General features: G+C 39.2%; 91 protein-coding genes, 6 tRNA genes, 9 rRNA genes, 1 other RNA gene and 1 other annotated feature (1 of these 108 cut by a window edge). Of the genes, 96 read left to right on the forward strand and 11 right to left on the reverse strand.

Annotation, left to right across the window (positions count from 1 at the left end):
* The 19 genes from dnaA (at position 1) to asnB (ending at position 26,868) form a co-directional block, all read left to right on the forward strand.
* Positions 1-1,350 carry a chromosomal replication initiator protein DnaA gene (dnaA, locus tag OU989_RS00005; protein WP_274795105.1) on the forward strand — a complete coding sequence of 450 codons (1,350 nt, stop codon included), beginning with the start codon at positions 1-3 and terminating at the stop codon, positions 1,348-1,350.
* A 170-nt stretch (positions 1,351-1,520) separates the two neighbouring features.
* Entirely contained in the window at positions 1,521-2,657 is a 1,137-nt protein-coding gene (dnaN, locus tag OU989_RS00010; RefSeq protein WP_274795106.1) for a DNA polymerase III subunit beta, read from the forward strand.
* A gap of 112 nt (positions 2,658-2,769) precedes the next feature.
* The gene (yaaA, locus tag OU989_RS00015; RefSeq protein WP_274795107.1) at positions 2,770-2,994 is read left to right on the forward strand and encodes a S4 domain-containing protein YaaA; all 225 of its coding nucleotides are present in this window, start codon (positions 2,770-2,772) and stop codon (positions 2,992-2,994) included.
* Between the two features lie 3 nt (positions 2,995-2,997).
* A complete protein-coding gene (gene recF, locus OU989_RS00020) occupies positions 2,998-4,113 on the forward strand; it encodes a DNA replication/repair protein RecF (RefSeq protein WP_274795108.1) in 1,116 nt (371 codons plus the stop codon).
* Positions 4,114-4,205: 92 nt separating this feature from the next.
* A complete protein-coding gene (gyrB, locus tag OU989_RS00025) occupies positions 4,206-6,140 on the forward strand; it encodes a DNA topoisomerase (ATP-hydrolyzing) subunit B (RefSeq protein WP_274795109.1) in 1,935 nt (644 codons plus the stop codon).
* 25 nt (positions 6,141-6,165) lie between these two features.
* Entirely contained in the window at positions 6,166-8,631 is a 2,466-nt protein-coding gene (gene gyrA / locus OU989_RS00030) for a DNA gyrase subunit A (protein WP_274795110.1), read from the forward strand.
* Between the two features lie 139 nt (positions 8,632-8,770).
* Complete coding sequence (locus OU989_RS00035; protein WP_274795112.1) at positions 8,771-9,853, forward strand: HD-GYP domain-containing protein; 1,083 nt, start codon at positions 8,771-8,773, stop codon at positions 9,851-9,853.
* A 430-nt stretch (positions 9,854-10,283) separates the two neighbouring features.
* Positions 10,284-11,835: ribosomal RNA gene (locus tag OU989_RS00040) — 16S ribosomal RNA — on the forward strand.
* A gap of 94 nt (positions 11,836-11,929) precedes the next feature.
* Positions 11,930-12,006, forward strand: a tRNA-Ile gene (locus tag OU989_RS00045).
* 12 nt (positions 12,007-12,018) lie between these two features.
* A tRNA-Ala gene (locus tag OU989_RS00050) sits at positions 12,019-12,094 on the forward strand.
* 87 nt (positions 12,095-12,181) lie between these two features.
* Positions 12,182-15,109: ribosomal RNA gene (locus OU989_RS00055) — 23S ribosomal RNA — on the forward strand.
* 67 nt (positions 15,110-15,176) lie between these two features.
* Positions 15,177-15,292 (forward strand): 5S ribosomal RNA (rrf, locus tag OU989_RS00060).
* Between the two features lie 361 nt (positions 15,293-15,653).
* Complete coding sequence (locus tag OU989_RS00065) at positions 15,654-16,547, forward strand: patatin-like phospholipase family protein (protein ID WP_274795113.1); 894 nt, start codon at positions 15,654-15,656, stop codon at positions 16,545-16,547.
* Positions 16,548-16,863: 316 nt separating this feature from the next.
* A 16S ribosomal RNA gene (locus tag OU989_RS00070) occupies positions 16,864-18,415 on the forward strand.
* A 180-nt stretch (positions 18,416-18,595) separates the two neighbouring features.
* Positions 18,596-21,523, forward strand: a 23S ribosomal RNA gene (locus OU989_RS00075).
* Positions 21,524-21,590: 67 nt separating this feature from the next.
* Positions 21,591-21,706: ribosomal RNA gene (gene rrf / locus OU989_RS00080) — 5S ribosomal RNA — on the forward strand.
* Together the 16S, 23S and 5S rRNA genes with 2 tRNA genes alongside form the textbook arrangement of a ribosomal RNA operon.
* Before the next feature lie 291 nt (positions 21,707-21,997).
* Entirely contained in the window at positions 21,998-23,461 is a 1,464-nt protein-coding gene (guaB, locus tag OU989_RS00085) for an IMP dehydrogenase (RefSeq protein WP_274795114.1), read from the forward strand.
* Positions 23,462-23,602: 141 nt separating this feature from the next.
* Positions 23,603-24,934 (forward strand): D-alanyl-D-alanine carboxypeptidase family protein, encoded by a 1,332-nt coding sequence (locus tag OU989_RS00090; RefSeq protein WP_274795115.1) that lies wholly within the window; start codon positions 23,603-23,605, stop codon positions 24,932-24,934.
* Positions 24,935-25,032: 98 nt separating this feature from the next.
* Entirely contained in the window at positions 25,033-26,868 is a 1,836-nt protein-coding gene (gene asnB / locus OU989_RS00095; protein WP_274795116.1) for an asparagine synthase (glutamine-hydrolyzing), read from the forward strand.
* 18 nt (positions 26,869-26,886) lie between these two features.
* Here the strand turns inward: asnB and pdxR are convergent, their stop codons facing one another.
* On the reverse strand, positions 26,887-28,305 hold the full coding sequence (gene pdxR / locus OU989_RS00100) for a MocR-like pyridoxine biosynthesis transcription factor PdxR (RefSeq protein WP_274795117.1): 1,419 nt from the start codon (positions 28,303-28,305) through the stop codon (positions 26,887-26,889).
* Positions 28,306-28,407: 102 nt separating this feature from the next.
* On the opposite strand from pdxR, the gene pdxS reads away from it, so the two are divergent.
* The 5 genes from pdxS to OU989_RS00125 all read left to right on the forward strand — a co-directional run bounded on the left by pdxS (position 28,408) and on the right by OU989_RS00125 (position 32,426).
* The gene (pdxS, locus tag OU989_RS00105) at positions 28,408-29,292 is read left to right on the forward strand and encodes a pyridoxal 5'-phosphate synthase lyase subunit PdxS (RefSeq protein ID WP_274795118.1); all 885 of its coding nucleotides are present in this window, start codon (positions 28,408-28,410) and stop codon (positions 29,290-29,292) included.
* Position 29,293: 1 nt separating this feature from the next.
* Positions 29,294-29,857: a pyridoxal 5'-phosphate synthase glutaminase subunit PdxT gene (gene pdxT / locus OU989_RS00110; protein ID WP_274795119.1), complete on the forward strand. Its 564-nt coding sequence runs from the start codon at positions 29,294-29,296 to the stop codon at positions 29,855-29,857.
* A gap of 49 nt (positions 29,858-29,906) precedes the next feature.
* Positions 29,907-30,122 (forward strand) — a binding site (T-box leader).
* Positions 30,123-30,250: 128 nt separating this feature from the next.
* Complete coding sequence (gene serS, locus OU989_RS00115; protein ID WP_274795120.1) at positions 30,251-31,531, forward strand: serine--tRNA ligase; 1,281 nt, start codon at positions 30,251-30,253, stop codon at positions 31,529-31,531.
* Positions 31,532-31,691: 160 nt separating this feature from the next.
* On the forward strand, positions 31,692-32,096 hold the full coding sequence (locus OU989_RS00120) for a transcriptional regulator (RefSeq protein ID WP_274795121.1): 405 nt from the start codon (positions 31,692-31,694) through the stop codon (positions 32,094-32,096).
* Between the two features lie 51 nt (positions 32,097-32,147).
* Complete coding sequence (locus tag OU989_RS00125; protein ID WP_274795122.1) at positions 32,148-32,426, forward strand: sigma 54-interacting transcriptional regulator; 279 nt, start codon at positions 32,148-32,150, stop codon at positions 32,424-32,426.
* Here OU989_RS00125 and tadA read toward each other — a convergent pair.
* Positions 32,398-32,922 (reverse strand): tRNA adenosine(34) deaminase TadA, encoded by a 525-nt coding sequence (gene tadA, locus OU989_RS00130; RefSeq protein WP_274795123.1) that lies wholly within the window; start codon positions 32,920-32,922, stop codon positions 32,398-32,400. The two genes, OU989_RS00125 and tadA, sit on opposite strands and share 29 nt — an antisense overlap.
* A gap of 139 nt (positions 32,923-33,061) precedes the next feature.
* Here tadA and OU989_RS00135 point away from each other — a divergent pair, with 139 nt between their 5' ends.
* From OU989_RS00135 to OU989_RS00180, 10 genes are all read left to right on the forward strand, one after another.
* Entirely contained in the window at positions 33,062-33,397 is a 336-nt protein-coding gene (locus OU989_RS00135; protein WP_274795124.1) for an ArsR/SmtB family transcription factor, read from the forward strand.
* Between the two features lie 18 nt (positions 33,398-33,415).
* Positions 33,416-34,363 carry a cation diffusion facilitator family transporter gene (locus OU989_RS00140; RefSeq protein WP_274795125.1) on the forward strand — a complete coding sequence of 316 codons (948 nt, stop codon included), beginning with the start codon at positions 33,416-33,418 and terminating at the stop codon, positions 34,361-34,363.
* 69 nt (positions 34,364-34,432) lie between these two features.
* Complete coding sequence (locus tag OU989_RS00145) at positions 34,433-34,765, forward strand: metal-sensitive transcriptional regulator (RefSeq protein WP_274795126.1); 333 nt, start codon at positions 34,433-34,435, stop codon at positions 34,763-34,765.
* A gap of 35 nt (positions 34,766-34,800) precedes the next feature.
* Positions 34,801-35,007, forward strand: coding sequence for a copper chaperone CopZ (gene copZ, locus OU989_RS00150; RefSeq protein ID WP_274795127.1), 207 nt, complete (start codon positions 34,801-34,803; stop codon positions 35,005-35,007).
* 84 nt (positions 35,008-35,091) lie between these two features.
* Entirely contained in the window at positions 35,092-37,503 is a 2,412-nt protein-coding gene (locus OU989_RS00155) for a heavy metal translocating P-type ATPase (RefSeq protein WP_274795128.1), read from the forward strand.
* Positions 37,504-37,714: 211 nt separating this feature from the next.
* Positions 37,715-38,350: a deoxynucleoside kinase gene (locus OU989_RS00160; protein WP_274795129.1), complete on the forward strand. Its 636-nt coding sequence runs from the start codon at positions 37,715-37,717 to the stop codon at positions 38,348-38,350.
* Entirely contained in the window at positions 38,350-39,018 is a 669-nt protein-coding gene (locus OU989_RS00165; RefSeq protein ID WP_274795130.1) for a deoxynucleoside kinase, read from the forward strand. The genes OU989_RS00160 and OU989_RS00165 overlap by 1 nt, the downstream gene beginning before the upstream one ends.
* Before the next feature lie 89 nt (positions 39,019-39,107).
* Positions 39,108-39,635, forward strand: a complete 528-nt coding sequence (locus OU989_RS00170) for an LOG family protein (protein ID WP_274795131.1) — start codon at positions 39,108-39,110, stop codon at positions 39,633-39,635.
* Between the two features lie 80 nt (positions 39,636-39,715).
* Positions 39,716-40,624 carry a methyl-accepting chemotaxis protein gene (locus OU989_RS00175; RefSeq protein ID WP_274795132.1) on the forward strand — a complete coding sequence of 303 codons (909 nt, stop codon included), beginning with the start codon at positions 39,716-39,718 and terminating at the stop codon, positions 40,622-40,624.
* A 136-nt stretch (positions 40,625-40,760) separates the two neighbouring features.
* Positions 40,761-41,381, forward strand: a complete 621-nt coding sequence (locus OU989_RS00180) for an RraA family protein (RefSeq protein WP_274795133.1) — start codon at positions 40,761-40,763, stop codon at positions 41,379-41,381.
* Between the two features lie 45 nt (positions 41,382-41,426).
* Here OU989_RS00180 and OU989_RS00185 read toward each other — a convergent pair whose 3' ends face one another.
* From OU989_RS00185 to OU989_RS00200, 4 genes are all read right to left on the reverse strand, one after another.
* A complete protein-coding gene (locus OU989_RS00185; protein ID WP_274795134.1) occupies positions 41,427-42,701 on the reverse strand; it encodes a cation:dicarboxylate symporter family transporter in 1,275 nt (424 codons plus the stop codon).
* 90 nt (positions 42,702-42,791) lie between these two features.
* Positions 42,792-43,670 (reverse strand): response regulator, encoded by an 879-nt coding sequence (locus OU989_RS00190; RefSeq protein ID WP_274795135.1) that lies wholly within the window; start codon positions 43,668-43,670, stop codon positions 42,792-42,794.
* On the reverse strand, positions 43,671-44,930 hold the full coding sequence (locus OU989_RS00195; protein ID WP_274795136.1) for a sensor histidine kinase: 1,260 nt from the start codon (positions 44,928-44,930) through the stop codon (positions 43,671-43,673).
* A 127-nt stretch (positions 44,931-45,057) separates the two neighbouring features.
* A tRNA-Ser gene (locus OU989_RS00200) sits at positions 45,058-45,150 on the reverse strand.
* Between the two features lie 168 nt (positions 45,151-45,318).
* On the opposite strand from OU989_RS00200, the gene ffs reads away from it, so the two are divergent.
* The 20 genes from ffs to rsmI all read left to right on the forward strand — a co-directional run bounded on the left by ffs (position 45,319) and on the right by rsmI (position 62,614).
* Positions 45,319-45,586: signal recognition particle sRNA large type (gene ffs / locus OU989_RS00205), an RNA gene on the forward strand.
* A gap of 140 nt (positions 45,587-45,726) precedes the next feature.
* The gene (gene dnaX, locus OU989_RS00210; protein ID WP_274795137.1) at positions 45,727-47,511 is read left to right on the forward strand and encodes a DNA polymerase III subunit gamma/tau; all 1,785 of its coding nucleotides are present in this window, start codon (positions 45,727-45,729) and stop codon (positions 47,509-47,511) included.
* 21 nt (positions 47,512-47,532) lie between these two features.
* Positions 47,533-47,847 (forward strand): YbaB/EbfC family nucleoid-associated protein, encoded by a 315-nt coding sequence (locus OU989_RS00215; protein ID WP_004233957.1) that lies wholly within the window; start codon positions 47,533-47,535, stop codon positions 47,845-47,847.
* Positions 47,848-47,859: 12 nt separating this feature from the next.
* Entirely contained in the window at positions 47,860-48,456 is a 597-nt protein-coding gene (recR, locus tag OU989_RS00220; RefSeq protein ID WP_274795138.1) for a recombination mediator RecR, read from the forward strand.
* A gap of 13 nt (positions 48,457-48,469) precedes the next feature.
* Entirely contained in the window at positions 48,470-48,685 is a 216-nt protein-coding gene (locus OU989_RS00225) for a YaaL family protein (protein ID WP_274795139.1), read from the forward strand.
* Between the two features lie 74 nt (positions 48,686-48,759).
* The gene (locus OU989_RS00230) at positions 48,760-49,032 is read left to right on the forward strand and encodes a pro-sigmaK processing inhibitor BofA family protein (protein WP_274795140.1); all 273 of its coding nucleotides are present in this window, start codon (positions 48,760-48,762) and stop codon (positions 49,030-49,032) included.
* Positions 49,033-49,312: 280 nt separating this feature from the next.
* Positions 49,313-50,864, forward strand: a 16S ribosomal RNA gene (locus OU989_RS00235).
* A gap of 180 nt (positions 50,865-51,044) precedes the next feature.
* Positions 51,045-53,972: ribosomal RNA gene (locus OU989_RS00240) — 23S ribosomal RNA — on the forward strand.
* A 195-nt stretch (positions 53,973-54,167) separates the two neighbouring features.
* Positions 54,168-54,283 (forward strand): 5S ribosomal RNA (gene rrf, locus OU989_RS00245).
* Positions 54,284-54,484: 201 nt separating this feature from the next.
* Positions 54,485-54,922 (forward strand): SRPBCC family protein, encoded by a 438-nt coding sequence (locus OU989_RS00250; RefSeq protein ID WP_274795141.1) that lies wholly within the window; start codon positions 54,485-54,487, stop codon positions 54,920-54,922.
* A 268-nt stretch (positions 54,923-55,190) separates the two neighbouring features.
* Positions 55,191-56,615 (forward strand): aminotransferase class I/II-fold pyridoxal phosphate-dependent enzyme, encoded by a 1,425-nt coding sequence (locus OU989_RS00255; RefSeq protein WP_449826346.1) that lies wholly within the window; start codon positions 55,191-55,193, stop codon positions 56,613-56,615.
* Between the two features lie 17 nt (positions 56,616-56,632).
* Positions 56,633-57,262, forward strand: coding sequence for a dTMP kinase (gene tmk, locus OU989_RS00260; RefSeq protein WP_274795142.1), 630 nt, complete (start codon positions 56,633-56,635; stop codon positions 57,260-57,262).
* A gap of 158 nt (positions 57,263-57,420) precedes the next feature.
* The gene (locus tag OU989_RS00265; RefSeq protein ID WP_155594094.1) at positions 57,421-57,750 is read left to right on the forward strand and encodes a cyclic di-AMP receptor DarA; all 330 of its coding nucleotides are present in this window, start codon (positions 57,421-57,423) and stop codon (positions 57,748-57,750) included.
* Positions 57,751-57,891: 141 nt separating this feature from the next.
* Positions 57,892-58,332 (forward strand): YaaR family protein, encoded by a 441-nt coding sequence (locus tag OU989_RS00270; protein ID WP_274795143.1) that lies wholly within the window; start codon positions 57,892-57,894, stop codon positions 58,330-58,332.
* Positions 58,333-58,488: 156 nt separating this feature from the next.
* A complete protein-coding gene (gene holB, locus OU989_RS00275; RefSeq protein ID WP_274795144.1) occupies positions 58,489-59,493 on the forward strand; it encodes a DNA polymerase III subunit delta' in 1,005 nt (334 codons plus the stop codon).
* On the forward strand, positions 59,486-60,301 hold the full coding sequence (locus OU989_RS00280) for a PSP1 domain-containing protein (RefSeq protein ID WP_274795145.1): 816 nt from the start codon (positions 59,486-59,488) through the stop codon (positions 60,299-60,301). Before holB ends, OU989_RS00280 begins: the two co-directional genes overlap by 8 nt.
* 27 nt (positions 60,302-60,328) lie before the next feature.
* A complete protein-coding gene (gene yabA / locus OU989_RS00285; protein ID WP_274795146.1) occupies positions 60,329-60,685 on the forward strand; it encodes a DNA replication initiation control protein YabA in 357 nt (118 codons plus the stop codon).
* Between the two features lie 63 nt (positions 60,686-60,748).
* Positions 60,749-61,498 carry a tRNA1(Val) (adenine(37)-N6)-methyltransferase gene (locus OU989_RS00290; RefSeq protein WP_274795147.1) on the forward strand — a complete coding sequence of 250 codons (750 nt, stop codon included), beginning with the start codon at positions 60,749-60,751 and terminating at the stop codon, positions 61,496-61,498.
* Positions 61,482-61,745, forward strand: a complete 264-nt coding sequence (locus OU989_RS00295) for a GIY-YIG nuclease family protein (protein ID WP_274795148.1) — start codon at positions 61,482-61,484, stop codon at positions 61,743-61,745. Before OU989_RS00290 ends, OU989_RS00295 begins: the two co-directional genes overlap by 17 nt.
* Positions 61,742-62,614: a 16S rRNA (cytidine(1402)-2'-O)-methyltransferase gene (gene rsmI, locus OU989_RS00300; protein ID WP_274795149.1), complete on the forward strand. Its 873-nt coding sequence runs from the start codon at positions 61,742-61,744 to the stop codon at positions 62,612-62,614. The genes OU989_RS00295 and rsmI overlap by 4 nt, the downstream gene beginning before the upstream one ends.
* Positions 62,615-62,841: 227 nt before the next feature.
* Here the strand turns inward: rsmI and OU989_RS00305 are convergent, their stop codons facing one another.
* A complete protein-coding gene (locus OU989_RS00305) occupies positions 62,842-63,120 on the reverse strand; it encodes a transition state genes transcriptional regulator AbrB (protein WP_274795150.1) in 279 nt (92 codons plus the stop codon).
* A gap of 334 nt (positions 63,121-63,454) precedes the next feature.
* Between OU989_RS00305 and metG the strand changes: the two genes are divergently transcribed.
* The 25 genes from metG to OU989_RS00430 all read left to right on the forward strand — a co-directional run bounded on the left by metG (position 63,455) and on the right by OU989_RS00430 (position 87,918).
* Complete coding sequence (metG, locus tag OU989_RS00310) at positions 63,455-65,446, forward strand: methionine--tRNA ligase (protein ID WP_396631777.1); 1,992 nt, start codon at positions 63,455-63,457, stop codon at positions 65,444-65,446.
* 252 nt (positions 65,447-65,698) lie between these two features.
* On the forward strand, positions 65,699-66,469 hold the full coding sequence (locus OU989_RS00315) for a TatD family hydrolase (protein ID WP_274795152.1): 771 nt from the start codon (positions 65,699-65,701) through the stop codon (positions 66,467-66,469).
* A 135-nt stretch (positions 66,470-66,604) separates the two neighbouring features.
* Positions 66,605-67,816: a resuscitation-promoting factor gene (locus OU989_RS00320; RefSeq protein WP_274795153.1), complete on the forward strand. Its 1,212-nt coding sequence runs from the start codon at positions 66,605-66,607 to the stop codon at positions 67,814-67,816.
* A 410-nt stretch (positions 67,817-68,226) separates the two neighbouring features.
* A complete protein-coding gene (gene rnmV, locus OU989_RS00325) occupies positions 68,227-68,793 on the forward strand; it encodes a ribonuclease M5 (RefSeq protein WP_274795154.1) in 567 nt (188 codons plus the stop codon).
* The gene (gene rsmA / locus OU989_RS00330; protein WP_274795155.1) at positions 68,786-69,667 is read left to right on the forward strand and encodes a 16S rRNA (adenine(1518)-N(6)/adenine(1519)-N(6))-dimethyltransferase RsmA; all 882 of its coding nucleotides are present in this window, start codon (positions 68,786-68,788) and stop codon (positions 69,665-69,667) included. The genes rnmV and rsmA overlap by 8 nt, the downstream gene beginning before the upstream one ends.
* A 153-nt stretch (positions 69,668-69,820) precedes the next feature.
* Positions 69,821-70,081, forward strand: coding sequence for a biofilm formation stimulator Veg (gene veg / locus OU989_RS00335; protein WP_004229199.1), 261 nt, complete (start codon positions 69,821-69,823; stop codon positions 70,079-70,081).
* 114 nt (positions 70,082-70,195) lie between these two features.
* Positions 70,196-70,375 (forward strand): small, acid-soluble spore protein, alpha/beta type, encoded by a 180-nt coding sequence (locus OU989_RS00340; protein WP_004229193.1) that lies wholly within the window; start codon positions 70,196-70,198, stop codon positions 70,373-70,375.
* 222 nt (positions 70,376-70,597) lie between these two features.
* Positions 70,598-71,464, forward strand: coding sequence for a 4-(cytidine 5'-diphospho)-2-C-methyl-D-erythritol kinase (ispE, locus tag OU989_RS00345; protein WP_274795156.1), 867 nt, complete (start codon positions 70,598-70,600; stop codon positions 71,462-71,464).
* 56 nt (positions 71,465-71,520) lie between these two features.
* Entirely contained in the window at positions 71,521-72,354 is an 834-nt protein-coding gene (purR, locus tag OU989_RS00350) for a pur operon repressor (protein ID WP_274795157.1), read from the forward strand.
* Positions 72,351-72,725 carry a RidA family protein gene (locus OU989_RS00355; protein ID WP_274795158.1) on the forward strand — a complete coding sequence of 125 codons (375 nt, stop codon included), beginning with the start codon at positions 72,351-72,353 and terminating at the stop codon, positions 72,723-72,725. Before purR ends, OU989_RS00355 begins: the two co-directional genes overlap by 4 nt.
* 222 nt (positions 72,726-72,947) lie before the next feature.
* Positions 72,948-73,250, forward strand: coding sequence for a septation regulator SpoVG (gene spoVG, locus OU989_RS00360; protein ID WP_274795159.1), 303 nt, complete (start codon positions 72,948-72,950; stop codon positions 73,248-73,250).
* A 262-nt stretch (positions 73,251-73,512) separates the two neighbouring features.
* Positions 73,513-74,883 (forward strand): bifunctional UDP-N-acetylglucosamine diphosphorylase/glucosamine-1-phosphate N-acetyltransferase GlmU, encoded by a 1,371-nt coding sequence (glmU, locus tag OU989_RS00365; RefSeq protein WP_274795160.1) that lies wholly within the window; start codon positions 73,513-73,515, stop codon positions 74,881-74,883.
* A gap of 24 nt (positions 74,884-74,907) precedes the next feature.
* Complete coding sequence (locus OU989_RS00370; RefSeq protein WP_274795161.1) at positions 74,908-75,867, forward strand: ribose-phosphate diphosphokinase; 960 nt, start codon at positions 74,908-74,910, stop codon at positions 75,865-75,867.
* A 255-nt stretch (positions 75,868-76,122) separates the two neighbouring features.
* On the forward strand, positions 76,123-76,713 hold the full coding sequence (locus OU989_RS00375; protein WP_274795162.1) for a 50S ribosomal protein L25/general stress protein Ctc: 591 nt from the start codon (positions 76,123-76,125) through the stop codon (positions 76,711-76,713).
* Positions 76,714-76,858: 145 nt separating this feature from the next.
* On the forward strand, positions 76,859-77,425 hold the full coding sequence (pth, locus tag OU989_RS00380; protein ID WP_274795163.1) for an aminoacyl-tRNA hydrolase: 567 nt from the start codon (positions 76,859-76,861) through the stop codon (positions 77,423-77,425).
* Between the two features lie 247 nt (positions 77,426-77,672).
* Positions 77,673-77,900 carry an anti-sigma-F factor Fin gene (locus OU989_RS00385; protein ID WP_016993788.1) on the forward strand — a complete coding sequence of 76 codons (228 nt, stop codon included), beginning with the start codon at positions 77,673-77,675 and terminating at the stop codon, positions 77,898-77,900.
* 263 nt (positions 77,901-78,163) lie between these two features.
* Positions 78,164-81,676: a transcription-repair coupling factor gene (mfd, locus tag OU989_RS00390; RefSeq protein ID WP_274795164.1), complete on the forward strand. Its 3,513-nt coding sequence runs from the start codon at positions 78,164-78,166 to the stop codon at positions 81,674-81,676.
* A 243-nt stretch (positions 81,677-81,919) separates the two neighbouring features.
* On the forward strand, positions 81,920-82,456 hold the full coding sequence (gene spoVT / locus OU989_RS00395; protein ID WP_274795165.1) for a stage V sporulation protein T: 537 nt from the start codon (positions 81,920-81,922) through the stop codon (positions 82,454-82,456).
* A gap of 157 nt (positions 82,457-82,613) precedes the next feature.
* The gene (locus OU989_RS00400) at positions 82,614-84,233 is read left to right on the forward strand and encodes a putative polysaccharide biosynthesis protein (protein ID WP_274795166.1); all 1,620 of its coding nucleotides are present in this window, start codon (positions 82,614-82,616) and stop codon (positions 84,231-84,233) included.
* 9 nt (positions 84,234-84,242) lie between these two features.
* Entirely contained in the window at positions 84,243-85,703 is a 1,461-nt protein-coding gene (locus OU989_RS00405; RefSeq protein WP_274795168.1) for a bifunctional methyltransferase/pyrophosphohydrolase YabN, read from the forward strand.
* Between the two features lie 4 nt (positions 85,704-85,707).
* Complete coding sequence (locus OU989_RS00410) at positions 85,708-85,998, forward strand: RNA-binding S4 domain-containing protein (protein WP_274795169.1); 291 nt, start codon at positions 85,708-85,710, stop codon at positions 85,996-85,998.
* 147 nt (positions 85,999-86,145) lie between these two features.
* Complete coding sequence (gene yabP / locus OU989_RS00415) at positions 86,146-86,445, forward strand: sporulation protein YabP (protein WP_004229167.1); 300 nt, start codon at positions 86,146-86,148, stop codon at positions 86,443-86,445.
* Positions 86,442-86,933 carry a spore cortex biosynthesis protein YabQ gene (gene yabQ / locus OU989_RS00420; protein WP_312507368.1) on the forward strand — a complete coding sequence of 164 codons (492 nt, stop codon included), beginning with the start codon at positions 86,442-86,444 and terminating at the stop codon, positions 86,931-86,933. The genes yabP and yabQ overlap by 4 nt, the downstream gene beginning before the upstream one ends.
* Positions 86,934-86,950: 17 nt before the next feature.
* Positions 86,951-87,355 carry an FtsB family cell division protein gene (locus OU989_RS00425; protein WP_274795170.1) on the forward strand — a complete coding sequence of 135 codons (405 nt, stop codon included), beginning with the start codon at positions 86,951-86,953 and terminating at the stop codon, positions 87,353-87,355.
* A gap of 134 nt (positions 87,356-87,489) precedes the next feature.
* Positions 87,490-87,918 (forward strand): S1 domain-containing RNA-binding protein, encoded by a 429-nt coding sequence (locus OU989_RS00430; RefSeq protein ID WP_274795172.1) that lies wholly within the window; start codon positions 87,490-87,492, stop codon positions 87,916-87,918.
* Between the two features lie 85 nt (positions 87,919-88,003).
* On the opposite strand, the gene OU989_RS00435 is transcribed toward OU989_RS00430, so the two are convergent.
* The 4 genes from OU989_RS00435 to OU989_RS00450 all read right to left on the reverse strand — a co-directional run bounded on the left by OU989_RS00435 (position 88,004) and on the right by OU989_RS00450 (position 88,661).
* Positions 88,004-88,210, reverse strand: coding sequence for a hypothetical protein (locus OU989_RS00435; protein WP_274795173.1), 207 nt, complete (start codon positions 88,208-88,210; stop codon positions 88,004-88,006).
* Positions 88,211-88,421: 211 nt separating this feature from the next.
* Positions 88,422-88,493 (reverse strand) — tRNA-Glu (locus tag OU989_RS00440).
* Between the two features lie 5 nt (positions 88,494-88,498).
* Positions 88,499-88,575 (reverse strand) — tRNA-Met (locus OU989_RS00445).
* An 11-nt stretch (positions 88,576-88,586) separates the two neighbouring features.
* Positions 88,587-88,661 (reverse strand) — tRNA-Gly (locus OU989_RS00450).
* Positions 88,662-89,081: 420 nt separating this feature from the next.
* On the opposite strand from OU989_RS00450, the gene OU989_RS00455 reads away from it, so the two are divergent.
* From OU989_RS00455 to lysS, 17 genes are all read left to right on the forward strand, one after another.
* Positions 89,082-91,469: a SpoIIE family protein phosphatase gene (locus tag OU989_RS00455; RefSeq protein WP_274795174.1), complete on the forward strand. Its 2,388-nt coding sequence runs from the start codon at positions 89,082-89,084 to the stop codon at positions 91,467-91,469.
* Between the two features lie 34 nt (positions 91,470-91,503).
* Positions 91,504-92,910 carry a tRNA lysidine(34) synthetase TilS gene (tilS, locus tag OU989_RS00460; RefSeq protein ID WP_274795175.1) on the forward strand — a complete coding sequence of 469 codons (1,407 nt, stop codon included), beginning with the start codon at positions 91,504-91,506 and terminating at the stop codon, positions 92,908-92,910.
* Positions 92,911-92,977: 67 nt separating this feature from the next.
* Entirely contained in the window at positions 92,978-93,520 is a 543-nt protein-coding gene (gene hpt / locus OU989_RS00465) for a hypoxanthine phosphoribosyltransferase (protein WP_274795176.1), read from the forward strand.
* A gap of 281 nt (positions 93,521-93,801) precedes the next feature.
* Positions 93,802-95,832: an ATP-dependent zinc metalloprotease FtsH gene (gene ftsH, locus OU989_RS00470; RefSeq protein WP_274795177.1), complete on the forward strand. Its 2,031-nt coding sequence runs from the start codon at positions 93,802-93,804 to the stop codon at positions 95,830-95,832.
* Positions 95,833-95,974: 142 nt separating this feature from the next.
* On the forward strand, positions 95,975-96,808 hold the full coding sequence (locus tag OU989_RS00475) for an aldo/keto reductase (RefSeq protein WP_274795178.1): 834 nt from the start codon (positions 95,975-95,977) through the stop codon (positions 96,806-96,808).
* Between the two features lie 317 nt (positions 96,809-97,125).
* The gene (locus tag OU989_RS00480) at positions 97,126-97,893 is read left to right on the forward strand and encodes a type III pantothenate kinase (protein ID WP_274795179.1); all 768 of its coding nucleotides are present in this window, start codon (positions 97,126-97,128) and stop codon (positions 97,891-97,893) included.
* Between the two features lie 21 nt (positions 97,894-97,914).
* Positions 97,915-98,796, forward strand: coding sequence for an Hsp33 family molecular chaperone HslO (gene hslO, locus OU989_RS00485; RefSeq protein WP_274795180.1), 882 nt, complete (start codon positions 97,915-97,917; stop codon positions 98,794-98,796).
* Complete coding sequence (locus tag OU989_RS00490; protein WP_274795181.1) at positions 98,780-99,751, forward strand: peptidyl-prolyl cis-trans isomerase; 972 nt, start codon at positions 98,780-98,782, stop codon at positions 99,749-99,751. The genes hslO and OU989_RS00490 overlap by 17 nt, the downstream gene beginning before the upstream one ends.
* Positions 99,752-99,991: 240 nt before the next feature.
* The gene (gene cysK, locus OU989_RS00495; RefSeq protein ID WP_274795182.1) at positions 99,992-100,921 is read left to right on the forward strand and encodes a cysteine synthase A; all 930 of its coding nucleotides are present in this window, start codon (positions 99,992-99,994) and stop codon (positions 100,919-100,921) included.
* A gap of 149 nt (positions 100,922-101,070) precedes the next feature.
* Positions 101,071-102,480 carry an anthranilate synthase component I family protein gene (locus tag OU989_RS00500; protein ID WP_396631776.1) on the forward strand — a complete coding sequence of 470 codons (1,410 nt, stop codon included), beginning with the start codon at positions 101,071-101,073 and terminating at the stop codon, positions 102,478-102,480.
* Positions 102,477-103,058, forward strand: coding sequence for an aminodeoxychorismate/anthranilate synthase component II (pabA, locus tag OU989_RS00505; RefSeq protein WP_274795183.1), 582 nt, complete (start codon positions 102,477-102,479; stop codon positions 103,056-103,058). The genes OU989_RS00500 and pabA overlap by 4 nt, the downstream gene beginning before the upstream one ends.
* Positions 103,059-103,898 carry an aminodeoxychorismate lyase gene (pabC, locus tag OU989_RS00510; protein ID WP_274795184.1) on the forward strand — a complete coding sequence of 280 codons (840 nt, stop codon included), beginning with the start codon at positions 103,059-103,061 and terminating at the stop codon, positions 103,896-103,898. It begins immediately after the preceding gene.
* 13 nt (positions 103,899-103,911) lie between these two features.
* Entirely contained in the window at positions 103,912-104,766 is an 855-nt protein-coding gene (gene folP, locus OU989_RS00515) for a dihydropteroate synthase (protein WP_274795185.1), read from the forward strand.
* A complete protein-coding gene (folB, locus tag OU989_RS00520) occupies positions 104,766-105,131 on the forward strand; it encodes a dihydroneopterin aldolase (protein ID WP_274795186.1) in 366 nt (121 codons plus the stop codon). Before folP ends, folB begins: the two co-directional genes overlap by 1 nt.
* Positions 105,131-105,643 carry a 2-amino-4-hydroxy-6-hydroxymethyldihydropteridine diphosphokinase gene (gene folK / locus OU989_RS00525; RefSeq protein ID WP_274795187.1) on the forward strand — a complete coding sequence of 171 codons (513 nt, stop codon included), beginning with the start codon at positions 105,131-105,133 and terminating at the stop codon, positions 105,641-105,643. Before folB ends, folK begins: the two co-directional genes overlap by 1 nt.
* Before the next feature lie 92 nt (positions 105,644-105,735).
* On the forward strand, positions 105,736-106,776 hold the full coding sequence (dusB, locus tag OU989_RS00530) for a tRNA dihydrouridine synthase DusB (RefSeq protein WP_274795188.1): 1,041 nt from the start codon (positions 105,736-105,738) through the stop codon (positions 106,774-106,776).
* A 173-nt stretch (positions 106,777-106,949) separates the two neighbouring features.
* Positions 106,950-107,500: the start of a lysine--tRNA ligase gene (gene lysS, locus OU989_RS00535; RefSeq protein WP_274795189.1), read on the forward strand. The gene runs 952 nt beyond the window's last position; only the first 551 of its 1,503 coding nucleotides appear in the window; the start codon lies at positions 106,950-106,952; the stop codon falls past the right edge of the window.

The following is a 107,500-nucleotide window of genomic DNA, read 5'->3' on the forward strand; positions in this document are numbered from 1 at the left end:
TTGGAACATTTAGAAGAACTATGGAATAATGTCCTGGCTCAAGTTGAACAAAAAATTTCTAAACCAAGCTTCGAAACGTGGCTTAAGTCTACAAAACTACTATCTTACAATGGTAGTGGCTCTACTGTAACGATTGCTGCGCCAAATTCGTTTGCTCGAGACTGGCTTGAGAATCATTATATTCATTTGATTACAGGTATATTAACGGAGCTTACAGGCGAAGACTTGCTTATTAAATTTGTTGTTCAAAAAAACCAGGATTCGGACGATTTCGATTTGCCGGCGCCGATTATCCAAGCAAAAAATAACGATCACCATGATATTTCACCAGGTATGTTAAACCCGAAATATACTTTTGATACGTTTGTTATTGGCTCTGGTAACCGCTTTGCACATGCTGCCTCGCTAGCAGTCGCTGAAGCCCCTGCGAAAGCTTATAATCCATTCTTTATTTATGGGGGAGTAGGGCTTGGTAAGACACACTTAATGCATGCAATTGGCCATTATGTTTTAGAGCATAATCCTAATGCGAAGGTAGTCTACCTATCATCTGAGAAATTTACAAATGAATTTATTAACTCAATTCGTGATAATAAAGCACTTGATTTTCGCAATAAATACCGCAACGTGGATGTACTGCTAATTGATGATATTCAATTCCTAGCTGGAAAAGAATCAACTCAAGAAGAATTTTTCCACACTTTTAATACTTTACATGAAGAATCAAAGCAAATTGTTATATCAAGTGATCGACCTCCGAAAGAGATTCCTACATTGGAAGATCGGCTACGTTCACGTTTTGAATGGGGGCTAATAACTGATATTGCGCCACCTGATTTGGAAACTCGTATTGCTATCTTGCGTAAAAAGGCAAAAGCAGATGGTCTAGAGGTTCCAAATGAAGTAATGCTTTATATTGCGAACCAGATTGACTCCAATATTAGGGAGCTTGAAGGTGCGCTTATTCGCGTCGTCGCCTATTCTTCACTGGTAAACAAAGATATTACGGCAACATTGGCAGCCGAGGCTCTAAAGGACATTATCCCTAACTCAAAGCCACGGACTGTGACAATATTAGACATTCAGAATGCTGTAGGAGAGCATTTTAATATACGTTTAGAAGATTTTGCTGCTAAAAAACGTACTAAATTAATTGCCTTTCCACGTCAAATTGCAATGTATTTATCACGCGAATTAACAGATTTTTCGCTGCCGAAAATTGGCGAAGAGTTTGGTGGCCGTGACCATACGACTGTCATCCATGCACACGAAAAAATATCTTCTATGTTGAAAAATGACGTTCAACTTCAACAAGATGTTAAACAAATTCGTAGCATGCTAGGGAAGTAATTGCTGTGGACAATCCAACTATTTAAACACAAACTTATACACAGTCTATCTACATGTGGATAGACTGATTTTATTCATAAAACTATACTTATCCACAAATCCACAGAGCCTATTACTATATCTTTTTTATTTTATATAAATAAATAATATAAATATGTGAGGGAAAACGAATGAAATTTGATATTTTACGTGACCGTTTATTAGAGGGTTTAAATGATGTCATGAAAGCCGTAAGTTCTAAAACAACTATTCCTATTTTAACTGGGATTAAAATTGATGTAACAGAAGAAGGCATCCGCTTAACAGGTAGTGATGCAGATATTACAATCCAAACTTTTATTCCAGTTGAAGAAGATGGACAACAAATTATTCACATTGCAGAAACCGGATCTATTGTTGTACAAGCACGTATGTTTAATGAAATTGTACGTAAATTACCAACAAATGATGTTGAAATTCAAGTAACACCAGGTTTTCAAACACATATTCGCTCAGGAAAATCTGAATTCCATTTAATTGGATCTGATGCTGCAGAATATCCTTTACTACCAGAATTAACGGAAGATCAAAAATTTACTATTCCTGCGGATCTATTAAAAACAATTATTCGTGAAACAGTGTTTGCTGTTGCCACTTCAGAAAGTAGACCAGTGTTGACAGGTGTAAACTGGCAGATTAAAAATGAAACTTTAATCTGTGTTGCAACAGATAGTCATCGTTTAGCAAGACGTAAAGTCCAACTGGAAAATTTACCGAAAGTTGAACATAGCGTAGTGATCCCAGGAAAAAGTTTGAATGAATTAAATAAAGTACTTGAAGATTCTACAAATTTAGTGCAAATCGTTATTACAAGTCAGCAAGTATTATTTAAAACTGGCGATGTATTATTCTTCTCTCGCTTACTGGAAGGGAATTATCCAGATACAACACGTTTAATTCCTGAAGAATATCAAACGAATGTAACAATTAATGGGAAATCCTTGTTGCAAGCTATTGACCGTGCTTCACTTGTGGCAAGAGGTGATCGTAACAATGTTGTTCGTTTTGAAATTTTAGATAATCAAGCAGTTGAAGTTTCTTCTAATTCACCTGAAATTGGTAAGGTGCAAGAAGAAATTCCTGTTGAAGCGTTAGAAGGGGAAAGTTTGAAAATTTCCTTCAGTGCTAAATACATGATGGAAGCATTAAAAGCAATTGATGGTCAAGATGTGGTCATTCAATTTACTGGGGCAATGAGACCATTTATTTTACGTTCTGTTCATGATGATGCTATTTTACAATTAATTTTACCTGTAAGAACTTACTAAGATTATAAGATCCGTTAAGATAGTCGCTAATTGTGACTATCTTTTTTTACTTATGGCGTAATTTTAGGTATGATAGAGAGATAGACAGTCTGTATTCGGAGGGGAACACACTATGCAGGACATTAAAATTGATGAGGAGTTCATCACGTTAGGGCAGCTATTAAAAATTACTGATGCCATTAGTTCAGGTGGAATGGCCAAGTGGTTTTTACAAGAAAATGCTGTATATGTTAATGGAGAAGTAGACGATCGTCGAGGTCGAAAATTACGTGACGGTGACGTGGTAAATATTCCTGGCTGTGGTCGTTTTCAAATCGTAGGACCAACTGGACAGTAAATTATGTATATTGAGCAAATAAAACTTACAAATTACCGTAATTATGATGCCTTAGCTTTAGACTTTTCTCCGAAAATTAATGTTTTCATTGGTGAAAATGCACAAGGAAAAACAAACGTTATGGAGTCCATCTATGTTTTAGCAATGGCTAAATCCCATCGAACTACGAACGATAAAGAATTAATACGTTGGGATTCAGACTATGGTAAAATAGAAGGGGCCGTAAAAAAAAGGCATGGTATTTTACCGATCGAACTTACGATTACAAAGAAAGGTAAAAAGGGCAAGATAAATCATATAGAGCAAAGTCGCCTCAGTCATTATATTGGTCAAATGAACGTCGTTATGTTTGCGCCAGAAGATTTAAACGTGGTAAAGGGGAGTCCGCAAATACGTCGACGTTTTATTGATATGGAGATTGGGCAAATTTCGCCTGTCTACTTACATGATTTATTAACCTTTCAAAAAGTTTTAAAACAACGAAACCATTTCTTAAAGATGAACCAGGGCAAGTCCTTATCAAATGATGTGATGTATGAGGTCTACAATGAACAATATATTCACGCAGCTACCCAAATTATTCGTAAAAGATTTCAATTTATGGATTTGTTGCAGGAGTGGGCGGAACCTATACACGCAGGTATATCGCAAGGTAAGGAAACATTGGTTATAAAATATCGTACGGTAGCTGGTATTGAAAAAGAACACTCTACTAGCGAAATTGAAAATACTTTACATCAAAAATTGATTGAAGCGAGAGAACGTGAATTTGACAGGGGTGTCACATTAGTTGGCCCACATCGTGATGATTTGCAGTTTTTAGTAAATGGCTATGATGTTCAAACTTATGGCTCACAAGGACAACAACGTACTACAGCGTTATCTTTAAAGCTTGCTGAAATTGAATTAATTAAACAAGAAACAAATGAAACACCCATACTACTTTTAGATGATGTTTTGTCGGAACTCGATGATTATCGTCAATCGCATTTATTAAATACCATTCAAGGTGAAGTCCAGACCTTTGTTACAACTACAAGTGTAGATGGAATTCATCATGAAACGATGGAACAAGCTCAACTGTTCCACGTGAAACAAGGAGCGATTGATAAAAGTTAGCCAGGGTAGTTTTTTAGATTACAAAAGAATGGTAATAGTCAGCTCGGTTGACTGTTCATTCATTTACACACAATGATGTTATGAAGGAGTAGATGAAAGCCGTGGCTATAGAGAACGAAGGTTTACAAAACCAAGCTTATGAGGCTGATCAGATCCAGGTATTAGAAGGTTTAGAGGCAGTACGTAAAAGACCAGGGATGTATATCGGTTCTACAAGCTCTAAAGGGCTTCACCATTTAGTATGGGAAATTGTTGATAATAGTATCGATGAAGCTCTTGCAGGATTTTGTACAGATATAAGTGTAACAATTGAAAAAGATAACTGGATTCGCGTAGAAGATAATGGACGTGGGATTCCAGTAAGTATTCAAGAAAAAATGGGTAAGCCAGCTGTCGAAGTTATTATGACAGTTTTACATGCTGGTGGTAAATTCGGCGGTGGAGGCTATAAAGTTTCTGGTGGTCTTCACGGAGTAGGGGCATCAGTGGTGAATGCACTCTCTGTGGAAACAATTGTTCAGGTTCACCGTGAAGGTCATATCCATGAAATTAAATTCGAACGAGGAAAGACAGTTCAAGAATTAACGATTATTGGTGATACAGATCACAATGGTACAACAACACGTTTTAAAGCTGATCCAGAAATCTTTAAAGAAACAACTGTTTATGAATTTGACATTTTAGCTCATCGTATTCGAGAGTTAGCTTATTTAAATCGTGGCATTAAGATTACCATTGCTGATGAACGTGAAGATCAAGAACGTTCAACTACATACCACTATGAAGGTGGTATTCGTTCCTATGTAGAACATTTAAACCAATCAAAAGAGCCTATTCATGATCCAATTGATGTTCTTGGCGAAAAGGATGGAATCACAGTAGAAATTGCTATGCAATATAATGCTGGATTCTCCTCTAATATCTTTTCATTTGCTAATAACATTAATACGTATGAAGGTGGTACTCACGAGTCTGGTTTTAAAACAGCACTTACACGTGTTATTAATGATTATGCACGCAAAAGCGGATTACTAAAAGAATCTGATGCAAATCTTACAGGTGAGGATGTACGTGAAGGATTAACAGCTATTGTCTCTGTAAAACATCCCGATCCTCAATTTGAAGGACAAACGAAAACAAAGTTAGGGAATTCTGAAGTAAGTCAAATTACCAATTCATTATTCTCAGATGGCTTTGAACGTTTTATGTTAGAAAATCCGACAGTAGCTCGTAAAATTGTCGAAAAAGGTTTAATGGCAGCACGTGCACGTGTAGCGGCTAAAAAAGCTCGTGAGTTTACTCGTCGTAAAAATGCACTGGAGGTTTCAAGCTTACCAGGTAAATTAGCTGACTGTTCTTCAACAAATCCAGCTGAATGTGAAATCTATATTGTTGAGGGTGATTCTGCCGGAGGATCTGCTAAATCAGGACGTGATCGTCACTTCCAAGCAATTTTGCCTCTACGTGGTAAAATTCTCAATGTTGAAAAAGCCCGACTAGATAAAATTCTATCGAATGCAGAAATCCGTGCAATGATCACAGCTTTTGGTACAGGTATTGGAGAAGAGTTCAATTTAGAAAAGGCGCGTTATCATAAAATCATTATCATGACTGACGCCGATGTTGACGGAGCACATATCCGTACATTACTTTTAACTTTCTTCTTCCGTTTCCTTCGACCTCTTGTGGAAGCAGGCTATATTTATATTGCGCAGCCACCACTTTATCAAGTTAAACAAGGTAAGCATGTTGAATACTGCTATGATGAGGAAACGTTAAAGGAAATTTTAGAGCGTCTACCTAAAATGCCAAAACCAAATGTACAACGATATAAAGGTCTTGGTGAAATGAATGCTGAACAACTTTGGGAAACAACAATGGATCCAGAGCACCGCACATTATTACAAGTAGAATTAGATGATGCAATTAAAGCAAACCAAGCATTTGAACGTTTAATGGGCGATGAAGTTGAACCTCGTCGTCAATTTATCGAGGAAAATGCCGTATACGCTAATTTAGATATTTAGTTTTTCTTGAAAGGAGGTCTACACTTTGTCAGAACAAGAACGCTCCGGTGTTAAAGGAATTAATATCACAGAAGAAATTGAAACATCCTTTCTTGATTATGCAATGAGTGTAATTGTGTCACGTGCATTACCTGATGTACGTGATGGATTAAAACCAGTTCATCGTCGTATTTTATATGGGATGCAGGAGTTAGGAAATACAGCAGATAAGCCTTACAAAAAATCAGCACGTATTGTTGGGGATGTTATGGGTAAGTATCATCCACATGGTGACTCTTCCATTTATGATGCAATGGTACGTATGGCGCAAGATTTTAGCTATCGTTATATGCTAGTAGATGGTCATGGAAACTTTGGATCTGTTGATGGTGATGGGGCAGCAGCCATGCGTTATACTGAATCACGTATGTCTAAAATAGCCATGGAAATGCTCCGTGATATCAATAAAGATACAATTGACTATACAGACAACTATGATGGATCAGAAAAGGAACCTATCGTTTTACCGAGTCGCTATCCAAACTTATTAGTGAACGGTGCTGCAGGGATTGCTGTTGGTATGGCAACAAATATCCCTCCACACCAATTGGGAGAAACAATAGATGCCGTTATAGCTCTTTCCGAAAATCCAGCTATTACAACAGAAGAATTAATGGAAATTATCCCAGGGCCAGATTTTCCTACTGGGGGATTAATCTTAGGACGTAGCGGTATCCGCAGAGCCTATGAAACGGGTCGTGGTTCCATTATTATTCGTGCAAAGGTTGAAATTGAGCAAAAGTCCAATGGTAAGGAAACTATTCTTATTCATGAATTACCTTATCAAGTAAATAAGGCGAAGCTTATTGAAAAAATTGCAGAGCTAGTACGTGATAAAAAAATAGATGGTATTACAAATTTACGTGATGAATCTGACCGTCGTGGTATGCGAGTAGTCATTGAAATTCGTAAAGATGCCAATGCTAATGTTGTCTTAAATAATTTGTATAAACAAACAGCTATGCAATCAAGCTTCGGTATTAATATGCTGTCATTAGTAAATGGACAGCCAAAAGTACTGGGCTTAAAAGAGATGCTATACCATTATTTAGAGCACCAAAAAGTAATTATTCGTCGTCGTACAGAATTCGACCTTCGTAAAGCAGAGGACCGTGCTCATATTTTAGAAGGTTTACGAATCGCTCTAGATCATATTGATGAAATTATTGCTATTATTCGTGGTTCACGTAGTGGTGAAGAAGCGAAACCACAATTAATGGAGCGTTTTAATTTATCAGAGCGACAGGCTCAAGCTATTTTGGATATGCGTTTAGTTCGCTTAAGTGGATTAGAGCGTGAAAAAATAGAAGCGGAGTATCAAGAGCTTCAGATTCTAATAGCAGAATTAAAGGCCATTCTAGCTGATGAAGCGAAAATTGTTGATATTATTCGCACTGAAATTTTAGAGTTGAAAGAACGTTTTAATGATACACGCCGTACTGAAATTACATCAGGTGGTTTAGAAATGATTGAGGATGAAGACCTAATCCCTGTAGAAAACTCAGTTGTTACTTTAACGCATAATGGCTATATTAAACGTTTAGCTGCGAACACATACCGTAGTCAAAAACGTGGTGGCCGTGGTGTACAAGGAATGGGAACAAATGAAGATGACTTTGTAGAGCATCTAATGAATACCTCTACTCATGACACTATTCTATTCTTTACATCAAAAGGTAAAGTATTTAGAGCTAAAGGTTATGAAATTCCTGAGTTCGGTCGTACGGCTAAAGGGTTACCAATCGTTAACTTACTTAATATAGAAAAAGGCGAAAAAGTAACAGCTATGATTCGTGTGGGATCGTTTGATGAAGATGCATACTTTATCTTTACAACAAAAACAGGGATTACGAAACGTACACCTGTCTCTCAATTTGCTAACATCCGAACAAATGGTTTAATAGCTATTAGCTTACGAGAAGATGATGATCTTATTTCTGTGCGTTTAACAGATGGACATAAACAAGTTATTATTGGTACACGTGATGGTATGCTTGTTCGTTTCCAAGAAGATGATATTCGTTCTATGGGTCGTACAGCTGGTGGGGTTCGAGGTATTAAACTGCGTGACGGTGATGAAGTCGTTGGCATGGAGATTGTTGAACCAGGACAGGAAATTCTCGTTGTTACCCAAAAGGGTTATGGTAAACGTACTTCAGAAGAGGACTACCGTTTACAAAGCCGTGGCGGTGTAGGTCTGAAAACAATCCAGATTACAGATAAAAACGGTCCAATGGTAGCTGTAAAAACAGTTGATGGTTCTGAGGATCTCATGCTTATTACAATTAACGGTATGCTTATCCGCATGGATGTAAATGATATTTCATTAATTGGGCGTAGTACACAGGGAGTTCGTTTAATTCGATTAGGAGATGACGAATTGGTTGCAACTGTGGCTAAAGTTGAAAAAGAAGAAGAGTCTCAAGAAGATGAAGAGGATATAGAGGAATAATTTTAAACCGATGAACGACATTCAATTTGTCGTCATCGGTTTTTTACATAAATAATGAAAAATAAGTAATTATTTTGAATTCCATGTTAAAATGATAGTACCTTATTTAAGCAAGAAACAGTGGAGAGGTGTTTTTTTTATGGAAACTATACATGTTCCGATTTCAGAGTTAGGCGTTGGTAAAGTAATTTCTGAAGATATTTTTGCTAATACACAATATCCAATCATCTTTAAAGATACAAAGATTTCCTATGTACATTTGCAAGTTTTTCATGCTTTTAATATTTTCAATGTTCCCGTTTATAAAAATCAACAAGATGCTCAACTTGAAAAGAAAGAAAATGATGTCGAAGTTGTAATAGAAGATATTCCGACTTTTAGAAAAGTTTATAATAATTCCGTTGAACAATTTAAAAGAGAATTTAAAAATTGGGAAGCGGGAGCTAAAGTAGATATTGCTAAGGCAAGAACAATTATTTTACCTTTAGTAGAGATGGTATTAGATGATCGTACTATAATTTTTGATTTAAATGAGTATTCAAACCCTAAAGAATACTTGTATCATCATTGTGTTGCGACAGGTCTGATCTCTGCAGTTATTGCTCAAAAACTTGGATATGATAGAGGAACTACCATTCAAGTTGCAATTGGTGGATTATTAGCGGATTGCGGTATGGCCAAAGTGCATCCTCGTATTAGAGATAAGAAGACACCTTTAACAGAACAAGAATATAATGAAATTTATAAACATCCGGTATATAGCTATAATATGGTGAAAGATTTAACCGTTCTAAAGGAGACAATGAAAGAAGCAATCTTCCAACATCATGAACGTTTAAATGGAAGTGGATATCCAAAAGGGGAAAGGATTGCTAACATCTCTATTTTTGCACAAATTATTGCTGTTGCAGATGTATTTCATGCAATGACTTGTGAACGAGTGTATAGATCAAAGCAATCTTCATTTAAAGTTATAGAAATGATAAATGAATCGGAGTTCGGTAAGTTTGATATTAAAGTAGTGCGCGCATTAATTGATATTGTTGCGGATCTTCCTATTGGAACAATTGTAGAGCTTTCTAATCTAGAACGTGGAGAAGTAATGTTTGTGAATAAATTTGCACCAACACGTCCACTTATTAAATTGATTCATTCAGGGGAAATTTTTGATTTAGGCAAAAACCGTAGTTTTTACATTTCACGAATTATAACAAACATATAAAAGTAATAGGCAAGCCATATACCAGACTATGGCTGCCTTTTTATTAAGGCTGATCAATGTATTTCCTACAAACAAAATCATGCTCTTTAGTTTGAACTATCATAGTTTTAAGAGCAAGTATACATATTTTAAAGATTAGCAGACAGAATTATTTAAATAGTAGTTTTTTCAATGGAATGATGTTTTGAAATACCTATATAACATTGTTTTGAAATATTTATGTAGAAAGTGTTGACTTTATTTTAGAATCTTGATATTATAAATGAGTCGCCAAGAGGTGACACTGAAATAAATAACATGAACCTTGAAAACTGAACAAGCAAAACGTAATCAATAAAGTTTTAAGTAACTAGTTTCGGCTAGTGAACGAAACAAAATTTTGGACATCAAAATTGATGCCAGCAAAACAATTTGAGCTAATCAAATTTCTTTTATGGAGAGTTTGATCCTGGCTCAGGACGAACGCTGGCGGCGTGCCTAATACATGCAAGTCGAGCGAACAGAGAAGGAGCTTGCTCCTTTGACGTTAGCGGCGGACGGGTGAGTAACACGTGGGCAACCTACCTTATAGTTTGGGATAACTCCGGGAAACCGGGGCTAATACCGAATAATCTGTTCCACCTCATGGTGGAACACTGAAAGACGGTTTCGGCTGTCGCTATAAGATGGGCCCGCGGCGCATTAGCTAGTTGGTGAGGTAACGGCTCACCAAGGCGACGATGCGTAGCCGACCTGAGAGGGTGATCGGCCACACTGGGACTGAGACACGGCCCAGACTCCTACGGGAGGCAGCAGTAGGGAATCTTCCACAATGGGCGAAAGCCTGATGGAGCAACGCCGCGTGAGTGAAGAAGGTTTTCGGATCGTAAAACTCTGTTGTAAGGGAAGAACAAGTACAGTAGTAACTGGCTGTACCTTGACGGTACCTTATTAGAAAGCCACGGCTAACTACGTGCCAGCAGCCGCGGTAATACGTAGGTGGCAAGCGTTGTCCGGAATTATTGGGCGTAAAGCGCGCGCAGGCGGTCCTTTAAGTCTGATGTGAAAGCCCACGGCTCAACCGTGGAGGGTCATTGGAAACTGGGGGACTTGAGTGCAGAAGAGGAAAGTGGAATTCCAAGTGTAGCGGTGAAATGCGTAGAGATTTGGAGGAACACCAGTGGCGAAGGCGACTTTCTGGTCTGTAACTGACGCTGAGGCGCGAAAGCGTGGGGAGCAAACAGGATTAGATACCCTGGTAGTCCACGCCGTAAACGATGAGTGCTAAGTGTTAGGGGGTTTCCGCCCCTTAGTGCTGCAGCTAACGCATTAAGCACTCCGCCTGGGGAGTACGGTCGCAAGACTGAAACTCAAAGGAATTGACGGGGGCCCGCACAAGCGGTGGAGCATGTGGTTTAATTCGAAGCAACGCGAAGAACCTTACCAGGTCTTGACATCCCGTTGACCACTGTAGAGATATAGTTTCCCCTTCGGGGGCAACGGTGACAGGTGGTGCATGGTTGTCGTCAGCTCGTGTCGTGAGATGTTGGGTTAAGTCCCGCAACGAGCGCAACCCTTGATCTTAGTTGCCATCATTTAGTTGGGCACTCTAAGGTGACTGCCGGTGACAAACCGGAGGAAGGTGGGGATGACGTCAAATCATCATGCCCCTTATGACCTGGGCTACACACGTGCTACAATGGACGATACAAACGGTTGCCAACTCGCGAGAGGGAGCTAATCCGATAAAGTCGTTCTCAGTTCGGATTGTAGGCTGCAACTCGCCTACATGAAGCCGGAATCGCTAGTAATCGCGGATCAGCATGCCGCGGTGAATACGTTCCCGGGCCTTGTACACACCGCCCGTCACACCACGAGAGTTTGTAACACCCGAAGTCGGTGAGGTAACCTTTTGGAGCCAGCCGCCGAAGGTGGGATAGATGATTGGGGTGAAGTCGTAACAAGGTAGCCGTATCGGAAGGTGCGGCTGGATCACCTCCTTTCTAAGGATTATTTCGGAATACAAACCTAAGGTTTGTAAGATTACGTTTTGCGTTCAGTTTTGAAGGTTTATGAAATATTATAAAACTTCCAAGAGGGCCTATAGCTCAGCTGGTTAGAGCGCACGCCTGATAAGCGTGAGGTCGATGGTTCGAGTCCATTTAGGCCCACCATATATACCTCTTGGGGCCTTAGCTCAGCTGGGAGAGCGCCTGCCTTGCACGCAGGAGGTCAGCGGTTCGATCCCGCTAGGCTCCACCAATTTTGTTCTTTGAAAACTGGATAAAACGACATTGAAATTGTAACAAACACATTTATTTTTTAAGTTTTTTATAGGCTTAATAACTTGGTTAAGTTATTAAGGGCGCACGGCGAATGCCTTGGCACTAGGAGCCGAAGAAGGACGGCACTAACACCGATATGCTTCGGGGAGCTGTAAGTGAGCTTTGATCCGGAGATTTCCGAATGGGGGAACCCACTACGTTTAATCGCGTAGTATCTTGACGTGAATACATAGCGTCTTGAAGGCAGACCCAGGGAACTGAAACATCTAAGTACCTGGAGGAAGAGAAAGAAAAATCGATTCCCTGAGTAGCGGCGAGCGAAACGGGAAGAGCCCAAACCAAGAGGCTTGCCTCTTGGGGTTGTAGGACACTCTATACGGAGTTACAAAAGAGCGAGTTAGATGAAGCGACTTGGAAAGGTCCGCCAGAGCAGGTAAAAGCCCTGTAGTCGAAAGTTCGTTCTCTCCTGAGTGGATCCTGAGTACGGCGGAACACGTGAAATTCCGTCGGAATCCGGGAGGACCATCTCCCAAGGCTAAATACTACCTAGTGACCGATAGTGAACCAGTACCGTGAGGGAAAGGTGAAAAGCACCCCGGGAGGGGAGTGAAAGAGATCCTGAAACCGTGTGCCTACAAGTAGTTAGAGCCCGTTAATGGGTGATAGCGTGCCTTTTGTAGAATGAACCGGCGAGTTACGATTACGTGCAAGGTTAAGCTTTAGAAGGCGGAGCCGCAGCGAAAGCGAGTCTGAATAGGGCGAAATAGTACGTGGTCGTAGACCCGAAACCAGGTGATCTACCCATGTCCAGGGTGAAGGTAAGGTAACACTTACTGGAGGCCCGAACCCACGCACGTTGAAAAGTGCGGGGATGAGGTGTGGGTAGCGGAGAAATTCCAATCGAACTTGGAGATAGCTGGTTCTCTCCGAAATAGCTTTAGGGCTAGCCTCGTGATGAGAATACTGGAGGTAGAGCACTGTTTGGACTAGGGGGCCATCCCGGTTTACCGAATTCAGACAAACTCCGAATGCCAGATATTTATACACGGGAGTCAGACTGCGAGTGATAAGATCCGTAGTCAAAAGGGAAACAGCCCAGACCACCAGCTAAGGTCCCAAAGTAATCGTTAAGTGGAAAAGGATGTGGCGTTGCACAGACAACCAGGATGTTGGCTTAGAAGCAGCCATCATTTAAAGAGTGCGTAATAGCTCACTGGTCGAGTGACGCTGCGCCGAAAATGTATCGGGGCTAAACGATTCACCGAAGCTGTGGATTGACATCTACGATGTCAGTGGTAGGAGAGCGTTCTAAGTGCGTTGAAGTCAGACCGGAAGGACTGGTGGAGCGCTTAGAAGTGAGAATGCCGGTATGAGTAGCGAAAGACGGGTGAGAATCCCGTCCACCGTATGACTAAGGTTTCCTGAGGAAGGCTCGTCCGCTCAGGGTTAGTCGGGACCTAAGCCGAGGCCGACAGGCGTAGGCGATGGACAACAGGTTGATATTCCTGTACCACCTCCTCACCGTTTGAGAAATGGGGGGACGCAGTAGGATAGGGTAAGCGCGCTGTTGGTTATGCGCGTCCAAGCAGTAAGGCGTGTGTGTAGGCAAATCCGCACACTGTAACGTTGAGCTGTGATGGCGAGTCCGTATGGACGAAGTTCCTGATTTCACACTGCCAAGAAAAGCCTCTATCGAGGTGAGAGGTGCCCGTACCGCAAACCGACACAGGTAGTCGAGGAGAGAATCCTAAGGTGTGCGAGAGAACTCTCGTTAAGGAACTCGGCAAAATGACCCCGTAACTTCGGGAGAAGGGGTGCTCTTGAGCGTGCAAGCGCATGAGAGCCGCAGTGAATAGGCCCAGGCGACTGTTTAGCAAAAACACAGGTCTCTGCAAAACCGTAAGGTGACGTATAGGGGCTGACGCCTGCCCGGTGCTGGAAGGTTAAGAGGAGTGGTTAGCGCAAGCGAAGCTGCGAATTGAAGCCCCAGTAAACGGCGGCCGTAACTATAACGGTCCTAAGGTAGCGAAATTCCTTGTCGGGTAAGTTCCGACCCGCACGAAAGGCGTAACGATCTGGGCACTGTCTCAACGAGAGACTCGGTGAAATTATAGTACCTGTGAAGATGCAGGTTACCCGCGACAGGACGGAAAGACCCCGTGGAGCTTTACTGTAGCCTGATATTGAATTTTGGTACAACTTGTACAGGATAGGTAGGAGCCAGAGATCTCGGAGCGCCAGCTTCGAAGGAGGCGTCGGTGGGATACTACCCTGGTTGTATTGAAATTCTAACCCATGCCCCTTAGCGGGGCAGGAGACAGTGTCAGGCGGACAGTTTGACTGGGGCGGTCGCCTCCTAAAAGGTAACGGAGGCGCCCAAAGGTTCCCTCAGAATGGTTGGAAATCATTCGTAGAGTGTAAAGGCACAAGGGAGCTTGACTGCGAGACCTACAAGTCGAGCAGGGTCGAAAGACGGGCTTAGTGATCCGGTGGTTCCGCATGGAAGGGCCATCGCTCAACGGATAAAAGCTACCCCGGGGATAACAGGCTTATCTCCCCCAAGAGTCCACATCGACGGGGAGGTTTGGCACCTCGATGTCGGCTCATCGCATCCTGGGGCTGTAGTCGGTCCCAAGGGTTGGGCTGTTCGCCCATTAAAGCGGTACGCGAGCTGGGTTCAGAACGTCGTGAGACAGTTCGGTCCCTATCCGTCGTGGGCGTAGGAAATTTGAGAGGAGCTGTCCTTAGTACGAGAGGACCGGGATGGACACACCGCTGGTGTACCAGTTGTCTTGCCAAAGGCATCGCTGGGTAGCTATGTGTGGACGGGATAAGTGCTGAAAGCATCTAAGCATGAAGCCCCCCTCAAGATGAGATTTCCCATTACGCAAGTAAGTAAGATCCCTCAAAGACGATGAGGTAGATAGGTTCGAGGTGGAAGTGTGGTGACACATGGAGCTGACGAATACTAATCGATCGAGGACTTAACCAAATTGTTTGAAGCAGTCAATGCACCGTTTATCCAGTTTTGAAAGAATAATCTTTCAATTAAATAACTGTCTAGTGATGATGGCAAAGAGGTCACACCCGTTCCCATACCGAACACGGAAGTTAAGCTCTTTAGCGCCGATGGTAGTTGGGGGCTTCCCCCTGTGAGAGTAGGACGTCGCTAGGCAATGAAACAGTCAGCTGTGTGCTGGCTGTTTTTTTATTTACATATAGCTTTTTGTGTTTATTATGTAGATAGTGAGAGATGTTTTTAAATGTCTTAGATTTTAATTACATAGTTAAACAAAGACATTCTCGTATATAAAGCACACTTTTGTGCTATACTAACGCCTTGCCTCTATGCATCACTCACTCTCCATTTCATCCTTTTATTAATTCCTTAAAACCTTTTTCTTTTAAAAATTGCCTTTATATCGAAGATATTTAAATTGAATCGAATGATAACGACAAGAATATGTAAATTTCAGTTCTATTCAGCATTAACCAATCTTATAATATAAAGATTACAGCAAAAAGGAGAGGGAATTTTGTGGATTGATGGAGTTTTTTCTGGTGGAGGCTTGAAGGGTTTTGCACTGGTTGGGGCTTATCAAGTATTAGAAGCAGAGCATTTCCGATTTAAACGTGTAGCTGGTACAAGTGCAGGTGCTATTTTAGCAGCATTTATCGCAGCAGGATATAGTGGCAAAGAAATTGAAATGATGCTAGAAGAGTTGGATATACCTTCACTACTGGATCCAAGAAGAACATTTTTACCTTTCCCTTTTATGAAATGGATAAATGTTTATCATCATTTGGGTCTTTATAAAGGAAAGGCATTGGAAAAATGGTTTTTTAAAAAACTAGCTGATAAAGGTGTCTACACTTTTGGAGATTTACCTAAAGACTCTCTTAAGTTAGTTGCCTCAGATTTAACGAACGGTAGAATGATTGTCCTGCCTGATGATTTACACAAATATCAAATTGAAGCAAAGAATTTTTCAGTTGCTTGTGCATTACGTATGAGTTGTGGTATACCTTTCTTCTTTGAACCAGTTACATTAAAGACGGGTAAAGGTGAATCAGTCATAGTAGACGGTGGTGTTTTAAGTAATTTTCCATTATGGATATTTGACGATAAAGAAGGTCGAAAAGTACGACCTATTTTAGGCCTAAAGCTTAGCAGAAGAAGAGAAGAGCAATGTCCTCAAGAAATTAAAAATGGTTTAAATTTATTTGAAGCACTATTTTCGACTATGAAAGATGCTCATGATGAAAGATATATTTCTAGACGACATGAAAGAGATATTATTTTCATTCCTGTAGAAGATTATAGTGCAACTCAATTTGATTTAAACGAGGAGACAAAAGAAACTCTTTTAGAAATAGGAAGAAACCGTACAATTCAATTTTTACGGAATTGGCCAAGATTAAGATTGTAACTAAATAAAAAAATCATATAAAACTATTGACCAAAAATAAATAGGGTGTTATTATATAAAAGTTGCTGTTGAGATAAGCAGTGACTGAAAGAAATTAAAATAAAAAATAAAATAACTGTTTGACATTATATTTAAAACATGTTATTATATAAAAGTTAGCTCTTAACGAAGAGTTAATAACATGAACCTTGAAAACTGAACAAGCAAAACGTAATCAATAAAGTTTTAAGTAACTAGTTTCGGCTAGTAAACAAAACAAAATTTTGGACATCAAAAATTGATGCCAGCAAAACAATTTGAGCTAATCAAATTTCTTTTTATGGAGAGTTTGATCCTGGCTCAGGACGAACGCTGGCGGCGTGCCTAATACATGCAAGTCGAGCGAACAGAGAAGGAGCTTGCTCCTTTGACGTTAGCGGCGGACGGGTGAGTAACACGTGGGCAACCTACCTTATAGTTTGGGATAACTCCGGGAAACCGGGGCTAATACCGAATAATCTGTTCCACCTCATGGTGGAACACTGAAAGACGGTTTCGGCTGTCGCTATAAGATGGGCCCGCGGCGCATTAGCTAGTTGGTGAGGTAACGGCTCACCAAGGCGACGATGCGTAGCCGACCTGAGAGGGTGATCGGCCACACTGGGACTGAGACACGGCCCAGACTCCTACGGGAGGCAGCAGTAGGGAATCTTCCACAATGGGCGAAAGCCTGATGGAGCAACGCCGCGTGAGTGAAGAAGGTTTTCGGATCGTAAAACTCTGTTGTAAGGGAAGAACAAGTACAGTAGTAACTGGCTGTACCTTGACGGTACCTTATTAGAAAGCCACGGCTAACTACGTGCCAGCAGCCGCGGTAATACGTAGGTGGCAAGCGTTGTCCGGAATTATTGGGCGTAAAGCGCGCGCAGGCGGTCCTTTAAGTCTGATGTGAAAGCCCACGGCTCAACCGTGGAGGGTCATTGGAAACTGGGGGACTTGAGTGCAGAAGAGGAAAGTGGAATTCCAAGTGTAGCGGTGAAATGCGTAGAGATTTGGAGGAACACCAGTGGCGAAGGCGACTTTCTGGTCTGTAACTGACGCTGAGGCGCGAAAGCGTGGGGAGCAAACAGGATTAGATACCCTGGTAGTCCACGCCGTAAACGATGAGTGCTAAGTGTTAGGGGGTTTCCGCCCCTTAGTGCTGCAGCTAACGCATTAAGCACTCCGCCTGGGGAGTACGGTCGCAAGACTGAAACTCAAAGGAATTGACGGGGGCCCGCACAAGCGGTGGAGCATGTGGTTTAATTCGAAGCAACGCGAAGAACCTTACCAGGTCTTGACATCCCGTTGACCACTGTAGAGATATAGTTTCCCCTTCGGGGGCAACGGTGACAGGTGGTGCATGGTTGTCGTCAGCTCGTGTCGTGAGATGTTGGGTTAAGTCCCGCAACGAGCGCAACCCTTGATCTTAGTTGCCATCATTTAGTTGGGCACTCTAAGGTGACTGCCGGTGACAAACCGGAGGAAGGTGGGGATGACGTCAAATCATCATGCCCCTTATGACCTGGGCTACACACGTGCTACAATGGACGATACAAACGGTTGCCAACTCGCGAGAGGGAGCTAATCCGATAAAGTCGTTCTCAGTTCGGATTGTAGGCTGCAACTCGCCTACATGAAGCCGGAATCGCTAGTAATCGCGGATCAGCATGCCGCGGTGAATACGTTCCCGGGCCTTGTACACACCGCCCGTCACACCACGAGAGTTTGTAACACCCGAAGTCGGTGAGGTAACCTTTTGGAGCCAGCCGCCGAAGGTGGGATAGATGATTGGGGTGAAGTCGTAACAAGGTAGCCGTATCGGAAGGTGCGGCTGGATCACCTCCTTTCTAAGGATTATTTCGGAATACAAACCTAGGGTTTGTAAGATTACGTTTTGCGTTCAGTTTTGAAGGTTCATTCTTCCGAATGAAATACTTCAAAACTTGTTCTTTGAAAACTGGATAAAACGACATTGAAATTGTAACAAACACATTTATTTTTTAAGTTTTTTATAGGCTTAATAACTTGGTTAAGTTATTAAGGGCGCACGGCGAATGCCTTGGCACTAGGAGCCGAAGAAGGACGGCACTAACACCGATATGCTTCGGGGAGCTGTAAGTGAGCTTTGATCCGGAGATTTCCGAATGGGGGAACCCACTACGTTTAATCGCGTAGTATCTTGACGTGAATACATAGCGTCTTGAAGGCAGACCCAGGGAACTGAAACATCTAAGTACCTGGAGGAAGAGAAAGAAAAATCGATTCCCTGAGTAGCGGCGAGCGAAACGGGAAGAGCCCAAACCAAGAGGCTTGCCTCTTGGGGTTGTAGGACACTCTATACGGAGTTACAAAAGAGCGAGTTAGATGAAGCGACTTGGAAAGGTCCGCCAGAGCAGGTAAAAGCCCTGTAGTCGAAAGTTCGTTCTCTCCTGAGTGGATCCTGAGTACGGCGGAACACGTGAAATTCCGTCGGAATCCGGGAGGACCATCTCCCAAGGCTAAATACTACCTAGTGACCGATAGTGAACCAGTACCGTGAGGGAAAGGTGAAAAGCACCCCGGGAGGGGAGTGAAAGAGATCCTGAAACCGTGTGCCTACAAGTAGTTAGAGCCCGTTAATGGGTGATAGCGTGCCTTTTGTAGAATGAACCGGCGAGTTACGATTACGTGCAAGGTTAAGCTTTAGAAGGCGGAGCCGCAGCGAAAGCGAGTCTGAATAGGGCGAAATAGTACGTGGTCGTAGACCCGAAACCAGGTGATCTACCCATGTCCAGGGTGAAGGTAAGGTAACACTTACTGGAGGCCCGAACCCACGCACGTTGAAAAGTGCGGGGATGAGGTGTGGGTAGCGGAGAAATTCCAATCGAACTTGGAGATAGCTGGTTCTCTCCGAAATAGCTTTAGGGCTAGCCTCGTGATGAGAATACTGGAGGTAGAGCACTGTTTGGACTAGGGGGCCATCCCGGTTTACCGAATTCAGACAAACTCCGAATGCCAGATATTTATACACGGGAGTCAGACTGCGAGTGATAAGATCCGTAGTCAAAAGGGAAACAGCCCAGACCACCAGCTAAGGTCCCAAAGTAATCGTTAAGTGGAAAAGGATGTGGCGTTGCACAGACAACCAGGATGTTGGCTTAGAAGCAGCCATCATTTAAAGAGTGCGTAATAGCTCACTGGTCGAGTGACGCTGCGCCGAAAATGTATCGGGGCTAAACGATTCACCGAAGCTGTGGATTGACATCTACGATGTCAGTGGTAGGAGAGCGTTCTAAGTGCGTTGAAGTCAGACCGGAAGGACTGGTGGAGCGCTTAGAAGTGAGAATGCCGGTATGAGTAGCGAAAGACGGGTGAGAATCCCGTCCACCGTATGACTAAGGTTTCCTGAGGAAGGCTCGTCCGCTCAGGGTTAGTCGGGACCTAAGCCGAGGCCGACAGGCGTAGGCGATGGACAACAGGTTGATATTCCTGTACCACCTCCTCACCGTTTGAGAAATGGGGGGACGCAGTAGGATAGGGTAAGCGCGCTGTTGGTTATGCGCGTCCAAGCAGTAAGGCGTGTGTGTAGGCAAATCCGCACACTGTAACGTTGAGCTGTGATGGCGAGTCCGTATGGACGAAGTTCCTGATTTCACACTGCCAAGAAAAGCCTCTATCGAGGTGAGAGGTGCCCGTACCGCAAACCGACACAGGTAGTCGAGGAGAGAATCCTAAGGTGTGCGAGAGAACTCTCGTTAAGGAACTCGGCAAAATGACCCCGTAACTTCGGGAGAAGGGGTGCTCTTGAGCGTGCAAGCGCATGAGAGCCGCAGTGAATAGGCCCAGGCGACTGTTTAGCAAAAACACAGGTCTCTGCAAAACCGTAAGGTGACGTATAGGGGCTGACGCCTGCCCGGTGCTGGAAGGTTAAGAGGAGTGGTTAGCGCAAGCGAAGCTGCGAATTGAAGCCCCAGTAAACGGCGGCCGTAACTATAACGGTCCTAAGGTAGCGAAATTCCTTGTCGGGTAAGTTCCGACCCGCACGAAAGGCGTAACGATCTGGGCACTGTCTCAACGAGAGACTCGGTGAAATTATAGTACCTGTGAAGATGCAGGTTACCCGCGACAGGACGGAAAGACCCCGTGGAGCTTTACTGTAGCCTGATATTGAATTTTGGTACAACTTGTACAGGATAGGTAGGAGCCAGAGATCTCGGAGCGCCAGCTTCGAAGGAGGCGTCGGTGGGATACTACCCTGGTTGTATTGAAATTCTAACCCATGCCCCTTAGCGGGGCAGGAGACAGTGTCAGGCGGACAGTTTGACTGGGGCGGTCGCCTCCTAAAAGGTAACGGAGGCGCCCAAAGGTTCCCTCAGAATGGTTGGAAATCATTCGTAGAGTGTAAAGGCACAAGGGAGCTTGACTGCGAGACCTACAAGTCGAGCAGGGTCGAAAGACGGGCTTAGTGATCCGGTGGTTCCGCATGGAAGGGCCATCGCTCAACGGATAAAAGCTACCCCGGGGATAACAGGCTTATCTCCCCCAAGAGTCCACATCGACGGGGAGGTTTGGCACCTCGATGTCGGCTCATCGCATCCTGGGGCTGTAGTCGGTCCCAAGGGTTGGGCTGTTCGCCCATTAAAGCGGTACGCGAGCTGGGTTCAGAACGTCGTGAGACAGTTCGGTCCCTATCCGTCGTGGGCGTAGGAAATTTGAGAGGAGCTGTCCTTAGTACGAGAGGACCGGGATGGACACACCGCTGGTGTACCAGTTGTCTTGCCAAAGGCATCGCTGGGTAGCTATGTGTGGACGGGATAAGTGCTGAAAGCATCTAAGCATGAAGCCCCCCTCAAGATGAGATTTCCCATTACGCAAGTAAGTAAGATCCCTCAAAGACGATGAGGTAGATAGGTTCGAGGTGGAAGTGTGGTGACACATGGAGCTGACGAATACTAATCGATCGAGGACTTAACCAAATTGTTTGAAGCAGTCAATGCACCGTTTATCCAGTTTTGAAAGAATAATCTTTCAATTAAATAACTGTCTAGTGATGATGGCAAAGAGGTCACACCCGTTCCCATACCGAACACGGAAGTTAAGCTCTTTAGCGCCGATGGTAGTTGGGGGCTTCCCCCTGTGAGAGTAGGACGTCGCTAGGCAATGAAACAGTCAGCTGTGTGCTGGCTGTTTTTTTATAAACTAACGAAATTCATTAATAAATTAAAGAATTTCCTACAAAAAACCTTTAATATATCACTCATTTCCTTCATTTATATAATATTAATGGTAATAAATCTCTTTTATTATAGCTTTTTATTTGGGTGTAACTTTAAAATTTGATATAATTAAAAATCTGAATTGTCTTTCTTTTATAAGTTTCTTGACAGTAGCAGTCCACGTTGTTAATCTTACAATTAATATTCTTTTAACTATAGGAGGAAGTTACGAAAATGTGGGAAACTAAATTTGCCAAAGAAGGTTTAACTTTTGATGATGTATTATTAGTACCAGCTCATTCCGAAGTATTACCGAAAGATGTTGATTTATCAGTTCAATTAACACCGAAAATTAAATTAAACATTCCAATGATTAGTGCAGGTATGGATACAGTTACTGAGTCTAAAATGGCAATTGCTATGGCAAGACAAGGCGGTATCGGTATTATCCATAAAAACATGGGGATCGATGAGCAAGCTGAACAAGTAGAAAAAGTAAAACGTTCTGAAAATGGTGTTATAACAAACCCATTCTTCTTAACTCCGACTCATCAAGTTTTCGATGCTGAACATTTAATGGGGAAATACAGAATCTCTGGTGTACCTATTGTTGATAGCATGGAAAACCAAAAATTAGTAGGGATTATTACAAACCGTGATTTACGTTTTATCTCTGACTACTCTTTAAAAATTGAAGATGTAATGACAAAAGAAGATTTAATTACGGCTCCTGTTGGAACGACTTTAGAGGATGCTGAAAAAATTCTTCAACAATATAAAATCGAAAAACTTCCGATTGTAGATGAAGAAGGTAGATTAACTGGACTTATCACAATTAAAGATATCGAGAAAGTAATTGAATTCCCGAATGCTGCTAAGGACATACATGGCCGTTTACTTGTAGGTGCAGCAGTTGGTGTATCAAAAGATACAATGGTACGTATTGAAAAACTTGTAGAAGCACAAGTAGACATTGTAGTAATCGATACTGCTCACGGTCATTCAGAAGGCGTATTACAGACAATTCGCTCAATCCGTGAGACTTATCCAGAATTAGAAATTATCGCTGGTAACGTAGCAACTTCAGAAGGTGCACGTGCATTATTTGAAGCTGGTGCAGACGTTGTGAAGGTTGGTATTGGCCCAGGTTCAATTTGTACTACACGTGTAGTAGCTGGTGTAGGTGTACCACAAATTACAGCAGTTTATGATTGTGCTACAGTAGCTCGTGAGCTTGGTAAAACGATTATTGCCGATGGTGGTATTAAGTACTCTGGTGATATCGTAAAAGCTTTAGCAGCTGGTGGAAATGTGGTAATGCTTGGTTCACTTCTAGCAGGTACTTCTGAATCTCCAGGAGAAACAGAAATTTTCCAAGGACGTCGCTTCAAAGTTTATCGTGGTATGGGTTCTATTGGAGCAATGGAAAAAGGCTCAAAAGACCGTTACTTCCAAGAAGACGCGAAAAAATTAGTGCCTGAAGGTATTGAAGGTCGCCTACCATATAAAGGACCACTAGCAGATACAATTTATCAACTTATTGGTGGCATTCGTGCTGGTATGGGTTATTGTGGAGCACCACATCTTGAGCATTTACGAGAAAAAGCTCAATTTGTTAGAATGACTGGTGCTGGTCTTCGTGAATCCCATCCACATGATGTACAAATTACAAAAGAAGCACCAAACTATTCAATGTAATTTATTACTTGCAACTTTTATGCTTTCGCATCGTCTACAAAGATGGCGCGAGAGCATTTTTTTATGGTAGAGAGTCAACACGTATGTTGTTATCTATGATAAAATGTCGAGGACAAGATTATTTTTTGGAGGGCTTTAGAGGTGAAAAAGAAAACGAACACCGTATTACGCTTACTCCTAATTCCTGTTTTACTAATTAGTATTTTTGCAGGTATTCCTGCACAGGCACATGCGGAAACAGATTTAGGATTAACAGTGGATGCTGCGATTTTAATTGACGCAGACTCAGGGAAAATTTTATATGAACAAAATGCAGATACTTCACTAGGTATTGCAAGTATGACAAAGATGATGACTGAATTCCTGTTATTGGACGCAATTGATGCAGGAACAGTTAAATGGGATCAGGAATATCACGTAACAGATTATACGTATCGTATGTCTCAAAATCGTGCATTAAGTAATGTACCTTTACGTAGAGATGGCACTTATACCATTCGTGAATTATACGAGGCAATGGCAATTTATTCTGCAAATGCGGCAACAGTAGCTATTGCTGAAACGATTGCAGGTTCTGAGACTGAGTTTTTAAAGTTAATGAATAAAAAAGCAGAGGAACTTGGTTTAGAAGGCTATAAATTTGTCAATGCAACGGGCCTTAATAATGCTGATTTATTTGGTATGCACCCATCAGGTACAGGCCCAGAGGATGAAAATGTGATGCCTGCTAAATCTGTAGCAAAATTGGCTTATCATTTATTAAAAGATCATCCAAAGGTTTTAGAGACATCTAAAATTGCAAAAAAGAAGTTCCGTGAAGGTACTGAAGATGAAATTCAAATGTCTAACTGGAACTTTATGTTGCCTGGATTAGTGTATGAATACGAAGGTGTAGATGGATTAAAAACAGGTACAACAAACTTTGCAGGTCATTGTTTCACAGGTACTGCAGAGCGCAATGGTACTCGTTTGATTGCTGTTGTTATGAAGGCTGTTGATGCAAAAGGACAAGGATCTTATGAAGCTCGTTTTGATGCAACAGCAAAATTATTTAACTATGGCTTTTCTCAATTCTCAAAGCAAGAAATTTTACCAGCGAACTATACGTTCAAAGGTCAAAAAACAGTAAAAGTGACAAAAGGTAAAGAAGACAAAGTAGCGATTGCGGTAAAAGAACCCATTTCATTTATGATTAAGTCTTCTGATAAAGATTTATATAAACCGACATTGGTTTTAGATAAAAAAAGTTTAGAGGCAGATGTTAAAAAGGATACTGTTGTAGGTAAGGTTGTTATTGAACGCACAGAAGGCACAGATTACGGCTTTATCGATGGCAAGGATATTTCATCTGATGTTGTCACAACAAAGGCTGTAGAGCGCGCTAGCGGTATCTCATTGTTCTTCCAAGGTGTAGGTAACTTCTTCGGCAATTTATGGGGAGGCATTACTGACTTTGTTGGTGGACTGTTTTAATAATTAAAAATAAGCACATGAATGTACTTAGCATTCATGTGCTTTTTCACATTTTTGAACCGTACAGCATACGCTAATAGGCGAAAGGATGTGGCTAAATGTGTGGCATTACAGGATGGGCTAGCTTTCAAAAGGATTTAAGAACAAGTGATATGATCTTAAAACGAATGACCCAAACATTAAATAAGAGAGGGCCTGATGATGAAAATATTTGGTGTAGTGAGCATATTGCATTTGGCCATCGACGACTAGCTGTTATCGATCTAATTGGTGGTAAACAGCCAATGAAAAAAATACATGATGGGGTAAACTATGTCATTACATATAATGGCGAACTTTATAATACCGAAGAGGTTCGTAAAGAACTTCAAAAAAGAGGGCACAGTTTTACAACACATTCAGATACAGAAGTATTATTAACTGCGTATATTGAATGGAAAGAGCAATGTGTAGATTTTCTAAATGGCATATTTGCCTTTGGTGTATGGGATGAGCAAACACAATCACTGTTTTTATGCAGAGACCGATTAGGTGTGAAGCCATTGTATTATACAGAATTAAAGGATGGTGTTCTTTTCGCATCTGAAGTGAAAGCATTGTTGGCACACCCAATGGTTCAAGCAAGTGTAAATACTGAAGGATTGGCAAGTATGATGGCTGTGGGGCCCTCAAGAGCACCAGGCAAGACACTTTTTAAAGATATTGAAGAATTAAGACCAGGGTATGCTATGCGTTTTACTAGAGAAGGCTTAAGAAAGTGGCAGTATTGGCAGTTACATAGCCAAAAGCATGAAGAATCATTAGGCGAGACTATTGAGCGCATTCGCTTTTTGTTAACTGATGCAATTGAACGACAGTTGGTTTCGGATGTCCCTATCTGTACATTTCTTTCAGGTGGATTGGATTCTAGTATTATAACCGGTATTGCAGCAAATAGGTTTCAACAACAAAATAAACAATTGCATACCTATTCTATTGATTATGAGGATAATGAACGCTTTTTTAATCCACATACTTTCCAAACATCAACAGATACGTACTGGATTCAAAAAATGACTGACACATTTCAGACGGCACATCACGCAGAGGAAATTACTCAGCAACAATTAATTGATTTATTAGTTGAATCGGCCATTGTCCGAGATTCACCTGGTATGGCAGATGTAGACTCATCCTTATTATGGTTTTGCCGAGAGATAAAAAGAGATTTTACAGTAGCGTTATCAGGGGAGTGCGCAGATGAGATTTTTGGTGGATACCCTTGGTTTAAAGAAAAGACAACTGGCTTTCCGTGGATTCGATCTTTATCTGAAAGAAATGCATTGCTACAAGAGAAGTGGAATAAAAAATTAAAGATTGAATCCTTTGCACATCAACTATATACGCAAACAATAGCTGAAGTACCGTTGTTGGATGGAGAAAGTTCTGAAGAAGCTAGACATCGCGAAATGTTTTATTTGAATATGACTTGGTTTATGCAGACTTTGCTAGAGCGCAAGGATCGTATGAGTATGGGGGCAAGTTTAGAGGTACGTGTTCCTTTTGCAGATCATCGTCTTGTGGAATATGCTTGGAATATTCCGTGGGAAATGAAGAACTTGGATGGCATAGAAAAGGGTTTACTACGAAAATCGATGGCTCAGTTATTGCCTGATGAGGTGTTGTATCGTAAAAAGAACCCTTATCCTAAAACGTATCACCCAGTTTATACAGCAGGTATTCAAAAGTGGTTAAAAGAAATCCTTCAAAATAAAAATTCGATACTACATGAACTATTTGACAACAAAAAACTTTTAGAATTAATAGACTCTGGAGGAAGCTCATTCAAGATCCCTTGGTATGGGCAACTAATGGCAGGGCCACAGCTTTTAGCGTACCTAGGGCAAATTCATACTTGGTTTGAACATTATCAAATACAATTAATTGAAACGTAATAAAAAATGACTCATCTACTAACTAGATGGGTCATTTTTTTGTATTTCCCAACAATCCATCAATTGTTCAATGGATCGTTCAATTGTATGAACAGGTATCCCACCAAAGCCAAGTAAAAATTGAGCTAGTGAAGATTCACAATGGTCTAGTCTATAATCAGATAAGGGATAAATCCCAATCTCTGATTGAGCAGCAAGCAGTTGCAATTGTTTCTCGGATAATGTGTGTTGAACATCTAATAAAATATGCATTCCGGCTTGCTCACCAGTAATTTTAATCGTTGATGAATACTTTTCTAATATAGAAGTTAGCTTATCATGCTTTTTACGATAAACCTTGCGCATTCGATTGAGATGCTTTGCAAAATGACCGTCACGCATAAAATTTGCCACGATATGTTGGTCGAAACGAGGCACCGTAGAAGAATAATAGTTAAATACATCACTATATGTTGCGAGTAGTTTAGGAGGAAGTACAAAATAAGCTACACGCAAAGAAGGCATTAATGATTTTGTAAAGGTGCTCATGTAAATAACTTTATCATTTCGATCTAAGGCATGTAGTGCAGGAATTGGTTTACCAGCATAACGAAATTCTGAATCATAATCATCTTCAATAATATAGCGAGAGGAACTTTGGGCCGCCCAATTTAAAGCCTGTGCACGTCGTGTCGCAGATAATACCGCGCCAGTAGGGAATTGATGTGACGGCGTAATGTAAACAACATTAGCACTTGTTCTCTCAAGCTCATGAATAATAATTCCCTCTTCATCAACGGCGATGGGTTGAACTTGTCGTTTATACTGTGAAAACATGCGATGCACGGCAGGGTATCCTGGGTTTTCTAAGGCAAAGCAGGTATCATCACTAAAAAGTCTTAAAATCATAGGAAGAAGCTGTTCAGTACCAGAGCCAACAACAATTTGCTCAGGATTACACACTACCCCACGCGATTGATATAAATAATTAGCAATCTCAGTGCGTAAAGAAAGTTCTCCTTGTGGTTCACCTGTTAGTAATAATTCCTTTGAGGTATCGTCAAAAAGCTCTTTCGCATACTTTCTCCACGTTTGGAATGGGAAGGCATCAATATCGATAGAACCAGGATTAAAATCAATTTTGTATGATTTTTTCTTAGGATGCTCTCTGAAAGAGGTTTCAGAGTCCTGCTGAATATAGGGAAGCTCATCAATTTCTTCTACAAAATAGCCAATGCGTGATTTGGACATAATATAACCTTCAGCCAGTAATTGGGCATAGGCAATTTCAATGGTTGTTTGAGAAATATTCAAAAAATCAGCTAATTTCCTTTTTGATGGTAATTTTTCTCCTACAGCTATTTTCTTAGAAATAATGGCCTCCTTTATGCCGTTATAAAGCTGATCATACAGCGGTTTATCACTATTTTTTACGAGTTGAAATAAAAGCATATCCATGTTTTAAAACCTCCTGACCTTATAATTATTTTGAAAACTGGTTATTTTTATATGGTCAATTTCCATTATACTAAATTTCATCATAAAGGTGGAGGTTAGAAAATGAAACAAATAGGAACAGAGCTAGTAAAACGTGGGATGGCAGAAATGCAGAAGGGTGGCGTCATTATGGATGTCATTAATGCAGAACAGGCCAAAATTGCAGAAGCTGCTGGAGCAGTTGCTGTTATGGCATTAGAGAGAGTACCTTCAGATATTCGCAAAGCAGGTGGTGTTGCACGTATGGCAGATCCTCGCATTGTTGAGGAGGTAATGGAGGCCGTTTCTATTCCTGTTATGGCAAAAGCCCGTATTGGCCATATTGTGGAAGCACGTGTTTTAGAAGCAATGGGTGTAGACTATATTGACGAAAGTGAGGTCCTCACACCAGCCGATGAAGAGTACCATTTATTAAAAAGTGATTATACAGTACCGTTTGTGTGTGGCTGTCGTGATTTAGGAGAAGCAGCACGTCGAATTGGAGAAGGAGCATCCATGTTACGTACAAAGGGCGAACCAGGAACAGGAAATATTGTGGAGGCAGTTCGACATATTCGCAAAGTAAATGGTCAGGTACGTAAAATCGTAGGCATGACAGAGGATGAACTAATGACAGAGGCGAAATTATTAGGAGCTCCTTTCGAATTATTAAGAGACATCAAACGTCTTGGTCGTTTACCAGTAGTAAATTTTGCCGCAGGAGGTGTGGCTACACCAGCCGATGCTGCATTAATGATGGAACTTGGTGCTGATGGCGTTTTCGTTGGTTCTGGTATTTTCAAATCTGAAAACCCGGAAAAATTTGCTCGTGCTATCGTAGAGGCGACTACCCATTATAAAGATTATAAGCTTATTGCAGAAATATCAAAGGAACTTGGCATACCAATGAAAGGTATTGATATTGCACAGCTTGGGCAAAGCGAACGTATGCAGGAGCGAGGTTGGTAGGATGAAACGAATAGGTGTGTTAGCACTACAAGGAGCTATACGTGAGCATGTTAAAATGCTAGAAGCCCTTAACTGTGAAGTCATCCAAGTAAAACATAAGAAAGATTTAATAAACCTCGATGGTCTTGTGTTACCTGGTGGGGAAAGCACAACCATGAGAAAATTGCTTGATCGCTTTGACTTACTAGAGCCGATTCGTGAACTTGCTCAGCAAGGTTTGCCTATGTTTGGGACATGTGCAGGATTAATTTTATTAGCTAGCCATCTAGTGGATGATGAAGCACATTTGGCAGTTATGGATGTCATAGTCGCACGAAACTCATTTGGTCGTCAGGTAGATAGCTTTGAAATACAACTGGATATCCCTAAAATAGGAATAGACATTCCAGCGGTATTTATTCGAGCGCCTCATATTAAAGCAGTTGGTAAAAATGTTGAAATTCTTGCTGAATATGAAGGAAAAATTATCTTAGCGCGAGATAATCATTTATTGGGTTGTGCATTTCATCCAGAATTAACCGGAGATTCACGAATTCTAGAATATTTTGTATCCTCTATGGTATGACTTGCAAAATTTGTTTTCATATAGTACAGTATGGTTAAAATTTAAATAACTGAACACGATGATGGGAAGTAGTAACAAGCACGTTTTTTTTAGAGAGTCAGCGGTTGGTGGAAGCTGATAAAAGCACTTGTGAATCCGTCCTGGAGTTGCACAGTCGAAGTAATGTAAGTAGGCTGCTGCCGGCTGAAATGCCGTTATGAAATAAGTGGATTAGGCATATGCCTAATCAATTAGGGTGGCAACGCGGGTAGCTCTCGTCCCTTTTTAGGGATGGGGGCTTTTTTGTGTTTATTTTTATTTAAAATTGAACTTTTGAATAAACCGCCGGACGAAATTATATCAAGACTTAAAGGATGCAACAATTCCCATCATTAAACTACTGGAGGTATGACTATGTTAGATATTAAACGCGTACGCGATAATTTCGCGGAAATTAAAGAAATGCTATTAACACGTAATGAAGATTTAGGAAACTTAGATGATTTTGAGGGTTTAGATGCAAAGCGTCGTGAGTTAATTGCTAAAACAGAAGAATTAAAAGCAGAACGAAATAAAGTATCTGAACAAATTTCAATTATGAAACGCAACAAGGAAAATGCAGATGAAGTTATTGCTCGTATGCGTCAAGTTGGCGATGAAATTAAAGAGCTAGATGTTCAACTAAATGATGTAGAAGAGCGATTTAAAGATATGATGATGCGCTTGCCAAACATTCCACATGAATCTGTACCAGTAGGCACAACAGAGGATGATAATGTAGAAGAATATACTTGGGGCGAAATTCCAACATTTGATTTTGACATTAAGGCACACTGGGATCTTGCTACTGATTTGAAGATTGTTGACTTTGAACGAGGTGCAAAAGTAACGGGTAGCCGTTTCTTATTCTACCGTGGGCTTGGGGCTCGCTTAGAACGAGCACTTATGACATTTATGATGGATTTACATGCAGAAGAGCATGGCTATGAGGAAATGCTACCACCTGTCATTGTTAATCGCGATAGCTTAACGGGTACAGGACAGTTACCTAAGTTTGAGGAAGATGTATTTAAATTAGAGGAAACAGATTATTTCATGATTCCAACAGCAGAGGTACCAGTTACAAACTTCTACCGTGATGAAATTTTACCTGCTGAAGCTTTACCCCAAGGTTTTGCTGCATACAGTGCATGCTTCCGTTCAGAGGCAGGCTCTGCGGGTCGTGATACACGTGGTTTAATCCGTCAGCACCAATTCAACAAAGTAGAATTAGTACGCTTTGTAAAACCAGAGGAGTCATATGAGCAATTAGAGCTGTTAACAGGTCATGCTGAAAAAGTACTGCAATTACTAGGCTTACCGTATCGTAAACTAAAAATGTGTACTGCTGATTTAGGATTTACTGCAGCGAAGAAATATGATTTGGAAGTTTGGATCCCAGCACAAAACATGTACCGTGAAATTTCTTCTTGCTCTAACTTTGAGGATTTCCAAGCACGACGAGCAAATATCCGCTTCCGTCGTGAGCCAAATGCAAAACCAGAATATGTTCACACATTAAACGGTTCAGGTCTTGCGATTGGACGTACAGTTGCAGCTATTTTAGAAAACTACCAACAAGCAGATGGAAGCGTAGTAATTCCTGAAGTTTTAAGACCATACATGGGTGGTAAAGAAGTAATTGCGCCTAATTAAATAACATGTAAAAGCTATTTTAGACGATCCTTTAAACAGGTAAATCTAAAATAGCTTTTTTGATGTCCAAAATTGAAATCTCTAATTTTTGAAAATTCGTTATACTGGGGAATATTCATGGATTTACACCATTTCGCACATGCCTTAAGTGAATTTGATAATGTTCACAGATGATAAAGGCTGTGCAATTTTTTATGATTTAGCATATTTAAATATATTATTGGCAATCGGCTTAACACCAGATGAATTTTTTCACAGTACTGTGACTGATAATTATCAAATTTTATCATCTGAAACAAGTACCATATTTAAAGTGATGCAAACAGGACAACCAATTTTAAATTACGAACAACAATTAACGACTCTAAATGGTTTTAGTTATCTATCATTAAGCTCAAATCCTATTATAGAGCAAGGCAGAACCTTTGGCGCAATTGAATTTTCAAAGCATTTTTATGAAAGTAAGCAAATAAAATACTTAGATAATTTCCTGGGACATAAGCTATACCGAGATAATTTTTACAACCTATCGTCTAGACGATTTTATAACGACCAATGCAGATGAAGGCCCAACTAGAAAGGCTCGTCGTAGTGCTAAGAAAAAAACGCTCCGATTTTGCTGACAGGGGAAACAGGGTCAGGGGAAGATATTGTCGCTCAGGGTATTTATAATGAAAGCGAGCTTTTTACAAAGCCGTTTATTACATTAAACTGTTCGACATTAGCAGAGGATAATATTTTTACACAGCTTTATGGCTCAGAAAATGAAGATACAAGTGGTAAGTTTACAGGAGGCAAACGGTGGTACTTTGCTTGCCATTCCCTTAAATATAAAAAAGAAGGTGTCTCATTAGGAGGCACCTTCTTTAGTTTATGGCTCCATCATTCTCGGTGATTTCAGCAATTCGTGCCTTTTTCGCAGCTTTTTTACGCTCTCGTAAAGCTTTAAAAAAGTCAGTTAAAATTTTCCCGCACTCTTCAGCTAAAACACCTTCTGTTACATCACATTCATGATTAAAACGTTCATCATTTAATAAACGATAAAGGGAATCGACACAGCCAGCCTTTTGGTCTCTTGCACCATAAACAACACGGGGCACTCGAGATTGTAGAATAGCTCCTGCACACATAGGGCAAGGCTCTAATGTAACATAAAGTGTTGTATCTTCGAGACGCCAACTACCTATTTTTTTGCAGGCTTCTTGAATAACCAACAGCTCAGCATGGGTAGTCGCATTTTGTGTTGTTTCTCTTAAATTATGGGCACGTGCAATAACAGTTCCCTCATAAACAAGTACTGCGCCAATCGGAACTTCTCCAAGTGAAGCAGCCAGATGTGCTTCCTCTAATGCTTGCTTCATAAAAAAGCGATCTGTTTCAAAAATATCCACTCATATCTCTCCTTAATAGTAGTGTAGCGTGCTGGATTGGTAATTGCTACTTTTAGCGTTGACATTCCTAATATAACCATATATATTTATATATGAACACATGCTCATATATAAATATTGAAGGGTAGGGTAAACTTTTATGGATGATAAATTAACAAGTTTAGAAGCACAGAAAAACGCTGATCAGCATTTAGATGAAGAAACACTATTTGTAGTATCTCAAACCTTTAAGGCATTAAGTGATCCAACTCGCATTCGAATTTTAAACTTACTATGCAAAGATGAACATTCTGTAAATGATATTGCGGATATTTTAGATTTAGGGCAATCAACCGTTTCCCATCAATTACGTTTTCTAAAAAATTTACGGTTAGTGAAGTTTAGAAGAGAAGGAACAACACTGTATTATTCCAAGGACGACGATCACATTATGAATTTACTAAAACAGGCAATTGAGCATGCAGCTCATAACTAAATAATGGGAGGAATAAAAATGGGACATCATCACGATCACGCTCATGATCATACTCATGGCGCAAATAAAAAAGTATTATTACTGTCATTTATTATTATTACAGGGTATATGATAGTTGAAGCGATTGGTGGCTTTTTAACAAATAGTTTGGCTCTGCTATCAGACGCAGGGCATATGTTAAGTGACTCTATTTCTTTGGGCATTGCCATGTTAGCTTTTACGTTTGGAGAAAAAGCTGCTAGTTATAGTAAGACCTATGGTTATAAACGATTTGAAATATTAGCTGCAGTGCTGAATGGCATTACACTAATAGGTATAGCATTATTTATTTTTTACGAAGCGATTGAACGCTTTGCTAATCCTCCTGAAGTAGCTACTACAGGAATGCTTGTTATTAGCACAATTGGTTTGTTAATTAACATTTTAGTAGCATGGATTATGATGCGTGGTAGTGATACAAAGGATAATTTAAATATGCGTGGCGCTTTTTTACATGTGCTTAGCGATATGCTAGGGTCTGTAGGGGCTATTGTTGCGGCGCTATTGATTATGTTTTTTGGTTGGGGCTGGGCAGATCCACTTGCAAGCGTTATTGTTGCTTTATTAGTAGTAAGAAGTGGCTACTATGTCACTAAAGCTGCCATTCATGTCTTAATGGAGGGAACACCTTCAAATGTAGATGTTCAGGAAATTATTCAGTTAATTGAACAAACTGAAGGAGTAGAGAGTATCCACGATTTACACATCTGGACAATTACTAGTGGAACAAATGCATTGTCCTGTCATGCAGTCGTTAATGATCAATTGAAAATAGCTGATAGTGAGCATATATTACGAAAAATTGAACATAATCTTGAGCATAAGGGCATTAAGCATGTAACGATTCAATTAGAAACAGCATCACATCAACATGAAAATTCAATTTTATGCCAATTGAAAAATGACCATGAACATCATCATGAATAAAAAAAAATTTGTAGCTTGCATACCCTTCTTGGGTATAGTATGATTAAAAAGAAATAGGAGGTGTAGTGAATGGAGGACATAGTAAAAGAAGATGCTTGTCATACAGAGGAAACTACGTCTTGTCGAAAAAGTCATCATCCTGAGCGTGTAAAAAAGGATTTAACGACCCGATTAAACCGTATTGAAGGTCAAATCCGGGGCATAAAGGGAATGATTGAAAAAGACGTTTACTGTGATGATATTATTACGCAACTGTCTGCCACACAGTCAGCTTTAAATAGTGTAGCGAAAATATTATTAGAAGGACATTTAAAGGGTTGTGTTGTAGATCGTCTATCAGAGGGCGATGAAGCAGTATTAGATGAATTAGTAGTAACGATTCAAAAGTTAATGAAAAAATAGATGTTTAAACTATTATTTAAAAGGAGAGATTTATTATGCAAAATGTAACGTTAAATGTACAAGGAATGTCATGTGGTCACTGTGTAAATTCAATTGAGAAAAGTGTTGGTGCTTTAGCTGGTGTAGAACAAGTAAAAGTTAATTTAGCAGAAGGTTTAGTGGATGTTGCTTTTGATGAAGCACAAGTGTCACTTGACCAAATTAAAGAAACAATTGATGATCAAGGCTACGACGTAAAATAGTAGTATCAGTAGAGTGCCCCTGTAGCACTCTCTTATTTTCAAATTTATATACCCCTGGTTGGTATAAGGAGAGGTGAAAGGTAAATGAGTTCTGATATAAAAGAGGCGAATTTGCAAATTACAGGTATGACATGTGCAGCCTGTGCCACTCGGATAGAAAAAGGTTTAAATAAAATGGATGGTGTAGAACAAGCAACGGTTAATTTAGCACTTGAAAAATCGTCTATTAAGTACGATCCAGCAAAGTTGAGTGAAGAAGATTTTGAAAAGAAAATAGAAGCACTTGGTTATGGTGTTGTTAAACAAAAAGCTGAACTTGAAATTACAGGGATGACGTGTGCAGCCTGTGCCACTCGGATAGAAAAAGGGTTAAATAAGCTAAGCGGTATCTCTTCTGCCAATGTAAACTTAGCACTTGAAAAGGCAATGATTGAGTTTAATCCATCAGAAGTATCCATCACAGATATCATTGTGAAGGTAGAGAAGCTAGGCTATGGGGCTCATCAAAAAGAAGACGAGGCAGAAATGGTGGACCATCGAGAAAAAGCCATTAAACAGCAACAACGCAAATTTATTCTGTCGGCTATTCTTTCATTACCACTGCTTTGGACGATGGTTGGACATTTTTCCTTTACATCGTTTTTATATGTGCCAGAATTTCTTATGAATCCTTGGGTTCAAATGGTGTTAGCAACGCCAGTACAATTTATTATAGGTAAGCAATTTTATGTAGGAGCCTACAAAGCTTTACGTAACGGTAGTGCAAATATGGATGTACTTGTCGTCATGGGGACATCTGCTGCGTATTTCTATAGTGTCTATCAAGCAATCGTAACGATAGGGTCTCACCATGGCCCCCATCTTTATTTTGAAACGAGTGCGGTTTTAATTACATTAATTTTATTAGGGAAATTATTTGAGGCCAAAGCAAAGGGGCGTTCTTCTGAAGCCATAAAAAAACTGATGGGACTTCAAGCTAAAACGGCTGTGGTTGTACGTGACGGTGTAGAAAAAGAGGTTCCTTTAGCAGAAGTTATCATTGGCGATGTTATTCTAGTAAAACCAGGGGAGAAAATTCCTGTCGATGGAGAGGTATTAGAGGGATCAACAGCTGTTGATGAATCAATGCTTACAGGTGAAAGTCTGCCAGTTGATAAAAAACAGGGCGATCAATTATTTGGGTCCACTATTAATAAAAATGGTTTTATTAAAATGACAGCAACTAAGGTTGGTCGTGACACAGCGTTAGCACAAATCATTAAAGTAGTTGAAGATGCTCAGGGATCTAAAGCGCCTATTCAACGCTTAGCAGACCAAATTTCGGGAATTTTTGTACCAATCGTTGTCGGTATTGCATTGGTAACATTTTTAGTTTGGATTATTTGGGTCCGCCCAGGAGAATTTACACCCGCTTTAGAGGTTTTAATTGCAGTTCTTGTCATTGCTTGTCCTTGTGCTCTTGGATTAGCAACGCCAACGTCTATCATGGCAGGTTCAGGTCGTGCAGCTGAATTTGGTATTTTATTTAAGGGTGGAGAACATTTAGAGCAAACGCAAAGTATTGATACAGTTGTTGTAGATAAAACAGGTACAGTGACACATGGTAAACCAGAGCTAACGGATGTTCTATTAGCTCCAGCACAAGATGAAGGACGCTTTTTATCATTAATTGGGGCAGCTGAGAAACAGTCAGAGCATCCACTTGCTGAAGCCATAGTACATGGTATAGAGGAACGTGGTATAGCATTAGGTGACGTCCAATTTTTCGAAGCAATCCCAGGTTATGGTGTGCAGGCGACTGTCGCAGGTCAGGGTGTTGTCATTGGAACACGTAAATTAATGCAGCAATATGGTATTCAAATTGATGATATTTTACCAACAATGGAGCAACTTGAGCGAAACGGTAAAACAGCAATGCTAGCTGCTATCAATGGTCAATATGCAGGTTTAGTAGCTGTCGCTGATACAGTTAAAGATACGTCAAAAGAAGCCATACATCGACTTCAGGATATGGGTATTAAGGTCATTATGATGACGGGTGACAATGAACGTACAGCTCAAGCAATAGGCTCAGAGGTAGGAGTAAATCATGTGATTGCTGAAGTCTTACCAGAAGGCAAGGCAGATGAGGTGAAAAAGCTACAAGCTCAAGGAAAAAAAGTAGCAATGGTGGGCGATGGCATTAATGATGCGCCTGCGCTGGCAACTGCCAATATCGGAATGGCCATTGGTACAGGAACTGATGTGGCGATGGAAGCGGCAGACATTACACTTATTCGTGGCGACTTAAATAGTATCGCAGATGCCATTCTGATGAGTCGCAAAACAATGCGTAATATCAAACAAAATCTATTTTGGGCTTTTGCATACAATACATTAGGTATTCCTATTGCTGCAATTGGTCTACTTGCTCCATGGGTAGCTGGTGCTGCGATGGCTTTCAGCTCGGTATCGGTAGTATTAAATGCATTACGATTACAGCGAGTAAAATTATAAAGTATGAAAGGCATTGAGAAGTATATTCTCGATGTCTTTTTTATTTATTTGGAGGAGAAATTTCACTTTTAAATTTACTAGAATAATAGGTTGATTCTGTTTTTCATTTTCCCACTATGATACAATGAACGGTACTGATTCATTTAATAAATGAGGTGTCAGCGAGCGGGGCACGATGATAGAATCCATAGAATAAAAGGAGGAACTTCTAGTGACGGTTCCATTTGTTACGGTAGAAGGTCCGATTGGTGTTGGTAAAACCTCTTTATCGAAAGAGATAGCAGCAACATTAAATTACCATCTATTAAAAGAAATTGTAGACGAAAACCCTTTTTTAAATAAATTTTATGAAAACATAGAGGAATGGAGTTTCCAAACCGAAATGTTCTTTCTTTGTAATCGTTATAAACAATTAACTGATATAAAAAAGTTTCGATTAGCAGAAGCCAAACCTGTTGTAGCAGACTACCATATTTTTAAAAATTTAATATTTGCCAAGCGAACATTGGCACCAACTGAGTACGAGAAATACGAGGAAATATATGGGATTTTAACAAAAGATATGCCTGTTCCAAATGTAGTGGTTTATTTACAAGCTAGCGTCGAAACATTAATGAAGCGTATCGCGATGCGTGGCCGAGAATTTGAAAAGATGATTTCACGTGATTATATGGAGCAGCTTGTGGCTGATTATCATTCGTTTATCGAGCATTTTGAGGAAATGCATCCTGAAATTCCAGTTATTCGATTTAATGGGGATCAGCTTGATTTTGTCAAAAATCCACATGATTTAAATTACGTTTTAAAGATAATTAAAGACACGTTACAACAAAGGAGTTTGCAATAATGAATTTAAGAGAGAAGTACGATATTCCTCCTCAAACCGTTATCACGATTGCTGGTACAGTGGGTGTAGGAAAATCAACGATGACAAAGGCGTTAGCAGAAGCACTAAATTTTCGTACATCATTTGAAAAAGTAGATACAAATCCATATCTTGATAAATTTTATGAGGACTTTGAAAAATGGAGCTTTCATTTACAAGTTTACTTTTTAGCAGAGCGTTTTAAAGAACAGAAGCGTATTTTTGAATATGGTGGAGGATTTATACAAGATCGATCCATTTATGAGGATACTGGCATTTTTGCTAAGATGCATTTTGATAAAGGGACAATGAGCCCAACTGATTATGAAACGTATACGAATCTGTTTGATGCTATGGTGATGACACCATATTTCCCACATCCCGATTTGCTTGTCTATCTTGAGGGACCAATTGATGCAGTTATTGGACGTATTCAAGAACGTGGACGAGCAATGGAGCAACAAACACCAAATGATTATTGGATAGAAATGCATGAACGCTATGAAAACTGGATTAATAATTTTAACTCCTGTCCAGTTCTACGTTTAGATATTAATGATTATGATTTATTAAAAAATCCTGATGCCATTGAATCAATTGTGAGCCGTATCAGTCATATGCTAAAACAAACAAGCCATTTACGAAAATAGAATTATAATAAATGACCAAAAAACGTGAGACAATATGTAGCTGATTGTTTCACGTTTTTTGAATAGGAGGGATTATTATAAGAATTGCAGTGTATTGTGGATCCGGTTTAGGGAAAAGTCCCATTTTTGCTGAAAAGGCCTCTGAGCTAGGTACTTCACTAGCGAAAAACGGCCATGGTGTTGTCTATGGTGGTTCTAAAACAGGATTAATGGGTAAGGTTGCAGATGCTGTTTTAGCAGCGGGTGGAGAAGTAATTGGTGTGATGCCAACTCACTTACAGAAGCGAGAATTGGCTCATGCCTCATTAACAGAGATTCATTTTGTAGATTCAATGCATATTCGTAAAGCAAAGATGGCAGAGTTGGCTGATGCATTTATCGCTCTTCCTGGGGGTGCAGGTACTTTAGATGAATACTTTGAGGTATTTACCTGGGCACAAATTGGACTTCATGCCAAGCCTGTCATTTTATATAATGTCCATGGATTTTATGATGCCCTCTTACAGCATTTCAAAATCATGTTGGAGGAAGGTTTTATACGTGCTGAACAAAAAGAACTTTTTTGCGTAGCTACTTCTTCGGAAGAGATATTGAGCTTATTAAAAAAACATGGGTGAAACATTACCCATGTTTTTTACCGAATATAAAAGTAAAATAAATTATTATAAGTAAAAAAATAGTAAAAGGGGTATTGTTTATGCACAGTGTAGAGGCTCAAGTAACCGATGATTTAGTAGTTCAAGCCATTGAACGTAATATTGCAATTATTCGTTTTGATATGGATCGAAAAGTAGCCTATGTAAATGAGCTATTCGCTCAAACGCTAGGCTATACAGTACAAGAGATGCTAGGAAAGCATCATAAAGAATTTTGTCTCCCCGATTTCAGTAATAGTATGGAGTATGATAAGTTTTGGCGCAATTTAACAGTAGGAAACAGTTATCAGGATAAAATTGAGAGAATGGATGCGAATGGCAATATCATTTGGCTTGAGGCAACATATATGCCGGTTTTTGCAAACAATACAAGACAAGTAATTGGTGTCTCTAAAATTGCGACCAATATTACTGAGCGTCAAAATGAAATAGTAAATGTAGCAGACAAATTGAAAGGCATGTCTAAAGAGCTTTATCATCGTTCTGAGACAGGTATTCAAAATAGCCAAGACTTACTAAAAACAATTAAAGCGGTTTCACAAGAGTCTAATGAAAATGTTAGTAACCTCGTGAAGCTTCAAAAACAAGCAGATTCTATTAAAGGGATTGTGAAGACTATTCAAGAGATTGCCTCACAAACAAACTTATTAGCTTTAAATGCAGCTATTGAAGCAGCTAGAGCAGGAGAATATGGTAGAGGTTTTGATGTCGTGGCCAAAGAGGTACGAAAGCTTTCAGTTAGGGTTGAGCAGTCCATTTCACAAGTGAAGGAGAATGTTGAGGGGATAGAACGGGAAATCGGACAAGTGACAGATAGTATTACAAGAATTGCTGAAAAAGTAGATAAGACGAATCAACAAATTACCGTCACGACAAATGATTTTAATGAAATTGCATCTGCTGCTGAAGCATTAGATGAGCAATCAAAGCAGTTTATCGAAATCATTTAATAGTATCATTCATAAGAAAATATGGGCTTAACAAAAGTTTCCTTTAGTATCCGAGAAAGATTGAAATAGTATATGGTTCTTATTTACAATAATAGGTGTAAGGCTTTCATCAATCATAATAATAGGGGTGTTATGTATGACAAAAGTGGAAGTAAGTTTTCAGCATCTACCAACGACAGCTATATCTGATGCGACAGGCGGGCATACCAATTTGCGAAGTGAAATTAAACCACTAGCCGATCATTTTAAAATAGCTGGACGAGCAGTAACTGTACGTTTACCAGATGGTGAGAATGGTGCAGTATTGGAAGCGATCAGAGCGGCCAATGAAGGGGATATCTTAGTAATTGATGCAAAAGGAAATACTAATCGAGCTGTAGCGGGCGATTTCGTTATTTCCTTAGCAAAGGGACTGGGCGTCCAAGGTTTTGTGGTGGATGGAGTGATCCGTGATATAGCAGCGATTCGAGAGTTGGATTTCCCTATTTTCGCTTTAGGTACAACAGTAGCAGCTGGCAACAAAAATGGTGGTGGCCAAGTAAATATTCCAATTGCCGTTGGAGGAGTAACCGTTCATCCTGGTGATTATATTATTGGGGATGTAGATGGCGTTATTGTCGTACCAATGGAAGATGCAGAAAGAATAGTAGCAGCCGCAGAGTCTAAACTTGAAAAAGATGCGGCACGTGCACAGGAGGCACATGCAAACGGAAAAGAATCGATCATTGCCTATTTAGATAAAGTGCTTGGAAAGTAAAAAAACCCTCACGATGCCATCCAACATCGTGAGAGTTTTTTTAAATTACGCTAAATTTTCATTATCTTTAAAGTAATTTTTCATCTTTTCGCGATCGAAACGGCCTTCCCATTTAGCCATAACTAATGATGCTAATGAGTTACCAATTACGTTCACAACAGTACGTCCCATATCAAGAATACGGTCAATACCAGCAATAAATGCTAGTCCTTCAAGTGGAATGCCGACAGTACCTAAAGTTGCTAGAAGTACTACGAATGATACGCCTGGAACACCTGCAATCCCTTTAGAAGTAACCATCAATACAAGCATTAACGTAATTTGTTCACCAATGCTTAGGTGAATACCGTACATTTGCGCAATAAATAATGCTGCAATCGCTTGGTATAGCGTGGATCCATCTAAGTTAAAGGAGTAACCTGTTGGAATAACAAAGGATACGATATCCTTTGGAGCACCCAATTTCTCCATTTTTAACATAATACGTGGTAATACAGCTTCAGAACTTGCTGTTGAAAAGGCTAAAATTAACTCATCTTTTAATACTTTAATTAAGTAGAAGATGCTGATTCCTGCAAATTTTGCTACAAGTCCAAGAACGACAAAGATAAAGAATAGCATCGTTGCATAAACAAGGATAGCTAATTTACCAAGTGGTACCAGTGAAGCGAATCCATATTTGGAAACGGTTACACCAATTAAACCAAATACCCCAATTGGAGCAAATTTCATTACGAGGTTAGTTACCCAGAACATAGCGTCTGCTACCCCTTGGAAGAAGTCTAAGACTGGTTTTCCTCGTTCTCCAACTGCAGCAACCCCTAAACCAAAAATAACTGAGAAGAAAATAATCGCAAGCATATTACCTTCAGCCATAGACTGGATAATATTTGTTGGGACAATCCCTACAATAATATCAAATGGTCCCTCATGCTGTACTTCTTCAGTAGTTGTTACATATTTCGAAATATCCCCCTGAGATAGTTCACTCATGTTAATACCTGTACCAGGATGGAATAAGTTTGCGGAAAGTAATCCAACTACGATTGCTACTGTCGTAATAATCTCAAAGTAAATAATGGATTTCCCGCCTAATCGCCCAAGCTGTTTCATGTCTCCAGTACCAGCTACACCAACGATTAATGTAGAAATAATAATCGGTACAACAATCATCTTAATAAGATGTAAAAAGATATCCCCTAATGGTTGTAAATATGTCTCAATCTTGGGGTTCCCGTAAAAGATACCACCAATAATGATCCCTAAAATCAAACCGATTAAAATTTGAGCGGCTAGACTGATTTTAAATTTCTTCTTCAAACCCTTTGTACCCCCTAATATTAAATTTTTAGGACACGCCTTACTTTAATAATACGGAGGACTTATGGAATCCGACAAAATCCGAGAAAATTAATTTACTTTTGTTAAAATGTCTGAATATAACACTTGAATAAACTTCTTAATATTGACTTTTGCTTTACGATTATCATGGTCTTCAATCTGTGTCATGAGTTGACGAATTTCTTTAAAATCGAAGTAGCGCGGGGCATAGTATTCAAATTCGGAGTTAGTGTAATCAACAACACCTAAATTAGCGAGATTAATCATGGCAGCTAGTATTGTTCTACGCACACGCTGTTCTATAGCTTTACTTTCCTTCAAAATTTCATCAGGTGTAGCCTTTGTAACAGCGGCAATTTCCTCATAAAGCTCCTTTAATGGAGGAAGTGGTGCAATCTTATGCTGATGAGCAAGTAATGTTTCAATAATAGCTATAATATCTTCGCTACCAATTTCACCGACAATTCCCATATCGTTTAATATGGATTGAATATGGTCTCGGGATGTTGCTTTATTTGCCTTTTGTTCACTTAATTCAATATTAGTAAGTGATTGGCGTATAACTAACAGAGAATTTTTTAGTCGAAATTGTTCAGTAGTTTTTTTCAAAACATTTTCTACTTCTATTCGGTTAATTGGTTTATGAATGAAGAAATCGATTCCTTGTTCATAAGCCTCACCGACCATTTCCTTATTCACAACTTGTGAAATCATGATAAATTGCCCCTCGAAGCGATTTTGAATAAGGTGTTCGACTGTTGCTATTCCATCAAGTTTTGGCATCAGTAAATCAATCAGCACAAACTCTGGCTGAGTCATTAAAATTTGTGGTATGGCATCCTCACCATTACGAGCCTCACCAATAACTGTACCTAACCCACTATCTTCAATAATTTGTTTTAACATAACACGACTTGCACGATCATCGTCTACAATAAAATACCTCATTTAAGTCTCTCCCGTTTGAATAGTTTGCGTAGGAATTGTGATTTTAAACGTTGTGTATTGATTGTTTGATTCAACGGATATTGAGCCTTTTAATTTTTCTATTAGTTCAGCAACATGTGAAAGCCCAATGCCAGTTGCTGCTACACCATCATCATTATATTTCGTGGTGTATCCAGGTTCAAAGATAATAGATAAATCTTGTTGAGAAATTCCTTTTCCATTATCACATACTGTTATTACAGTATTATCCTCTTGGCGTTGAATAGCAATAGATATGATACCTTGTCCTTCGATAGCTTCAACTGCATTAGCAGATAAATTATTTAAAAGAGCAAGTAATGCAATATGTTCCTTTGTTTGAAAATCAAAGTCTATTGTTGTTTTGAATTGTATACTCTTACCAAGTAATTCAGCATACTTACTATTGCCTTCTTCAATATAATGTAATAATTCAGATAATACAAAAGGGCCGAAGTTCCTTTCGCCAACAATTTTAGAAATACCAGCATAAATACGCTGTGAATCCTTTTTCACTTCATGGATTTCCTGGGCAATATGAAGCGCTTGCAAACTTTCCGCTCGATAACCTTTAATTTTTAACTGTCGGTATAACTCAAATCCACTAGCTGTTATCGTTTCAATATGATTCATGGACTTTTTTAAATACAGGGTCTCTACATAGAGGTCGGATCCAATATTGAGCATTTCTTGTACACGCTTTTTTTGTTCTGCTATCAAAATAGAGCTATACACACCGACTACAAAAAAACTACGTAATAATGCGACCGCTAAAAGAATCAGGAGGTCATGAAGAAATAAAAAAGTATAGGTTTGTACAAAAAAGCGGAAAATTTGCTCTGCTAAATTACTAATGACCTCACTAAAGGCGACGAGTAAACCAAGCTTTAATGGTTTTTCTCTGTATTGTTGGATATCTAAAATTTGTAGGCATACTGCAAACAATACATAAAATAAAGCCGCTGGTAAATGGTTAAATATACTCTCTGAAATAGCAACATCATGTAATGAGGAAGTAAAAACACGGAAAAAGGTTGTCACTATACTTGTAGCAACACCAGCTAAAATAATGGGTGTAGGTTTAATTAATGTACATAAAAAGAATATGATGGTTCCTAAACCAAAACGGAAAGATGTATTAGCAAAAGGCATAATTTTAATCTCACTACCAATTGCAGTCATGACAGCAATAAGGAAAATCCAAGTAAGGGAAGCGCGCGTCATAAATAATTTCGATTGCATTGTAACTACCTCCCATCATTCATATAATAAAAAATACCACAACCGAGGCGGAAGTGGTATCTAACAAGTAATACATACAATTTTGGCAAAAAAAAAACGGCTACATTCGTAGTCGGAAATTTAAAACTGGAGGAGGTAGAGGGATTCGAACCCCCGCGCGGTGTTACCCGCCTGTCGGTTTTCAAGACCGATCCCTTCAGCCAGACTTGGGTATACCTCCATGTTATATTGCTCTGTTGTCTTATCGACAAAAATAAATTTATCACAACTTGAGAAAGCCGTCAATATATTTTTTTAAAAAAATATAGGAAGATTAAAAATGATTTGGAAATAAATAATTTGTGCATTAAGTTGCAATTTATACAAACTGTCAGTATACTAGTTATTGCCGTGCTAGGTGGGAAGGTAGCGGTGTCCTGTAACTCGCAATCCGCTCTAGCGAGACTGAATTCCTTTTTCGAGGCTGTCCGTATTGTTTGGTCTGCCTTTTGCACGTAGTGTTGACGATTGGGTCCTGCGCAATGGATACCCATGAACCATGTCAGGTCCGGAAGGAAGCAGCATTAAGTGGTCTTATCCATGTGCCGCGGGGTTGCCTAATCCGAGCTAACGACAAGAGTAACGCTTATGTGCGGCTGTCAAGGAAAGGTGCACGGCATGAAATTGCCAATTCAAAGCATCCGTCTACTATAGGCGGGTGCTTTTTTATATTTAATCAATAACTTCATTTTCTATATAAGATAGCAAATGCTATAATAAAACTACTCAATTACATGGAAAAGGAGAGAGAAATATAGTGACGTATCAAGCATTTTATCGTGTGTATCGACCACAATCTTTTCGAGAAATGTCAGGTCAAGCTCATGTCAAAAGAACGCTACAGAATGCTCTCCTAGCGAATAAAACCACACATGCTTACTTATTCTCTGGGCCACGTGGTACTGGGAAAACAAGTACAGCTAAAATTTTTGCGAAAGCATTAAATTGTGAACATGCACCATCAAAAGAACCTTGCAATGAATGTGCTACTTGTCTAAGTATTACTGATGGATCTCATCCAGATGTCATTGAATTTGACGCTGCCTCGAATTCACGTGTTGAGGAAATTAGAGATATTATAGAGAAAGTACGTTTTGCTCCTGCTAGCAGTAGATACAAGGTGTACATCATTGATGAAGTACATATGCTTTCTACAAGTGCTTTTAATGCTCTTTTAAAAACTTTAGAAGAACCACCCCCTCACGCTGTATTTATTTTAGCAACGACAGAGCCTCATAAATTGCCTGCAACGATTATTTCTCGTTGTCAGCGCTTTGATTTTAAGCGACTTTCTACAAATGATATTATTGAACGAATGAAGGTTGTCTTAGAGGATATTGATTTACCATATGAAGAACAAGGCTTAAAGGTTATCGCACAATCTGCAGCTGGGGGAATGCGCGATGCTTTAAGTTTATTGGATCAAGTTGTGTCTTTCAGCGGAGAAAAGTTAAAGCTTGAGGATACGTTGTTAGTTACAGGTTCAATTAGTCAGGATGTTTTCTATGATTTAGCTGAGGCACTCAAGATGAAAGATGTTGCACAAATGCTTGCGCTTTTAGAGCAACTTATAGCCGATGGAAAGGACCCTTTGCGTCTTTCGGAGGATTTAATTACCTTTTTCCGTGATTTATTATTACTTCAAACAAGTGATGATTTAGCTGAACTCTTAGAGCTTGTGTCCCCCGAGGAACGTGTATTTACTTTAGCACATGAATTCGCGCCAGATATGCTTTATGGCTATATAGATATTCTCGCAAAAACACAGCAAGAGATGCGCTTCTCTCACCATACGAAAATTTACTTAGAAACAGCATTACTTAAAATGGTACAGTTTTCAGGAGGGGTCGCCCATTCAACGATGGCTACCAATGAAATGACGCAAAGCCCAGAGGTCACTCAAAAAATTGTTGCGCTTGAGCAGATGGTTCAGCAATTATCCTTACAATTGCAAACTGGGGCACCAGCACAAACATCACCAGCCCAAAAAGAGCAGCGGCCTCGTGCTAAAAGTCCGAATGGCTATAAAGCACCGACTGGTCGTATTCAAGAAATACTAAAAGATGCAACAAAACAAGATGTGCAACGTATAAAATCGGTGTGGGCGCAAGCATTAAGTCAAATGCAAAAATCACAATCTGCTCTTTTGGCAGAAGCCGAGCCTGTTGCGGCATCTTCGAGTGCTTTTGTGTTAAAATTCAAGTATGATATTCATTGTCAGATGGTTGCTGATAACCAATCTTTAAAGGCTCACTTTACACAACTAATTGCGGGACAAACTGGCACAATGTACGAGATGCTTTGTATACCGGAAGAATCCTGGTTAAAGATGCGTGAAGAATTTATTCGTGATCATGGTCTGCAGCAAAAGAAAACATTAACGGCTTCAGAACATGGGGAGGAATTATTAGAGCCACCACCGGCAGAAATGCCAGAAGAACCATTTATCGACGATGCTCAACCTCTTGCTTCACAAGACCCACTTGTGACAGAGGCTGAAAAACTCTTTGGTAAAGACTTTGTTGAAATTATTGAAGATTAAATTTTTAGGAGGAAAACATTTATGCGTGGAATGGGAAATATGCAAGGTATGATGAAAAAGATGCAAAAAATGCAAAAGGAAATGATGGAGGCTCAAGAAGCATTAAATGCTGAGCAATTTGAGGGTGTTGCAGGCGGCGGCATGGTAAAAGTAACTGTTTCAGGTCAGCGCGAGGTTGTATCCGTAAATCTTGATGAATCTGTGGTAGATCCTGAAGACATCGAAATGTTACAAGACCTAATTGTTATCGCTACAAATGAAGCGTTGAAAAAAGTAGAAGAAAAAACGAATTCAACAATGGGGAAATTCACTCAAGGCTTAAACCTTCCATTCTAGGAGGTATTCATTATGTACTACCCAGAACCAATATCTAAATTGATCGATAGTTTTATGAAATTGCCAGGTATCGGGCCGAAAACTGCGGCTCGTCTGGCGTTTTTTGTGTTATCAATGAAGGAAGACGATGTATTATCTTTCTCTAAAGCACTCATTGATGCTAAACGAAATCTGAGCTACTGTTCTGTTTGTGGCAATATAACGGATGTAGATCCATGTCATATTTGCTCAGATAAGCAACGAGATCATTCTATTATTTGTGTTGTACAAGATACAAAAGATGTTATTGCAATGGAAAAAATGCGTGACTATAACGGCATGTACCATGTACTTCAGGGAGCAATTTCGCCAATGGATGGCATCGGCCCAGAGGATATTAATGTTGCTTCCTTATTAGTGCGTTTGCAAGATGAAAGTGTTCAAGAGCTTATTCTAGCTACGAATTCAACGATTGAGGGTGAGGCAACAGCTATGTACATTTCGCGCCTTGTCAAGCCATCAGGTATTCGTACAACTCGTATTGCGCATGGATTGCCAGTAGGTGGAGATCTAGAATATGCAGATGAGGTAACGTTATCTAAAGCAATGGAAGGTCGACGCGAGTTATGAGTGAGGGATTAATATGTTCTTCCGTAGTAAAGGGAAATTAAAAAAAGAATTCGATGATAAGCTTGTGAATCTTATAAAGGCAACAAAAGAGGATTTACAGCAGGCAAAAATAATAGAAGAATTAATGGATGACTACGACCTTGGGGTTATTGCTCAACGTAAAACAGCAGAGAGTATCCATTTTTATTTATTTAAGGAAGCTAGAATTCGTAGAGTATTAATAAAATAGTTCTTATTAAATAATCATAGAAGCAAAACAGGAAACATAAACTTTCATAATTATTTTATTGAGGAGGCAAGCATATGTCTTGGTTAGTAATTATGAGTATTTGTGTTCCTGTGGGGCTTCTTTTTCTTTATGTAATAATAAGACATGCTAAGCTAGGCAAAATTTTAGAAGGATTATCAGTGTTTTGGTTTAGATTTGCATTTGCTTTTCTATTATTATTTATGATTCATTTAGGTATAGGTTATATAGGATATAACGTACCGATTAATTTATTTTCAGTCTTAACGATTGCGGTTTTAGGAATTCCGGGTGTATTTGGAATAACAGCGTTGATATTTTTTTTATAAAAAGCTTGCATTATGATAATAATGTAGTATACTTATAAAAGTCGCTAATATAACTGATTGAAACAAAAGTAAATTAAAAATTTATGTTGACACATTATATGAGACGTGATATTATATAAGAGTTGCTGCTGAAACAGCGGCAAACAAATGAACCTTGAAAACTGAACAAGCAAAACGTAATCAATAAAGTTTTAAGTAACTAGTTTCGGCTAGTGAACAAAACAAAATTTTGGACATCAAAATTGATGCCAGCAAAACAATTTGAGCTAATCAAATTTCTTTTATGGAGAGTTTGATCCTGGCTCAGGACGAACGCTGGCGGCGTGCCTAATACATGCAAGTCGAGCGAACAGAGAAGGAGCTTGCTCCTTTGACGTTAGCGGCGGACGGGTGAGTAACACGTGGGCAACCTACCTTATAGTTTGGGATAACTCCGGGAAACCGGGGCTAATACCGAATAATCTGTTCCACCTCATGGCGGAACACTGAAAGACGGTTTCGGCTGTCGCTATAGGATGGGCCCGCGGCGCATTAGCTAGTTGGTGAGGTAACGGCTCACCAAGGCGACGATGCGTAGCCGACCTGAGAGGGTGATCGGCCACACTGGGACTGAGACACGGCCCAGACTCCTACGGGAGGCAGCAGTAGGGAATCTTCCACAATGGGCGAAAGCCTGATGGAGCAACGCCGCGTGAGTGAAGAAGGTTTTCGGATCGTAAAACTCTGTTGTAAGGGAAGAACAAGTACAGTAGTAACTGGCTGTACCTTGACGGTACCTTATTAGAAAGCCACGGCTAACTACGTGCCAGCAGCCGCGGTAATACGTAGGTGGCAAGCGTTGTCCGGAATTATTGGGCGTAAAGCGCGCGCAGGCGGTCCTTTAAGTCTGATGTGAAAGCCCACGGCTCAACCGTGGAGGGTCATTGGAAACTGGGGGACTTGAGTGCAGAAGAGGAAAGTGGAATTCCAAGTGTAGCGGTGAAATGCGTAGAGATTTGGAGGAACACCAGTGGCGAAGGCGACTTTCTGGTCTGTAACTGACGCTGAGGCGCGAAAGCGTGGGGAGCAAACAGGATTAGATACCCTGGTAGTCCACGCCGTAAACGATGAGTGCTAAGTGTTAGGGGGTTTCCGCCCCTTAGTGCTGCAGCTAACGCATTAAGCACTCCGCCTGGGGAGTACGGTCGCAAGACTGAAACTCAAAGGAATTGACGGGGGCCCGCACAAGCGGTGGAGCATGTGGTTTAATTCGAAGCAACGCGAAGAACCTTACCAGGTCTTGACATCCCGTTGACCACTGTAGAGATATAGTTTCCCCTTCGGGGGCAACGGTGACAGGTGGTGCATGGTTGTCGTCAGCTCGTGTCGTGAGATGTTGGGTTAAGTCCCGCAACGAGCGCAACCCTTGATCTTAGTTGCCATCATTTAGTTGGGCACTCTAAGGTGACTGCCGGTGACAAACCGGAGGAAGGTGGGGATGACGTCAAATCATCATGCCCCTTATGACCTGGGCTACACACGTGCTACAATGGACGATACAAACGGTTGCCAACTCGCGAGAGGGAGCTAATCCGATAAAGTCGTTCTCAGTTCGGATTGTAGGCTGCAACTCGCCTACATGAAGCCGGAATCGCTAGTAATCGCGGATCAGCATGCCGCGGTGAATACGTTCCCGGGCCTTGTACACACCGCCCGTCACACCACGAGAGTTTGTAACACCCGAAGTCGGTGAGGTAACCTTTTGGAGCCAGCCGCCGAAGGTGGGATAGATGATTGGGGTGAAGTCGTAACAAGGTAGCCGTATCGGAAGGTGCGGCTGGATCACCTCCTTTCTAAGGATTATTTCGGAATACAAACCTAGGGTTTGTAAGATTACGTTTTGCGTTCAGTTTTGAAGGTTCATTCTTCCGAATGAAATACTTCAAAACTTGTTCTTTGAAAACTGGATAAAACGACATTGAAATTGTAACAAACACATTTATTTTTTAAGTTTTTTATAGGCTTAATAACTTGGTTAAGTTATTAAGGGCGCACGGCGAATGCCTTGGCACTAGGAGCCGAAGAAGGACGGCACTAACACCGATATGCTTCGGGGAGCTGTAAGTGAGCTTTGATCCGGAGATTTCCGAATGGGGGAACCCACTACGTTTAATCGCGTAGTATCTTGACGTGAATACATAGCGTCTTGAAGGCAGACCCAGGGAACTGAAACATCTAAGTACCTGGAGGAAGAGAAAGAAAAATCGATTCCCTGAGTAGCGGCGAGCGAAACGGGAAGAGCCCAAACCAAGAGGCTTGCCTCTTGGGGTTGTAGGACACTCTATACGGAGTTACAAAAGAGCGAGTTAGATGAAGCGACTTGGAAAGGTCCGCCAGAGCAGGTAAAAGCCCTGTAGTCGAAAGTTCGTTCTCTCCTGAGTGGATCCTGAGTACGGCGGAACACGTGAAATTCCGTCGGAATCCGGGAGGACCATCTCCCAAGGCTAAATACTACCTAGTGACCGATAGTGAACCAGTACCGTGAGGGAAAGGTGAAAAGCACCCCGGGAGGGGAGTGAAAGAGATCCTGAAACCGTGTGCCTACAAGTAGTTAGAGCCCGTTAATGGGTGATAGCGTGCCTTTTGTAGAATGAACCGGCGAGTTACGATTACGTGCAAGGTTAAGCTTTAGAAGGCGGAGCCGCAGCGAAAGCGAGTCTGAATAGGGCGAAATAGTACGTGGTCGTAGACCCGAAACCAGGTGATCTACCCATGTCCAGGGTGAAGGTAAGGTAACACTTACTGGAGGCCCGAACCCACGCACGTTGAAAAGTGCGGGGATGAGGTGTGGGTAGCGGAGAAATTCCAATCGAACTTGGAGATAGCTGGTTCTCTCCGAAATAGCTTTAGGGCTAGCCTCGTGATGAGAATACTGGAGGTAGAGCACTGTTTGGACTAGGGGGCCATCCCGGTTTACCGAATTCAGACAAACTCCGAATGCCAGATATTTATACACGGGAGTCAGACTGCGAGTGATAAGATCCGTAGTCAAAAGGGAAACAGCCCAGACCACCAGCTAAGGTCCCAAAGTAATCGTTAAGTGGAAAAGGATGTGGCGTTGCACAGACAACCAGGATGTTGGCTTAGAAGCAGCCATCATTTAAAGAGTGCGTAATAGCTCACTGGTCGAGTGACGCTGCGCCGAAAATGTATCGGGGCTAAACGATTCACCGAAGCTGTGGATTGACATCTACGATGTCAGTGGTAGGAGAGCGTTCTAAGTGCGTTGAAGTCAGACCGGAAGGACTGGTGGAGCGCTTAGAAGTGAGAATGCCGGTATGAGTAGCGAAAGACGGGTGAGAATCCCGTCCACCGTATGACTAAGGTTTCCTGAGGAAGGCTCGTCCGCTCAGGGTTAGTCGGGACCTAAGCCGAGGCCGACAGGCGTAGGCGATGGACAACAGGTTGATATTCCTGTACCACCTCCTCACCGTTTGAGAAATGGGGGGACGCAGTAGGATAGGGTAAGCGCGCTGTTGGTTATGCGCGTCCAAGCAGTAAGGCGTGTGTGTAGGCAAATCCGCACACTGTAACGTTGAGCTGTGATGGCGAGTCCGTATGGACGAAGTTCCTGATTTCACACTGCCAAGAAAAGCCTCTATCGAGGTGAGAGGTGCCCGTACCGCAAACCGACACAGGTAGTCGAGGAGAGAATCCTAAGGTGTGCGAGAGAACTCTCGTTAAGGAACTCGGCAAAATGACCCCGTAACTTCGGGAGAAGGGGTGCTCTTGAGCGTGCAAGCGCATGAGAGCCGCAGTGAATAGGCCCAGGCGACTGTTTAGCAAAAACACAGGTCTCTGCAAAACCGTAAGGTGACGTATAGGGGCTGACGCCTGCCCGGTGCTGGAAGGTTAAGAGGAGTGGTTAGCGCAAGCGAAGCTGCGAATTGAAGCCCCAGTAAACGGCGGCCGTAACTATAACGGTCCTAAGGTAGCGAAATTCCTTGTCGGGTAAGTTCCGACCCGCACGAAAGGCGTAACGATCTGGGCACTGTCTCAACGAGAGACTCGGTGAAATTATAGTACCTGTGAAGATGCAGGTTACCCGCGACAGGACGGAAAGACCCCGTGGAGCTTTACTGTAGCCTGATATTGAATTTTGGTACAACTTGTACAGGATAGGTAGGAGCCAGAGATCTCGGAGCGCCAGCTTCGAAGGAGGCGTCGGTGGGATACTACCCTGGTTGTATTGAAATTCTAACCCATGCCCCTTAGCGGGGCAGGAGACAGTGTCAGGCGGACAGTTTGACTGGGGCGGTCGCCTCCTAAAAGGTAACGGAGGCGCCCAAAGGTTCCCTCAGAATGGTTGGAAATCATTCGTAGAGTGTAAAGGCACAAGGGAGCTTGACTGCGAGACCTACAAGTCGAGCAGGGTCGAAAGACGGGCTTAGTGATCCGGTGGTTCCGCATGGAAGGGCCATCGCTCAACGGATAAAAGCTACCCCGGGGATAACAGGCTTATCTCCCCCAAGAGTCCACATCGACGGGGAGGTTTGGCACCTCGATGTCGGCTCATCGCATCCTGGGGCTGTAGTCGGTCCCAAGGGTTGGGCTGTTCGCCCATTAAAGCGGTACGCGAGCTGGGTTCAGAACGTCGTGAGACAGTTCGGTCCCTATCCGTCGTGGGCGTAGGAAATTTGAGAGGAGCTGTCCTTAGTACGAGAGGACCGGGATGGACACACCGCTGGTGTACCAGTTGTCTTGCCAAAGGCATCGCTGGGTAGCTATGTGTGGACGGGATAAGTGCTGAAAGCATCTAAGCATGAAGCCCCCCTCAAGATGAGATTTCCCATTACGCAAGTAAGTAAGATCCCTCAAAGACGATGAGGTAGATAGGTTCGAGGTGGAAGTGTGGTGACACATGGAGCTGACGAATACTAATCGATCGAGGACTTAACCAAATTGTTTGAAGCATTCAATGCGCCGTTTATCCAGTTTTGAAAGAACAATACTTTCAACAATAAAAATGAGAGAGCTTCAAGACACAAGTAGAACAAGGAGCAACCGAGTGATTGAGGGAGCGTACTTCTGTACGTGACTGATTGAGCGAGAGCAGCTGACGCAGTAATACGCCGTGTATTGAAGATCGAACATAGTCTAGTGATGATGGCAAAGAGGTCACACCCGTTCCCATACCGAACACGGAAGTTAAGCTCTTTAGCGCCGATGGTAGTTGGGGGCTTCCCCCTGTGAGAGTAGGACGTCGCTAGGCAAAAAAGAAACCGCTGAGAAATCAGTGGTTTTTTTATATTGAGCTTGAGGTTGCCGATTTCCTATTGTTGATTTGACAAGGATATTTTTCAAGTAAGGGTCAAATAACTGTTACATAAAAAACCTGGTGAAATTGCTTTTTAAACCCATAAAATGCTAAAGTTTAATGGAGTGATTAAAATTCACAAAGGGGTGCAGTGTAATGGCAACAGGGCAATATAGAAAGGATATTGAGGTAGAGAAAGAAAAATTAGAGAGTTTTATTCTAAATAAGGAACGTTGGGCTGTTTTAATACCAGGTTACTTACATCACGAATTACTAAATAAAAATGATATGATTTGGGTCTTCCAAGGTGATTTTGGCGTTATTCAAAAAGCTGTTAAAGTGAAACTTACTCAGACAAAATCAGAGGTTCATCAAGTACTTTTTGATTTAGAGGGGTTATCTGATCCGATTAATGGTGACGGTTCCTTTGAAATAAAACAAAATCCAGATGGATCATTTCTATTAATTGGAAGCTTATCAATGAAGGCTAGCGGTTTTCTAGCAGCGATAATGAATCCCATACTAGATAATTTTGTACCTCGACTCGTAGAACAATTAGTGGAAGAAATGGCGTTTACCGTGGCAAAGGAATAGCTTATGATTTTGATTTAAGAAGAGAACCGATTATTGAAGGTAATGACAATAATCGGTTTTTATATGGAATCAGTACATATTTTTGTTGATTAGAGTAAAGGTTCAACTGCAATAACAATGCAGCGACATTGAGGATAATAAGACATTTTGTTGAAATTTCTATAGGTAACAAATAAATATGGAATGCCTTGTCGAGGGATTGCTTTTTTATCGTGGTATAATCCCGTATAATTAAATGAGAATCTTAACGAAAATGGGTGTGTTTGTTTTGGATAAGAAAAAGCCAATTATAGAGGGATTAGAACGTTTTCGAAAACAACAAAATATTTCCTTTCACGTCCCAGGCCATAAGCATGGCGAGCTGTCCCACCTCCCTCAAGCATTTAAGGATGTTATGCGGTATGATGTAACTGAATTAACGGATCTGGATGATTTACATTATCCAGAGGGAATGATATTAGAAGCAGAAAATTTATTAGCAGATACATATGGAGCCAAAAAAAGCTTTTTTCTAGTAGGTGGCTCTACTGTTGGAAATTTAGCAATGATTTATGCCACTTGTCATAAGGGTGATACTATTATTGTTCAGCGAAATGCACATAAATCTATATTTCATGCCATTGAACTTGTTGGAGCAAAGCCTATATTTGTGTCACCAATATGGGATGACCGGACGTTAACGGCAACACATGTAACTTTTCATGATCTCAAAGAAGCAATAGATAATTATTCAGAAGCGAAAGCAGTAGTTTTAACATATCCTACTTATTATGGGGTCACTTCTAATGAAGTACAGCAACAAATTGTTTATTGTCACGAGAAGAGAATCCCTGTATTAGTGGATGAAGCACATGGCGCTCATTTTAGTGCGTGTCATCTATTTCAACCATCTGCTTTGTCGTTTGGGGCAGATGTTGTTGTACAATCAGCGCATAAAACACTACCAGCTATGACAATGGCATCCTTTATGCATGTAAAGTCAGAATTGATAGATGCCGATAAAATACATCACTATTTACGTATGTTACAATCTAGCAGCCCATCTTATGTGCTATTGGCTTCATTAGATGATGCTCGCTACTATGTACAGACATATATGGAGAGTGATGGGGCATATATAATAGAAAAAAAGAAACAATGGGTTGAGGCTTTAAGGTCGATTGGTTCATTGGAAGTAATTGAGGTAGATGATCCATTAAAACTATTGTTACGTGTCGATGGTTATAGTGGTTTTCAGCTACAAGAAGCATTAGAGGCACAACATGTCTATGGGGAGCTAGCTGATGCGAATCAGGTCTTACTTATGTTACCTTTGCTGAAGCAAGGACATACCTACCCGTTTGCTGAAATAAGAGTCCGTATAAAAGAAGCAATAACAACGCTATTAGGCACAGCTAAAATAAATAGCAAAACAGTTTCTCAAACTGCCTATCATTTTGTACCAATTACAGAGCCTACCTTTACCTTTAGTGAGATTGCATCATTAGAAAAAGAATGGTTACCATATATGCGTACAATAGGTCGAATATCTACGAATATGATTATTCCGTATCCACCTGGTATACCGTTACTTGTTCCTGGAGAAAAAATAACAGTGGCAAAGCTAAGTCAATTGGAAGAATTACTAGCTGCAGGTGCAACATTCCAAGGAAATCATCGTTTAGCAGAAAAAATGATTCAGGTCATTAAATAGTGGAGGCAAATAACAACATGAATAGCAATTTATTTATTACATTCGAAGGTCCAGAGGGGGCAGGAAAAACAACAGTCATTCAAATGATTGCAAAGCGACTTACTGAAAAGAATATTGATGTTCTAGCAACGAGAGAACCAGGTGGTATCGAGATTGCGGAGAAAATAAGAACGATTATTTTAAATCCTGAACATACGGCAATGGACGAACGGACAGAAGCCTTATTATATGCTGCTGCAAGAAGTCAGCATTACTTTGAAAAGGTACGACCTGCTTTAGATGCTGGGAAGTTAGTCATATGTGATCGTTTTATTGATTCATCTTTAGCTTATCAGGGTTTTGCAAGAGGAATAGGTGTCGATGAAGTTCTTTCTATTAATGAATTTGCTATCGGTAAAAAATTACCTGACTTGACCATTTTATTTGATCTTGCTCCAGAGGTAGGCTTAGCTCGTATTTATGCAACGGACAATCGGGAAGTAAATCGTTTAGATGTTGAAAGTTTGCCGTTTCATCAGAAGGTACGTGAAGGATATTTACAATTAGTAGAACGATATCCAGAACGTATCCATGTAGTGAATGCAGACCAAGATATTGAAAGTGTTGTTGAAGATGTATGGTTATTATTATTGAAAGCAATGCAGTAAAAGCATGAAGTTGTCTACAACATTGTGATATAATGATACTATCCATTCATTTATCTTCATACGGATATCTATAGTGGATTATAAATGTTTATAAATGCTGATGCTTAGGAATAGTATTAAACCTAACTAGGTTAATTTTATAAAAGGGGTGAGTGCGAATGAAGTTAGTCGTAGCTGTAGTGCAAGATCAGGATAGCAACCGCTTATCAAATGCTTTAACGAAAAATCAGTTTCGCGCAACTAAATTAGCGAGCACAGGAGGATTTTTACGTTCAGGAAATACGACGTTTCTGATAGGAACTGAAGACTCTCTCATACCCAAACTTTTAGATATTATTCGGGATAATTGTCGAGCACGAGAGCAAATGGTTGCACCCGTTTCTCCATTAGGAGGAAATGCTGATTCCTATATACCTTATCCTGTGGAGGTAGAGGTAGGGGGAGCTACTGTGTTTGTTTTACCAATTGAACAATTCCATCATTTTTAAAATTAGCCTCCTATGTTAAACCACCAGAGGTCATTTAATTAAAGTAGGATAAATATGAAACTAAATAGAAAAGCTTCATATTTATCCTCATGCAATCACGCCAAGGAGAAATAGATAAAGATTAGTGGGGGCGAAACCACCTTGAAGATTAATCAAGATATACGTGTCGGGTTAAATACAAATCGCAAAGAGCCACTACAAAATAATAATCAAAATAACCGATTTGGGGATATGGTCGTCAAGCAAGGGAACAAGTTGCAAACAGAACAACTAACACGTTTGTTAGGAGATATATCGAGTGCAGGAGATCGCGTTGCAAGATCACGTAATTTACGAGAACTTGCTAGATTTAAAATGCTTGTGAAACGATTTCTACAAGAGACAGTAGAACATGGTATGGATTTAAAACAATCACATACATGGAATCGTTTTGGTGAAGGAAGACGCCTTAAAATTATTGAAACTATTGATACGCGTCTCGTTGAACTTGCCCAAGATATTTTAGATGAAGAAAAGGAAGCAATTGACCTCCTCGATAAAATCGGTGAGATTAAAGGCTTACTAATTAATTTATATATGTAAAACCCGTGTCTCGATCTTATTAGGCGCGGGCTTTTTTTCAAATTTGATTTTGGCAAATTGTCAATAACATAGGGACTACAGTAACGTTCCTTTACAGCAAGCAAGGATTGGAAACAATCACACTTTTGTTGTATATATAGGAAGGAAATTAAATTTATGGCCAAGAATGTTGAAGAGCTATTCACGCTACAACCAGTCGTAATGAAGCAACTTCAAACGATTTTTGACAAAAATAGATTAGCACATGCATATATTTTTGAAGGCGAAAAAGGGACAGGCAAGGCTGATATTATGCACTTTTTTGTCAAATTAATGCTATGTGAGCAACCTAGTGAAAATGTTCCATGTGAAACATGTCGAAATTGCAGACGTGTTGATTCAGGAAATCACCCAAATATTCATCATATTTATCCAGATGGTCAATTTATAAAAATTGATCAAATGCGAGAACTCATTGGAGAAATGAAAATGATGGGCGTAGAAGAAGGACGTAAAATCTATGTGCTTCATCATGCAGACCGTCTAAATATAGCTTCAGCAAATATGATACTTAAATTTTTAGAAGAGCCGGATGGAGAGGTAACTGCAATTTTATTAACAGAGCAAATGCAGTCAATTCTCCCAACAATCCGTTCTCGTTGCCAACATATTAAATTCCAAAAAATGCCGCGACATGTTTTACTCAAACATTTACAAGAAAATAATGTTTCGCATTCGATGGCTTCAACAGTAAGCATGATGACAAACGAGCTCGAAATGGCCATATTTTTGGCAAATGATGAGCAGTTTGCACTTGCTCGAAAAACAGTGTTAAAATTAGTAGATGCCATTCAACAAAATGTACATGAAGCGATGCTCGTTGTACATGAAGATTGGTTACCGAACTTTAAAGAAAAAGGCGAGATGGAGCAAGCATTGGATTTACTACTATTTGCTTACCGTGATATAGTGTCAATAAAAGCTAATCCCGAAGCAGCTTGTACTTATCCAGACATGTTACCACTATTTAAAGAAGTTGCGTTATATTCCACTTATGACCGATTATCAAGTCAGCTGGAATCTATTTTGCAAGCACGCGCCTCTTTACAACGTAACATGAATAGGACGTTATTGATGGAGCAGTTAATGCTAAATCTGCAGGAGGGATATACATTTGTATAATGTAGTAGGAGTCCGCTTTAAGAAGGCGGGTAAAATATATTATTTTGATCCGGCATCATTTCTACTAGAAAATAATCAATATGTTATTGTAGAGACAGCACGCGGTGTAGAATATGGAAAAGTAGTTGTCCCTCAAAAAGTGGTAGGTGATAATGATGTTGTATTACCACTCAAACAAGTACTTAGACCAGCCGATGATCGTGATCGTATTCAAGTTGAGGAAAATGCAGCAGAATCGAAACGTGCATTTGATCTCGCTAGTACTAAAATTATAGAGCATAATCTAGAAATGAAGCTTGTAGATGTTGAATATACATTTGATCGTAATAAAATTATTTTTTATTTTACAGCTGAAGGACGAGTTGACTTTAGGGATCTTGTAAAAGATTTAGCTTCGGTTTTTAGAACACGTATCGAACTTCGCCAAATCGGTGTGCGTGATGAAGCAAAATTATTAGGTGGCATTGGCCCGTGTGGAAGAATGCTTTGTTGTTCCACATTTTTAGGTGATTTTGAGCCAGTTTCTATTAAAATGGCTAAAGATCAAAACCTATCATTAAATCCTTCGAAAATATCAGGTCTTTGTGGACGTTTAATGTGTTGCTTAAAGTATGAAAATGATGAATATGAAGAAGCAAAAGAGGGCATGCCAGATATTGGTGAGGTAACGATGACACCAGATGGCCGCGGTAAAGTTGTAGGGTTAAATGTGCTAGAAAGACTGATACAAGTATATTTACAAGAGCAGGAACGCACAGTTGAGTATACACTAGAAGAACTACTAGCATGCGAAAAAAATCTTATTTAAGATAGAGAATTTAACGAGGTGGCTTGGGTGAAGGACCGTAATTTCTTAGATACCGTTATGGAGTTCGAACAACAGCTCGAAGCAATGCAGGAGCAATTCGGTGCATTGAAACAATTTGTAGCGTTAATGATGGAAGAGCATAAAGCGCTTGAGACAGAAAATCATCATCTTCGTACACGTCTAGAAGAACTACTTTCTAATACAAACTCCGTACAAGCTGCTGAAGTAAAGAAAGAGAGTCCGTTAGATATAGGTGAAGGTTATGATAATCTTGCTCGCTTATATCAGGAAGGCTTCCATGTTTGTCATGTTCATTTTGGAAGTTCACGTAAAGGTGAAGATTGTCTGTTTTGTCTATCATTTTTAAATAAACAAAATGCGTAATAGAAGGCTGATTCCCACTAAGGTGGTATCAGTCTTTTGTTTTGTAGAGTAGGAGGAATAAGCATGAAAAACTGGCTAAAGGATGATGAACGATTAGACTATTTGTTGGCTGAGAATTTGCGTATTATTCAAAGCCCCTCCGTCTTTTCGTTTTCATTAGATGCAGTATTGCTTTCAAAGTTTGTTAATATTCCCTACCATAAGGGGAATATTGTTGATTTATGTTCAGGGAATGGTGTAATCCCTCTCTTTTTAAGTGCACGTACAAAGGGACAAATAAAGGGAGTAGAAATTCAGCCACGTTTATTTGATATGGCAGAGAGAAGTATCCGTTATAATCAATTAGAACATCAAATTCAAATGATTCTTGGCGATGTAAAAGAAATACCGAAACAATTAGGCATTGAAAAGTATGATGTTGTTACCTGCAATCCACCTTATTTTTTGGCTCATGAGGCAAGTGATAAAAATCTCAGTGAACATCATGCCATTGCAAGACATGAACTATATTTAACATTAGAAGAAGCTATTCAATCAGCCAGTAAGTTATTAAAGCAAGGTGGCAAAGCTGCATTTGTGCATCGTCCAGGTCGATTATTAGATATTGTTACAGCGATGCGAGCAAATCGCTTAGAGCCTAAAAGGATGCAACTCATTTATCCGAAAGAAGGTAAAGAAGCCAATACGTTACTAATAGAAGGAATAAAAGATGGGAAGCCAGATTTAAAAATCTTGCCACCTTTGTATGTCTATGATGCCAATAATGAATATACAGAAGAAGTGAGAGAGATCCTTTATGGAAAAGAGCAATAATCACTACTTTTACGTACTAGAGTGTGCGGATCAAACACTTTATGCTGGGTATACAAATAATATAGAAAAACGTGTTGCTATACATAACGCTGGTAAAGGGGCAAAATATACAAGAGCTAGAGGTCCAGTGAAATGTATTTATAATGAAATGTTTGAGACAAAGCAAGAAGCTATGCGTGCTGAATATGCATTTAAGCAATTAACAAGAACACAGAAAATAAATTATATAAGGAGGGGTGAATCGTGAAATCTCAAAAAAGTACAATACACGATTTGACAGGCTGTTTATATCTGGTAGGAACACCTATTGGGAATTTAGAGGATATGAGTGTACGTGCATTGCGCATTTTAAAAGAGGCCGATATTATAGCAGCAGAAGATACAAGAAATACAAAGAAGCTATGTAATTACTTCGATATTGAAACCCCATTAATCAGCTACCATGAACATAATTTAGCAGTAGGTGGAGAAAAATTATTAACTTTACTACATGAAGGGAAAACAATTGCCTTAGTAAGTGATGCAGGCTTACCTTGTATTTCTGATCCGGGAGCGGATATAGTCGAAAAAGCAATTGCTGAAAACTTTCCTGTTGTGCCTGTACCAGGTCCGAATGCAGCGATATCAGCATTAATTGCTTCTGGATTGACGCCACAGCCATTTTTCTTTTATGGCTTTTTGAATCGTGGAAAAAAAGAACGTCGGCAGCAATTAGAGCAACTAAAAAAACGTCAAGAAACTATTTTATTATATGAGGCACCACATCGCTTAAAGGATACATTAAAAGATATGGAGGCTATACTCGGTAACCGTCGCATTGTCTTAGCCCGAGAGCTAACTAAGAAATTTGAAGAATTTTTACGTGGTACATTGGTTGAAGCTGTAGAATGGTCACAGACAGAGGAAATACGAGGAGAGTTTTGTATAGTCCTTGAAGGTAATAGCTCTGTCGAAGAGGAAAATGAAGAAGAAGCCTATTGGCAAACGATGTCGGTTGTGGAACATGTAGATTACATTATTAATCAATCGAATGTTACATCAAAAGAGGCAATTAAGGAAGTAGCCAAGCTAAGACAAGTCGCGAAGAGAGATATTTATAATGAATATCATAGTTAATAATAGTAAAGGGTTACCTTATTAGGTAGCTCTTTATTTTAATTTGAAGCTTCTTGCTACAAAGCGTCGACATAACTAATTTTAAATTGATAAGAATTGTAAATAATAGTAACCTTGAGTAGAAAGGTCTGACATGGACATTATAAGGGGTATAGAAATTGGGTATATTAATTTGTATACAAATAGAAACACCTAAATCACTGAGTTGATTTAGGTGAGTAAGAAGGTTATTTTTTTAAGTTAGCTTGGATTTCTTTTACTAACATTTCAGCGCCTTCTGGACTTAAAATTAATTTGCCTCCAACTAGACGGAAGTTATCATCTGAAACTTCACCAGTAACGGCACATGTCATATTAGGCATATATTTTTTTAAGATGATTTTATCATCATCGACATAGATTTCTAAAGCGTCCTTTTCAGCAATACCTAGCGTACGACGTAACTCGATAGGAATTACTACACGACCTAACTCATCGACTTTACGAACAATCCCTGTTGATTTCATAATAGATTTCCTCCTAATTTATAAAAGTTATATTTGTATTTCGTCAAATTTCGACATTATTTCCTTGTCTGATAGTTATCATACCAAGTAATGCCATAAACGTCAATTAATTAATACACTAATATTATGGTTTTAGAAAAATTTTTTTGAGAAGAATGCAGATATTTTAATTATTTTAAAAGGTTTTTAATAAATATTTTCTATAATAGTAAAAAAGGTTCTTATTTAAGTCATTTAATGGATTGAATATATTATTCGACAATTTTCGCATGTAATAAACTTTCATTGAAACGAATTTCGTACTTCGTTAGAATAGAGAGTATATTGTAGAACAATGGAGGCAGTTCTTGTGAGTGAACAACAAAAAACATTCTATATAACAACACCCATTTACTATCCAAGTGGGAAATTTCATATTGGTACGGCATATACAACAGTTGCATCTGATACTATTGCACGCTATAAACGTTTACGTGGCTATGATGTTCGTTTTTTAACAGGTATGGACGAGCATGGACAAAAAATACAGGAAAAAGCAGCAGAGGCAGGTAAGCACCCTCAAGATTATGTAAATGAAATCGCAGATGCTGCTAAAAAGCTATGGGCTTTAATGGATATTTCTTACGATGACTTTATTCAAACAACGCAAGAACGACATACTAAAGCTGTCGAAAAGATCTTCCAGAAGTTTTTAGATAATGGAGATATTTATAAAGGCGAATATGAGGGCTGGTATTGTACACCGTGTGAATCATTCTTTACAGAGACTCAATTAGTTGATGGAAATTGTCCAGACTGTGGTCGACCAGTGCACAAAGTAAAAGAAGAATCGTATTTCTTTAATATGAAGAAATATGCCGATCGTTTATTAGCTTATTATGAAGAAAATCTAGAATTCATTGAGCCCGAATCACGGAAAAATGAAATGATTAACAACTTTATTAAACCAGGACTTGAAGATTTATCTGTATCAAGAACTTCCTTCGATTGGGGAATTAAAGTACCTGGGGATCCAAAGCATGTCATTTATGTGTGGGTGGATGCATTAACGAATTATATTACATCTCTAGGATATCTTTCAGATGATGAGACATTGTTCAACAAATATTGGCCAGCAGATGTACATGTAGTAGGAAAAGATATTGTTCGCTTCCATACTATTTATTGGCCTATTTTCTTAATGGCATTAGATTTGCCATTACCAAAAAAGGTATTTGCCCATGGTTTTATTATGATGAAAGACGGTAAAATGTCTAAATCAAAAGGAAATGTCATTTATCCAGAAATGCTAATCGAGCGTTATGGCCTAGATGCGACACGTTATTTCCTTTTACGTGAATTGCCATTTGGCTCTGACGGGGTATTTTCTCCAGAATCATTTATCGAACGTACAAACTTTGATTTAGCAAATGATTTAGGTAATTTATTAAATCGAACTATTTCCATGATTAATAAATATTATGATGGCATTATTCCTACAGAAAATCTTCAACAAACAGAATTTGATGCAGGTTTAAAAGAACAAGCTGAGTCAGTTCGTATTAAATATGAAGAAAGTATGGAAAAAATGCAATTTAGTGTCGTACTTGCTGATCTATGGACACTAGTTTCACGTACTAATAAATATATAGATGAAACCCAGCCTTGGGTATTAGCAAAAGAAGAAGCGGATAAGCCAAAACTAGGTGCTGTTATGCGAAATTTGGCAGAAAGCTTACACCAAATAGCTGTCATGTTACAACCATTTATGACAACAACACCAAAACGTATGATCGATCAGTTAGGTTTAGATGACAAATTCTTAGCATGGGATACAATTGAAACATTCGGCAATACTATTCCAGCAAACATTAAAGTGGTAGAAAAAGGGATACCTATTTTCCCACGCTTGGAAAATGAAGTTGAAATTGCTTATATTCGTGAGGAAATGCGTGGTTCTGTGAAAACACCACAAGAAGAAGAAACTAATAAGGTTGCCAAGTCTAACGAACATCCAGATATTCCTGAAATTACTATTGATGATTTTATGAAAATTGATTTGCGAGTGGCAACTGTAACTGCATGTGAAACCGTCCCAAAAGCTGATAAATTATTAAAGCTTCAAGTTGATCTAGGATACGAGCAACGCCAAGTTGTTTCAGGTATTGCGAAATTCTATAATCCCGATGAATTAATTGGTCAAAAGGTGATTGTCGTTGCGAATTTAAAACCAGTTAAATTACGTGGAGAGTTGTCACAAGGTATGATTTTAGCTGGTGAAAAAGATGGAATTTTAAAATTAGCATCAGTTGATCCGAAACTTGAAAATGGTGCAAAGGTAAAGTAAAAAACTATGAAAGGCCTGCTGAATAGAAAATATTCGGCAGGCTTTTCAAATCTGGTTGTAAAAAGGACTATTTATTATTCTGAAATAGTTTGTGCGTTGTGAAATAAAGGGATTTTTAGGTATTTTGTATTATAAGTAGAGTTGTCGATTAAGTGTAATGTCACATTACCAAATAGTTTGTAACAAATTTGTAATGCTTACGAAAAATATGAAATAATAAATTTTAATAAAATCGATGTTAGGAGAATGAAGATGTTTATAGATAGCCATGTACATTTAAACGCAGATCAGTATGATGAAGACCTTCAGGCGGTAATAGATAGAGCCCTTGAAGCTAAAGTAGAGAAAATGGTTGTAATTGGTTTTGACCGTAAAACCATTGAAAGAACTATGCAATTGATAGAGCAATATGATTTTGTTTACGGTGTTATTGGCTGGCATCCAGTAGATGCCATTGATTGTACGCAAGAAGATTTGGAATGGATTGAAAAGTTAGCATCACATCCAAAAATAGTTGGCATTGGTGAAACTGGGTTGGACTACTATTGGGATAAATCCCCAAAAGACGTTCAACAAGCACTTTTCCGCAAACAGATTCATTTAGCACAAAAGACCGGTTTGCCAATTATTATTCATAACAGGGATGCAACAGGAGATGTTGTAAGAATATTACGCGAAGAGAACGCAGCATCAGTAGGAGGTGTTATGCACTGCTTTAGTGGGAGTGTAGAAACAGCGCGTGAATGTATAGCTATGAATTTTATGATTAGTCTTGGTGGACCAGTAACATTCAAAAATGCACGTCTGCCAAAGGAAGTGGCTACAGAAATACCTCTAGAGCACTTGATGATCGAAACAGATGCCCCTTACTTGGCGCCACATCCACATCGAGGTAAGCGCAATGAACCAGCATTTGTACCCTTAGTTGCGGAGGAAATTGCGCGTTTAAAAGGGTTGACAATTGAGGAAATTGGACAAGCAACTACAGACAATGCGAAAAAATTTTTTGGGATTGACAATTAACTAGCTTAGATGCCTCCAATACAGGGTTTATGGTTGGCAAAAACAAAGAAGTCAATTTTCAGAGAAATACTTTCGGGTTGACAGTGCCAAAACTAGTCCGTATAATCCAACCTTGTATTAAGGAGGCGTTTTTTCATGTCAAATAATTCCATGAAAAACTTGTTCTTAGGATCATTGAGGAGTAAGCAAACAGTGATAAGAATTATTTCACTTGTCCTGTTTGTATCTGTAATCTCTTTCGTACTCTACCAAGGTACGAAAAAAGCCGTAACGCTTGAAGCAAACGGAGAAACAATCGAAGTATCAACACATGCCAAAACTGTAGAACAATTATTACAAGATCAAAATATAGATGTAGCAGAGCATGACAAAATATCACCCTCTCTGAACACCAAAATTGTTAATGGATTAGCAATTCAATGGGAACAGGCAAAAGAAGTAACTATTTCAGTTGATGGAAATCAGTCAAAAGTTTGGACAACTGAAACACTTGTGAAAGACATTTTGAAGGAAGCAAATATTAAAGTATCTGAACATGACACTTTAGCACAGGGTCTAGATACTGAACTAGGTGCAGAAAACAAAATCGATATTCAAAAAGCGTTTCAAGTAGCGCTTGTCGATGGCGTAAATAAAAGACAAGTATGGTCCACTTCGACTACGGTCGCTAACTTTTTAAAACAACAAGGAATTCAGTTAAATGAATTCGATCGTGTCGAAAATAACCTGGAGGACGTTATTACTCCGGCGAGTAAAATCACAGTAGTTCGCGTAGAAAAGGTTATCGATGTAGTGGAAGACTCTTTAGATTTCGCAGTTGAAAAGAAGCAGGATGCTTCATTGCAAAAGGGTAAACAAAAGGTAGTGGCAACAGGCGAGAATGGCTCAGTTTCTCGTACGTATGAGATTGTCAAAGAAAATGGTAAGGTTGTAGCGAAAAATTTACAATCTGAAAAAGTTTTAAAAGAGCCGAAAAAGAAAGTCGTTGCAGTTGGCACTAAAACAGTTGTTGCAAGTGCACAAACTGTATCACGTGGTTCAGCAGAGCCAGCTAGCGGCAAAGAATTTTATGTAACGGCAACAGCTTATACACCATATTGTGACGGTTGTTCAGGTACATCAGCAACTGGTATAAACTTACGTTCAAATTCTGGATTAAAGGTAATTGCAGTTGACCCATCTGTTATTAAATTAGGCTCAAAAGTATGGGTTGAAGGCTACGGTACAGCTATTGCTGGGGATACTGGTGGCGCAATTAAGGGTAATAAGATCGATATACTTGTACAAACAGATGCCCAAGCACGTAACTGGGGACGTAAGAAAGTGCGTATTAAAGTATTAAATTAAAAAAATTGTAAAATTAATCAAAATGTTTTTTCACAAATGGAGCTTTCCTGTTTTGACTGGCAGGAAAGCTTTTTAATTTGACTATGAAAATTGATAGTGCAAGGAAAAGAGTCAAGTACATAAGATTTTTTGTTCTTGAGGGGCAGGTATAGTAGAAAAAATCACGGGTTTTGCTGCGTATTTGCTGTCTCAATTCAATTAGCTTTAACTGCTATTGGTCAGAAAAATCGGCACAAGCAAGGCAAGGCATTTTGAGCTATTTAGCAAAAGATTTTGTAAGCACTGTATAATGATAAACTCTGTAAGCTGAAATGATATTAGGCTCGTTCCAGCCTTGTATTTCTGTACAAACAGTATCATGCAGTTGTAAAATGGTCAGAAGATAAGGTAGATAGAAAAGAGGAGCCTTTTTGCAAATAAAAGAAATCATAGTTGTTGAAGGAAAAGATGATACGACTGCTATTAAGCGTGCCGTACATGCAGATACTATAGAAACAAATGGGTCTGCTATCTCAGAGGAAACATTGAAGCGAATTCAGCATGCCCAAGAAAAACGTGGTGTTATAGTATTTACGGATCCTGACTATCCAGGACGTCGAATACGTGCCATTATTGAAGAGCATGTTCAAGGTGTGAAACATGCCTTTTTACCAAAAGCCAAAACGATTGCCAAGAACGGTAAAGGGTTAGGGATTGAACATGCTGCTGACGAAGATATAAGAGAAGCTCTACAACATGTTTATACCCCTCAGCATGATGTGCCAAGTGAAGATGATATTACACTAGAAGATTTAATGACAGCACGATTGATTGGGCACCCTCAATCTAAGCAGCGTCGTGATCGTCTAGGAGAAATCTTAAATATTGGAGCAACAAACGGTAAACAGCTTCATAAAAGGTTAAAAATGTTTCAGATTACAGAAAAGCAATTTGGTGCGGCGGTCGCACAGCTAGATCAGGAGGAAAATAATGCATAAGGATATTGCAACACCTATTCGTACTCAAGAAATTTTAAAAAAGTATGGATTTTCATTTAAAAAAAGTTTAGGTCAAAATTTTTTAATTGACCCTAACATTTTAAGAAATATAGTGAGTCATGCAGATTTAACAGAAAACAGTGGTGCAATTGAAGTTGGTCCTGGTATTGGAGCATTAACAGAGCATCTGGCAAGAAGTGCAAAAAAGGTTGTTTCCTTTGAAATTGACCAACGCTTATTACCGGTACTAGAAGATACACTTAGTCCATATAATAATGTGTCTATTATTCATTCTGACATACTTAAGGCTGATGTCGCGAAGGTTATTGCAGATGAAATGCCAGGAATTGAAGATATTATGGTCGTTGCCAATCTACCGTATTATGTCACTACACCAATCTTAATGAAATTGCTCAATGATCGACTGCCAATTCGCGGTTTTGTTGTTATGATGCAAAAAGAGGTAGCTGATCGTATAACGGCTAAGCCAGGAACGAAGGAATATGGTTCATTATCTATTGCGATTCAGTATTATGTGAAGGCCGATATTGCTATGACTGTGCCAAAAACAGTTTTCATGCCACAACCAAATGTAGATTCAGCAGTACTTCGTCTTATCAAGCATGATGAACCACCTGTAAAAGTAATAGATGAGGACTTTTTATTTGTCGTGACTCGTGCTTCATTCGTACAGCGAAGGAAAACAATTTATAATAACCTACAATCAGGGTTGCCAAACGGTAAGGCACATAAGGATTCGATCTTAGAGGCATTAGAGGCAGCTAATATTGAACCAACTCGTCGTGGAGAAACACTTTCTATTCAAGAGTTTGGAAAATTAGCAGATGCACTGTATCCTGTGTTTGCAAAGTAATTTTTGTTAACAATTTTTCTTTGATGTAAAAAAATATATATTTTTTATAAAAAATAAGTTGACAAGTTTTATAAGAGGCTGATAAAATATTATATTTTGTTGACATTTTTGGGCGTTTCGCTTATACTAGTTATTAGTGAGGTGTAAGCGAAAATGCCAAAAACTTTAGCGGACATTAAAAAGTCGTTGGATTGTCATTTGGGTAAACGTTTGCAATTAAAAGCAAACGGTGGTCGCAAGAAAACGGTTGAGTGTGCAGGGATATTACGTGAAACATATCGCGCTATCTTTGTAGTAGAGCTCGATCAAGAAGACAATACGTGCAAGCGCGTATCGTATAGTTACACAGATATTTTAACTGAAGCAGTAGAGATTACATTTTTAGACGAAGCAAAGGCTGCTGTCGCAAAATAGTTTCTAGTACTTATTTCTATATTTTCAAAACACTCATGTATGTTAAAAACTACATGAGTGTTTTGCGTTTTCGCGGGCATACTAAATTCGTCAGTTGTTAAAGGAGGAGTTTATATGCCTAGAAAAGGTATCATGTCACCTCGATTAAAAGAAGAGATCGCAAAAGAACTTGGATTTTATGATGTTGTGCAAAAGGAAGGCTGGGGCGGCATAAAAGCTCGAGATGCTGGTAATATGGTTAAACGTGCCATTGAAATGGCTGAACGGGCAAGTAGTGAGCAAGAGCGTAAGTAGGCTATTTTTGTTAAAGTAGGCAACTTATAAAGTTTCATTCAGCAGGGATGAAAATCCTTACTAACACAACAAATACAACTGACGAAAGAGAACCGATACACCGAAGAGGGTATACGGTTCTTTTTTTCCATTTTCGTATGCCCAATATGGTAAAATAAAATGAATAACCTTGCGCGAAAAAAAGGAACTGTTTATACGTGTAGCTATAAGGGAGGAAGAAATATGCTTTATGTAAAGGCGCCTGCAAAAATCAATTTAACATTAGATGTGCTTTATAAAAGACCAGATAATTTTCACGAAGTAGAGATGGTCATGACAACAGTCGATTTAGCTGATCGTATTAGTCTTGAATCTCGAGAAGATGGAGAAATCCAAATAATCTCTACTGATAATTTTGTACCAAATGATCATCGTAATTTTGCTTATCAGGCAGCGCGTCTCATTAAAGATACATACGGCATTAGACAAGGTGTATCCATTACAATTGAAAAGGAAATTCCCATTGCAGCAGGGCTAGCGGGCGGTAGTAGTGATGCAGCCGCTACTTTAAAGGGTCTCAATGAGCTGTGGGATTTAGGTTTATCGATAGATGAATTAGCAGAATTGGGAGCTAAAATTGGCTCTGATGTTTCATTTTGTGTCTATGGTGGCACAGCATTAGCTACAGGCCGTGGGGAAAAAATAAAGGAATTACCAGCCCCACCAAACTGTTGGGTGGTCTTAGCAAAGCCTAAAATTGGTGTATCTACAGCTGAGGTATATGGAGGATTGAAGGTTGAAGGCTTAGAACACCCAAATACTAAGCAGATGATACAGGCTATTGAAACAAAAGATTATGAGCTATTATGCTCTTCATTAGGGAATGTTCTGGAAACTGTAACATTTAAGTTACATCCAGAAGTTGTGATGTTAAAGGAACAAATGAAGCGTTTTGGTGCAGATGCCACATTGATGAGTGGAAGCGGTCCGACTGTGTTTGGTCTGGTGGATAGTGAAGCTCGAGTAAGCCGCATCTATAATGGTTTACGTGGTTTTTGTGAGGAAGTTTATGCAGTTCGAATTTTAGGTGAGCGAAATACACTTGCTTAGAAACGCAAATTTGTGTTAATTTTACCTATAAATATTCGTGTTTAGGAGAGGGTCGCATGAAATGGAAACGTAGTGAACGACTAGTTGATATGACGTACTATTTACTAGAACATCCACATCAGCTGATCCCGCTAACTTATTTTTCAGAATTATATCAATCTGCGAAGTCATCCATTAGTGAGGATTTAACGATTGTAAAAGAAACTTTCGAAGAAAAAGGAATCGGGTTATTGATGACAGTGCCGGGCGCCGCAGGAGGAGTAAAATATATTCCGAAAATGTCCGAGACTGAAGTACGTTTAGTAATTCAGGATTTAAAGGCAGAGCTTGAACATTCAGATCGATTATTACCAGGTGGGTACCTATTCATGACAGATTTGCTAGGGAACCCAGATTTAATTAATCGAGTAGGGAAGGTATTTGCCTCTGCTTTTGCTGATCAACAAATTGATGTCATAATGACTGTAGCAACAAAGGGTATTTCTATTGCTCACGCGATTGCAAGACATTTAAATGTACCAGTGGTTGTTGTGAGAAGAGATAGTAAAGTAACCGAGGGCTCTACAGTAAGTATTAACTATGTATCTGGTTCTTCCAGAAGAATTCAGACAATGGTATTATCAAAAAGAAGCATGAAAAGTGGACAACGTGTTTTAATTACTGACGACTTTATGAAGGTCGGTGGTACGATGAACGGTATGAAAAATCTATTAGAGGAGTTTGATTGTCAGTTAGCAGGTATAGCGGTGCTTGTAGAGGCTGAACATGCGGACGAAACTTTAGTAGATGATTATTATTCACTTGTAAAGCTTCATGAAGTTAATGAAAAAGATCGAACAATTGCATTAAGTGAAGGTAACTATTTTTCTAGAAGGGGACATGACAAATGAAAGTAGTAGCAACAACAAATGCACCAGCAGCAATTGGACCATACTCACAAGGAATTATTGTTAACGGAATGTTTTATAGCTCAGGGCAAATTCCATTAACAGCATCAGGGGAATTGGTAGAGGGCGATATAACAGCTCAAACAAATCAAGTTTTCGCTAATTTAAAAGCAGTTTTAGCAGAAGCAGGATCTTCTTTAGAAAATGTTGTAAAGACAACTGTTTTTATGAAGGATATGAATGACTTTGTAGCTATGAATGAGGTTTATGCAAGTCATTTTGGTGATCATAAACCAGCTCGTTCAGCGGTAGAGGTAGCTCGACTTCCGAAAGATGTAAAAGTAGAAATAGAAGTAATTGCTATGGTTAAATAAACATAAATTGATAAGCTCACTAAAGGGAACTACGCGTTCTGTTTAGTGAGCTTTTTTAATACTGACAAACAATTGTCAAAAATTCCGTATATAAGAAAAAATATTATTCTAATAAGTATTCAAATTTTTTAGAAAATTTGATAGACTATAAAAAGGAAAATATTCGGTAATCGAGAATATGATATTTTCAATTAGGCATCTAAGAAGAGAGGTGGTGAGAAAATGGAAGTTACTGATGTGAGATTACGTCGGGTACAGACGGATGGTCGCATGCGTGCGATTGCTTCCATTACACTTGACAATGAATTCGTTGTTCACGATATTCGTGTAATTGATGGAAATACTGGTTTATTCGTCGCAATGCCAAGTAAAAGGACGCCGGACGGGGAGTTTAGAGATATTGCACACCCAATTAATTCGGATACTCGCAATAAAATTCAGGAGATCATTTTAAACGAGTATCATAACTCTAGTGAAATAGAGGAAACGACTAAAGAAGAAGAATTAGAAGGAATTGGTGTCTAATCAAAAGGAAATAAATACCTCACTGGGGATTTGCTACAAAATGAATCTATGAAAAGATATAAAGAACTCTTCATGTATGAAGGGTTCTTTTTATTTTGATAAAAAGAGAATATGAGCTTTTTTAGGATATACTTCATGACATTCGAGCATATGGTGCAGTGGTTTTTGTAATTCATCTTTTTGTCAACTCTACATGCCTTGAAAATAGATGAATTTTGCTATATAGTCATAAGAGAAAATGAGCGTATTGGAGGACTTACAGATGAGCAATGTTTTTGCTGTCATTTTGGCTGCAGGTCAAGGTACACGTATGAAGTCCAAATTATATAAAGTGCTCCATCCAGTATGTGGGAAACCAATGGTACAACATGTGGTGGATCATATTCAAACGTTAGATGTAAATCGCATTGTAACGGTTGTAGGACATGGTGCAGAAAAAGTGCAATTACAGCTAGGAGATAAAAGTGAGTATGTTCTGCAGGCAGAACAGTTAGGGACAGCACATGCTGTTCAACAGGCTGAAGAAATTTTAGGTAATGAAGAAGGTACAACTTTAGTTGTCTGTGGAGACACACCCCTTATTCGACCTGAAACAATGCAGGCTTTATTCGAACATCACCAAGCTAAAAATGCTAAAGCAACAATTTTAACAGCGATTGCTGAAAATCCAACTGGCTATGGTCGTATTTTACGTGGCGAGAACGGACAGGTGGAACAAATTGTTGAGCAAAAGGACGCATCGGCAGAACAGCAATTAGTAAAAGAAATAAACACTGGCACATACTGCTTTGATAACAAACTGTTATTTGAAACATTAAAGCTTGTGAAAAATGATAATGCACAGGGCGAATTTTATTTACCTGATGTCATTGAAATTTTACAAAAACAAGGCGATATTGTAGAAGCATATGTGACGGATGATTTTGAAGAAACGTTAGGTGTCAATGATCGTGTAGCTTTGTCACAGGCAGAGACATTAATGCGTGCAAGAATTAATGAAAAACATATGCGTAATGGTGTGACGATTATCCACCCAGAAACAACTTATATTAGCGCAGATGCAGTAATTGGTCGTGATACAATCATTCAACCAGGTTCAATGATTGAGGGTGCTACTGTTATTGGTGAGGATTGCATTATTGGACCAAACACTCAAATTGCAGATAGTCGTATCGGTGATCGTACAACTGTACATTCCTCTGTAGTACGTGAAAGCGCTATTGCAGAAGATACAGCAATTGGACCATATGCTCATATTCGACCGCTTTCAGAGATCGGTAGTCATGTGAAAATTGGTAACTTTGTAGAAGTGAAGAAAAGCAAGCTAGATAATGACACGAAAGTATCGCATTTAAGTTATATTGGTGATGCTGAAATCGGTAGTAACGTCAATATTGGCTGTGGTTCCATTACAGTAAACTATGATGGAAAAAATAAGTTCAAAACGATTATTGAAGATGATGTATTTGTAGGATGTAATACTAACTTAGTAGCACCAGTGAAAGTTGGAAAAGGTTCATTTATTGCAGCAGGTTCTACAATTACAAAAGAAGTTCCTGAAGATGCACTTGCAATTGCGCGTGCAAGACAAGAAAACAAACCTAATTATGTAAGCAAATTAAATTCAAAATAATTATCAACTAAACAGGAGGCCATCATGCCGTATCATTATGCAAACTCACAATTAAAAATATTTTCTCTTAATTCTAATAATCCATTAGCTCAAGAAATTGCGCAGGAAATGGGTGTTGAATTAGGAAAATCTTCTGTTAAGCACTTCAGTGATGGAGAGATTCAAATTAGCATTGAAGAAAGTATTCGTGGTTGTGATGTGTTTATCGTGCAGTCTACTTCTGCACCTGTAAACGAACATTTAATGGAGCTTTTAATTATGGTGGATGCAGTTAAACGCGCATCTGCTCGTACAGTAAACGTTGTAATGCCTTATTATGGCTATGCACGCCAAGACCGAAAAGCAAAAGCGCGCGAGCCAATTACAGCTAAATTAGTGGCGAACCTTCTAGAGACTGCTGGTGCAACACGTGTAATCGTACTAGATTTACACGCACCTCAAATTCAAGGTTTCTTTGATATCTTAATCGACCACTTAATGGCAGTACCTTTATTATCAGATTACTTCAAATCTAAAGGTATTCCAGCAGAAGAAATCGTTGTTGTTTCACCTGACCATGGTGGGGTAACACGTGCTCGCAAAATGGCTGAACGTTTAAAAGCACCGATTGCAATTATTGACAAGCGACGTCCAAAACCAAATGTTGCGGAAGTTATGAACATTGTTGGTAATGTAGATGGTAAAGTGGCAATCTTGATTGATGATATTATTGACACAGCAGGTACGATTACAATTGGTGCTGACGCATTACGTGCTGCTGGTGCAAAGGAAGTTTATGCATGCTGTTCTCACCCTGTATTATCTGGTCCAGCAATCGAACGTATTGAAAACTCTGCTATTAAAGAGTTAGTTGTGACAAATACAATTCAGCTTGCAGACGAGAAAAAGTCTCCGAAAATTACTGAGCTTTCTGTAGCAAAATTGATGGCTGATGCGATTTCTCGCGTTTATGAAAACAAATCTGTAAGTACACTATTTGATTAATAATAAATATAGACAAATCCATCTTTTTAGATGGATTTGTTTTTTTTTATGTTAAATGATTCGGACATAAGTTCATCTTGGGAATAAATAATCGAGTGTTTTTTGTGTGATTCTTCATATAAAGGGGTATAATAGAAAATGTGACTTAATAATATTTACTCTATCAAATAATAAGAGATAAATATTATCATAGCCTACAACATATTGCTTGTTGATAAGGCGTAAATAATTTTCTTGGAAGGGGAATAAAGAAGTATGAGTACAGTATTAAGTGTTAAAAAGCGCGAAACTGGGCATCGTTCGACATTAACCCAACTTAGAAAAGGGGGAGCCATTCCTGCGGTTATTTACGGCTATAAATTAGATTCAACCCCAATTTCTATTTCTGCAAAAGAATTTGTTAAGTCCATTCAGAGAAATGGACAAAATAGTGTGTTTTCACTTGAGTTAGAGGGGCAAAAAGTGAATGCTGTTGTGTCAGAAATACAGCAATGTTCATTAAAGGATGAAGTAAATCATGTCGACTTTTTAGCCATTAATATGGCTGAGGAGTTAGAAGCTGATGTTCCGATTAAACTAATGGGTCAGTCAGTCGGTGTGAGTGAGGGCGGTATTTTAATGCAGCCTAACTTAGAATTGAAAGTGAAGGTAAAACCAGCAGAGTTACCTGAATCGATTGATGTTGATATTTCAACATTGAAAATTGGAGAATCCTTAACTGTAAAAGATATTCGAGATCATATACCTGTTGAAGTTATTGATGAAGATGATTATATATTAGTAACGATTATAGCGCCTGCTTCAGTAGAAGAAGAGACTATAGACGGTGTGGAAGAGCAAGAATAAAAATAAATAATAGGTAAGGCTAGTAAGAAAGTTGAGCTTTCTTATTAGCCTTATTTTTTATGCGGTTTAAGAATTGTACAAAATGCTTTCTATGTGTGCTGTATGGTAAAATAATGACTATTAGATTGAAAGAAGAGAGGTACTTATGAAAATTATTGTTGGTTTAGGAAACCCAGGTAAACCTTATGAGCATACAAGACATAATATTGGCTTTGATGTAATTGATGCGATAGCAGAAAAATGGGGGACGCCTTTAACAAATTCAAAATTTAATGGAATGTACACAACTGTACATCGACCTGAAGGAAAGGTTCTACTTGTTAAACCTTTAACATATATGAATTTATCAGGGGAATGTATTGGTCCCCTTATGGATTATTTTGATATTGATGTAGAGGATTTAATTGTAATTTATGATGACTTAGATTTAGAAACAGGAAAATTGCGTCTGCGACAAAAAGGTAGTGCAGGCGGCCATAACGGCATTAAATCTTTAATTCAACATTTAGGTACCCAGGAATTTAATCGTATTCGAGTAGGAATTAATCGTCCACCTGCGGGCATGAAAGTTGCAGACTATGTCTTAGCGAAATTTTCAAAGGACGATCAGGTTCTTATGGAAGAAGCCATCGAAAAATCTGTAAATGCAGTCGAAGCATCTCTTTCAAAGCCGTTTCTTGATGTGATGAATCACTTTAACACTAGCAAATAAATGGAACACAACTAAAAAATTTTTGTTAAAGTCAGTGGATAATTGGAATGGTTTAAGGATGAGCTACAATGTGCCTTATACTATAACTGCAGCTAAATGCTTGTTTTGAATAGTGTTAACTACAAGCACAAAATAATTCTCTAATTTTGAAGTGATTGCAATGTTGACGACATTGGAAAGTGCATAATCCTTTTTATAAATGTCTATACTTTAAGTAGAAAGTTGCTTAAAGGAGGATGATTTGGAGATGTCAGTTCGCTACCGATGTCGGCATTGTGAAGTAGAAATAGGGACACTACCATTTGATGCAGATGATACAATTCGAAAACTGCATATTTTCGAATTGGGAGAAGCAGATGATTATGTTGAGAAAGATCAACATGGACAAACGACTGTGCACTGCATTTGTGAGCAATGTGAGGATTCGCTGAGACAATATCCAGATTATCACGCACTCAATAAATGGATTCAATAATTGGAAGGATGCTTTGACGCACTCATGTGTGTTCAAGGCCTTTTTCCATTTTATAAAATAGCCAATAATAGAGATATTTAAAATAGCACTAGAGTAATAGAAAGACTACGCCTCGGTGCTATGTATAGAATTTTTCATGCTTGATCGAAAAATTCTGCGATCACACTGAAAAAATGAATACAAGTATCTTCCTTTATAGAAGTATGAGAAGAATACTGAAAAAAGATACAAATAGAAATTTATGCTGAAAGGAGCTTTTGACTGTGGAGGTTTTACGACAACTTGTGTCGCAGGATAAACATATTACATCATTTTTACAGGAAATTCAGAGCGGTCAAACTGCATCACAGCTTATTACAGGTTTAACAGGAAGCGCACGACCAGTAATGGTTGATGCGTTATTTGAATATGTTAAGAAGCCCATCTATATTGTTTCTCCTAATCTATTGCAGGCACAAAAAATGGTTGATGAGCTTGCTGGATTATTAGGTGAAGAATATGTACATTATTACCCTGCTGATGAATTCATTGCAGCAGATCTTTCTGTGGCATCACCTGAATTACGTGCAGAGCGAATTGCAACACTTGATTGTTTAGCTAGAGGTGAGAAGGCTATCTATGTAATACCCGTAGCAGGTTTAAGGAAAATTATGCAGCCAAAGGAACATTGGCAACAATATTTTTTACAAACAGCTATAGGTGATGATATCGAAATTGATAAGTGGTTACAAACATTAGTTGAGATGGGTTATGTTCGTAATTCAATGGTGACAACACCTGGAGAATTTGCGTTGCGTGGAGGCATTTTAGATATTTATCCTCCTTATTTAGAATCGCCTATTCGTATTGAATTGTTTGATACAGAGGTTGACTCTATACGGACATTTTCAGCAGACGACCAACGCTCTATTGATAAATTGCAAAAAATTCGTATTCTTCCTGCTGCAGAGGTTATTCTGACTAAAGCAGAAAGACAGTCGCTATCTGGTCGTTTGGAATCCGCCTTAGCAGCCAGCTTAAAGAAGGTCAAAAAACAGGAAACTAAGGAGTTACTGTATCAGCATATTCAGTATGATATTGAACTGTTACAACAAGGAAACTTACCTGATTACGTCAACAAATATGGTTCATTATTATACGATAAAACGGCCTATCTGGGAGATTACTTTGCACAGGATGGCATTGTGCTTTTCGATGAGCTTGGACGCATTCAAGAGGTTATGGATGCATGGGAACGTGAAGAGGATGAATGGTTTTTATCATTAATTGAAGAAGGAAAAATGGTTCATGATGTCAAACCCGCCTTCACGCTAAAAGAAATACTAGCGATGTTGCCACAACAAAAGCTTTCGTTTTCGTTATTTTCACGAACATTTTCAGGGATCACATTTAATAAAACAACTAATTTTTCTTGCAAGCCTATGCAGCAATTTCACGGGCAGATGGCATTGCTACAAAGTGAAGTAGAACGCTGGTTCCTTGGTAAATTTACGGTACTAATTGTTGCAAGGGATAAAGAACGTGTGAAACGGGTTCAGCAAATGCTTGAAGAATACGATATTCATACAACAATAGGTGAACCAGCAGAACCTGGGATTTATATTGTTGATGGTGGCTTATCGAGTGGCTTTGAATTACCGTTGCAGCGCTTAGCAATTGTGACAGAGGATGAGCTCTTTAAGCAGCAGGCAAAGAAAAAAGCGCGAACAAAAAAAATGACCAATGCTGAACGGATTAAGAGCTATACAGAAATTAAGCCGGGTGATTATGTTGTGCATGTTCATCATGGGATTGGTAAATATATTGGTGTGGAAACGCTAGAGGTCAATGGTACACATAAAGATTATTTGCATATTCGATACCGTGCTGACGATAAATTGTATGTACCTGTAGAGCAAATAGACTTAATCCAAAAATATGTGGCATCAGAAGATCGTGAACCAAAGCTACATAAATTAGGTGGAGCAGAGTGGAAAAAAACTAAGGCGAAGGTATCCTCTGCTGTACAGGATATTGCTGATGACTTAATTAAGCTTTATGCCAAGCGAGAAGCAGAGAAAGGGCATGCTTTTACACCTGATAATGATGATCAGCGTAATTTCGAGGCCATGTTCCCTTATGAAGAAACAGAGGATCAGCTTCGATCTATTGTTGAAGTAAAGCGAGATATGGAGCGAGAACGCCCCATGGATCGTTTAGTATGTGGTGATGTAGGCTATGGTAAAACAGAGGTAGCCATTCGCGCAGCATTTAAGGCTATTCAAGACGGTAAGCAGGTAGCTTTCCTTGTCCCTACTACTATTTTGGCCCAGCAGCATTATGAAACAATCCGTGAGCGCTTTCAGGACTTTGCTATTAATGTTGGATTATTATCCCGTTTCCGCACTAAAAAAGAGCAAACTGCAACATTAAAGGGTTTAAAAGAGGGGCAAGTCGATATAGTTATCGGAACACACCGAATTTTATCTAAAGATTTAATTTTCCAAGATCTTGGTTTGTTAATTGTTGATGAGGAACAGCGTTTTGGTGTGACACATAAGGAAAAAATTAAGCAATTAAAGACTAATGTCGATGTCTTAACTTTAACGGCTACACCAATCCCACGTACTCTTCATATGTCTATGGTAGGTGTTCGGGATTTGTCTGTTATTGAAACACCACCAGCCAATCGTTTCCCAGTCCAAACGTATGTAATGGAACATAGTGGAGCATTAGTGCGAGAAGCAATTGAGAGAGAAATGGCACGTGGCGGACAAGTGTTTTATTTATATAATCGAGTTGAAGATATGGCCCGTAAGGTAGAGGAGATTCAGGTACTCGTTCCTGAGGCGCGAATAGGTCATGCGCATGGAAAAATGACAGAGTCAGAATTGGAATCAGTGATTTTAGCCTTTTTAGAGGGTGACTATGATGTCCTTGTTACGACAACCATTATTGAGACAGGTGTTGATATACCGAATGTGAATACATTAATCGTCCATGATGCTGATCGAATGGGCTTGGCCCAGCTTTATCAGTTACGTGGACGGGTTGGACGTTCAAACCGGGTAGCATATGCGTACTTTATGTATCAAAGAGACAAAGTATTGACAGATGTAGCCGAGCAGCGTTTACAGGCAATTAAAGAGTTTACTGAGCTTGGCTCAGGCTTTAAAATTGCCATGCGGGATTTATCTATTCGAGGCGCAGGTAACTTACTCGGAGCGCAGCAACATGGCTTTATTGATTCAGTCGGCTTTGATTTATATTCTCAAATGCTTCAAGACGCCATTGCTGAACGACAAACAGGTGTAAAAAAAGAAGAGAAGCCAGATATCGAAATATTGCTAAGTGTTGATGCGTATATTCCTGACGTCTATATTCCGGATGGATATCAAAAAATCCAAATGTATAAACGCATTAAGGCAATGGATCAAGTAGAGGAATATGATGAAATCATGGAGGAATTAGAGGATCGATTTGGCGATCTTCCAATTGAAACAGAGCGTTTACTGCGAATAGCACGAATGAAGGTTTGGGGTCTTGGCGCAGGAGTAGTATCTGTAAAGGAAAAGCAAAAACTGATTACAATTCTGTTGTCTGAACAGGGAACAGCCAATGTTGATGGCAGTAAAATCATTGAAGAATCGATGAAATTTGAACGTGCTGTCGGTTTTGGTATGGACGGCATGCAGTTAAAATTAACAATAGATGAGCGAAAGTGTGGAAAATATCAACCATTTGATTTGTTGGAAGAGCTCATGCAAATTATTGATAAAGCAAAAAAACAGCACTAGCAAAAAGGCCGGTCTTATCTTTTTCGGAAAAGATAAGATGGCCTTTTTATATACATTTTTTATGAATTAATTATAGAAACTTATTCCTTGGGCAAACTAATATGGAGTTGATTGACGTAATAGCTTATGAAAAAAATTGTTGGTTGCGAAATCCTTTTTCATCAGTTTTTGCATAGATTACTTAAATAAAAACCATACTATAGTTGAATAAAAATTTCATTGTAGCGAAAGCGAGGCATTAGAATGAAGGCAACAGGAATTGTTCGTCGTATTGATGATTTAGGGCGTGTAGTTATTCCAAAAGAAATTCGTAGGACGCTACGTATTCGTGAAGGCGACCCTCTTGAAATTTATACGGACCGTGAAGGTGAAGTCATATTAAAAAAATATTCTCCTATCAATGATTTAGGGGAATTTGCAAGAGAATATGTTGAGACACTTTATGAAACATTAGGAACACCAGCATTTGTCACTGACCGTGATGAAGTAATTGCTGTAGCAGGGATTGGTAAAAAAGAATATATTAATCGTCGCATTACATCCTTTGCGGAAGGTTTCATGGAAGAGCGATCAACAAAAATTGAAAAAATGGAAACAACGATTGAAATTGTCCCTGGACAATATGAGCAGGTAAAATCGTATTGTGCGACACCTATTATGGTAAACGGTGATCCAATAGGCTGTATTATTGTCTTATCAAAAGTACACTTTGTCGGTGAGGTAGAAGTCAAAGTAGTGGAAACAGCTGCTAACTTCTTAGCTAAACAAATGAATAGTTGATGCATGGAAAAGTTATTGCGATGACCTTTTAGGCTGAACAATAACTTTTTTTGCGTACATAAATAAGTCATTATAGGAACAGTAGTGCTACCTGGCGCGTCAAACTTTGGAGATATGCTATACTATGGGCATTGTTAAGAAGGAAAGAGGGCAATTTATGTCGCAACGTTTTGGCATGAAAAGCTACATGAAGGGTGCAGCTTTATTGACAGTTGCTGCCCTTATTGTAAAGGTTCTTAGTGCAATTTATCGTGTACCTTTTCAAAATCTAGTTGGAGATGAAGGCTTTTATATCTATCAACAGGTGTATCCCGTTATATCAATTTTCGTTGTTTGGACATCTAGTGGCTTTGCTGTGGCCATTTCTAAAATGCTTGCAGATAATGATTGCATTGCTGATACAGTAGAACGTCAGAAACGACGAAACACCATTATGCGTGTGGTTTTCCGATATTTGACGATATTATCGCTATTATTTTTTGCAATTTTATTTGGAGGTGCTGAAATTATAGCCCAGTGGATGGGTGATGTTCAATTGGCACCTTTAATACGTACAGGCTCCCTTGTAGTATTGGTTATGCCAGCACTAGCAATTATGAAAGGTGGCTTTCAATCTAGAGGCATTATGGAGCCTATTGCATATGCCCAAGTTCTCGAACAAACGATTAGAGTAACTGTTATCTTAGTAGGCACCTTTATTATAATGACAACAACAAAATCACTTTATGATGCAGGGAAAATGGCTGTTATCGGTACAGTAATTGGTGAAGTTACGGCCCTGTTATTGCTTGCTTATATCTTTTATAAACGATTTGGACTTCGAAATAATCAACACCTACATCAGGTGAAAAGTATTTCAATTATTAAAGAAGTAACATGGTTGAGCTTAAGTGTCAGCATGAGTGGTCTACTATTACTTGGATACCAGCTGGTCGATTCATTTACGATTTATACATCATTGATTGACAATGGTATGGCACCTACATTAGCGAAGGAAACGAAAGGTATTTATGATCGTGGACAGCCGTTAGTACAATTAGGGGTTGTTATCGCTTCTTCGTTGTCGCTTGCTATTGTGCCACTTGTTGCTCATTTGTCGAAAAAACAAGAGGGGCGAAGTGCTATACCATTTATACAGTTAACATACAAAGCATCGATACTATTTGGCTGGTCAGCCTCATTAGGTTTAATGCTTGTCATGCCTTATATAAATGAAATGCTTTTTAAAACCAATACTTTATCAGAAGTTTTAATCGTCTATGTATTCCAAATCGTCCCATTGTCAATTATTCTTACATTTACGGCAATCTTACAAGGATATGGTAAATTAAAAAAGCCAGCATTATTTTTAATCATTGGCTTTTTGTTAAAAATCATATTGAATGTACGGTTAATTGGTTGGTTGGGTGTATTAGGTGCAGCTGTTGCGAATGATATTGGATTATTAGTAACAGCCTTCTTGCTTATTGTTTATTTGAAAGGATTGACTGGTATTCAATTTGCATCAGGAGACTTTTATAAAAAAGTAGGGGTGGCATCATTAAGTATGGCAGCTGTTGTACTCGTATGGTTACAAATAGCATCAGCGTTTTTAAGCCATTTGATGTCTTCACGTTTGATGGCGGTGGTGGCAGGTCTAACAGCTGTATTTTTTGGCGCATTTGCTATGCTAACGATTATTGCTAAGAAACGAGTGTTAGTAGAAAAAGAGTGGTATTTATTGCCGTTTGGACGCAGAATGGCTGTCTACCAATTATGGCTAAATTCAAAGAAGTAGGTGTGAATATTGAATACATTAACAATTATAGGCTTAGGTGCGGGGGATTTTAATCAGCTGCAAATGGGCGTTTATAGAAAATTAAAGGCTGCTAAAAAATTATATGTACGAACAGTGGATCATCCAGTATTAAAGGAATTAGAAGCTGAGGGAGTACAATTCGAAAGCTTTGATAAGGTTTATGAAAAACATGATGCATTCCAGCCAGTCTATGCAGAAATTGCAGATGCTCTTATTGAAGCTACTGCTGTTGAGGATATTATGTATGCTGTGCCAGGCCACCCATTGGTTGCAGAACAAACAGTACAATTACTTATTGCAGCGGCTAATAATAGTCGAATTAATTTAGTCATTGAGGGTGGTCAAAGTTTCCTGGACCCAATCTTTGGCGCATTAAAAATTGACCCAATTGAAGGCTTCCAATTACTTGATGGTACTAGTTTTTCAATGCATGACATCAACATGCGTCAACATATCTTAATTGCTCAAGTATACGATACATTTAGTGCTTCAGAAGTGAAGCTAACATTGATGGAAAAATACGCTGATGAGTACCCTGTGACAGTTGTTACGGCTGCAGGGTCTTCACAAGAAAAGATTGTAACGGTACCTCTCTATGAGCTCGATCAAAGTGTCGAAGTAAATAATTTAACAACAGTGTACGTTCCGCCTGTAAAATCTCAGGAAGAAGCATTGAGAGATTGGACAACATTCCGCCAAATTATTGCCACGCTAAGAGGTCCGAATGGCTGTCCTTGGGATCAAAAACAAACACATGAGTCATTAAAAAAATATTTACTTGAAGAAGCACATGAATACTTGGCTGCTGTAGATGCTGAGGATGATTTTGCAATGATTGAGGAACTTGGTGATGTGCTATTACAAATATTTTTACATGCCCAAATTGGTGAAGATCAAGGCTACTTTACACTAGAGGATGTTTTAGCTTCAATTAGCGAAAAAATGATTCGTCGCCATCCGCATGTTTTTGGTGATGTAGCAGTAGAGGATGCTGATGCTGTAGTTGCCAATTGGGAGGTAATCAAAGCTAAGGAAAAGGGTACTAGCGATAAACCATTATTAAAAGAAGAGTATAGAGCATCCTCTTCATTACAAACAGCCTATAACTACCAAAAAAGAGCTGCCAAAGTAGGTTTTGATTGGCCTGATGTGGAGGGAGCATGGGATAAGTTTGCTGAGGAATGGCAGGAATTCCGCCATGAGGTGACAAAAGGCTCAAATGCCTCCCGTCTTGATGAGTTTGGTGATGTATTATTTACATTAGTGAACTTAGCACGTTTTTACAAGCTGTCTCCAGAAGAGGCCATGTTACATGCAAATGAGAAATTTGCTAGACGATTTGGTTATGTAGAGGAACAGGTGAAAATTAGTGGAAAATCATTTGCTGATTTTACATTAGAACAATTAGATGCATTCTGGAATGAAGCAAAGCAATTAGAAAGGGAGTAAAAAGATGAGACTAGATAAATTTTTAAAAGTATCCCGTTTAATAAAACGCCGCACTTTAGCTAAAGAGGTGGCAGATCAAGGGCGTATTACAGTCAATGGAAAGGTAGCAAAAGCTAGTAGTGCTATAAAAGCTGGGGATGAGCTAGCTATCCGTTTTGGTCAAAAAATAGTAACAGCTCGTGTTGAAGAATTAAGTGATACAGTGAAAAAAGAAGATGCAGCAAAAATGTTTACAATTTTGAAAGAAGAAAGACTAGAAAAAGTTGAACCTGAATTTATCGATGATGAAGAATAGCGTTAATTTTATTTTCTAACTTACCTAATGTTGCCCTACCCTTCTTTTGTGGATGAAAGTAATGCACAACTTAAATAAAGTTTGTCATGCTTTGAAGGTTGTCCGCATAAAGTGAACAGAAGCTAGGACGACTAAAGGAGGAAGAAAATGACGCTACATCAAGAAAGTAATCGTTACACAATTCCATCTGGAGAGCATATTTTAACGATTCGTAATCGTAAAAGAATGGACATGACTTCTGTAAAATCAATTGAACGCTTTGATCAGGAAGAGTTTTTTATTAAGACGTCCCAAGGGCACTTGTTAATTCGTGGTGAGGAACTGCATATCGTTCATTTAGATGTTGACAAAGGATTATTGACACTTGAAGGAACTGTAAAAACCTTACAGTATGACGAGGAGGAAAGTGGCTTCTCGAAAGGTTTCCTTCATAAGTTATTTGGATGATTGTTAGTGAACAATTTTATCAATTAATTGTCATGGTTTTGAGCGGTATAGCAGTTGGTTTCATAATTGATAGTGTAAGACTTATTGTTTTTTCAACTCCAAAAAGGTCAAGCCTTCGCAAGTGGATGATGATTTTTGAAATATTAACATGGATTCTACTTGGAGGATTGACATATTATTTATTATTTTGGCTAAAAGACGGCGCTTGGCGGGCTTATGACCCGCTAGCGCAAATAGCCGGAATTTTTTTGTATCAATCGTTTTTTCAAACTTTTTTACGTTTCGTAGCTAGAATTTTGGTGAATATAACATGGAGGCCCTTCTGGTTCATTGTACGTTTCATTGTCACTGTAATTCGACATATTTTGCAGCTATTATTAAATATAGTAATGTTTGTTATAAGACCTTTTGTCAAAATTTATTCGTATTTGTCCTACACTTTTTTTAAAAAATTACGATATTTGAAGTATAATAAAAAGCAACAATAATTTTCGGAGGTGCGGGCATGACTAGACGTCATTCATCAAATGATGAACAACAGAACTTCACAAAGCTTGATAATGACTATGTCCGTAACACGGATAGAGCTATAAATCGCAAACAACAAGCTCGTAAACGTAAAATGCGTCGTATTGTCTTTTTTGCGATTGTACCAGTCATTATTATCGCTCTTCTCTTAAATGTGCTGTCACATCAAAATGAAACATTAGCGGCAAAAGAGAAATCAAAAGAAGAAGCGAATAAGCATCTCACTGAATTGAAAGAGGAACAAGAAACATTAAACCTTAAAATCAAACAATTACAGGATGATGAATATATCGCGAAACTACTAAGAAAAGAGTATTACTTATCCGAAAAAGGTGAAGTTATTTTCATTATGCCAGATAAGAAAGATAAAAAGGACGACTGAAAAGCTATGTATTGTTGACACTCTTTTATTGTTATATATAATGAAAAGAGAAGCTTATAGTAGTAAAAGGTTTGATTAAATTGATTACATGGCTCAAAAGAGTCGCTTAATTTTTAAGGAGGAGCATTTTTTTTATGTCAATTGAAGTAGGCAGCAAGGTACAAGGTAAAGTAACAGGAATCACAAATTTTGGAGCATTCGTTGAGCTGCCAGATGGCAAAACAGGCTTAGTTCACATTAGTGAAGTTGCTGACAATTATGTAAAAGATATCAATGAGCATCTAAAAGTTGGAGATGAAGTTGAAGTAAAAGTGATGAATGTTGAAGCGGACGGAAAGATTGGTCTTTCAATCCGTAAAGCAAAGCCTCAAGCTGAGAGACCAGAGCGACCAGCACGCCCACGTCGTGAGAATCGTTCTAATGATCGCAACGAACGCCACCAGCCAAAAGAAAATTTTGAGCAAAAAATGGCACGCTTCTTAAAAGATAGTGATGAACGTCTAGCAACACTTAAACGTGCTACAGAATCAAAACGCGGAGGTCGCGGAGCTAGAAGAGGGTAGTTTGCTGACTGTTTTAATCGTAGAAAAAGTGTATGAAATAGAGTTGGGATTAGCTTGTTCATAGCTAATCCCTTTTTTCATGTCCCTATAGAGTAGAAGAAGGCCTTCTCTTCTTTTTTATAGGTGTTATATCCTTTTCGTCAGCAGGAGCGATAATAGCCTTTTCTGCTGGATGGGTCACCATTTTGACAAGTAAAAAAACACCATATATACTTACCGCAAGTCCGCAAAGTAATAGTGCTATTTGAACAAAAAAAGGTAAATTAATAAGAATTGAAATTAAAATAATCATCGAGCCGCTCCCACAAATTAAAGCAGCCTTCGTTAATGCGCCCAAGGAAAATGAACCCCCCTAAAAATAAATCTTTTATTTAGTATGCCATATTTTAAACTTTGTTACATAGAATTTTCAACGTAATGAGTGAATTCTAGGAGTCCATAGCTTACATTTTTAGAATAAAAATAGGCGCCTCAGAAGTAGATTCTGAGACGCCTATTTGAGATGACCCGTACGGGATTCGAACCCGTGTTACCGCCGTGAAAGGGCGGTGTCTTAACCACTTGACCAACGGGCCTACTATGGTGGCGGCCGAGGGGATCGAACCCCCGACCTTACGGGTATGAACCGTACGCTCTAGCCAGCTGAGCTAGGCCGCCAATATAGTAAATGGAGCGGAAGACGAGGTTCGAACTCGCGACCCCCACCTTGGCAAGGTGGTGTTCTACCACTGAACTACTTCCGCATGTCGTTAAGCAACAAGTTAAATAATACAAGCCAATTGCGTTAGTGTCAAGTAAGTTTATTAAAAAAATAATAAAAAATATAATTAATAAAAATTAGTGTAGAAGTGTTATTTTAGCGGATTTTTTGTTCTTACGTAGAAATGTATCGGTGCAGTAGTTTAATGAAGTACGAGATAGTACATAGAATGCCATTTAAGTATGGTGAGGGTAAAAGTATAGACATTATTATTTTGTATCAATAAGGTGGTTTTTCAACGTTTTTCATAAATATAAGGCAACTGTGAAAGAAATTGTTGCCAGTTCTCGTATTTATGTATATCTATTAGTCGAAATATTTTAATTTTTTTCTGTCAACGTCAGACAATCTTTCCACACATAATTTTTTATAATAGCCAAAAGTGCGGAAAGGGGAAAGTTATATGACAAGTATTGAATGGTATAATACAACGAATGTAGAAGGCCGAAAAATAGGTATAAAAAAGAAACAAATACTGATAGGCTCTCTATTTTTCTTAACCGCTTTTTTTCTAGCTCAATCCGTTGTGTTCGAAGCAGCTGTACCGTTCTCAGTTCCTTTTTGGGCCATCATTCGAACGAAATATAGGGAGTATGCAAAATATGTTCTATTTGGTAGTTTAGTTGGTTGTTTTTTCCTTGGCTTTGGACAAGTCCTTATTCTAGCTTTACAGATCGTTATGTATGAATGTATTATGCGTTTCCGTTACTGGCAGCTGCCACAAAGCATTGCCGTATCTTTAGCTGTATTGCTAGTACAAATAATGTGGCAAGGAGTGATGTATCAAGGCTTACCACCAGTGCTTGTACAATTTTATGTAGGCTGTGAGGTAGCTCTAGCTCTTATTATGACGCTGTTTATGCAAGTGCTGTTTGTTAACTCGTATGAATGGTTTACGAGTCATTGGACATATGAGAAGCTGGGTTCTGGATTAGTGGTGTTTGCCGCCATGCTTACAGGGATGCAAGCAGTTGTGTTTAGCTATTTTTCTCTCCCCATTTTTTTATTGCAACTCTTTATCTGTTTTGGTGCATTAGTTGGGAGTGTTCCCTTGGCAACTGTAATCGGGGCTGTGCTAGGGACGCTAATCGGTGTGGCAAAGCTTTCATTTACCGGCATGCTCTCAGTTGCAACTTTAACAGGGCTGTGTGCGGGTATGGGAGCGAAGGGTGGTAGATTTGGGGTTGCCATCGGAAGTATTTTACCAAGTGTGTTCTTTTTATTTTATGACGCCACATTGCCTTTAGATAGCGTTTATTTTACCTCTATTGCTATTGGTAGTCTTCTTTTTCTAATGATTCCTAAAAAATATTCAGATAAGGTAAGGGACAAGCTCTTCCCACAACGTGAGGAGGTTTTACTGGCACGTCAGAACTGGTTAACAGATCATGTAACATATAAGTTAGAGCATTTTCAGCATTTTGTTCAATTCATGAAGGAGCTTGTGTTTGATCGTTTTATGACGGCACCGGTTGAAGAAGCGAAGGAAGTTTCTCCAATGAATACTTGTTTAAGTTGTTTCAGATACGAACATTGCTGGGGAGCTAAAAATAATGGGATGGACAAGCTGATGACTGATTGGTTTCATATGAAAGGAGTAGGTAAAGAATCAGCTATCCACCGTGTAGAAGAACAAATACGCTATAAATGTGTGAAATCGACGAAGATTTTTGAGGAGTTAGATACGGAGCTCTATAGAGAACGGATTAACGGGCAGTATTTCCATGGCAAAAAAATGATTGCTCTGCAACTTCGTGATATGAGTAATCATTTAAACCAGTTAATTGCTGAGATGAAGGAGGATACGATTTCATTTGTAAGTGTTGAAAAAGACATCGCTGAACGTTTAAAGGAGGCCCATATTGAATGTTTTCAACTTGATGTGCTTAGCAATAAGCCAGGAGCAAGAAAAATTGTCTGTGCTTTAGCGCCAGCACGGGTCAACTGGGAGGAAGATACGACACTAGCTGAACGTATGATATTGCCAATTCTTTATGAAATTTTTGATGAACCTTTTGAAATTGAAAAAGTAACAGCCTGTGAAATACCGTTTCGTCATGTACAAATATGCTTTAGATCAGCTATTAGCTTTGAAGTAGAGTATGATATATATAGCATGTCTAAAAATGCTACCTTATACTCTGGGGATTCACATGCCCTCTTCCAATTGCATCCAGGGTTATTTGCGATATTGTTGTCTGATGGTATGGGGCAAAGTAAAGAAGCACAACATGAAAGTAGAAAATTGATACATTTGATGAGAGAGTGTCTCAATTACAATATGAATCCGGAAACTGCGATGCATACATTGCATTATGTCATGTCATTAAAGCAACAAGATGATATGTACGCAACACTTGATTTTGCTCTCGTTGATTTACAGCATGGTGATTTGTGGTCGTGGAAGGCTGGAGGAATGTCGACCTATATTTTACGTGGGAAAGAAGTACTGAAAGTTGAAAGTAATGCAGCACCTGTAGGATTCTTATCAATTTCAGCAGTGGAGGCTGAGAAAAGGAAACTGAAGGCAGGAGACGTCATTTTAATGCATTCAGATGGTCTATTTTCAAGCGTAGCTGATTGGAGTGAGCAGGAGGAGGCGTTTTTAGCTTTTGCACAGCAGGTCGCAAGTACAAATAAAACCATTCAAGAAAAGTTAACTACGATTATGCAATCATTCCAAAGTTATTATGACATTGAGGACGATTGTACAGTACTAATGTTAGAGGTGACACATGTTGTACCGACATGGTCTGTTTTTAGACCAGCTCAATATTCTATGAGTCACTGATAATCAATAACAACGAAAAGGGGAGGAGAAGCGTTTGTCATTTGAATTAAAGGTCAAAACATTTATTGAAGAAGAGCAATTATTACAGCAAGGCGACCATCTTCTCATCGCCGTTTCGGGTGGAGTGGACTCAATGGCATTACTCCATTACTTTGTACAGACACAGGAGCAGTGGAATATTCAAGTAGAAGCAGTGCATGTTGACCATATGTTGAGAGGACAAGCTTCAGCTGAAGATAGAGCGTTTGTCCAAAAGTATTGTGACGACAATGGTGTTTCCTTACATGCTACCGAGATTCCAGTACCTGCAATTATGGCACAGGAAAATGGTAATACACAGCTCATTTGTCGTAGAGAAAGGTATCGATATTTCAAAGAAATCTTGGGAAAAATAAATGCAAATAAGCTTGTAACTGCACATCATGCGGATGACCAACTGGAGTCAGTATTAATGGCCCTTACGAAAAACGCAACAATGAATAGTATGCAAGGCATACGTCCCCAACGACTTTTTGAAGGAAAATCATTAATTCGTCCGTTTTTAACGGTTACAAAGTCTGAAATAAGGGAATATTTACTTAGAAAAGGTTTGGATTATCGAGAAGATGCTAGCAATTCCAAAGATACTTATGTACGCAATCGATTTAGACATCATGTAGTGCCTTTACTGGAGGCGGAAAATCCTCGGGTAACTGAACAAATCACCCATTTCACAAAGCATTTACAAGTAGACGACGCCTTTTTAATGTCATTAGCCCAAGATGTATTTTCTCAAACCGTAATAAGAAGTAACGAAAATACATATAGCCTAGAAATTGAGGCTTTTCAATTGATACCACTTGCTTTACAAAGGAGGCTCATTTTAATACTATTAAACTATCTTTACAAAGATTCAAATACGATACAAAGTTTTGCTTTATTGACTTCAATTTTAAAGCTTTGTGATACAACAGCAGGGTATGCTGAAATTCACTTGCCTGAAGATTTTCTAGCAGTTCGCCGTTACGGGAAATTAACGATTCAGAAGAATAAACCATTAGAGGATCAAACATCTCCTGAGAAACAGATTATTTCAATTGCTAATGGATGGACAACACTGATAAATGGTGAACGCTTATGCGTAGTCAATTTGCATGATTTATCGTCTGAATTGCTGACGGATACTGCACAACTTTTTTATTTTAACGCTAGCAAACTCCATCTACCGCTTTACATTCGAGCACGGAAGGATGGAGATAAAATGCTGTTAAAAGGAATGGATCAGCCAAAACGCTTATCTCGCCTTTTTATAGATGAAAAGATTCCTTTAAATGAGCGAAATAGCTGGCCGTTACTGATTTCTCAAACTGATGAGGTGGTAGCGGTAATTGGTGTGCGTATGGGAATATTTTTTTCAACCACTCCGCAACCAAACGATGATACAGTGCTCATCGTAGACTAAGGTCTTTGTAAAATATTTCAACGTAATAGGTTGAAGATTTTTTGATACATCACGAGGAGGAATCGATATGTTACAAAATGACATCGAAAAAATTATGATTACAGAAGAACAATTGCAAGAAAGAATTGCAGACTTAGGAGCACAACTAACAGCGGAATACAAAGATGCATTCCCATTAGCTGTAGGTGTTCTTAAAGGGGCAATGCCATTTATGACTGATTTAATGAAACGTTTCGATTCTTTCATTGAATTAGATTTTATGGATGTTTCTAGTTATGGTAACGCTACTGTTTCTTCTGGTGAAGTAAAGATTTTAAAGGATTTAAATACAAGCGTTGAGGGACGTGACGTATTAATCATCGAGGATATTATTGATAGTGGTTTAACGTTAAGCTATCTAGTGGATTTATTTAAATATCGCAAAGCAAAATCCATCAAAATTGTTACATTACTTGATAAACCATCAGGTCGCAAAGTAAACCTATCTGCTGATTATGTTGGCTTTGAAGTGCCAGATGGCTTCGTTGTAGGGTATGGTTTAGATTACGCAGAAAAATATCGCAACTTACCTTATATTGGTATCTTGAAGCCTGAAGTTTATTCTTTCTAAGATACAAAAAGACCAGCTATTAAAGTAAGACCTCCAGCGCAAGTCACGTATTTTTCGTTATGTTTAACATAATTCAAAATCTTGACACAATGTTCAGCTAAATCAAGTCCAAGGAACAGGTACAATTACGCTGGGACGTATAAAGATGGCCTAAAAACTGTTTTGATAACGGCAAAAAGTGAACGAAACATTTTTTAAGTAGGGCTTTTCGTTGTATGATGAAATCATGATATGTTAAGATTTTACTTATAATTTTTCTGTTTGTAATGAGGAGGCTGGAGATGAATCGAATATTTCGATATACCATATTCTATCTACTGATTTTCCTAGTGATTATCGGTATTTTTGGTACTTTCAATGGTGGAAATTCACCAACGAAAGAATTATCTTATCATGAGTTTCAAGAAGCTCTAGATAAAAAAGAAATAACAAGTGCAACAATTCAACCTGATAAATCAGTTTACGTCGTTGAAGGTACACTGAAAGGTTATGAAAAGGGTCAAAGCTTTACAACGAATATCCCTCGTGATAACCAATCTTTAATGGACCGTATCGATGAGGCTGCTAGGGATAAAGATAGTAATATTAGTTATTTAGCAGCACCAGAAACAAGTGGATGGATTCAATTCTTTACGGGAATTATTCCTTTCATTATCATCATTTTCTTATTCTTCTTCCTAATGAGTCAATCTCAAGGCGGCGGAAATAAAGTGATGAGCTTTGGTAAAAGTAAAGCTAAGCTTTATGACGATCAAAAGAAAAAAGTACGTTTTACAGATGTAGCAGGTGCTGATGAAGAGAAAGCAGAGCTTGTTGAGGTTGTAGAATTTTTAAAAGACCATCGCAAGTTTACTGAAATTGGTGCGCGTATTCCAAAAGGTATCTTACTTGTAGGTCCTCCAGGTACAGGTAAAACATTACTTGCCCGTGCAGTAGCAGGTGAAGCAGGCGTTCCTTTCTTCTCAATTTCGGGTTCTGATTTCGTAGAAATGTTTGTAGGTGTCGGTGCATCACGTGTCCGTGATTTATTCGAAAATGCTAAGAAAAACGCACCATGTATCATCTTTATTGATGAGATTGATGCGGTTGGTCGTCAACGTGGCGCAGGTCTTGGTGGTGGACATGATGAGCGTGAACAAACACTTAACCAATTGTTAGTTGAAATGGATGGTTTCGGAGCAAACGAAGGTATTATTATTATCGCTGCAACAAACCGCCCAGATATTTTAGATAAAGCGTTATTACGTCCTGGTCGATTTGACCGTCAAATTACAGTAGGACATCCTGATGTAAAAGGACGTGAGGCGATTCTTAAAGTACATGCACGCAATAAGCCATTAGCAGATACAGTTGATTTAGCAGCAGTTGCACAACGTACGCCAGGTTTCTCAGGTGCAGATTTAGAAAACTTATTAAACGAAGCAGCGCTTGTTGCGGCTCGTAAAAGTAAACGCACCATCAATATGGCAGATATCGATGAAGCTTCTGACCGTGTAATCGCTGGTCCAGCTAAAGCTAGCCGTGTATATTCAGCCAAGGAGAAGAAACTTGTATCCTTCCATGAAGCCGGCCACGTAGTTGTTGGTCTTGAGCTTGATGAAGCAGATACAGTACACAAAGTAACAATTGTTCCGCGTGGTCAAGCGGGTGGGTATGCGATTATGTTACCGAAGGAAGAGCGCTTCTTTACAACAAAGCAAGAGCTTTTAGATCGTATTGCAGGTCTCCTTGGTGGTCGTGTAGCTGAAGAAATTGTTCTTGGTGAAGTTTCTACTGGGGCACATAATGATTTCCAAAAGGTTACAAGCATTGCTCGTGCAATGGTTACTGAATACGGAATGAGTGAAAACCTTGGTGCTATGCAATTTGGTTCAAGTCAGGGCGGTAATGTATTCCTTGGTCGCGACTTTAATTCAGACCAAAACTACTCTGATTCTGTAGCTTATGAAATCGATAAAGAAATGCAAAAAATTATTGATACTCAATATGAGCGTACAAAACGTATCCTAACGGAAAAACGTGAGCTGCTTGATTTAATTGCCAATACTTTAATGGAGAAAGAAACGTTAAATGCACAGGAAATCGAGCATTTGCGTGACCATGGTGTTTTACCAGAGCCAGAGGCTGTAGAAAAAATTGAGGATAATACGCCGAAAATTGAAGCGAAGCCAACATTAGATACAATTGGTAAACCAGTTGTTGAAAAAGAGCTACTGAGTAAAGAGCCGAATCCAACAACTCTTGATTTAGCTAAAGAAAATAAAGAACAACAAAATGATGCTCCTAAAGGTATCGATGAAAAACGTGATTAAAAGTAGGAAGACTGTTTACTAATTTGGTAAGCAGTCTTTTTCTTTGCCTTTTATTACTAATAAGCATTAGGATATAGGAGTGAAAGATAAGCTCTATACGAATCTTCGTTAGAGGATATTTTATAGATAGGAGTGTTTAAGCATGGGAAATGTAACATTGAATAATGGACTTAAAATGCCTTTAGTTGGTTATGGCGTTTTTAGAGTACCTGAAGGAGATGACTTAGCTGAAGCTGTAAAAACAGCAATTGCAAAGGGTTATCGTAGCATTGATACAGCACAGGTATATCGTAATGAAGAAAGTGTTGGACGAGGAATACGTGCAGCCATAGAAGAAGGTTTAGTAACTCGTGATGAACTATTTATCACATCAAAAGTTTGGAACGATGGTCTTTCCTATGACGAAACACTTGCTGCTTACGATAGTAGTTTAGAAAAAATCGGGTTAGACTATTTGGATTTGTATTTAGTGCACTGGCCAGGGATTGACGAAAATTACATTGAAGTTTATAAAGCACTAGAAAAAATATATCAAGATGATCGAGTACGTTCAATTGGGGTTAGTAATTTCCACGTACACCATTTAGAAAAGCTTTTGAAGGAAACTACTGTTGTCCCTGTTATTAATCAAATCGAATTCCATCCGCATTTAACACAAGAGGAAGTTCGTGCTTATTGTCAGGATAAAGGCATACAGGTGGAGGCGTGGTCTCCATTGATGAATGGTTCCCTACTAGAGGAAGCCTTAATTCAAGAGTTAGCATCTAAATACGATAAAACGCCTGCGCAGATTGTATTACGCTATGATGTACAACATAATGTAGTTACGATTCCAAAAACGATGACACCTACACGTATGGTCGAAAATCTAGATGTTTTTAACTTTTCTTTAACAGATGAGGAAATGGCGCAGTTAGATGCGTTAAATGATGGATTACGTTGCGGTCCAGATCCAGAAACATTTAATTTCAAATAATTTCAATGGGGCTTCCTACTTTAAGGAAGCTCCTTTTTAAAGAACAATGTTTTTTGATTACTCTTCAAAATTTATGACATTCATAAGAGGTATTGAGGTAAATGTGGGCTTTTGACGATGTTCCGTTTTTCTGCGTGTGTTTGACAACTGATTATCAAACAAAAAGCGTTCATTTCCACCATTTAGACGAGAGGGACATCTGCTGAATCAAGATAAAAAGTGTGGTATCATTTTCTAAAGTATATTCACTTTTTTTAGACAAAAGTTGTAACAATAGAGTGGCGAAAGTTACAATGACGATATGGGAGGTGTTAGCCTTGATTTTAGTTTTAGATGCAGGGAATTCTAATATTGTATTAGGTGTCTACAATGACAACGATCAATTAGCCTTCCATTGGCGTATGGTAACAGACCTTCATAAAACAGAAGATGAATATGCTATGCAAGTTCTTTCTTTTTTTAATCACGCAGGCATTTCATTTGAACAAATTACAGGCATTATTATATCCTCAGTTGTGCCACCAATTATGTTTTCATTAGAGGCAATGTGTCAGAAATATTTTCAAAAAAGGCCTTTGGTAGTTGGTCCTGGTGTAAAAACAGGTTTAAATATTAAATACGAAAATCCGCGTGAGGTAGGGTCTGACCGCATTGTGAATGCCATAGCAGCTCTTGATTTATATAAAGCCCCTTGTATCATAGTTGATTTTGGTACAGCGACAACCTATTGTTATTTGAACGAAAAGGGCGATTACATGGGTGGTGCTATTGCACCGGGCATAACTATTTCTACAGAGGCTCTTTATACACAAGCTGCGAGATTGCCGCGTATTGAAATAGTTCGACCTACACATATTATCGGGAAAACGACCGTTTCTGCCATGCAGGCAGGAATTTTTTATGGCTTTGTAGGACAAGTGGAGGGCATTGTAAACCGAATGAAAGCACAAAGTAAAGAGGAGCCGTTAGTGATTGCTACAGGTGGACTAGCAAATCTGATCGCAGGGGAGACACAAATAATTGATGTTGTGGATCCATTTCTAACTTTAAAGGGTTTATATAAGCTATATAAACGTAACCAATAGGAAATGAGGGACATTCTATTTATGAATGATTATTTAGTAAGAGGTTTAGGTTTTAATGGTCAAGTACGTGTATTTGCAGCCCGTACAACAGCCACAGTAGGAGAAGCACAACGTCGTCATAATACATGGCCGGTTGTATCAGCAGCTTTAGGTCGTTCAATGACAGCCGCTGTCATGATGGGAGCTATGTTAAAAGGCGAAGAGAAAATCACTATAAAAATTGAGGGTAATGGCCCAATTGGACCAATGGTGATTGATAGTAATGCACATGGTGAAGTACGTGGGTTTGTGACAAATCCTCATGTTCACTTTGATTTAAACGAACATGGTAAGTTAGATGTTCGTGCAGGTGTTGGAACAGAAGGAGCTCTTACAATCGTAAAAGATCTTGGATTAAGAGATATGTTCTCTGGACAAACACCAATTGTTTCGGGTGAAATTGCTGAAGATTTTACTTATTATTTTGCTACTTCTGAGCAAGTACCGTCATCTGTTGGATTAGGTGTACTCGTTAATCCAGACAACACTATTCTTGCAGCTGGTGGATTTATTTTACAATTAATGCCTGGTTGTGAGGAAGAAACGATCAAAGAAATTGAACAACACCTTGCTACAATAGAGCCTGTTTCAAAAATGATTGAAAAAGGGTTTACGCCAGAGCAAATTCTAGAAGCTGTTTTAGGAAATGGTCACCTGCAAATTTTAGATTCCATGCCAATTGAATTTAAATGTCAATGTTCTAAAGAGCGGTTTGGTGCAGCAATTTTAGGTTTAGGAACTGCAGAAATTAAAGAAATGATTGAAGAGGATGGCGGAGCTGAAGCAGAGTGTCATTTCTGCTTAGAAAAATACAGCTTCTCTAAAGATGAGTTAGAAGGGTTTATCGATGAGCTCAACGCGTAATCGAAGACCCTCAACCACTGTATCACCAAACCAAACGCCTTTACTGCAACGTCGTTTAAAGACAAAACCTGCTTTAGCTGTTATATCGATTTTGTTATTAGGAAATATTTTGTGGTTCATTAGTTGGTTGATCCCGAATAAAGGTCAGGAAATTGGTAGCGATGAGCAGGTCGCTACCATTGACGGGGATGTAATTACACGCCAAGAATGGATGATTGCCATGGAAGAACGATATGGTAAAGAAACACTCCAAAATTTAGTGAATGAATCGGTCATGGAAAAGGCAGCTAAAACATATAAAATAAAAGTTACAGACAAAGAAATTGACCTTGAACTAGCGCTAATGCGTTCTGCTCAAGATAAGTTTGATACGGCCATGCAAAATCTTTCAGCAGAGCAGCTACGCCAAAAAATTCGATCACAGCTTATATTGGATAAAGTACTCACAAAGGACGTAGTGATAGAAGAAGAAAGTGTTGAAAAGTATTATGAGGAAAATCAAGGATTATATAATACAAAAACAAGCTATCGTACCAATTTTATTGAAGTCGATTCAAAAAAGGCTGCTGACGAAGCATTGGGTGAATTAAAAAATGGCTCTGATTTTATGGTGCTGGCACGTGAAATTTCCGTTGATAGTGCCTCAGCTAGTCTAGGGGGAGATATTGGCTACCTTACAGAGAATCAGGAAAATATAGACCCCGCAATTATTAATGCTGTGAAATCTCTTAAGACAAAAGAGGTAAGTAAGGCCTTTAAATTAGATAATGGTCATTACGGAATTGTTCAAGTGCAAGAGGTATTAGAAGGACAATCCTTTACATATGACGATGTGAAAGAACATATAGAGCGGGAATTGGCTTTAGAGCAATTACCACAATCCGTAACACCAGAAGCATTTTGGTCTGAATTTAATGCTACTTGGTATTATGGAGAGTCTAAAAAGGAAAAGTGATAAACGAAAAGAGTCTGCAATTTTTTGTGGGTACAACGAGTCTGATCAAACTTGCAGGCATTTGTAGTGACAAACCCAAATAAAAGAGGCAGATTCTTTTTATCTTTATTTAAAAACAAAGTATCAGATAAATATTCTGAAAATATACGGTTTATTTATTGACAATCGAATGGAAAAATTGATAAAATACAAAATAAGTAAAACCTATAAAAATAGTAGGGATTGGGAGTGGATTATTAAATGAGTAAAATAGCAAACTCAGTAGCTGAATTAGTTGGTAAAACACCAATCGTAAAATTAAATCATGCAACAAGTGAAAATGAAGGTACTGTATATGTAAAATTAGAATATTTTAATCCAGGTAGTTCAGTAAAAGACCGTTTAGCCTTAGCAATGATTGAGGCGGCCGAAAAAGATGGGACATTAAAACCTGGCGGTACAATTATTGAGCCGACATCCGGTAATACAGGTATTGGTCTTGCAATGATTGCAGCTGCTAAAGGATATAAAGCCATTTTAGTTATGCCAGAAACAATGAGCTTAGAGCGTCGTAACCTTTTACGAGCTTATGGCGCAGAGCTAGTGTTAACTCCAGGTCCAGCAGGTATGAAAGGTGCAATCGCTAAAGCAGAGGAATTATCTGCAGAGCACGGCTACTTCCTGCCACAACAATTTACAAACCCAGCGAACGCTGTTATTCACCGTCTAACAACTGGTCCTGAAATTGTAGAAGCATTTGATGGTCTAACACTAGATGCATTTGTAGCTGGTGTTGGTACGGGTGGTACAATTACGGGTGCTGGTGCTGTATTAAAAGAAAAGTATCCAAACATTGAAATCATTGCAGTTGAGCCAAAGGATTCACCAGTACTTTCTGGTGGTCAACCAGGGCCACATAAAATTCAAGGTATTGGTGCTGGATTTGTTCCAGCAGTATTAGATACTGACATCTATTCTTCAGTATTCCCTGTTGAAAATGAGATTGCTTTTGAAGTAGCGCGTAAAGTGGCTCGTGAAGAAGGGATTTTATGTGGTATCTCATCTGGTGCTGCTATCTATGCTGCAATTGAAGCAGCAAAACGTTTAGGTAAGGGTTCAAATGTTCTTGCGATCGTTCCTTCAAACGGTGAGCGTTATCTATCAACACCTTTATACCAATTTGAAGATTAATTTTTAATTTTTATGTTAGGACTCCTTTATAAAAGGGGTCCTTTTTAATGCCTAGAAATGGACACTATTAAAATTATAAAAATATTCGCTTCTATGTACTATTCAAGTTAAGATGGAATCACATCATATGTTTAAAGGGGAAAGAAGACTTGAAGACTATACTTACGAAAACATTAACGATGGATGCAGATTCATTTTTTTATAGCTACAAGAAACAAACAGAGACACAACAAGCACATGTATTTTTAGAAAGTGGACGTGGTGGACATTTTACGATTGCTGCTTGGAATCCATTAGCCATTGCACAATCGGTAGAGGATGGACTGTCAGTCAATTGGAGAAATGGTAGACACGAAGTTTTACAGGGTGAATCTCTGGCCTTACTGGAAGAGCTCGTGGCAGAATATAAAATTCCTTATCATGCGGAGCTTCCTGTTTTTCAAGGGGGAGCCATTGGATTTGTCACATATGATTATGCACGTAAAATTGAAGTGCTTCCCAATACAGCGAAGAATGACTTAGAAATACCAGACAACTATTTTTATATATTTGATTGCTGGGCAGTGCATGATGTGAAGACCAATATAGTGACGCTTATGAAGATAGACGAAAGTGATGTTAACTTGGAACAGTGGGCTCATAACTGGCAGGTTGCAGCACAAGATGGACTAGCTACGCGAAAATTTGAAAAAACAAACGCTGTAGAAGTTATCAATGATGAAAATGAACTACTTGTTTCATTTGCTGGAACAGATTTTGAGGCAGCCGTAAAAAAAATACAAACCTATATAGCACAGGGTGATGTGTTTCAAGTGAATTTGTCTGTTCGACAGTCCAAGAAATTAAATGCTTCAGCTATGGATGTCTATGAGGCATTACGAGCATTTAATCCATCACCGTACATGGCTTATATTGAAGCACCAGATTTTGCTGTTGTTTCTGGATCCCCGGAGTTATTAGTCAAACGCCATGGAAATGAATTATCTACAAGGCCAATTGCTGGTACTCGACCAAGAGGGAAATCAGAGGCGGAAGATTTAGCATTAGCACAAGAATTAATTGATAATGATAAAGAACGCGCTGAGCATGTGATGCTAGTGGATTTAGAGCGCAATGATTTAGGTCGGGTGTCAACCTATGGAACAGTGGAAGTGGACGAGTTTATGGTCATTGAGCGCTATTCTCATGTAATGCATATTGTGTCGAATGTACGAGGCGAAATAGCAGAAGGTAAAACAAATGCGGATGTTATTCGTGCAATGTTCCCAGGAGGGACAATTACAGGAGCTCCGAAGATCCGCACTATGGAAATTATTGAGGAACTAGAGCCTGTGCGCCGTGGTTTATATACAGGTTCGATTGGTTGGCTCGGCTTTACAGGTGACATGGAGTTTAATATTGTCATTCGGACAGCGTTTATAAAAGATGGAGTTTCGCATATCCAGGCAGGAGCAGGCATTGTCATTGACTCTGTTCCCGAAAGAGAGTATCAGGAATCGTTAAATAAAGCGAAGGCAATGTGGCAGGCAAAGGCAATGGCAGAGGAGCGAGCAAAATGATTTTAATGATTGATAATTATGATTCTTTTATCTATAATATCGTCCAATATTTGGGTGAATTTGGTCATGAGATAGTGGTGAAGCGCAATGATGTTATAACGGCAGAGGAGATAGAACAACTAGCACCAGATATGATTGTTATTTCACCGGGACCATGTAGCCCAAATGAAGCAGGTGAAAGCTTGAACATTATTAAATATTTCGCAGGAAATATTCCGATTTTGGGTGTTTGTCTTGGTCATCAGGCGCTTGCACAGGTATTTGGCGGCAATGTCATACGGGCCGAGCGTCTAATGCACGGAAAGACATCACCTGTACTCCACGCTGAAGTAGGTTTGCATAAAGGCATGCCAAACCCATTCCTGGCAACTCGCTACCACTCCCTTATTGTAGAGAAAGAGACATTACCCGCTTGTCTTGAAATCACAGCTTGGACTGAGGAGGGAGAAATTATGGGGCTTCGTCATAAAGAATATCCAATTGAGGGTGTACAATATCATCCAGAATCCATTATGACTGAGCAAGGTAAAAGACTCCTTCGCCAATTTATAGAAACCCACGTCGAAGGGGTGAAATAGATGCAATGCTGGATGAATGGGCACTATGTGGCTGCACGGGATTTGCGTATTTCTCCATTTGATCATGGATTTTTGTACGGATTGGGTTTTTTTGAAACGTTTCGGACATATGGAGGTCAGGTATTTGGCTGGGAAGAACATATGGAAAGATTACAGCTTGCATTATCACAATACCACATTCATTTAACCTATCCTGAAAATGTTTTACTAGAGGTAGTGCAGCAATTAAATGAACTAGCAGGCGGGCAAGATGGCTACTTCCGTTTAAATGTATCAGCTGGAGAGCATAATATTGGACTACAGCCAACCGAATATAAACAACCCAATGTCATCATCTTTCGTAAAGAACTTCAGGACATACCGCGGGGGACTGAGAAAATAGCCCAATGGCTTTCAACTCCACGCAATACACCTGAACAAGGATTACGTGTTAAATCACATCATTATGGCAATAACGTACTCGGTCGCTTTGAAATGCCGTCATTGGCACAGCAAGAAGGTTTCTTTTTAACGCAAGAGGGTTATGTAGCTGAAGGGGTAACATCAAATGTTTTTTGGGTAAAAAATGATATACTATATACGCCTTCTTTAGAGACAGGCATTTTACCAGGGATTATTCGAGCATGGGTCTTAGAGAAGGCCAATGCTCTTGGTCTTAAGGTGATGGAAGGCTTTTATACAAAAGAAGACTTACTACAAAGTACAGAATGCTTCATTACCAATTCTGTGCAAGAGCTTGTGCCTATAAGTAGCTTAGAAAACCTACAATTTTTAGGCAATAAAGGGCCAATTTATTCGTGTTTACATGAAGCATTTGTTCAAGAAGTGGAGCAAGGATAGAAGGAGCGTTTTCATGCTAGAAAAATATACGAAACCATTAACCATTAATGGTATTACATTAGACTATACAAAAGAAACATTTGTTATGGGCATTCTAAATGTTACACCAGATTCCTTCTCAGATGGTGGCAAGTATAACAATGTTGAAGCTGCTGTTGCTCAAGCGAAAAAAATGGTTGCTGATGGAGCTAAAATAATTGACGTTGGTGGGGAATCTACTCGTCCAGGGTATGAACGAATTTCAGATGAAGATGAAATTGCACGGATCGTACCTGTTATTCAAGCGTTAGCCAAAGAAGTAAAGGCGATTATTTCCGTTGATACGTATAAAGCAAATGTAGCACGTGCCGCAATTGAAGCGGGGGCACACATCATTAATGATATATGGGGAGCAAAAGCGGAGCCGGAAATTGCCCAAGTTGCTGCAGATTTGCATGTTCCCATTATTTTAATGCACAATCGTGAAAATATGGACTATGGTATTGATTTTTGGGCCTCGGCAAAAGCGGATTTAGAAAGAAGTATCGCTATTGCACATCAAGCCGGCGTTCCTGATCATCATATCATCTTAGACCCAGGTATCGGCTTTGCTAAAAACACTGCACAAAATATTGCTATGATGCAACATTTAAGGGATTTAGTAGCTATGGGCTATCCAGTGTTATTAGCGACATCACGGAAATCAATGATTGGCAATGTCTTGAACCTACCTGTCGAGGAGCGTCTTGAAGGGACTGCTGCAACAGTAGTTTACGGTATTGAAAAGGGTTGTCATATGATAAGAGTTCATGATGTAAAAGAAATGGCACGTGCCACGCATATGACTGATATTTTAGTAGGAAAACGTTTGTTTAAGGAGGAAGCGTGATGGATTATATTCACTTAAAGGACATGCAGTTTTACGGCTATCATGGTGTATTAGCAGCAGAAACGACTCTTGGTCAACGCTTCAGAGCAAATGTTTCTCTTGCTGTAGATATGACAAAGGCTGGGGAAACTGATGATCTCTCTTATACAGTCAATTATGCAGAGGTATATGCGATATGTCGTGATATCGTAGAGGGCGATCCATTAAAGCTTATTGAAGCTCTTGTTGTGAAAATAGCGAATGCAGTATTAACAACCTACCCTGATAAAGTAAAGGGCGTTCGAGTAGAGCTAATTAAACCAGACCCACCTATTCATGGTTATTATAAAGAGGTGTCTGTTGAGGTAACGAGAGGTGATTTCTAATGAAGGATGTCTACCTATCTATCGGAACTAATATGGGAGAGAGATATGAGAATCTTCAGCATGCCGTTGCCCTATTAAAGGAAAAAAGTAATATTGAGGTTGTTCGTATTTCATCTGTTTATGAAACAGCTGCAGTGGGGTACACAGATCAGGCAGATTTTTTAAATATAGCTGTTCATATTAAAACGAATGTCTCATCTGCTGATATGTTGGAGATTTGCCAATCAATTGAACAGGAATTAGGGCGTGTAAGAGAATTCCGCTGGGGCCCACGAATCATTGACCTTGACATTTTGCTATACAATCACGAAAATATTAAAACTGAGAGCTTAATTGTTCCCCATCCAAGAATGTACGAGCGAGCGTTTGTCTTAGTACCCTTAGTTGAGATTACACCATCACCTCTTGGTGAACAACTACAACAAGCACATAATCTGTTGCAGCAAATGGATTGCGAAAATGAAGGTGTAACCTTATGGAAAACGTTTAAAGAACCTTCGACGGTACATTAAGCTATAGAAATACAGTATCAATGAATTTTAATGCACAGCATTAACATAGATAGCGAAGAAGAGGAAAGAGCCTTTAGAGGAGGAAGACAACGTTGAGTCATACAACAGAGAAGCCATTTCAAATTGGCGATATTGTTATGGACAATCGAGTAGTTTTAGCGCCCATGGCAGGGATTTGTAACTCTGCTTTCCGATTAACAGTTAAAGAGTTCGGAGCAGGGCTTGTCTATGCCGAAATGATTAGTGATAAGGGCATTGTCCAAAAAAATGAGAAAACATTAGGTATGCTTTATATCGATGAACGTGAAAATCCTCTGTCACTACAAATTTTTGGTGGAGATAAAGCAACCTTAGTGGAAGCGGCGAAGTATGTGGATGAAAATACTACTGCTGATATTATTGATATCAACATGGGGTGCCCAGTTAATAAAATTATAAAATGTGAAGCAGGAGCTCGCTTGTTATTAGATCCAAATAAAGTATATGAAATGGTGGCAGCTGTTGTTGATGCAGTTAAAAAACCTGTCAGCGTAAAAATGCGTATTGGCTGGGATGATGAGCATATTTTTGCCATTGAAAATGCACAAGCTGTTGAGCGTGCAGGTGCCTCTGCAGTAGCAGTCCATGGACGTACTCGTGTACAAATGTACGAGGGTAAGGCGAATTGGGATATCATTCGCCAAGTGAAGGAAAACGTGAAGATTCCTGTGCTTGGTAATGGTGACGTGGAAACGCCACAAGATGCTAAACGGATGCTCGATACAACAGGAGTAGATGCTGTTATGATTGGTCGTGCAGCATTAGGTAATCCATGGATGATTTATCGTACCGTTCAATACCTAGAAACTGGTGAGCTAAAGGAAGAACCGAGTATCCGTGAAAAGATAGATGTATGTCTATTGCACTTTGAACGTTTACTCCAGTTAAAGGGCGAAGGAATAGCAGTACGTGAAATGCGTAAACATGCTTCATGGTACTTAAAAGGAATTCGCGGTAATGGTAAAGCGCGTAATGCGATTAATCAAACTGAAACAGCAGCGGATCTTCGTGTACTATTAAATAGTCTTGTACAGGAATATGAAGAGGTCGAATCTAATTTAATCGTTCCTGAAGCAAAAGAATTAATAATATAGTTTTTTATGGCGTCTCACTATTATAAGAGACGCCTTTTTGTGCTGACTTTAATTTTTAGAATTATTAATCATCTTGTGTTGAATTGAAAATAAACTGAAAGAGATGATTACAGCACTAAAATTGTGTACAATAGAAATATTATGGACGTAAACACGGACAATTTACTTAAGGAGTGAAACAAGTGTCAAATATAGAAGAATTAAATGATCAGCTATTGGTGAGACGCCAAAAAATGACGACGATACTAGAAAACGGACAAGATCCATTTGGAAGCCGTTTTGAGCGTACACATTTATCTGCAGAAGTACGTGAACAATTTGCAGACCAAACAAAAGAACAACTTGAAGAAAACCTTCAAGAGGTGATTATTGCGGGACGTATTATGACGAAACGCGGTAAAGGAAAAGCTGGTTTTGCCCATATTCAAGATTTAGCAGGACAAATCCAAATTTATGTTCGCCAAGATCATGTAGGTGAAGAAGCATATGAGTTGTTTAAACAGGCTGACTTAGGGGATATCGTAGGTGTACGTGGAAATGTATTCCGTACGCAAGTTGGAGAGCTTTCAGTAAAAGCTGAGGACTTCACATTCCTTACAAAAGCTTTACGTCCTATGCCGGAGAAATTCCACGGCTTACAGGATGTTGAGCAACGTTATCGCCAACGTTATTTAGATCTAATGACAAATGAAGATAGCAAAAAAACGTTTATCACTCGTTCTAA

Source organism: Lysinibacillus irui (assembly GCF_028877475.1).
Lineage (GTDB): Bacteria > Bacillota > Bacilli > Bacillales_A > Planococcaceae > Lysinibacillus > Lysinibacillus irui.

Bases quoted from the DNA above. Each gene is read 5' to 3' on its own strand.
- dnaN (WP_274795106.1), top strand. From the start codon at position 1,521: ATGAAATTTGATATTTTACGTGACCGTTTATTAGAGGGTTTAAATGAT.
- yaaA (WP_274795107.1), top strand. From the start codon at position 2,770: ATGCAGGACATTAAAATTGATGAGGAGTTCATCACGTTAGGGCAGCTA.
- recF (WP_274795108.1), top strand. From the start codon at position 2,998: ATGTATATTGAGCAAATAAAACTTACAAATTACCGTAATTATGATGCC.
- gyrB (WP_274795109.1), top strand. From the start codon at position 4,206: ATGAAAGCCGTGGCTATAGAGAACGAAGGTTTACAAAACCAAGCTTAT.
- OU989_RS00035 (WP_274795112.1), top strand. From the start codon at position 8,771: ATGGAAACTATACATGTTCCGATTTCAGAGTTAGGCGTTGGTAAAGTA.
- guaB (WP_274795114.1), top strand. From the start codon at position 21,998: ATGTGGGAAACTAAATTTGCCAAAGAAGGTTTAACTTTTGATGATGTA.
- asnB (WP_274795116.1), top strand. From the start codon at position 25,033: ATGTGTGGCATTACAGGATGGGCTAGCTTTCAAAAGGATTTAAGAACA.
- pdxR (WP_274795117.1), bottom strand. From the start codon at position 28,305: ATGGATATGCTTTTATTTCAACTCGTAAAAAATAGTGATAAACCGCTG.
- pdxS (WP_274795118.1), top strand. From the start codon at position 28,408: ATGAAACAAATAGGAACAGAGCTAGTAAAACGTGGGATGGCAGAAATG.
- pdxT (WP_274795119.1), top strand. From the start codon at position 29,294: ATGAAACGAATAGGTGTGTTAGCACTACAAGGAGCTATACGTGAGCAT.
- serS (WP_274795120.1), top strand. From the start codon at position 30,251: ATGTTAGATATTAAACGCGTACGCGATAATTTCGCGGAAATTAAAGAA.
- OU989_RS00120 (WP_274795121.1), top strand. From the start codon at position 31,692: ATGTTCACAGATGATAAAGGCTGTGCAATTTTTTATGATTTAGCATAT.
- OU989_RS00135 (WP_274795124.1), top strand. From the start codon at position 33,062: ATGGATGATAAATTAACAAGTTTAGAAGCACAGAAAAACGCTGATCAG.
- OU989_RS00140 (WP_274795125.1), top strand. From the start codon at position 33,416: ATGGGACATCATCACGATCACGCTCATGATCATACTCATGGCGCAAAT.
- OU989_RS00145 (WP_274795126.1), top strand. From the start codon at position 34,433: ATGGAGGACATAGTAAAAGAAGATGCTTGTCATACAGAGGAAACTACG.
- copZ (WP_274795127.1), top strand. From the start codon at position 34,801: ATGCAAAATGTAACGTTAAATGTACAAGGAATGTCATGTGGTCACTGT.
- OU989_RS00155 (WP_274795128.1), top strand. From the start codon at position 35,092: ATGAGTTCTGATATAAAAGAGGCGAATTTGCAAATTACAGGTATGACA.
- OU989_RS00165 (WP_274795130.1), top strand. From the start codon at position 38,350: ATGAATTTAAGAGAGAAGTACGATATTCCTCCTCAAACCGTTATCACG.
- OU989_RS00175 (WP_274795132.1), top strand. From the start codon at position 39,716: ATGCACAGTGTAGAGGCTCAAGTAACCGATGATTTAGTAGTTCAAGCC.
- OU989_RS00180 (WP_274795133.1), top strand. From the start codon at position 40,761: ATGACAAAAGTGGAAGTAAGTTTTCAGCATCTACCAACGACAGCTATA.
- OU989_RS00190 (WP_274795135.1), bottom strand. From the start codon at position 43,670: ATGAGGTATTTTATTGTAGACGATGATCGTGCAAGTCGTGTTATGTTA.
- OU989_RS00195 (WP_274795136.1), bottom strand. From the start codon at position 44,930: ATGCAATCGAAATTATTTATGACGCGCGCTTCCCTTACTTGGATTTTC.
- OU989_RS00215 (WP_004233957.1), top strand. From the start codon at position 47,533: ATGCGTGGAATGGGAAATATGCAAGGTATGATGAAAAAGATGCAAAAA.
- recR (WP_274795138.1), top strand. From the start codon at position 47,860: ATGTACTACCCAGAACCAATATCTAAATTGATCGATAGTTTTATGAAA.
- OU989_RS00225 (WP_274795139.1), top strand. From the start codon at position 48,470: ATGTTCTTCCGTAGTAAAGGGAAATTAAAAAAAGAATTCGATGATAAG.
- OU989_RS00230 (WP_274795140.1), top strand. From the start codon at position 48,760: ATGTCTTGGTTAGTAATTATGAGTATTTGTGTTCCTGTGGGGCTTCTT.
- OU989_RS00250 (WP_274795141.1), top strand. From the start codon at position 54,485: ATGGCAACAGGGCAATATAGAAAGGATATTGAGGTAGAGAAAGAAAAA.
- tmk (WP_274795142.1), top strand. From the start codon at position 56,633: ATGAATAGCAATTTATTTATTACATTCGAAGGTCCAGAGGGGGCAGGA.
- OU989_RS00265 (WP_155594094.1), top strand. From the start codon at position 57,421: ATGAAGTTAGTCGTAGCTGTAGTGCAAGATCAGGATAGCAACCGCTTA.
- holB (WP_274795144.1), top strand. From the start codon at position 58,489: ATGGCCAAGAATGTTGAAGAGCTATTCACGCTACAACCAGTCGTAATG.
- OU989_RS00290 (WP_274795147.1), top strand. From the start codon at position 60,749: ATGAAAAACTGGCTAAAGGATGATGAACGATTAGACTATTTGTTGGCT.
- OU989_RS00295 (WP_274795148.1), top strand. From the start codon at position 61,482: ATGGAAAAGAGCAATAATCACTACTTTTACGTACTAGAGTGTGCGGAT.
- OU989_RS00305 (WP_274795150.1), bottom strand. From the start codon at position 63,120: ATGAAATCAACAGGGATTGTTCGTAAAGTCGATGAGTTAGGTCGTGTA.
- metG (WP_396631777.1), top strand. From the start codon at position 63,455: ATGGAGGCAGTTCTTGTGAGTGAACAACAAAAAACATTCTATATAACA.
- OU989_RS00315 (WP_274795152.1), top strand. From the start codon at position 65,699: ATGTTTATAGATAGCCATGTACATTTAAACGCAGATCAGTATGATGAA.
- OU989_RS00320 (WP_274795153.1), top strand. From the start codon at position 66,605: ATGTCAAATAATTCCATGAAAAACTTGTTCTTAGGATCATTGAGGAGT.
- rsmA (WP_274795155.1), top strand. From the start codon at position 68,786: ATGCATAAGGATATTGCAACACCTATTCGTACTCAAGAAATTTTAAAA.
- veg (WP_004229199.1), top strand. From the start codon at position 69,821: ATGCCAAAAACTTTAGCGGACATTAAAAAGTCGTTGGATTGTCATTTG.
- OU989_RS00340 (WP_004229193.1), top strand. From the start codon at position 70,196: ATGCCTAGAAAAGGTATCATGTCACCTCGATTAAAAGAAGAGATCGCA.
- ispE (WP_274795156.1), top strand. From the start codon at position 70,598: ATGCTTTATGTAAAGGCGCCTGCAAAAATCAATTTAACATTAGATGTG.
- purR (WP_274795157.1), top strand. From the start codon at position 71,521: ATGAAATGGAAACGTAGTGAACGACTAGTTGATATGACGTACTATTTA.
- OU989_RS00355 (WP_274795158.1), top strand. From the start codon at position 72,351: ATGAAAGTAGTAGCAACAACAAATGCACCAGCAGCAATTGGACCATAC.
- spoVG (WP_274795159.1), top strand. From the start codon at position 72,948: ATGGAAGTTACTGATGTGAGATTACGTCGGGTACAGACGGATGGTCGC.
- glmU (WP_274795160.1), top strand. From the start codon at position 73,513: ATGAGCAATGTTTTTGCTGTCATTTTGGCTGCAGGTCAAGGTACACGT.
- OU989_RS00370 (WP_274795161.1), top strand. From the start codon at position 74,908: ATGCCGTATCATTATGCAAACTCACAATTAAAAATATTTTCTCTTAAT.
- OU989_RS00375 (WP_274795162.1), top strand. From the start codon at position 76,123: ATGAGTACAGTATTAAGTGTTAAAAAGCGCGAAACTGGGCATCGTTCG.
- pth (WP_274795163.1), top strand. From the start codon at position 76,859: ATGAAAATTATTGTTGGTTTAGGAAACCCAGGTAAACCTTATGAGCAT.
- OU989_RS00385 (WP_016993788.1), top strand. From the start codon at position 77,673: ATGTCAGTTCGCTACCGATGTCGGCATTGTGAAGTAGAAATAGGGACA.
- spoVT (WP_274795165.1), top strand. From the start codon at position 81,920: ATGAAGGCAACAGGAATTGTTCGTCGTATTGATGATTTAGGGCGTGTA.
- OU989_RS00400 (WP_274795166.1), top strand. From the start codon at position 82,614: ATGTCGCAACGTTTTGGCATGAAAAGCTACATGAAGGGTGCAGCTTTA.
- OU989_RS00410 (WP_274795169.1), top strand. From the start codon at position 85,708: ATGAGACTAGATAAATTTTTAAAAGTATCCCGTTTAATAAAACGCCGC.
- yabP (WP_004229167.1), top strand. From the start codon at position 86,146: ATGACGCTACATCAAGAAAGTAATCGTTACACAATTCCATCTGGAGAG.
- yabQ (WP_312507368.1), top strand. From the start codon at position 86,442: ATGATTGTTAGTGAACAATTTTATCAATTAATTGTCATGGTTTTGAGC.
- OU989_RS00425 (WP_274795170.1), top strand. From the start codon at position 86,951: ATGACTAGACGTCATTCATCAAATGATGAACAACAGAACTTCACAAAG.
- OU989_RS00430 (WP_274795172.1), top strand. From the start codon at position 87,490: ATGTCAATTGAAGTAGGCAGCAAGGTACAAGGTAAAGTAACAGGAATC.
- OU989_RS00435 (WP_274795173.1), bottom strand. From the start codon at position 88,210: ATGATTATTTTAATTTCAATTCTTATTAATTTACCTTTTTTTGTTCAA.
- OU989_RS00455 (WP_274795174.1), top strand. From the start codon at position 89,082: ATGACAAGTATTGAATGGTATAATACAACGAATGTAGAAGGCCGAAAA.
- hpt (WP_274795176.1), top strand. From the start codon at position 92,978: ATGTTACAAAATGACATCGAAAAAATTATGATTACAGAAGAACAATTG.
- ftsH (WP_274795177.1), top strand. From the start codon at position 93,802: ATGAATCGAATATTTCGATATACCATATTCTATCTACTGATTTTCCTA.
- OU989_RS00475 (WP_274795178.1), top strand. From the start codon at position 95,975: ATGGGAAATGTAACATTGAATAATGGACTTAAAATGCCTTTAGTTGGT.
- hslO (WP_274795180.1), top strand. From the start codon at position 97,915: ATGAATGATTATTTAGTAAGAGGTTTAGGTTTTAATGGTCAAGTACGT.
- OU989_RS00490 (WP_274795181.1), top strand. From the start codon at position 98,780: ATGAGCTCAACGCGTAATCGAAGACCCTCAACCACTGTATCACCAAAC.
- cysK (WP_274795182.1), top strand. From the start codon at position 99,992: ATGAGTAAAATAGCAAACTCAGTAGCTGAATTAGTTGGTAAAACACCA.
- pabA (WP_274795183.1), top strand. From the start codon at position 102,477: ATGATTTTAATGATTGATAATTATGATTCTTTTATCTATAATATCGTC.
- pabC (WP_274795184.1), top strand. From the start codon at position 103,059: ATGCAATGCTGGATGAATGGGCACTATGTGGCTGCACGGGATTTGCGT.
- folP (WP_274795185.1), top strand. From the start codon at position 103,912: ATGCTAGAAAAATATACGAAACCATTAACCATTAATGGTATTACATTA.
- folB (WP_274795186.1), top strand. From the start codon at position 104,766: ATGGATTATATTCACTTAAAGGACATGCAGTTTTACGGCTATCATGGT.
- folK (WP_274795187.1), top strand. From the start codon at position 105,131: ATGAAGGATGTCTACCTATCTATCGGAACTAATATGGGAGAGAGATAT.